The sequence below is a fragment of the Azospirillum sp. B21 genome (assembly GCF_008364825.1).
GTDB lineage: Bacteria > Pseudomonadota > Alphaproteobacteria > Azospirillales > Azospirillaceae > Azospirillum.
Window position 1 is genome coordinate 170,160 of sequence record NZ_VTTO01000006.1, and the last position, 112,055, is coordinate 282,214.

At 65.4% G+C, this 112,055-nt stretch carries 110 protein-coding genes, 2 tRNA genes and 2 pseudogenes (2 of these 114 cut by a window edge); 52 read left to right on the forward strand and 62 right to left on the reverse strand.

Features of this window, described 5'->3' with window-relative positions; all coding sequences use genetic code 11:
• Window positions 1-115 carry the end of a PQQ-dependent sugar dehydrogenase gene (locus tag FZ983_RS16300; RefSeq protein ID WP_149224573.1) on the forward strand. 1,025 nt of this gene lie to the left of the window's left edge, so 115 of the gene's 1,140 nt are visible here — the last part of the coding sequence; its start codon lies beyond the left edge, outside the window; it ends in the stop codon at window positions 113-115.
• A 35-nt stretch (window positions 116-150) separates the two neighbouring features.
• The gene (locus tag FZ983_RS16305; RefSeq protein ID WP_149224574.1) at window positions 151-633 is read left to right on the forward strand and encodes a GNAT family N-acetyltransferase; all 483 of its coding nucleotides are present in this window, start codon (window positions 151-153) and stop codon (window positions 631-633) included.
• Between the two features lie 153 nt (window positions 634-786).
• Here the strand turns inward: FZ983_RS16305 and FZ983_RS16310 are convergent, their stop codons facing one another.
• The 7 genes from FZ983_RS16310 to FZ983_RS16340 are packed head-to-tail and all read right to left on the reverse strand — an operon-like array spanning window position 787 to window position 7,742.
• Entirely contained in the window at window positions 787-1,848 is a 1,062-nt protein-coding gene (locus FZ983_RS16310; RefSeq protein WP_149224575.1) for an ABC transporter substrate-binding protein, read from the reverse strand.
• 40 nt (window positions 1,849-1,888) lie between these two features.
• Window positions 1,889-3,016: an FAD-binding oxidoreductase gene (locus tag FZ983_RS16315; RefSeq protein ID WP_188092357.1), complete on the reverse strand. Its 1,128-nt coding sequence runs from the start codon at window positions 3,014-3,016 to the stop codon at window positions 1,889-1,891.
• Window positions 3,013-4,605, reverse strand: coding sequence for an NAD(P)/FAD-dependent oxidoreductase (locus FZ983_RS16320; RefSeq protein ID WP_247883788.1), 1,593 nt, complete (start codon window positions 4,603-4,605; stop codon window positions 3,013-3,015). Before FZ983_RS16320 ends, FZ983_RS16315 begins: the two co-directional genes overlap by 4 nt.
• Window positions 4,602-4,892, reverse strand: a complete 291-nt coding sequence (locus FZ983_RS16325; RefSeq protein ID WP_014188111.1) for a (2Fe-2S)-binding protein — start codon at window positions 4,890-4,892, stop codon at window positions 4,602-4,604. Before FZ983_RS16325 ends, FZ983_RS16320 begins: the two co-directional genes overlap by 4 nt.
• A gap of 42 nt (window positions 4,893-4,934) precedes the next feature.
• Entirely contained in the window at window positions 4,935-5,729 is a 795-nt protein-coding gene (locus FZ983_RS16330; protein WP_149224577.1) for an ABC transporter permease, read from the reverse strand.
• 7 nt (window positions 5,730-5,736) lie between these two features.
• A complete protein-coding gene (locus FZ983_RS16335; RefSeq protein ID WP_149224578.1) occupies window positions 5,737-6,651 on the reverse strand; it encodes an ABC transporter permease in 915 nt (304 codons plus the stop codon).
• Complete coding sequence (locus FZ983_RS16340; protein ID WP_149224579.1) at window positions 6,651-7,742, reverse strand: ABC transporter ATP-binding protein; 1,092 nt, start codon at window positions 7,740-7,742, stop codon at window positions 6,651-6,653. The genes FZ983_RS16335 and FZ983_RS16340 overlap by 1 nt, the downstream gene beginning before the upstream one ends.
• A gap of 192 nt (window positions 7,743-7,934) precedes the next feature.
• Between FZ983_RS16340 and FZ983_RS16345 the strand changes: the two genes are divergently transcribed.
• From FZ983_RS16345 to FZ983_RS16390, 11 genes are all read left to right on the forward strand, one after another.
• Entirely contained in the window at window positions 7,935-8,792 is an 858-nt protein-coding gene (locus FZ983_RS16345; protein WP_188092358.1) for an IclR family transcriptional regulator, read from the forward strand.
• A gap of 17 nt (window positions 8,793-8,809) precedes the next feature.
• Window positions 8,810-8,965: a DUF2256 domain-containing protein gene (locus FZ983_RS16350; RefSeq protein ID WP_149224580.1), complete on the forward strand. Its 156-nt coding sequence runs from the start codon at window positions 8,810-8,812 to the stop codon at window positions 8,963-8,965.
• 107 nt (window positions 8,966-9,072) lie between these two features.
• A complete protein-coding gene (locus FZ983_RS16355; protein WP_149224581.1) occupies window positions 9,073-9,390 on the forward strand; it encodes a hypothetical protein in 318 nt (105 codons plus the stop codon).
• 84 nt (window positions 9,391-9,474) lie between these two features.
• Complete coding sequence (locus tag FZ983_RS34115; RefSeq protein WP_188092359.1) at window positions 9,475-10,155, forward strand: hypothetical protein; 681 nt, start codon at window positions 9,475-9,477, stop codon at window positions 10,153-10,155.
• A 13-nt stretch (window positions 10,156-10,168) separates the two neighbouring features.
• Window positions 10,169-11,860: a cbb3-type cytochrome c oxidase subunit I gene (locus FZ983_RS16360; protein ID WP_188092360.1), complete on the forward strand. Its 1,692-nt coding sequence runs from the start codon at window positions 10,169-10,171 to the stop codon at window positions 11,858-11,860.
• A 16-nt stretch (window positions 11,861-11,876) separates the two neighbouring features.
• Window positions 11,877-12,080 (forward strand): hypothetical protein, encoded by a 204-nt coding sequence (locus tag FZ983_RS16365; protein WP_149224583.1) that lies wholly within the window; start codon window positions 11,877-11,879, stop codon window positions 12,078-12,080.
• 318 nt (window positions 12,081-12,398) lie between these two features.
• On the forward strand, window positions 12,399-13,409 hold the full coding sequence (locus FZ983_RS16370) for a BMP family protein (protein ID WP_247883789.1): 1,011 nt from the start codon (window positions 12,399-12,401) through the stop codon (window positions 13,407-13,409).
• Between the two features lie 17 nt (window positions 13,410-13,426).
• Window positions 13,427-15,007: an ABC transporter ATP-binding protein gene (locus tag FZ983_RS16375; RefSeq protein WP_149224584.1), complete on the forward strand. Its 1,581-nt coding sequence runs from the start codon at window positions 13,427-13,429 to the stop codon at window positions 15,005-15,007.
• The gene (locus tag FZ983_RS16380; protein WP_348771057.1) at window positions 14,991-16,046 is read left to right on the forward strand and encodes an ABC transporter permease; all 1,056 of its coding nucleotides are present in this window, start codon (window positions 14,991-14,993) and stop codon (window positions 16,044-16,046) included. The genes FZ983_RS16375 and FZ983_RS16380 overlap by 17 nt, the downstream gene beginning before the upstream one ends.
• A gap of 6 nt (window positions 16,047-16,052) precedes the next feature.
• Window positions 16,053-16,976: an ABC transporter permease gene (locus FZ983_RS16385; protein ID WP_149224585.1), complete on the forward strand. Its 924-nt coding sequence runs from the start codon at window positions 16,053-16,055 to the stop codon at window positions 16,974-16,976.
• Window positions 16,976-18,256 (forward strand): amidohydrolase family protein, encoded by a 1,281-nt coding sequence (locus FZ983_RS16390; protein ID WP_149224586.1) that lies wholly within the window; start codon window positions 16,976-16,978, stop codon window positions 18,254-18,256. The genes FZ983_RS16385 and FZ983_RS16390 overlap by 1 nt, the downstream gene beginning before the upstream one ends.
• 67 nt (window positions 18,257-18,323) lie before the next feature.
• On the opposite strand, the gene hisC is transcribed toward FZ983_RS16390, so the two are convergent.
• Window positions 18,324-19,415: a histidinol-phosphate transaminase gene (gene hisC / locus FZ983_RS16395; RefSeq protein ID WP_149224587.1), complete on the reverse strand. Its 1,092-nt coding sequence runs from the start codon at window positions 19,413-19,415 to the stop codon at window positions 18,324-18,326.
• Window positions 19,416-19,563: 148 nt separating this feature from the next.
• Entirely contained in the window at window positions 19,564-20,460 is an 897-nt protein-coding gene (locus FZ983_RS16400; protein ID WP_149224588.1) for a chorismate mutase, read from the reverse strand.
• 242 nt (window positions 20,461-20,702) lie between these two features.
• On the opposite strand from FZ983_RS16400, the gene FZ983_RS16405 reads away from it, so the two are divergent.
• The 4 genes from FZ983_RS16405 to FZ983_RS16420 all read left to right on the forward strand — a co-directional run bounded on the left by FZ983_RS16405 (window position 20,703) and on the right by FZ983_RS16420 (window position 23,549).
• Complete coding sequence (locus tag FZ983_RS16405; protein WP_188092379.1) at window positions 20,703-21,887, forward strand: homoserine O-acetyltransferase; 1,185 nt, start codon at window positions 20,703-20,705, stop codon at window positions 21,885-21,887.
• A 20-nt stretch (window positions 21,888-21,907) separates the two neighbouring features.
• Window positions 21,908-22,519, forward strand: a complete 612-nt coding sequence (gene metW / locus FZ983_RS16410; RefSeq protein ID WP_149224590.1) for a methionine biosynthesis protein MetW — start codon at window positions 21,908-21,910, stop codon at window positions 22,517-22,519.
• A 77-nt stretch (window positions 22,520-22,596) separates the two neighbouring features.
• Window positions 22,597-22,848, forward strand: coding sequence for a DUF3072 domain-containing protein (locus FZ983_RS16415; RefSeq protein ID WP_149224591.1), 252 nt, complete (start codon window positions 22,597-22,599; stop codon window positions 22,846-22,848).
• 131 nt (window positions 22,849-22,979) lie between these two features.
• Window positions 22,980-23,549, forward strand: a complete 570-nt coding sequence (locus FZ983_RS16420) for a PRC-barrel domain-containing protein (protein WP_149224592.1) — start codon at window positions 22,980-22,982, stop codon at window positions 23,547-23,549.
• Between the two features lie 38 nt (window positions 23,550-23,587).
• On the opposite strand, the gene FZ983_RS16425 is transcribed toward FZ983_RS16420, so the two are convergent.
• Window positions 23,588-25,000: an MFS transporter gene (locus FZ983_RS16425; RefSeq protein WP_247883790.1), complete on the reverse strand. Its 1,413-nt coding sequence runs from the start codon at window positions 24,998-25,000 to the stop codon at window positions 23,588-23,590.
• A gap of 159 nt (window positions 25,001-25,159) precedes the next feature.
• Between FZ983_RS16425 and FZ983_RS16430 the strand changes: the two genes are divergently transcribed.
• Entirely contained in the window at window positions 25,160-25,345 is a 186-nt protein-coding gene (locus FZ983_RS16430; protein WP_149224594.1) for a hypothetical protein, read from the forward strand.
• A 3-nt stretch (window positions 25,346-25,348) separates the two neighbouring features.
• Window positions 25,349-25,546 carry a hypothetical protein gene (locus FZ983_RS16435; protein ID WP_149224595.1) on the forward strand — a complete coding sequence of 66 codons (198 nt, stop codon included), beginning with the start codon at window positions 25,349-25,351 and terminating at the stop codon, window positions 25,544-25,546.
• A 208-nt stretch (window positions 25,547-25,754) separates the two neighbouring features.
• Here FZ983_RS16435 and cueR read toward each other — a convergent pair whose 3' ends face one another.
• On the reverse strand, window positions 25,755-26,153 hold the full coding sequence (gene cueR / locus FZ983_RS16440; protein WP_014188090.1) for a Cu(I)-responsive transcriptional regulator: 399 nt from the start codon (window positions 26,151-26,153) through the stop codon (window positions 25,755-25,757).
• Window positions 26,150-28,618 carry a heavy metal translocating P-type ATPase gene (locus FZ983_RS16445; protein WP_149224596.1) on the reverse strand — a complete coding sequence of 823 codons (2,469 nt, stop codon included), beginning with the start codon at window positions 28,616-28,618 and terminating at the stop codon, window positions 26,150-26,152. Before FZ983_RS16445 ends, cueR begins: the two co-directional genes overlap by 4 nt.
• Before the next feature lie 169 nt (window positions 28,619-28,787).
• On the opposite strand from FZ983_RS16445, the gene FZ983_RS16450 reads away from it, so the two are divergent.
• Together FZ983_RS16450 and FZ983_RS16455 are read left to right on the forward strand one after the other, a co-directional pair.
• Complete coding sequence (locus tag FZ983_RS16450) at window positions 28,788-29,348, forward strand: hypothetical protein (RefSeq protein ID WP_149224597.1); 561 nt, start codon at window positions 28,788-28,790, stop codon at window positions 29,346-29,348.
• A gap of 76 nt (window positions 29,349-29,424) precedes the next feature.
• Window positions 29,425-30,069, forward strand: a complete 645-nt coding sequence (locus FZ983_RS16455) for a trimeric intracellular cation channel family protein (protein ID WP_149224598.1) — start codon at window positions 29,425-29,427, stop codon at window positions 30,067-30,069.
• Between the two features lie 153 nt (window positions 30,070-30,222).
• On the opposite strand, the gene FZ983_RS16460 is transcribed toward FZ983_RS16455, so the two are convergent.
• Entirely contained in the window at window positions 30,223-31,485 is a 1,263-nt protein-coding gene (locus tag FZ983_RS16460) for an ABC transporter substrate-binding protein (protein WP_149224599.1), read from the reverse strand.
• A gap of 279 nt (window positions 31,486-31,764) precedes the next feature.
• On the opposite strand from FZ983_RS16460, the gene FZ983_RS16465 reads away from it, so the two are divergent.
• On the forward strand, window positions 31,765-32,565 hold the full coding sequence (locus tag FZ983_RS16465; protein WP_149224600.1) for a metallophosphoesterase family protein: 801 nt from the start codon (window positions 31,765-31,767) through the stop codon (window positions 32,563-32,565).
• 211 nt (window positions 32,566-32,776) lie between these two features.
• Here FZ983_RS16465 and FZ983_RS16470 read toward each other — a convergent pair.
• From FZ983_RS16470 to FZ983_RS16480, 3 genes are all read right to left on the reverse strand, one after another.
• Window positions 32,777-32,853: transfer RNA gene (locus FZ983_RS16470), tRNA-Pro, on the reverse strand.
• Between the two features lie 201 nt (window positions 32,854-33,054).
• Window positions 33,055-33,131 (reverse strand) — tRNA-Pro (locus FZ983_RS16475).
• Between the two features lie 131 nt (window positions 33,132-33,262).
• Window positions 33,263-34,279 carry a polyprenyl synthetase family protein gene (locus FZ983_RS16480; protein WP_149224601.1) on the reverse strand — a complete coding sequence of 339 codons (1,017 nt, stop codon included), beginning with the start codon at window positions 34,277-34,279 and terminating at the stop codon, window positions 33,263-33,265.
• Window positions 34,280-34,396: 117 nt separating this feature from the next.
• On the opposite strand from FZ983_RS16480, the gene FZ983_RS16485 reads away from it, so the two are divergent.
• The 3 genes from FZ983_RS16485 to FZ983_RS16495 are packed head-to-tail and all read left to right on the forward strand — an operon-like array spanning window position 34,397 to window position 36,307.
• On the forward strand, window positions 34,397-34,603 hold the full coding sequence (locus FZ983_RS16485) for a DUF2007 domain-containing protein (protein WP_149224602.1): 207 nt from the start codon (window positions 34,397-34,399) through the stop codon (window positions 34,601-34,603).
• The gene (locus FZ983_RS16490) at window positions 34,600-35,370 is read left to right on the forward strand and encodes a methyltransferase (protein WP_149224603.1); all 771 of its coding nucleotides are present in this window, start codon (window positions 34,600-34,602) and stop codon (window positions 35,368-35,370) included. The genes FZ983_RS16485 and FZ983_RS16490 overlap by 4 nt, the downstream gene beginning before the upstream one ends.
• Window positions 35,371-35,419: 49 nt before the next feature.
• Window positions 35,420-36,307 carry a S49 family peptidase gene (locus FZ983_RS16495; protein WP_149224832.1) on the forward strand — a complete coding sequence of 296 codons (888 nt, stop codon included), beginning with the start codon at window positions 35,420-35,422 and terminating at the stop codon, window positions 36,305-36,307.
• 10 nt (window positions 36,308-36,317) lie between these two features.
• Here the strand turns inward: FZ983_RS16495 and FZ983_RS16500 are convergent, their stop codons facing one another.
• The 7 genes from FZ983_RS16500 to FZ983_RS16530 all read right to left on the reverse strand — a co-directional run bounded on the left by FZ983_RS16500 (window position 36,318) and on the right by FZ983_RS16530 (window position 43,258).
• A complete protein-coding gene (locus FZ983_RS16500; RefSeq protein ID WP_149224604.1) occupies window positions 36,318-36,725 on the reverse strand; it encodes a hypothetical protein in 408 nt (135 codons plus the stop codon).
• Window positions 36,726-36,898: 173 nt separating this feature from the next.
• The gene (locus FZ983_RS16505) at window positions 36,899-37,387 is read right to left on the reverse strand and encodes a YajQ family cyclic di-GMP-binding protein (protein ID WP_149224605.1); all 489 of its coding nucleotides are present in this window, start codon (window positions 37,385-37,387) and stop codon (window positions 36,899-36,901) included.
• A gap of 107 nt (window positions 37,388-37,494) precedes the next feature.
• Entirely contained in the window at window positions 37,495-38,508 is a 1,014-nt protein-coding gene (locus tag FZ983_RS16510; RefSeq protein WP_149224606.1) for a peptide ABC transporter ATP-binding protein, read from the reverse strand.
• Complete coding sequence (locus FZ983_RS16515) at window positions 38,508-39,497, reverse strand: ABC transporter ATP-binding protein (protein WP_149224607.1); 990 nt, start codon at window positions 39,495-39,497, stop codon at window positions 38,508-38,510. Before FZ983_RS16515 ends, FZ983_RS16510 begins: the two co-directional genes overlap by 1 nt.
• Window positions 39,498-39,501: 4 nt before the next feature.
• The gene (locus FZ983_RS16520; RefSeq protein ID WP_149224608.1) at window positions 39,502-40,425 is read right to left on the reverse strand and encodes an ABC transporter permease subunit; all 924 of its coding nucleotides are present in this window, start codon (window positions 40,423-40,425) and stop codon (window positions 39,502-39,504) included.
• 9 nt (window positions 40,426-40,434) lie between these two features.
• On the reverse strand, window positions 40,435-41,445 hold the full coding sequence (locus FZ983_RS16525) for an ABC transporter permease subunit (protein ID WP_149224609.1): 1,011 nt from the start codon (window positions 41,443-41,445) through the stop codon (window positions 40,435-40,437).
• Window positions 41,446-41,659: 214 nt separating this feature from the next.
• Complete coding sequence (locus FZ983_RS16530; protein ID WP_149224610.1) at window positions 41,660-43,258, reverse strand: ABC transporter substrate-binding protein; 1,599 nt, start codon at window positions 43,256-43,258, stop codon at window positions 41,660-41,662.
• A 402-nt stretch (window positions 43,259-43,660) separates the two neighbouring features.
• Here FZ983_RS16530 and FZ983_RS16535 point away from each other — a divergent pair, with 402 nt between their 5' ends.
• Both FZ983_RS16535 and FZ983_RS16540 read left to right on the forward strand, forming a co-directional pair.
• A complete protein-coding gene (locus FZ983_RS16535) occupies window positions 43,661-44,611 on the forward strand; it encodes a DMT family transporter (RefSeq protein WP_149224611.1) in 951 nt (316 codons plus the stop codon).
• Window positions 44,612-44,682: 71 nt separating this feature from the next.
• Window positions 44,683-45,546 carry a ChbG/HpnK family deacetylase gene (locus FZ983_RS16540; protein ID WP_247883791.1) on the forward strand — a complete coding sequence of 288 codons (864 nt, stop codon included), beginning with the start codon at window positions 44,683-44,685 and terminating at the stop codon, window positions 45,544-45,546.
• A 6-nt stretch (window positions 45,547-45,552) separates the two neighbouring features.
• Here the strand turns inward: FZ983_RS16540 and FZ983_RS16545 are convergent, their stop codons facing one another.
• Together FZ983_RS16545 and FZ983_RS16550 are read right to left on the reverse strand one after the other, a co-directional pair.
• Window positions 45,553-47,187: an AMP-binding protein gene (locus tag FZ983_RS16545; RefSeq protein ID WP_149224612.1), complete on the reverse strand. Its 1,635-nt coding sequence runs from the start codon at window positions 47,185-47,187 to the stop codon at window positions 45,553-45,555.
• Window positions 47,188-47,599: 412 nt separating this feature from the next.
• Entirely contained in the window at window positions 47,600-48,103 is a 504-nt protein-coding gene (locus FZ983_RS16550; RefSeq protein ID WP_149224834.1) for a hypothetical protein, read from the reverse strand.
• 429 nt (window positions 48,104-48,532) lie between these two features.
• Between FZ983_RS16550 and FZ983_RS16555 the strand changes: the two genes are divergently transcribed.
• Window positions 48,533-50,041 carry a site-specific integrase gene (locus tag FZ983_RS16555; RefSeq protein WP_149224613.1) on the forward strand — a complete coding sequence of 503 codons (1,509 nt, stop codon included), beginning with the start codon at window positions 48,533-48,535 and terminating at the stop codon, window positions 50,039-50,041.
• 474 nt (window positions 50,042-50,515) lie between these two features.
• Here FZ983_RS16555 and FZ983_RS16560 read toward each other — a convergent pair whose 3' ends face one another.
• From FZ983_RS16560 to FZ983_RS16605, 10 genes and pseudogenes are all read right to left on the reverse strand, one after another.
• Window positions 50,516-51,040 carry a hypothetical protein gene (locus FZ983_RS16560; RefSeq protein ID WP_149224614.1) on the reverse strand — a complete coding sequence of 175 codons (525 nt, stop codon included), beginning with the start codon at window positions 51,038-51,040 and terminating at the stop codon, window positions 50,516-50,518.
• A 113-nt stretch (window positions 51,041-51,153) separates the two neighbouring features.
• Window positions 51,154-52,257: a hypothetical protein gene (locus FZ983_RS16565; RefSeq protein ID WP_149224615.1), complete on the reverse strand. Its 1,104-nt coding sequence runs from the start codon at window positions 52,255-52,257 to the stop codon at window positions 51,154-51,156.
• 258 nt (window positions 52,258-52,515) lie between these two features.
• Window positions 52,516-52,938, reverse strand: a pseudogene (locus FZ983_RS16570) (tape measure protein); the annotation flags it as partial.
• A gap of 21 nt (window positions 52,939-52,959) precedes the next feature.
• On the reverse strand, window positions 52,960-53,283 hold the full coding sequence (locus FZ983_RS16575; protein ID WP_149224617.1) for a hypothetical protein: 324 nt from the start codon (window positions 53,281-53,283) through the stop codon (window positions 52,960-52,962).
• Between the two features lie 397 nt (window positions 53,284-53,680).
• On the reverse strand, window positions 53,681-53,842 hold the full coding sequence (locus FZ983_RS34120; RefSeq protein WP_188092361.1) for a hypothetical protein: 162 nt from the start codon (window positions 53,840-53,842) through the stop codon (window positions 53,681-53,683).
• Window positions 53,843-54,316: 474 nt separating this feature from the next.
• Window positions 54,317-54,601, reverse strand: coding sequence for a hypothetical protein (locus tag FZ983_RS16585; RefSeq protein WP_149224618.1), 285 nt, complete (start codon window positions 54,599-54,601; stop codon window positions 54,317-54,319).
• A gap of 1,169 nt (window positions 54,602-55,770) precedes the next feature.
• Entirely contained in the window at window positions 55,771-56,970 is a 1,200-nt protein-coding gene (locus FZ983_RS16590) for a hypothetical protein (protein WP_149224619.1), read from the reverse strand.
• Window positions 56,971-58,524: 1,554 nt separating this feature from the next.
• Window positions 58,525-59,589 carry a hypothetical protein gene (locus tag FZ983_RS16595; RefSeq protein WP_149224620.1) on the reverse strand — a complete coding sequence of 355 codons (1,065 nt, stop codon included), beginning with the start codon at window positions 59,587-59,589 and terminating at the stop codon, window positions 58,525-58,527.
• Window positions 59,590-59,613: 24 nt separating this feature from the next.
• Window positions 59,614-61,329, reverse strand: coding sequence for a hypothetical protein (locus FZ983_RS16600; protein WP_149224621.1), 1,716 nt, complete (start codon window positions 61,327-61,329; stop codon window positions 59,614-59,616).
• Window positions 61,330-61,353: 24 nt separating this feature from the next.
• On the reverse strand, window positions 61,354-61,791 hold the full coding sequence (locus FZ983_RS16605) for a hypothetical protein (protein WP_149224622.1): 438 nt from the start codon (window positions 61,789-61,791) through the stop codon (window positions 61,354-61,356).
• A gap of 496 nt (window positions 61,792-62,287) precedes the next feature.
• Here FZ983_RS16605 and FZ983_RS16610 point away from each other — a divergent pair, with 496 nt between their 5' ends.
• Window positions 62,288-62,515, forward strand: coding sequence for a hypothetical protein (locus tag FZ983_RS16610; RefSeq protein ID WP_149224623.1), 228 nt, complete (start codon window positions 62,288-62,290; stop codon window positions 62,513-62,515).
• A 530-nt stretch (window positions 62,516-63,045) separates the two neighbouring features.
• A complete protein-coding gene (locus FZ983_RS35065) occupies window positions 63,046-63,177 on the forward strand; it encodes a hypothetical protein (protein ID WP_282187001.1) in 132 nt (43 codons plus the stop codon).
• A gap of 1,245 nt (window positions 63,178-64,422) precedes the next feature.
• Here the strand turns inward: FZ983_RS35065 and FZ983_RS34125 are convergent.
• Window positions 64,423-64,575, reverse strand: a complete 153-nt coding sequence (locus FZ983_RS34125) for a hypothetical protein (protein WP_188092383.1) — start codon at window positions 64,573-64,575, stop codon at window positions 64,423-64,425.
• 273 nt (window positions 64,576-64,848) lie between these two features.
• On the opposite strand from FZ983_RS34125, the gene FZ983_RS16620 reads away from it, so the two are divergent.
• The 3 genes from FZ983_RS16620 (at window position 64,849) to FZ983_RS16630 (ending at window position 68,002) form a co-directional block, all read left to right on the forward strand.
• Window positions 64,849-65,703 carry an N-acetylmuramoyl-L-alanine amidase gene (locus FZ983_RS16620; RefSeq protein ID WP_149224624.1) on the forward strand — a complete coding sequence of 285 codons (855 nt, stop codon included), beginning with the start codon at window positions 64,849-64,851 and terminating at the stop codon, window positions 65,701-65,703.
• Between the two features lie 208 nt (window positions 65,704-65,911).
• A complete protein-coding gene (locus tag FZ983_RS16625; protein WP_149224836.1) occupies window positions 65,912-66,511 on the forward strand; it encodes a BON domain-containing protein in 600 nt (199 codons plus the stop codon).
• A 12-nt stretch (window positions 66,512-66,523) separates the two neighbouring features.
• Window positions 66,524-68,002, forward strand: a complete 1,479-nt coding sequence (locus tag FZ983_RS16630) for a hypothetical protein (RefSeq protein ID WP_149224625.1) — start codon at window positions 66,524-66,526, stop codon at window positions 68,000-68,002.
• Window positions 68,003-68,183: 181 nt separating this feature from the next.
• Here the strand turns inward: FZ983_RS16630 and FZ983_RS16635 are convergent, their stop codons facing one another.
• The 7 genes from FZ983_RS16635 to FZ983_RS16665 form a co-directional block, all read right to left on the reverse strand.
• Window positions 68,184-69,182, reverse strand: coding sequence for an NAD(P)H-quinone oxidoreductase (locus FZ983_RS16635; RefSeq protein WP_149224626.1), 999 nt, complete (start codon window positions 69,180-69,182; stop codon window positions 68,184-68,186).
• A gap of 416 nt (window positions 69,183-69,598) precedes the next feature.
• A complete protein-coding gene (locus FZ983_RS16640; RefSeq protein ID WP_149224627.1) occupies window positions 69,599-70,534 on the reverse strand; it encodes an IclR family transcriptional regulator in 936 nt (311 codons plus the stop codon).
• A 127-nt stretch (window positions 70,535-70,661) separates the two neighbouring features.
• The gene (gene sucD / locus FZ983_RS16645) at window positions 70,662-71,552 is read right to left on the reverse strand and encodes a succinate--CoA ligase subunit alpha (protein ID WP_149224628.1); all 891 of its coding nucleotides are present in this window, start codon (window positions 71,550-71,552) and stop codon (window positions 70,662-70,664) included.
• A gap of 1 nt (window position 71,553) precedes the next feature.
• A complete protein-coding gene (gene sucC / locus FZ983_RS16650; protein WP_149224629.1) occupies window positions 71,554-72,753 on the reverse strand; it encodes an ADP-forming succinate--CoA ligase subunit beta in 1,200 nt (399 codons plus the stop codon).
• A gap of 315 nt (window positions 72,754-73,068) precedes the next feature.
• Window positions 73,069-74,343, reverse strand: coding sequence for a formyl-CoA transferase (frc, locus tag FZ983_RS16655; protein ID WP_149224630.1), 1,275 nt, complete (start codon window positions 74,341-74,343; stop codon window positions 73,069-73,071).
• A gap of 45 nt (window positions 74,344-74,388) precedes the next feature.
• A complete protein-coding gene (gene oxc / locus FZ983_RS16660; protein ID WP_211102929.1) occupies window positions 74,389-76,152 on the reverse strand; it encodes an oxalyl-CoA decarboxylase in 1,764 nt (587 codons plus the stop codon).
• 42 nt (window positions 76,153-76,194) lie between these two features.
• Window positions 76,195-76,884, reverse strand: coding sequence for a GntR family transcriptional regulator (locus tag FZ983_RS16665; protein WP_149224631.1), 690 nt, complete (start codon window positions 76,882-76,884; stop codon window positions 76,195-76,197).
• Between the two features lie 294 nt (window positions 76,885-77,178).
• Between FZ983_RS16665 and FZ983_RS16670 the strand changes: the two genes are divergently transcribed.
• Window positions 77,179-78,012 (forward strand): IclR family transcriptional regulator, encoded by an 834-nt coding sequence (locus FZ983_RS16670; protein ID WP_149224632.1) that lies wholly within the window; start codon window positions 77,179-77,181, stop codon window positions 78,010-78,012.
• 130 nt (window positions 78,013-78,142) lie between these two features.
• Here the strand turns inward: FZ983_RS16670 and FZ983_RS16675 are convergent, their stop codons facing one another.
• The 3 genes from FZ983_RS16675 to uraH form a co-directional block, all read right to left on the reverse strand.
• Window positions 78,143-79,063 (reverse strand): LysR family transcriptional regulator, encoded by a 921-nt coding sequence (locus tag FZ983_RS16675; protein ID WP_149224633.1) that lies wholly within the window; start codon window positions 79,061-79,063, stop codon window positions 78,143-78,145.
• A 177-nt stretch (window positions 79,064-79,240) separates the two neighbouring features.
• Complete coding sequence (gene gcl / locus FZ983_RS16680; RefSeq protein ID WP_149224634.1) at window positions 79,241-81,010, reverse strand: glyoxylate carboligase; 1,770 nt, start codon at window positions 81,008-81,010, stop codon at window positions 79,241-79,243.
• Between the two features lie 118 nt (window positions 81,011-81,128).
• A complete protein-coding gene (gene uraH / locus FZ983_RS16685) occupies window positions 81,129-81,479 on the reverse strand; it encodes a hydroxyisourate hydrolase (protein WP_149224635.1) in 351 nt (116 codons plus the stop codon).
• 204 nt (window positions 81,480-81,683) lie between these two features.
• Here uraH and puuE point away from each other — a divergent pair, with 204 nt between their 5' ends.
• Both puuE and uraD read left to right on the forward strand, forming a co-directional pair.
• The gene (puuE, locus tag FZ983_RS16690) at window positions 81,684-82,601 is read left to right on the forward strand and encodes an allantoinase PuuE (protein WP_149224636.1); all 918 of its coding nucleotides are present in this window, start codon (window positions 81,684-81,686) and stop codon (window positions 82,599-82,601) included.
• Between the two features lie 8 nt (window positions 82,602-82,609).
• Entirely contained in the window at window positions 82,610-83,152 is a 543-nt protein-coding gene (gene uraD, locus FZ983_RS16695; RefSeq protein ID WP_149224637.1) for a 2-oxo-4-hydroxy-4-carboxy-5-ureidoimidazoline decarboxylase, read from the forward strand.
• A 149-nt stretch (window positions 83,153-83,301) separates the two neighbouring features.
• Here uraD and FZ983_RS16705 read toward each other — a convergent pair whose 3' ends face one another.
• The 7 genes from FZ983_RS16705 to oxlT (FZ983_RS16735) all read right to left on the reverse strand — a co-directional run bounded on the left by FZ983_RS16705 (window position 83,302) and on the right by oxlT (FZ983_RS16735) (window position 90,642).
• Window positions 83,302-84,696, reverse strand: coding sequence for an NAD(P)(+) transhydrogenase (Re/Si-specific) subunit beta (locus FZ983_RS16705; RefSeq protein ID WP_149224638.1), 1,395 nt, complete (start codon window positions 84,694-84,696; stop codon window positions 83,302-83,304).
• A gap of 4 nt (window positions 84,697-84,700) precedes the next feature.
• On the reverse strand, window positions 84,701-85,120 hold the full coding sequence (locus tag FZ983_RS16710; RefSeq protein ID WP_149224639.1) for an NAD(P) transhydrogenase subunit alpha: 420 nt from the start codon (window positions 85,118-85,120) through the stop codon (window positions 84,701-84,703).
• Window positions 85,121-85,133: 13 nt separating this feature from the next.
• Window positions 85,134-86,303, reverse strand: coding sequence for a Re/Si-specific NAD(P)(+) transhydrogenase subunit alpha (locus FZ983_RS16715; RefSeq protein ID WP_149224640.1), 1,170 nt, complete (start codon window positions 86,301-86,303; stop codon window positions 85,134-85,136).
• 219 nt (window positions 86,304-86,522) lie between these two features.
• Entirely contained in the window at window positions 86,523-86,996 is a 474-nt protein-coding gene (locus FZ983_RS16720) for a CBS domain-containing protein (protein WP_149224641.1), read from the reverse strand.
• Window positions 86,997-87,066: 70 nt separating this feature from the next.
• The gene (locus tag FZ983_RS16725; protein WP_149224642.1) at window positions 87,067-88,098 is read right to left on the reverse strand and encodes a 2-dehydropantoate 2-reductase; all 1,032 of its coding nucleotides are present in this window, start codon (window positions 88,096-88,098) and stop codon (window positions 87,067-87,069) included.
• A 227-nt stretch (window positions 88,099-88,325) separates the two neighbouring features.
• Window positions 88,326-89,093, reverse strand: a complete 768-nt coding sequence (locus FZ983_RS16730) for a sulfite exporter TauE/SafE family protein (RefSeq protein WP_247883793.1) — start codon at window positions 89,091-89,093, stop codon at window positions 88,326-88,328.
• A 244-nt stretch (window positions 89,094-89,337) separates the two neighbouring features.
• The gene (oxlT, locus tag FZ983_RS16735) at window positions 89,338-90,642 is read right to left on the reverse strand and encodes an oxalate/formate MFS antiporter (RefSeq protein ID WP_149224643.1); all 1,305 of its coding nucleotides are present in this window, start codon (window positions 90,640-90,642) and stop codon (window positions 89,338-89,340) included.
• Between the two features lie 453 nt (window positions 90,643-91,095).
• Between oxlT (FZ983_RS16735) and FZ983_RS16740 the strand changes: the two genes are divergently transcribed.
• The gene (locus FZ983_RS16740; protein ID WP_149224644.1) at window positions 91,096-91,539 is read left to right on the forward strand and encodes a GNAT family N-acetyltransferase; all 444 of its coding nucleotides are present in this window, start codon (window positions 91,096-91,098) and stop codon (window positions 91,537-91,539) included.
• Between the two features lie 85 nt (window positions 91,540-91,624).
• On the opposite strand, the gene FZ983_RS16745 is transcribed toward FZ983_RS16740, so the two are convergent.
• Window positions 91,625-91,840, reverse strand: a complete 216-nt coding sequence (locus FZ983_RS16745; protein WP_247883794.1) for a hypothetical protein — start codon at window positions 91,838-91,840, stop codon at window positions 91,625-91,627.
• Window positions 91,841-92,216: 376 nt separating this feature from the next.
• Here FZ983_RS16745 and FZ983_RS16750 point away from each other — a divergent pair, with 376 nt between their 5' ends.
• Window positions 92,217-92,672 carry a CBS domain-containing protein gene (locus tag FZ983_RS16750; protein WP_149224646.1) on the forward strand — a complete coding sequence of 152 codons (456 nt, stop codon included), beginning with the start codon at window positions 92,217-92,219 and terminating at the stop codon, window positions 92,670-92,672.
• Between the two features lie 70 nt (window positions 92,673-92,742).
• On the forward strand, window positions 92,743-93,672 hold the full coding sequence (locus tag FZ983_RS16755) for a histone deacetylase family protein (protein WP_149224647.1): 930 nt from the start codon (window positions 92,743-92,745) through the stop codon (window positions 93,670-93,672).
• A 36-nt stretch (window positions 93,673-93,708) separates the two neighbouring features.
• Here FZ983_RS16755 and FZ983_RS16760 read toward each other — a convergent pair whose 3' ends face one another.
• From FZ983_RS16760 to FZ983_RS16770, 3 genes are all read right to left on the reverse strand, one after another.
• Complete coding sequence (locus FZ983_RS16760) at window positions 93,709-95,409, reverse strand: pyruvate, phosphate dikinase (RefSeq protein WP_247883795.1); 1,701 nt, start codon at window positions 95,407-95,409, stop codon at window positions 93,709-93,711.
• Window positions 95,410-95,417: 8 nt separating this feature from the next.
• Window positions 95,418-95,993: an NAD(P)-binding domain-containing protein gene (locus FZ983_RS16765; RefSeq protein ID WP_149224649.1), complete on the reverse strand. Its 576-nt coding sequence runs from the start codon at window positions 95,991-95,993 to the stop codon at window positions 95,418-95,420.
• A gap of 153 nt (window positions 95,994-96,146) precedes the next feature.
• A complete protein-coding gene (locus FZ983_RS16770) occupies window positions 96,147-96,929 on the reverse strand; it encodes an NUDIX domain-containing protein (RefSeq protein ID WP_149224650.1) in 783 nt (260 codons plus the stop codon).
• A 200-nt stretch (window positions 96,930-97,129) separates the two neighbouring features.
• Between FZ983_RS16770 and pyk the strand changes: the two genes are divergently transcribed.
• Entirely contained in the window at window positions 97,130-98,596 is a 1,467-nt protein-coding gene (gene pyk / locus FZ983_RS16775) for a pyruvate kinase (protein ID WP_149224651.1), read from the forward strand.
• A 203-nt stretch (window positions 98,597-98,799) separates the two neighbouring features.
• Here pyk and FZ983_RS16780 read toward each other — a convergent pair whose 3' ends face one another.
• Entirely contained in the window at window positions 98,800-99,489 is a 690-nt protein-coding gene (locus tag FZ983_RS16780) for a GntR family transcriptional regulator (RefSeq protein WP_014188034.1), read from the reverse strand.
• Between the two features lie 162 nt (window positions 99,490-99,651).
• Window positions 99,652-100,293, reverse strand: coding sequence for a thiamine phosphate synthase (locus FZ983_RS16785; RefSeq protein WP_149224652.1), 642 nt, complete (start codon window positions 100,291-100,293; stop codon window positions 99,652-99,654).
• A 350-nt stretch (window positions 100,294-100,643) separates the two neighbouring features.
• Between FZ983_RS16785 and oxlT (FZ983_RS16790) the strand changes: the two genes are divergently transcribed.
• The 3 genes from oxlT (FZ983_RS16790) to FZ983_RS16800 all read left to right on the forward strand — a co-directional run bounded on the left by oxlT (FZ983_RS16790) (window position 100,644) and on the right by FZ983_RS16800 (window position 104,178).
• On the forward strand, window positions 100,644-101,951 hold the full coding sequence (oxlT, locus tag FZ983_RS16790) for an oxalate/formate MFS antiporter (RefSeq protein WP_149224653.1): 1,308 nt from the start codon (window positions 100,644-100,646) through the stop codon (window positions 101,949-101,951).
• Between the two features lie 121 nt (window positions 101,952-102,072).
• Complete coding sequence (locus FZ983_RS16795; RefSeq protein WP_149224654.1) at window positions 102,073-102,372, forward strand: cupin domain-containing protein; 300 nt, start codon at window positions 102,073-102,075, stop codon at window positions 102,370-102,372.
• A 579-nt stretch (window positions 102,373-102,951) separates the two neighbouring features.
• Window positions 102,952-104,178 (forward strand): site-specific integrase, encoded by a 1,227-nt coding sequence (locus FZ983_RS16800; RefSeq protein WP_149224655.1) that lies wholly within the window; start codon window positions 102,952-102,954, stop codon window positions 104,176-104,178.
• Window positions 104,179-104,251: 73 nt separating this feature from the next.
• On the opposite strand, the gene FZ983_RS16805 is transcribed toward FZ983_RS16800, so the two are convergent.
• From FZ983_RS16805 to FZ983_RS16815, 3 genes are all read right to left on the reverse strand, one after another.
• A complete protein-coding gene (locus FZ983_RS16805; protein ID WP_188092362.1) occupies window positions 104,252-104,716 on the reverse strand; it encodes a helix-turn-helix domain-containing protein in 465 nt (154 codons plus the stop codon).
• 1,030 nt (window positions 104,717-105,746) lie between these two features.
• Window positions 105,747-106,109: a hypothetical protein gene (locus FZ983_RS16810; protein ID WP_149224657.1), complete on the reverse strand. Its 363-nt coding sequence runs from the start codon at window positions 106,107-106,109 to the stop codon at window positions 105,747-105,749.
• Window positions 106,110-106,120: 11 nt separating this feature from the next.
• Window positions 106,121-106,342, reverse strand: coding sequence for a helix-turn-helix transcriptional regulator (locus FZ983_RS16815; RefSeq protein ID WP_149224839.1), 222 nt, complete (start codon window positions 106,340-106,342; stop codon window positions 106,121-106,123).
• A gap of 121 nt (window positions 106,343-106,463) precedes the next feature.
• Between FZ983_RS16815 and FZ983_RS16820 the strand changes: the two genes are divergently transcribed.
• From FZ983_RS16820 to FZ983_RS16860, 9 genes and pseudogenes are all read left to right on the forward strand, one after another.
• Entirely contained in the window at window positions 106,464-106,667 is a 204-nt protein-coding gene (locus FZ983_RS16820) for a hypothetical protein (protein ID WP_149224658.1), read from the forward strand.
• Between the two features lie 54 nt (window positions 106,668-106,721).
• The gene (locus FZ983_RS16825; protein WP_149224659.1) at window positions 106,722-107,498 is read left to right on the forward strand and encodes a hypothetical protein; all 777 of its coding nucleotides are present in this window, start codon (window positions 106,722-106,724) and stop codon (window positions 107,496-107,498) included.
• A gap of 83 nt (window positions 107,499-107,581) precedes the next feature.
• Complete coding sequence (locus FZ983_RS16830; protein WP_149224660.1) at window positions 107,582-108,214, forward strand: hypothetical protein; 633 nt, start codon at window positions 107,582-107,584, stop codon at window positions 108,212-108,214.
• A gap of 249 nt (window positions 108,215-108,463) precedes the next feature.
• Window positions 108,464-109,015, forward strand: a complete 552-nt coding sequence (locus FZ983_RS16835) for a hypothetical protein (protein WP_188092363.1) — start codon at window positions 108,464-108,466, stop codon at window positions 109,013-109,015.
• Between the two features lie 51 nt (window positions 109,016-109,066).
• Window positions 109,067-109,354, forward strand: a complete 288-nt coding sequence (locus FZ983_RS16840) for a hypothetical protein (RefSeq protein WP_149224662.1) — start codon at window positions 109,067-109,069, stop codon at window positions 109,352-109,354.
• 146 nt (window positions 109,355-109,500) lie between these two features.
• A complete protein-coding gene (locus tag FZ983_RS34130) occupies window positions 109,501-110,427 on the forward strand; it encodes a helix-turn-helix domain-containing protein (RefSeq protein WP_188092364.1) in 927 nt (308 codons plus the stop codon).
• On the forward strand, window positions 110,390-111,010 hold the full coding sequence (locus FZ983_RS16850) for a hypothetical protein (RefSeq protein ID WP_247883796.1): 621 nt from the start codon (window positions 110,390-110,392) through the stop codon (window positions 111,008-111,010). The genes FZ983_RS34130 and FZ983_RS16850 overlap by 38 nt, the downstream gene beginning before the upstream one ends.
• Before the next feature lie 7 nt (window positions 111,011-111,017).
• On the forward strand, window positions 111,018-111,458 hold the full coding sequence (locus FZ983_RS16855; protein WP_149224663.1) for a hypothetical protein: 441 nt from the start codon (window positions 111,018-111,020) through the stop codon (window positions 111,456-111,458).
• A 76-nt stretch (window positions 111,459-111,534) separates the two neighbouring features.
• A pseudogene (locus FZ983_RS16860) lies at window positions 111,535-112,055 on the forward strand (phage portal protein) (it continues 738 nt past the right edge of the window).

Sequence of the window (112,055 nt, forward strand, 5' to 3'; positions counted from 1 at the left end):
GCGCATTCCGCTCGACGCGCGCATCCGCGATGTGGCACAGGGTCCGGACGGCGCCCTCTACGTCATCACCGATGCTTCCGACGGCGCGGTCCTGCGGCTGGCGCCGGCGAAGTAGCCTCCGACGGATGGGGGCGCAAAGGACAGGGGCCGATGAGGATCCGCGATTACCGACCGTCAGACGCCCCGGTGTTGGCGCAGATCTACGCCCGTTCCGTCCGTGGCATCGGACCGCGCTTCTACAATCCGGAGCAGGTGGAGGCCTGGGCAGCGCTGGCGCCGACGGTGGAGCGGGTGCGGGAGGCGTATGGCGACGGGCGCATCGCCCTGGTCGCGGTGGATGACGACGACCGGCCGGTCGCCTTCAGCGACGTGGAGACGGACGGCCACATCAACTTCCTCTACTGCGCCCCGGAGGCGGCAGGGCGCGGCACAATGTCGGCACTGGTCGACCTGCTGGAGGAGCGCGCCGCGGCGCTGGGCCATCCCCGCCTGCATGTGGAGGCGAGCGAGGCCGCCCGCCCCTTCCTTCTGCGCCGCGGCTTCACCCTGCTGGCCCGGCGCGAGCTGCGGATCGGCGACGTGCCGATCCACAACTATGCGATGGAGAAGTGGTTGGGGAGGCGATTGGGGTAGATAGAGGCTGCTCTTGTCCCCTCCCCGACCCTCCCCCGCTCCGCGGGAGAGGGAGTAAGTGCCGAAGCGGCGGCAGTCCCCTCTCCCGCAAAGCGGGGGAGGGTTAGGGAGGGGGCACCGATGCTGGAACTCCCCCAGCCAAAAATCGCGCCCTTACCGTTCGATTTCCTTGTTCCAGCGCTGGTTCCAGTCCGGGCGCTTCTCGTTGATGACGTCCCAGTCCACCGTCACGGCGGTCTTCATGTAGCCCTGGAACTTGTTCATCTCGTCGGCGACGTCGGCCGGGGCCTTCACCGTGGTGTTGGACGGGATCTGCGCGCCGTACTGCAGGGCGGCAAGCTGCGCCTCCGGGCTCAGCAGATAGGCGGCGAGCTTCTGGGCGGCCTCGTTGTCCGGGTTCTTGGCGACGACGCATTCGCCGACCATCAGGACGACCGAGCCTTCCTTGGGCTGGACATACTCCACCGGGATGCCCTTGGCCTTCAGCGTGCCGACGCCGGTCGGAGTCAGCGGGAAGATGGCCGCTTCATTGGTCTGCACCATCTCGGCGATCTTGGCGGAGCTGGGGATGTATTCCAGCACGTTCGGGCCGATGGTCTTGCGCCAGGTGGTGAAGCCCGGGTCGACGTTGGTCTCGCTGCCGCCCTTGATGCGGTTGTACATCAGGAAGGCATGCAGGCCGAAGGAACTGCTGGCGGCCGACTGGACGACGATCTTGCCCTTGTACTTGGCGTCGGCCAGATCCATCCAGCTGGTCGGCGGCGCCCAGCCCTTCTCCTCGAACATCGCCTTGTTATAGGCGAGGCCGGTCATCCCCATGTTGACGCCGACCGCCATGTCGCCCTTCATGCGCGAGGACGGATAGACCTGATCCAGCACCGGCGACGGTTCCATCTTCTGGCACAGGCCCATGCCGATGGCGCGGTACATCAGCCCGTCGTCGAGGAAGACGACGTGCATCTGCGGATTGTCCTTCTGCGCCTGCAGCTTGGCGAGGATGTCCGACGAGGTGCCGGGAACGACCACCACCTTGATGCCGGTCGCCTTCTCGAAGGCGGGGAAGACATGCTCGGTGTAGGTCTTCTCCATCGTGCCGCCGTTCATGCCGATGTAGACCGTCTTGGTCTGCGCGGCGGCGGGGGTGGAGAGAGCGGCGGCCGCCGTGATGGCAACCGTGGCGAGACCGGTGAGCGACAGGGTACGCAAGCTGGGCATGCACGTCCTCCAATGGGCCAAGGGGTGAAGTCTTAAGCGGTCAGTCGGAAGCTGAGGGCGGAAAGCGGTCGATGCGGAAGGGCTCCAGCGGCATCGCGGTCTCGCCGGTGGTGACCAGCTCGGCCAGCGTCTGGCCGACGCCGGGACCGATCTGGAATCCCGCGCCGGAAAAGCCGAAGGCGTGGAACAGGCCGGGTGTGGTGCGGCTGGGGCCGACGATCGGGTTGCGGTCGGGCGTGTATCCCTCCACCCCGGTCCAGCAGCGGATGACGTGGGCGTGGCGCAGCTGCGGGAACAGCTCCGCCGCGTCGCGCATCAACGTCAGCACGGCGTCGCGCTGCGGCCGGGCGCGGTCGGAGTCCAGCGCGAAGCCGCGCCCGCCGCCCACAACCATGTTGCCGCGCGGTACCTGCCGGCCATAGACGCCGCCGCCCTCCACCCCGATGTTGACGTCGAGAAAACGGGGCAGCGGCTCCGTCACCGCCATGTTGGGGTGGAGCGATTCCAGCGGCACCGGCTCGCCGAAGGCTTCCGCCACCCGCCATGACCAGGCGCCGGCGGTGTTCAGCAGGAAGCGGGCGCGGACTTCCAGGCTATCGCCGCTCAACAGGACGAAGCGATCGCCGTCCTTCTCCACCCGGTCGACCGGCGTCTGTTCGCGCACCATCGCACCCAGCCCGGCGGCGGCGCGGGCGAAGGCGGGGGAAACGAGGCGCGGGTTGGCATGGCCGTCCTCCGGACAGAGCGACCCGCCGATGGCCCGGTCGCCCAGCGCCGGCCAGCGGCGGCGGAACTCCTCGCCCGTGATGATCTCCAGCCCCAGGCCGAAGCCCTGGCTGCGCTCGCGGTAGGCGATCAGGGAGTCGAGGTCGGCCTCGCTGCGCGCCAGCTTCAAATGGCCGGAGCGGATGTATTCGGCATCGGTGCCCAGCAGCTCCGGCAGGCGGCCCCAGATGGCATGGGCGCGCTGTGATAGCGGCAGTTGCTCCAACGGGCGGCCCTGCCGGCGCACGCCGCCGAAATTGACGCCGCTCGCCTTGGCACCGCACCAGTCGCGTTCCAGCAGCGTCACTGACAGGCCGGCCTGCCGCAGGAACAGCGCCGCCGATCCGCCGACGATCCCGCCGCCGACGATGGCGACGTCGCAGTCGATCCGTTCCCGCATCATGTGACCTCCCGCCCGGTGTCAGTGCCCTCTCCCCCCCGGGGAGAGGGTTGGGTGAGGGGGATGCGTGGCGGAGCGCTTGTGGGAGGTTGGAAGGCTACTACCGGCTGACCGGATCCTCGCAATGCGTCCCCCTCACCCTGACCCTCTCCCCGCTTTCGGCGGACCTCTGGTCCGCCTGTCGCGTCAGCGCAAACTTCGTTTGCACGTGAGCGGGGGGGAGAGGGAATAATCGTCGCGATGGGCAGCGGCTTGATCGGCGGCTGCGCACGCAGGCGCCCCACCCCGTCCGGGCCGGTGCCGAGCGTACGGGACAGCAGCTCCGCCGCGGTGGCGCTGCACATGCGGCCCTGGCAGCGTCCCATTCCGGCGCGGGTCAGCGCCTTGGCGCGGTTCATCTCGCGGGCCTGTCCGCTTCGGGCGACCTCGCGCACAGCACCGGCCGTCACGCCTTCACAGCGGCAGATCATTGTGTCGTCGGCGATCGCGTCTGCCCAGTCCGCCGGGAACGGGAAGGCGGTGTTCAGCACCCGGCGGAAGGCGGCGATGCGGGCGAGCCGGCTGTCCAAGTCCCGCACCCGCGCCGCATCCACCGGCAGCCCGCGATCCTCCAACAGGGCCAGCGCCGCGCGCTCCCCCGCCAGTTCCGCGGCATCCGCGCCGGCAATGCCGCTGCCGTCGCCGGCCAGATAGACACCGGGAACCGAACTGCGCCCTGCCTCATCCCGCTCGGGCAACCACGCCCGGTCGGCCTCGTCGAAGCGGAAGCGGCAGCCGGCAAGGTCGGCCAGTTGGGTTTCCGATCGCAGGCCAAGCCCGAAGGCGACGGCATCGCAACCGGTACGCCGCTCCCGCCCCTGCGCATCACGCCAGACCAGCGCGTCGACCCGCTCCGTCCCCTCGGCTCGCACCGGGCGGACGCCGTTGTGGATCGGCACGCCATGGGCGCGCAGCCAGCCGACGAAAAGCAATCCCTTCGCCAGCGTCGCGGGATCCCGCAGCATGCCGGGGGTGGCGCGGGCCTGGGCGGCGAAGGAGGTGGTGTCGAACACCCCCGCCACCTCGACCCCGGCCTTCAGATACTGGTAGGCGACCAGATAGAGCAGCGGCCCGGTGCCGAGGAAAGCCACCCGCCGGCCGACGGCGCAGCCCTGGAACTTCAGCGCCACCTGCGACCCGCCCAGCGTGAAGACGCCGGGCAGCGTCCAGCCGGGGAAGGGCAGCACGCGGTCGGTGGCGCCCGTCGCCAGGATCAGATGGCTGAAGGGCAGAGTCTCGCTCGTCCCGTCGCACAACAGGTCGAGCGCTCCATCCTCGCAGTTCCACACCAGCGTGCGCGGGCGGTAATCCACCCGATCGCGGATCGCCGCCATGGCGCGGTGGACAGCGTCGGCCTTGCCCGCCTCGAATCCGTACAGCGCCTTCTTCGGGCGGGTGAAGTCGCCTTCCGGCGGCTGGCGGTAGATCTGGCCGCCCCAGCGCGCCGCCTCGTCCACCACCACCGGGCGCAGGCCGGCGGCGACCAGCCGCTCCGCCGCGCGGATGCCGGCCGGACCGGCGCCGACGATGACGGGAGGGAGGAGTTCGCTCACGACGTCCACTCCCCATTGCTCAGCAGGCGCATGCCGTCGGCGATGAAGGTGCCGCAGGCGCGCAGGCGCTCGCCCTCCTCCGTCCGCACCCAGCAATCCTGGCAGGCGCCCATCATGCAGAAGCCGGCGCGCGGGGCATCGGCGAATTCCGTCCGGCGCAGCCGCTCCCCGTTGGTGAGCATGGCGGTCATGACGGTGTCGCCCTCCAGCGCTTCGACCGGGCGCCCGTCGAGGGTGAAGCGGACCACGCGCCGGCCCTGTTCGGCCACACGCTGCAGCAAAGCCATGATGACTGGTCTCCGAGGAGAGAGGTCGGCCGGAGCGGATGCTCAGTGCTGGCCGACCAGGATGCGGTCCAACCCATAGACGCGGTCGAGCAGAAGCACGGCGACCGCGGTGATGCCGATGATGAGAGCCGACACCGCCGCCATCATCGGGTCGATGGATTCGGTGGCGTACATGTACATCCGCACCGGCAGCGTCACCGTGGACGGCGAGGTGATGAAGATGGACATGGTCAGCTCGTCGAAGCTGTTGATGAAGGCAATCAGCCAGCCGCCGGTGACGCCGGGCAGGATCATCGGCAGGGTGACGCGGCGGAACACCGTCGCCTCGCTGGCACCCAGGGAGAAGGCGGCCTGCTCCACGCTGCGGTCGAAGCCGGAGATGGCGGCGATCAGCAGGCGCATCACATAGGGCGTGACGATGACGATGTGGGCGGCGACCAGCCAGCCGAAGCTGCCCGTGGCGCCGATGACGGCGAACAGCCGCAGCATGGCCACACCCAGCACCAGATGCGGGATGATCAGCGGCGACAGGAACAGCGCGTTGAGGAAGCCGCGGCCGGGAAACTCCCAGCGCGTGATGGCCAGCGAGGCCGGCACCGCCAGCGCCACCGCCAGCGTCGCCGCCAGGAAGGCCAGCCACAGGCTGTTCCAGAAGGACTGCACGAAGTCGGGGTGGTGGAACACCGCCTCGAACCAGCGCAGCGACAGGCCGCGGGTCGGCAGCGACAGCGTGTTCTCCGGCGTGAAGGCGACGAGGCAGACGATCACCAGCGGCGCCAGCATGAAGATGACGACCAGCGCATGGAAGATCAGGGCGACGGGTCCGTTGCGGGTCATGGCGTCCTCACCCCAGCCGGCGGCGGTAATGGCCTTCCACCACGCGGTGGTAGGTCAGCATGATGATCAGGTTGGCGGCCAGCAGGATCACGGCGACGGCGGCCCCCATGGGCCAGTTCAGGTCGCTGAGATACTGGTCATAGACCACAGTCGCGACCATCTTCAGACGCCGCCCGCCGAGCAGGCCGGGAATGGCGAAGGCGCTGGCGCTGAGGCCGAAGACGATCAGGCTTCCCGACAGGATGCCGGGCAGGATCTGCGGCGCCACCACCCGGACGATGGCCGTCCCGCGCGAGGCGCCGAAGGACAGCGCCGCCTGCTCCACCGCCGGATCCAGCTTCTGCAGCGAGGTCCAGACCGGGATGACCATGAAGGGCAGCATGACGTGGACCAGCGCCACCACCACCGTGCCTTCGGTGTAGAGCAGCTTCATGCGGCCGATGCCGAGCGCGATCAGCGCCCCGTTCACCGGCCCTTCCGGCCCAAGCAGCATGCTCCAGCCGAAGGCGCGCACGACGACCGAGACCAGCAGCGGCGCCAGGATCACCAACAGGAAGACCGAGCGCCAGGGATTGCCCATGCGGCTGAGGATGTAGGCCTCCGGCACGCCGATCACCACGCAGATCGCGGTCGCCAGCGCCGAGATCCGGAAGGTGCGGAAGAAGATTTCCAGGTAATACTCGTCGGTCAGGACCGACAGGTAATGCTCCAGCGTGAAGCCGCCGGTGCGCCCGGTCGCATAGTCGAACTGGTTGAAGGACAGCAGCGCCGTCAGGAACAGCGGCGTCAGCACCAGCGCCACGAACAGCAGCGCCGCCGGCGCCGACAGGAACAGCGGGGCGGAGCGGACGCGGCGTTCCGGCGCCTCTTCGCCGGGGGCAGCGGGAGCGGCCGGCGCGCTATCGGGAAGGGTGGCGCTCATCAGGTCACCTCGAGCGCGACGTCGGGCGCCTCCGCCATGGCGCCGCGATGAACGCGCACCACGGAGGGCGTCCACTCAAGGCCCACCGGCGCACCCTGGTCGGCCGGGGCGGAGCCGTCGTTCGGCGTCACCACCATCACCGTGCCGAGCGGCCCGTCGATGTGATAGAGCCACTGGCTGCCCAGGAAGAAGCGGTCGGCGACCCGACCGGTCAGCAACCCGTTGGACGGCTGGGTCAGCCGCAGCTTTTCCGGCCGGATGCAGAGAGTTACCGTCTCGCCCACCGAAAGGCCCGGCATTTCCACCGGCACGGCGATGCCGGCCAGCGACACCGTGGCGCCGGCACCGGTCGCCGTCGCGACCTTGCCCGGCAGCAGGTTGGTCTTGCCGACGAAGCGGGAGATGAACTCCGTTTCCGGATGTTCGTAGATGCGATAGGGCTGGTCGATCTGGGTGATGCGCCCGGCCTCCATCACAACGACGCGGTCGCTGATCGAGAAGGCCTCCGCCTGGTCGTGGGTGACCATGACGGTGGTGGTGCCGACCTTGCGCTGGATCTCGCGCAGTTCGAACTGCATCGCCTCGCGCAGTTTGGCGTCCAGGTTGGACAGCGGCTCGTCCAGCAGCAGCACCGGCGGGCGGATCACCAGGGCGCGCGCCAGCGCCACACGCTGCCGCTGTCCGCCGGATAGCTCGCGCGGATAGCGCTTGGCGTAGGGGGAGAGGTGGACCAGAGACAGCGCCTCTTCCACCCGCGGCTTGCGCTCGCCCTTGGGCACGCGCTGCATCTCCAGCCCGAAGCTGACATTGTCGAACACGGTCATGTGCGGGAACAGCGCGTAGCTCTGGAACACGATGCCCAGCCCGCGGCTGTTCGCCTTGGCCCGCGTGATGTCGCGCCCGTCCAGCCGGATGGTGCCGGCCGACGGTTCGACGAAACCAGCGATCATCTGCAGGGTCGTCGTCTTGCCGCAGCCGGACGGGCCGAGCAGAGAGACGAACTCGCCCTTTTCCACCGACAGCGATACGTCGCCGACCGCGGTAAGCGGGCCGTAACGCTTGGTGATGTTTTTCAATTCGAGGAACGACACGGGGGGAATTCTCCCTCTTGCTGACCGGGCCTCTGTCTTTCGGGGCCTCACCTGTATGACCCGATGGTTCAGCCTGACGACCGGTTGCGTCAATCCGCTTTTTCCGTCAGCAGAAAAGATTTTGCAAAAGCTTCCGATATACGGAATAGATGGTGCAACAAACATTCACCGTTTTTCACACGGAGCCGGAGCATGAGCGCCGATACCCGCGGCAAGCCCAACGACAGTGCGGGCAGCGACGAGACGGGCGCGAAATCCAGCCTGCAACGCGGGCTGGCGATCCTGCGGCTGCTGGCCTCGTCGAACGAGACGGGGGCGCGGCTGACCGACATCGCCCGCGCGCTCGACCTGACGCCGCCGACCGTCCACCGCCTGCTGAAGATCCTGGCGGAGGAAGGAATGGTGGAGCCGGACCGGGCGACCAAGCGCTACCGCCTGGGCATCGACCTGTTCGGTCTGGCGGCGCAGGCGGGCAACCCCAACAACCTGCGCGACATCTGCCGGCCGATCCTGCTGCGCCTGTCGGCGACCCTGCGCGACACCATCTTCCTGCTGGTGCGCAGCGGCTTCGACGCGGTGTGCCTGGACCGCAGCGAGGGGCCCTTCCCCATCCGCTCCTTCACCGGCGACATCGGCGGGCGGGTGACCTTGGGCGTCGGCCAGGGCAGCCTTGCCATCCTCGCCTACCTCCATGCGGAGGAGCGGGAGGAGGTGATCCGCTTCAACCTGCCGCGCATGCAGGGGGTAGGCATCATCGACGAGGTCTATCTGCGCACGGAAATCGCACGTGTGCGGGATTTGGGCTATGCCAGCCGTTCGACCGGCCTGCTGCCGGGCATGTCCGGCGTTGCCGTTCCGGTGCTGGACCGCGACGGGCACGCGGTGGCGGCGCTCAGCGTCGGCACGATCAGCGAGCGGCTGAACGAGGAACGCCTGCCGGTGGTGGTCGACATCCTGAAGCGCGAATCCGCCGCGATCAGCCGCCAGCTGAACCCCTTCGACCCGGTGCTGCGCCGCCCGGCCGCGGTGCTGGGCAGCGGTTCGGCATAGCGGAAGGGGGTGGCGCGATGAAGGGCGTCAAGAAGGCCGACCTTCCCACCAAGACCTGCCCGGTTTGCAACCGTCCTTTCACCTGGCGGAAAAAATGGGAGCGGGTGTGGGAGCAGGTGAAATACTGCTCCGACCGCTGCCGAGGGGAGGCACGCAAGGGCGGGCGGTCCTGATGGCTCGATGCCGATCGTTTGATGTCGATCAATGGCGGGGTTGCCGCGATCACCTAGGATCGGCATCGCTTGGGGAATGCCCCTGGCCGGTCGATTTTGCGGCGGACATGAAGCGTTCGGGCCACATCCTTGCCGTTCTCCTCTTCGCCTTCGCGCTCCTGTTCGGCGCGGTGGGCGGAGCGATGGCGCATGTGGACATGCAGGCCGGCCCGTCCGACCATCACCATGGCGAAACGCGCGACGGAACCCACAAGGCCGCGCTGACCGTGGCCGCCCCCTGCTGCCCGGCGGCCGAAGCCCCGGCGACGGACAGGCTCCCCGCGCCGGTCCGATGGGCCGACGCCTCCTGGCCGCAGCGCCCGGACTATGCGCCGGACAAGCGCGCAATCGCACCGGAAACGCCCCCTCCCAAGTCCAGCCTCTGATCGGCCGCGCGCCGCGCTGTCCATTCCGGTCAGCCGGTCGCGGTGCCCGCCAGCGCATTCAAACGCGATCAGAGGACTTCCTCCATGCCCGATCCGAGGCATTTCACGACCCGTCGCGGCTTCATCGCCGGACTGGGCTTCGGCGCCGTGTCGCTTTACGGCGCCTGGGCAGCCTATGGCGCCGCCCCCCTCCCCTTCGGCCACACACCGTCCGCCACGCCTGAACCCGAAGCCCACGGCCACGGTGGAAGCAACGGCGACAGCCATGGCGGCCATGCCGCGGCAGCCGCCCCAACGGCGGACGACTTCCGCCTGGAGCATGAAACCTTCCTGCGGACCTATGCGCAGACGGACGGCAGCGTCGATCCGCACGCCGCTTCCCACGGCGGCGCGCGTTCGCACGGCCACGCACATGGCGCCTCCCAGGGCGCCCCCCATGGCGGCCACGCCGATGAGGGTCATGACGACGACGGCTCCGCCACCGAACCGGTGACGGTTTTCCTGATGGCGCAAAAATTCGCCTACAGCCCCGATCTTCTGCGCCTCAAGGCAGGGCAAGCCTACCGGTTCCGTATGATGGCGGACGACATCACCCATGGCGCCTCCATCCAACTCGGCGCGGCCAGCCGCATCATCCGGCTGCGGCCGAACATTATCAGCGAGCAGACGATCACCTTCACCAAGCCGGGCGAGTATCTCGTCTACTGCACCGTCTATTGCGGCCAAGCGCATGACGCCATGCAGGGCCGGATCATCATCGTCTGACGGGGGATCGATCATGGACACCATTCCACACGACGCCCCGATCATGGCCGGATCCGGTCTGACGGCGCGAATCCGCACCCTGCCCCGGCCCGACAAGGCGTTGCTGAACCTGCTGTTCGGTGCCGCCCTGCTCGCCCTCGTCCTCGGACTTGCCGACGGTCTGCTCACCGCGCTTGCCCGGGCCGGCGCATTGACCTTCTTTCCCGACGACGCCTACCGGCTGCTGACCGTGCACGGCGTGTCGGTGTTCTTCTATTGGCTCTACCTGATCCAGGCGGCGCTTCTGCTGGCGCTGGCCGCGGCGGAGAACAGCCGGGGCCTTGCCCTCCGTCCGGCAGCCTGGGCGGGGGCCGCCCTGATGCTGGCCGGCTTCGCGGTCAGCGAGTGGATTTCCTACACCGGCACGCCGCTGCTCTATGACGGCAGCCCGGAACTGGCGGTGGACGACCCACGCTCGGTCGGGTTCTTCGCGCTCGGCTATCTGCTGCTGTCCGCCGGCCTCACGGCGTCCGCCGTCAGCGGCATCGCCACCCTGCTGCAGCCGCGCCGCCGGGGCGAGGCGGAGGAGTTCGGCGCCGTCGGCTTCGCCCTGTTCGCCTGGGCCGGCTTCCTGATCGTCAGCGCCATCGCTGCCACCAACGCTTTCCTGCCCGGCCTGCTCTGGTCGCTCGGCGCCGGGCCTTTCCCGGCCGACCACGGCACCGAATGGCACATCCTGTTTCACAACCTGCACTATCTGCCGCTGATGGCGACGGTGCTGGTTTGGTACGTGCTGACCCGGCATCTGACCGGCGTCACCTCCATCCACGGTGCCCGCCTGTCGAAGATCGTCTTCGCCGCCTATCTGGTCTTCGTCCCGCCGACCAGCCTCTACCACATGTTCCTTGAGCCCAACCTGTCGGAAGGCGTGCGGGTGGTGGGATCGCTGCTGTCGCTGTTCGTCTCGGTCCCGACGCTGGCGGCCTTCGCCATCATCGTCTCGTCGTTGGAAGCCAGCGCGCGGGCACACGGCGCCACCGGCGTCTTTGGCTGGATTCGCGGCCTGCCCTGGGGCAATCCGGCGATGGCGAACATGGGCTGGGCGGTGGTCAACATGATGGTCGGCCTCACCTTCGCCTTCGTGCTGATCCAGGGCGAACTGGCGCCGATGCTGAGCGACACCTTCTTCGTGCCCGGCTATTTCCATCTCTTCGCCGTCGGCGTGCTGACCCAAACCTTCCTGGCGGCGCTGATGGTGCTGCTGCCGGCGCTGAACGGCGGCCACCTGTGGCGGCCGGCACTGCTGGCCCGCATGCCGGCCCTTGTGACCGCCGGCCTGCTTCTGTTCGCGGCAGCCGGCATTGCGGCCGGCACCATGGGCGTGCCGCGCCGGGTGTTCGACGTCGGCTATGGCGGCATGGCCCCGGCGGCATGGCCGGTCCTGATGGCGCTGGTCGGCATCGGCGCCAGCCTGTTCGCCGCCGCCCTGTCGGTCAGCGTTTATGGTGTCGTCCGCACCCTGCTGTCCGGCCGCAAGCTGTCGGCGATGGAGTTGCCGGCGGTCGACTGGAAGGCTGGTCAAAACCGCATCGGCGCCGCACCCGCCTGGACCGGCCCCGCGTCGATCGCCGCGCTGGTGGCGGCCATGTATGTGTTCACCATCGCCGCCTTCCAGCTGATCCAGTCGCTACCTGTCGCCGTCATCGGCGGCGGCCACGGCCATTGACCGCAGGAGACCCGCCATGAAGAACGACGAAGTCCGGCTGATGCTCGCCATCGTCGCGGTCTGGGCGGCGCTGGCCGCCGTCTATGCCCTCGTTCCCAGCCTTGGCATGCCCGGCTATGTCCGAGTCTGGGGCGGAGGGGCCGTGGTGTTCCTGCTGCTCGCTGCAGTGCTGACCTTGAGCGGACGGCGTGGGGACGGCGGCGAGGCACCGCGATCCTGACCGGATGGCCAGGAAGTATTGCCTGTTTTTCAATCACATGCCGGCATTCTGACCGGCCGGAAGGTCGCCCCCGGCAGACGGGTGGCGGCCCCGGCCGCTGGCATCTCTGTTGCATTTGCATGTATGGCACGCACGCACCCATGGATTCGGGGTAACATTCCCGGGTAGTCATGGGCTTCAGCGGGCCGGCCGCCCTGCTGCCGAGGCCCTGCTGCCGAGGAGGGGCGGTTGACGAAACGCGGCCAACCATACGCGGCCAACGAGACTCTGCGACGAAGGGGATTCACGATGTCGGTTCGGGGGATGGGGAATCTGGGCATGGGTGTATTCGGAATGACGCGCCGCGCGGTGCTGTGCGGCGTCGCCGCGGTCGCCTTCGCGGCGGCGGCCGGCGGCTCCCTGCCGGCATTCGCGCAAGGCAAGCTGAAGGTCGCCGGCATCTACACCGTTCCGATCGAACAGCAATGGGTCAGCCGCATCCATGTCGCGCTGAAGGCCGCCGCCGACCGCGGCGACATCGAGTATGTCTGGGCCGAGTCGGTCGCCAACACCGATTATGAGCGCGTGATGCGCCAGTATGCCGAGGCCGGCCAGCAGCTGGTCTTCGGCGAGGTGTTCGGGGTGGAGCGCGCCGCCCGCGCCGTCGCCAAGGACTATCCGAAGACCGCCTTCGTCATGGGCTCCAGCTTCAAGCCGCAGGAGCCGAACTTCTCGGTCTTCGACAACTACATCCAGGAGCCGGCCTATCTCTCCGGCATGGTCGCCGGCGGCATGACCAAGTCGAACGTAATCGGCATGGTCGGCGGCTACCCGATCCCCGAGGTCAACCGCCTGATGAACGCCTTCATGGAGGGCGCCAAGGAGGTCAACCCGCAGGTCAAGTTCTCCGTCAGCTTCATCGGCTCCTGGTTCGACCCGCCGAAGGCCAAGGAAGCCGCCTTCGCCATGATCGATCGTGGCGCCGACGTGATGTACGCCGAGCGCTTCGGTGTGTCGGATGCGGCCAAGGAGCGCAAAGTTCTGGCCATCGGCAACGTCATCGACACCCAGCCGCAGTATCCGGACACCGTCGTCGCCAGCGCCCTGTGGCACATGGAGCCGTCGGTGGAGCGCGCCATCGCCGCGGTGAAGGCCGGCAGCTACAAGGCCGAGGATTACGGCCCCTACAGCATGATGGCCCACAAGGGCTCCAGCCTCGCGCCGCTGGGCACCTTCGAGGCGAAGGTCCCCGACGCCATCAAGGCGAAGGTGAAGGAGCGCGAGCAGCAGATCCGCGACGGCAAGTTCACCGTGAAGGTCAACGACGCCGAGCCGAAGTCGACGATGTGACGCCCGGCGTATCTGCAATGTCATCACCCTTGAAAGGCGGGCCGGAGGTCGTCCTCCGGCTCGCCGGCATTTCCAAACGGTTCGGTCCGCTGCTGGCCAACGACGACATCTCGCTGACGCTGCGCGCCGGCGAGGTGCTGGCCCTGTTGGGCGAGAATGGCGCCGGCAAGACCACCCTGATGAACATCCTCTTTGGCCATTACGTGGCCGACGAGGGGACCATCGAGGCGTTCGGCCGCCCCCTGCCGCCGGGCTCGCCCCGCGCGGCGCTGGAGGCCGGCATCGGCATGGTCCACCAGCATTTCACCCTGGCGGACAACCTGTCGGTTCTGGACAACATCGCGGTGGGGACCGAATCGCTGTGGCGCTGGCGCTCCGACCGGAGCGCCGCCCGCCGCCGGTTGCTTGACCTCTCCCAACGCTTCGGGCTGGAGGTTCGGCCGGACGCGCTGGTCGGCGACCTGTCGGTCGGCGAGCGCCAGCGGGCGGAGATCCTGAAGGCACTCTACCGCGACGCCCGCATCCTGATCCTGGACGAGCCGACCGCGGTGCTGACGCCGCAGGAATCGGCAGGGCTGTTCGAGACCCTGCGCAAGCTGACCGCCGACGGGCTGGCCGTCGTCTTCATCAGCCACAAGATGAACGAGGTTTTCGCCGCCAGCGACACCGTCGCCGTGCTGCGCGCCGGCAAGCTGGTCGCCACCCACGCCACCGCCTCCACCGACCGCGCCAAGCTGGCCGAGTTGATGGTCGGCCGCAGCGTCAAGCCGCCGGCCCCCACCCCGCTCAGCCCCGGCGAGCCGGTGCTGGAACTGGCCGGCGTCACCGTCGCCTCGGACCATGGCCGCCCGCTGCTGGACGGTGTCGATCTGACCGTGCGGCGCCATCAGGTGGTCGGCATCGCCGGCGTGTCCGGCAACGGCCAGACCGCGCTGGCCGAACTGGTCAGCGGCCTGATCCGTCCCGACTCCGGCCGGCTGTCGCTGAAAGGCAGCGTGGTGGAGCATGGCGACCCGGCCGACATGGTTCGGCGCGGCGTCGCCCGCATCCCGGAGGACCGGCACAGCGCCGGTCTGGTCGGCGCCATGGCGGTGTGGGAGAACCTGATCGCCGAGCGCTATCACGACCACGCCTTCTCCCGCTTCGGCGTGCTGCGACGGGGGGCGGCGCGGAGCTACGCCCGCAAGGTGATCGAGGAGTTCGACGTCCGCTGCCCCGGCCCCGATGCCCGGACACAGCTGCTGTCGGGCGGCAACATGCAGAAGCTGATCCTGGGCCGCACGCTGGCCCATGGGCCGGACCTGATCCTGGCGAGCCAGCCGACGCGCGGGCTCGACATCGGTGCGGTCTCCTACGTCCACAGCCGGCTGCTCGACGCCCGCTCCGCCGGAGCCGGTGTCCTGCTGATCTCCGAGGATCTGGACGAGATCCTGGCGCTGGCCGATTGCGTCACCGTCGCCTATCACGGGCGCCTCACCCCGCTGCTGCCGCATGACCGGGTGTCGGTCAGCCAGCTTGGCCTGCTAATGGCCGGGCACTGGGACATCCTGCGCGATATTCTGCCGGAGACCCAATTGGAGCATGGCGATGCGGCTTGAACCGCGCACCGATACCCCGCTCGCCCTGCGGCTGCTGGCGCCGGTGGGCGCCGTGGTCGCGGCGCTGGCGCTCTGCGCCCTGCTGGTCGCCTGGACCGGCGCCCCGGTGCTGCGCGCCTATGGCCTGCTGTTCGAGGGGGCCGTCGGCTCCCGCTTCGCATTGACCGAGACGCTGACCCGCGCCACTCCGCTGATCCTGACCGGCCTCGCCGCCGCCGTCGCCTTCCGCGCCAAGCTGTGGAACATCGGGGCGGAGGGGCAGCTCTACATGGGCGCTCTCGCCGCCGTGGTGGTCGGCGGCGGCATGCTCGACCTGCCGGCCTGGGCGCTGATCCCGGTGGTGATGATCGCCGGCATGGCGGCGGGCGGCGTTACGCTGCTCGGCCCCGCCATGCTGAAGGTCCGCTTCGGCGTGGACGAGGTGGTGACGACACTGCTGCTGAACTTCGTCGTTCTGCTGCTGGTGTCGATGCTGCTGGAAGGCCCCTTGAAAGACCCGATGGGCATGGGCTGGCCGCAGTCGGCGCCGGTCGCCGAGGCGGCGGAACTGCCAAAGCTGGTGGAGCGAACCCGCCTGCATGCCGGGCTGACCATCGCGCTCGGCCTGTCGGTTTTGCTGTGGCTGGTCGATACCCGGACCATCTGGGGCTACGAGAACCGCGCCGTCGGCGCCAACCCGCGCGCCGCCGCCTTCGCCGGCATGCCGGTGACGCGGATCATGCTGCGCACCGCCCTGCTGTCGGGCGGTCTCGCCGGGTTGGCCGGAGCGGCGGAGGTCTGCGGCCTGAAGGGCTACCTGACGCTCGACCTGTCGCCGGGCTTCGGCTACAGCGGCATCGTCGTCGCCATGCTGGCGCAGTTGCATCCGATCGGCGTGGTGGGGGCGGCGCTGTTCATCGCAGGCATCTTCGTCGGCGCCGACGCCATGAGCCGCGCCATGCCGGTTCCCAACTACATCGCCGACGTCCTGGTCGCCGCCAGCCTCTTGTGCATGCTGGTCGCCGGGCTGCTGGCGCGCTACCGGCTGCGGCGGGGGTAAGGGGTCATGGATTTCCTGTCGATCATCCTCGACATCCTGCTGTCGGCCGCCTTCTGGACCGCGGTTTTGCGCATCGCCACCCCCTATGTGCTGGGCACGCTGGGCGAGCTGCTGTGCGAGCGGGCCGGCGTGCTGAATCTCGGCATTGAGGGCATCATGACGCTGGGCGCCATGGCCGGCTGGATGGCGGTCTACCAGGGGGCCGATCTGTGGACCGGCGTGCTGGTGGCAGCCGCCTGCGGCGCGCTGCTCGGCCTGCTTCATGCGGCGCTGACCGTGCCGCTCGGCCTGTCCCAGCATGTGACCGGCATCGGCGTCACCCTGCTGGGCACCAGTCTTTCCTATTTCGTCTACCGCCTCGTCCTGCCGCAGGCCAGCACCCCGCCGACCATCGAGCCGTTCCAGCCGCTGGCCCTGCCCGGTGCCCTGGCCCAGACGCCGCTGACCTACCTCGCCTTCCTGCTGGTGGCGGTGGTCGCCTATGTGCTGTACCGCACGCCGGTCGGGCTGGCAGTGCGGATGGTCGGCGAGAATCCGGCCGCGGCGGAGGCGCAGGGGCTGAACGTCACCGCCATCCGCGTCGGCGCGGTGATGGCGGGCAGCGCGCTGATGGCGCTGGCCGGCGCCTTCCTGACGCTGTCGGCCTTCAACGCCTTCTTCTTCAACATGGTGAATGGGCGCGGCTGGATCTGCATCGCGCTGGTGGTCTTCGCCTCCTGGCGGCCGGGCAAGGCGATGCTGGGAGCCCTGCTGTTCGCCGTCTTCGATGCGCTGCAACTGCGGCTGCAGCAGGCGAGCGGCGGCGTCCTGCCCTACCAGCTGTTCCTGATGATGCCCTATCTGTTGAGCATCCTGGCGTTGGTTCTGGTGGCCCGCCGGGCCTCCTACCCGCGCGCCCTGATGATTCCGTACCGCAAAGGAGAACGCTGATGTTCGATCTGATCCTGCGCCGCGCCACCCTGCCGGATGGCCGAAGCGGCATCGACATCGGCATCCGGGGTGGCCGCATCGCCGCGGTCGAGGCCAATCTGGCCGGAGAATCGGCCGCGGAGCTCGACGTCACCGGCCGGCTGGTCAGCCCGCCCTTCGTCGATCCCCATTTCCACATGGACAGCACGCTGAGCTACGGCATGCCGCGCGTGAACCAGAGCGGCACCCTGCTCGAGGGCATCGCCCTGTGGGGCGAGCTGAAGCCGCAGCTGGTGCAGGACGCCATCGTCGAGCGGGCGCTCGCCTACTGCGACTGGGCGGTCGGGCGCGGCCTGCTGGCGGTGCGCAGCCATGTCGATGTCTGCGACCCGCGCCTGCTGGCGGTGGAAGCCCTGCTGGACGTGAAGAAGCGCGTCGCGCCGTACCTCGACCTGCAGCTCGTCGCCTTCCCGCAGGATGGCGTCCTCCGTTCGCCGGGCTGCGAGGAGCTGCTGCGGCGCGCGCTGGGCATGGGCGTCGAGGTGGTCGGCGGCATTCCGCATTTCGAGCGCACCATGGCCGACGGCGCCGCCTCGGTCCGCCTGCTCTGCGAGATCGCGGCGGAGCGCGGCCTGCTGGTCGACATGCATTGCGACGAGACCGACGATCCAATGTCCCGCCATGTCGAGACCCTGGCCTACGAGACGCAGCGGCTCGGTCTGCATGGCCGGGTGACGGGATCGCACCTGACCTCCATGCACTCCATGGACAACTACTACGTCTCCAAGCTGATCCCGCTGATGGCGGAGGCCCGGCTGGGGGTGATCGCCAATCCGCTGATCAACATCACCATCCAGGGCCGCCACGACACCTATCCGAAGCGCCGCGGCATGACCCGCGTTCCGGAGCTGATGGCCGCCGGCCTGACGGTCGCCTTCGGCCACGACTGCGTGATGGATCCCTGGTATCCGCTGGGCTCCGGCGACATGCTGGAGGTGGCGCATATGGGCCTGCATGTCGGCCAGATGACCGGCCAGGACGGCATCAAGGCCGCCTTCGACGCGGTGACGGTCAACCCGGCCCGCCTGCTGCATCTGGACGGCTACGGGCTGGAGCCCGGCTGCAACGCCGATCTGGTGGTTCTGCAAGCCGGCGGCCCGGTCGAGGCGATCCGCACCCGCGCCGCCCGCCTGTTCGTCCTGCGCCGCGGCCGGATCGTCAGCCGCTGCGAGCCGGTGCAGGCCAGGCTGGATCTGCCGGGCCGGCCGGAGACGGTCGATTTCCTGCTGAACCGGGGGTGAGAGCGAGACAGGGCATAAATCCCCTCTCACCCCGGGGAGAGGGGGATTTTCCCAGACCTTAAGCCCCTTACCCCTTCAAAAAGTCCCGCAGCGCGTCGGCCACCGCGCGCATTTCCTGCTCGGTGCCGATGGTGACGCGCAGGCAGCTCGGCAGGCCGTAGGACGGCATCTGGCGGACCAGGATGCCGCGGGTCTTCAGGAACTGGCGGGCGGCCTCGGCGTCGTCCTTGCCGGCGGGCTGGCCCTTGAAATCGACCAGCACGAAGTTGGTGACGCTGGGATGCACCGTCAGGCCCAGCTCCCGCACGGTGGCGGAGAACCACTCGCGCCATTGTTCGTTGTGGCGGCGGGAGCGGTCGAGGAACTCGGCATCTTCCACCGCGGCGATGCCGGCGACATGGGCGGCGTTCGACACGTTGAAGGGACCGCGCACGCGGTTGAGCACGTCGACGATGGCCGCGGGACCGTAGCACCAGCCGATGCGCAGCGAACCCAGGGCGAAGATCTTCGAGAAGGTGCGGGTCATCACCACGTTCGGGAACTTCTCCACCAGCTCCTCGCCGGCGGTGTAGTCGTCCTTGTTCATGTATTCGGCATAGGCCGCGTCGATGACCAGGATGACGTCGGGCGGCAGGCCGGCATGCAGCCGCGCCACCTCCGACGCCGGCAGATAGGTGCCGGTCGGGTTGTTCGGGTTGGCGAGGAAGACCAGACGGGTGCGCGGGGTAACGCGGGCCAGCAGGTTGTCGACACTGGCGGTCAGCCCGTCCTCCGGCGCGGTCACCGGGGTGGCACCGACCGACTTGGCGCCGATCGGGTACATCAGGAAGCCGTATTGCGAATACAGCACCTCGTCGCCCGGCCCGGCATAGGAGCGGATCAGCAGGCTGATGATCTCGTCCGACCCGGCGCCGCAGACGATGCGGTCGGCATCCAGGTTGAAGCGCTTGGCGATGGCGCCACGCAGCGCCGCCGAGGCACCGTCCGGATAGCGGTGCAGGGTCCCAGCCGCCGCCGAATAGGCTTCCATCGCCTTCGGGCTCGGCCCCAGCGCGCCTTCGTTGGAGGCGAGGCGGATATGACCCTGATGCTCGCCGCCGACATAGGCGGCGATGTCGAGAATCCCCGGACGCGGCTGCGGGCCGTTCGGCTGGGTCATGGTCTGCTTACCTTCCGACAGATTGGATGGGCGTTGTTGGAACGTTTGGAACGGTTTGGAACAGTCCCGGCGCCGGTGTTCAGTTTCAGGACACGGCGATGCAGGATATGACAGGAGCCAGCCTGCCGGCTCGCCCCATTCGCGCGCATCAGCCCAGAGCGAGCGGCACGGCATAGCCGCCGACGACGTTGACCCGCACCGGGATGTCGCCCGACCGTTCCAGCAGCATGGCGAGCCGGGGGTCGGCCTGACCGACGAAGTCCGACACCTCGACCAGATGGACCGATGGTCCGCCGCCGCTCATCCCGATGGCGTGGCCGGCCGGATGCCAGGTGCAGAAACTGACCGGCGGCAGGCCGCAGGCCTCCAGCATGTCCTTCAGCCGGCCGCGGCTGAGGTCGCCGCCGATCTCGATGCTCAGCAGCGTGCGGTCGTCGCCGGTCGGCTCGTGGGGCACGGCGGCGATGGCGAGCGCGTCGCGGTTCTCGCCGCGGGCATTGCCGCGCCCGCCGAAGGGCAGCCGCGCTACCACCTGGGGCCGGCCGGCATCGGCCGACACCAGGAAACGCCACCAGGGATCCGAATCGTCGTCGGCCGGATAGGGCACCACGGCGACGGTGGCCGTCCCCTCCGACACGGCGCGGAGCGCGGCGGCCGGGGTGTTGACGGCGGTCATCGGCACGAATCCGCCGAAATGGTCGCGGGCGACGTCCCAGAAGCCGCGGCGATCCTCCGGCGCGTAGACGGCGACGGCGAAGGGCCCCTGCATGCGGGTGAAGGCGGTGATCATCTCCCGCCAGATGCGGACGACGACCTGGGCCGGGAAGGTTCCGGCATGGCGGGCGATCAGGCGCCGCAGGATCGTCGCCTCCCGCGCCGGGCGCAGAATGATCGGCTGCGTGCCGTTTTCCGCCGCGCCATTGCCCTTCGCGGCCCCGATGCGTTCCACCACGGCGGCACGGCGCATCAGCAGGTCATGGATCGCGTCGTCGATCTGGTCGATCTCGCGGCGCAAATCGTCGAGCGGGGTCCGGGCGGGGGCCATGGGTCACAAAACCATCGAAAGCAAAGCCGGTTAGTAGTAGTCCGCATGCGCTGCGAAATCAAAGAAAACATTGACACTCTTGAGCCCGGCTTCGTAGCTATACCCTCCCGTTCCGCCACAGCTCACCGAGGGTTTCCGCCAAGGCGCCGCAAGGCTTGCAAGAGGCCGGATTTCCGAAGGCAAGACCCGCTCTTAAGGCACGAAACGACATGTCCGCGCCCCCCACCGCGCAGCAGCCGCCCATGGTCACCCCCGCGGTCGCCGACAGCCCGCTCATGCCGGGCAAGCGCGTGCGTCTGGCGGTGGACCGTCCGATGCGGCTGGACAGCGGGGTGGAGATCGGCGGCTTCCAGATCGCCTACCAGACCTACGGCACGCTGAACGCCGACAAATCCAACGCGATCTTCATCTGCCACGCCCTGACCGGCGACCATTTCGTGGTGGAGAAGCATCCCGTCACCGGCAAGCCCGGCTGGTGGGAGATGCTGGTCGGCCCCGGCAAGCCGGTGGACACCGACCGCTATTTCGTCATCTGCTCCAACGTTCTGGGCGGCTGCCTGGGCAGCACCGGGCCGAAGGACATCGATCCCGCCACCGGCCAGCCCTATGGCCTGTCCTTCCCCGTGGTCACCATTGGCGACATGGTGCGGGCGCAGAAGCTGCTGGTCGAGCATCTGGGCATCGAGAAGCTGTTCTGCGTCATCGGCGGCTCGATGGGCGGCATGCAGGTGCTGCAATGGGCGGTGGCCTATCCCGACTCGGTGTTCGCCGCGGTTCCCATCGCCACCGCCGCCCGCCATTCGGCGCAGAACATCGCCTTCCACGAGGTCGGGCGCCAGGCGATCATGGCCGATCCGAACTGGCGCGGTGGCAACTACCTGCTGGAGGGCACCAAGCCGGAGGCCGGTCTGGCCGTCGCCCGCATGGCGGCGCACATCACCTACCTGTCGGAAGCGGCGCTGCATCGCAAGTTCGGCCGCAACCTGCAGGACCGCAAGGCGGTCACCTACGGCTTCGACGCCGATTTCCAGGTGGAAAGCTACCTGCGCTACCAGGGTGCGGCCTTCGTCGAGCGGTTCGACGCCAACTCCTACCTCTACATCACGCGGGCGATGGACTACTTCGACCTCGCCGCCGATGCCGGGGGTACGCTGGCCAACGCCTTCCGGCCGGGCGGCAGGACGACGCCGGTGCGTTTCTGCCTTGCCAGCTTCTCCAGCGACTGGCTGTTCCCGACCGCGGAATCGCGGGCCATCGTGCATGCGCTGAACGCCGTCGCCGCGAATGTCAGCTTCGTGGAGATCGAGACCGACAAGGGCCACGACGCCTTCCTGCTGGACGAGCCGGAGTTCCATCAGGTCATCCACGGCTTCCTGGAGGGCTGCGCCGAGCATCGCGGCCTGTCCGCCCGCCGCCGCGCGCGCTGATTGGGGCAGAACGACCGACCATGGTGGATATTCGCGACGACCTGAAGCTGATCGCCGAGATGGTGGAGCCGAACAGCCGCGTGCTGGACGTCGGCTGTGGCGACGGTGCCCTGCTGGACTATCTGTCCCACGCCAAGAACGTCGACGGGCGCGGCATCGAACTCAGCATGGACGGCGTGCGGCAATGCGTGGCGCATGGCCTGTCGGTGATCCAGGGCGATGCCGAGACCGACCTGAAGGACTATCCCGCCGACGCCTTCGACTATGTCATCCTGGGCCAGACACTGCAGGCGATGCGGCAGCCGCGCGACGTATTGCAGATGATGTGCCGCATCGGCCGCCGCGCCATCGTGTCGGTGCCCAATTTCGGCTATTGGCGGGTGCGGCTGCAGCTGTTGCTGACCGGTCGCATGCCGGTGACGGAAAAGCTGGGCTACCAGTGGTGGGAAACGCCCAACATCCATTTCTGCACGCTGCGCGACTTCGTCGTGCTGACCGAGGAGATGGGTATCACCATCGAGCAGACCCGCATCCTCGACCATGCCGGCCGGGTCACCAGCCACGCCCATTCCGGCTTCGCCAACCTGTTGGGCGAGCAGGGCGTCTTCCTGCTGAAACGCAACGGCGGGTGAGTTTTCCGTCATGCGGGCAGGAACCTTCCGCCTGCGATGCTGTTCATGATGCGTTCCTTTTTGAAGAGGTACGGACCATGACCGCCAAGCACACCGCCGACCGGCACGACCAGTCCCACGAGAATCCGAAGACCGGTGCCGACACGTCCAACCGGGACAAGAACCCCGACGACTGGACCACCGGCGACGAGCCGATGACCGGCGCCCAGGCCTCCTACCTGAAGACGCTGAGCGAGGAGGCCGGAGAGTCCTTCGACGACGGCCTGACCAAGGCGGAGGCCTCCAAACGGATCGATGCGCTGCAGGACAAGACCGGACGGGGGAAGTAACGGCGTTCGACGACAGGTGCCCTCTCCCTCCTCGGGAGAGGGAGTCCTTATACGACCACCCCGTCGGCAACCTGCGGGCCTATTGGGCTGTTACCCAGGGCGATACCGAATCCGAACGGAAGGGTCGCCCCATGCTTCGCCCTGTCTTGCTTCTACCCGCCGCATTGCTGCTGATGACCGGCACCACCCTGGCCCAGACCGCGCCGACACCCGGCGCCGCGGCCGAAACCATGGCACAGGGCACCGCCCCGCCGCTGATGACCGCGCCCCGGCCGGACGACCAGCCGACCACGGGGCCGGTCGCTTCCCCACCGGGCGTCAGCGGCGAGGCCCCCTCGCAGGAAATGCAGAACCAGGCCCCGCCTGCCGGTTCGCCGCCGGTGGCCGCCCTTCCCTCCGCTTCCCTCAACCCCGATCAGGCACGGTCGATGGTGGGGACGGAGCTGCGCACGCGCGACGGCCAGCCGGGCGGCCGGATCCTCGACTTCACCCTCAGCCAGCCGGGCGACCGGATCGACCGCATCGTCGTCGCGCCGAACGATGTGCTGGGGTTGGGCGACAAGCTGGTCGCGCTGCCGGCCGGCGCCCTGACCAACGGTCCTGACGGGCCGGTCCTGGACATGGAGCAGGCCGACATCGGCAAGGCACCGACCTTCGCCTATGGCAGCGAGCCGACAGTGACCCGCCCCGACAACCAGTAAAGCCGGACGGCCAATAACGCCCAACGGCCGGTAAAGGCTCAGGCGGCCGGGCGGCGGCGGAACAGGCCGGTCAGGCAGGCCACCGCGCACAGCGCGGCGCCCAGCCACAGCACCGTGACGCTGCCGTCCGCCTTGCCCACCGCGCTGAAGACCAGCCCGACCGTCGCGGCACCCAGCGTCTGGCCCAACAGCCGGCCGGTCGCCTGGATGCCGCTGGCACCGCCGCTGCGCTCCTTCGGCGCGCTGGTGACCAGCACCTTGTTGTTCGGGGTCTGGAACAGGCCGAAGCCGAAGCCGGCCAGCGCCATCCGCCACACCACGTCCAGCGTCGACGGATCGGGCGGCAGCAGCGCCATCAGCGCCAGCCCGGTGGCGAACAGCGCCAGCCCGGCCGCCGCAAGGCGCGTCGGCTCGTACCGGTCGGCCAGCCGGCCGGAAATTGGTGCCACCAGCGCCACCATCAGCGGCCAGGGTGTCATCAGCAGCCCGGATTCGGCCAGCGACCGGTGCAGCACATCCTCGAAAAAGAAGGGCATCGCCACGAAGACGATGTTCTGCGAGGCGAAGGCGCAGACCGAGGTCACCACGGTCAGGGCGAAGACCGGCCGGCGCAGCAGGTCCACCGGCAGCAGCGGCGCGGATTGCGACAGCTCCCGCCGCACCAGCGTCACGCCCAGGATCAGCGCGCCCGCCAGCTCCGCCGCGACCTGCCAGCCGGGCTGACTGCCGTCCACCCCCTTGAAGCCGATGATCAGCAGGCCGAGCATGCCGGCGTTCAGCAGGGCGCTCACCCAGTCGAAGCGGTGACCGGCGGGTGTGGAGACCGGCATCGCCCGCGCCGCCACCGCCAGCGCCGCCAGCCCCAGCGGCACGTTGACGGCGAACAGCCAAGGCCACGAGGCGACCGACAGGATCAGCGCCGCCAAACTCGGCCCCGCCGCGGAGGACACGGCAACGATCATCGCGTTGTAGCCGACCCCGCGCCCGAGATGGGTGGATGGGTAGATGTGGCGCACCAGCGCCAGATTGACGCTCATGATGCCGGCGCCGCCGATGCCCTGCAGAACGCGCGCGGCGGTCAGCAGCGGCAGGCTGGGCGACAGCGCGCAGGCCAGCGAAGCCACGGTGAAGACGGCAAGCCCGCCCCAGTAGACCTTGCGGTAGCCGATGATGTCGCCCAGCGACGCCAGCGGGAACAGCGAGACGGTGACCGCCAGCTGATAGGCGTTGACCACCCAGATCGCACCGGCGGCGTCCACCCCGAACTCGCGCTGGATCGTCGGCAGGGCGATGTTTGCGACCACCCCGTCCAGAACCGCCATGATCAGCGCGACGGTCATCGCCGCCATCGCCCAATAGCGTTGCGGCACCGGCAGCCCGTCGGCGACAGCCGGCGGCTTCGGGATTGCGGACGGGGCGGCGGAGACGGTCGGCATGGGGGGACTGGACATGCCGGTCAGCATAGAGGCCGACCGCTGTTGCGCGGTCGCAGCAATTTCGCATGAAAGCATTGCGGAAGCCGAGCGCGGGGGTGGGACTATGTCAGACCGGAACCCCTCTCCCGCGCTCCTGTTGGAATGGGACGCGAGCCAACCCAAAGGAGCGCCACCATGACCAAGCACATCCCGCCCGTTCCGCCCGAGGGCCGCAGCGACAAGGGTCCCGGCGAGCCGGCGACCAGCGCCTCGCCGGACGACGGTGCCAGCAACCGCGGCGCCCCCAACACCAAGGAACAGGGCCAGCCCGGCAACACCCGGCAGAACACCACCCACCAGGGCTACCAGCAGGATCGGTGAGGCATGACCAAGCACAATGAAGCCACCGACCGCCACCATGGCGGTCCCGGCAGCAGCCAGCAGAACGCCGACAAGCCGGCGGCGACGCAGGAAAAGCACCCGCATCCGGGTGAACCGACCAACGGCCGCCAGTCCGGCAGTTCCAGCGGCGGCGGTGAACGCGACCTCCACCACACGCATGATCCGAAGACGAAGCGGTAGAGTGCGTGAACCCTTTCCGGCTCCCCTCTCTCAACAGGCATTCCCCCTCTCCCCCCGGGAGAGGGTCGGGGTGAGGGGGATGCATAGGGTGAATTTGGGGAAGAATGGAGCGTGACATGAATATCCATGAGCCACGCAACGCATCCCCCTCACCCTAACCCTCTCCCCAGGGGGGAGAGGGGATACAGAGCGGGAGAGGGAGTCCTTCTCACGACGACAAGTCCTTCAGGATCGGGCATTCCGGCCGTTCGTCGCCGTGACAGGCGTCGGCAAGCTCATGCAGCGTGTCGCGCATCGCCTGCAACTCGGCGATCTTCGCCTCCAGTTCGTCGATGTGCTGCAGCGCGATCCGCTTGACCTCCGAACTGCAGCGAGTGCGGTCCTGCCACAGACCGACCAGCTTCTGGATGCGCTCGATCCCGAAACCCAGCGTCCGCGCCCGCTTGACGAAGCGCAGCACATTGACGTCCGTGCCGCTGTAGACGCGGTAACCCGACGCCGTCCGCCCGGCCTCCGGGATCAGTCCGATGGACTCGTAATAGCGGATCAGCTTGGCGTTCACGCCCGAGGCCTTGGCGGCGTCGCCGATGGTCATGCCGTCCTTCATCGCACATCCTCCCGCTTCGGCGGCGCCCAGCCGCGCAGGGTCAGGGCGTTCACCACCACGCTGACCGAACTGAGCGCCATCGCCGCCCCCGCCAGCACCGGGCTGAGATTGCCCGAGGCCGCCAGCGGGATTCCGATCACGTTGTAAGCGAAGGCCCAGAACAGCCCCTGCCGGATCTTCGAATAGGTCCGCCGCGAGACGTCGATGGCTCCCGCCACCAGCCGCGGGTCGCCGCGCATCAGGGTGACCCCGGCGCTGTGCATCGCCACGTCGGTCCCAGTCGCCATGGCGATGCCGACATCGGCCGCGGCGAGCGCCGGCGCGTCGTTGATGCCGTCGCCGACCATGCCGACGATTTTGCCCTCCCCCTTCAGCGTCGCGACCACGGCCGCCTTGTCGCCGGGCAGCACCTCGGCGAACACCCGCTCGATGCCCAAGGCCGCGGCGACGGAGCGGGCAGCGCCCCAGCCGTCACCGGTCACCATCACCGACTCCACCCCCTGCGCCTTCAGGGACGTGACCGCGGTGACCGCACTCTCCTTCACCGTGTCGCCGAAGGCGACGAGGCCGAGCAGGCGGGGTGCCTCGCCGACCTCGATCAGCCCGACCTCCATCAACCAGGACAGGGTGCGGCCGCTGGCCGAAAGCGCCTCCGCCTGTGCGGCAAGAGCGCCCGGCTGCAGGCCGGCCTCCTCCACCGCGCGGGCGTTGCCGAGTTGCAGCCGCCGTCCTTCCACCATGCCGGCGACGCCGCGGCCGGGCAGCGCGCGGAAGTCGCTCACCGGCTCCGCCGCCATGCCGGCCGCCTTGGCCCGCTCCCGCAGCGCGTGGGCGAGCGGATGCTCGCTGCCGGCCTGGAGCGCGGCGGCGAGGCGCAGCAGGGTCGCGCCGTCCACACCGTCGGCCGGGATCAGGTCGGTGACCTGCGGCTTGCCTTCCGTCAGGGTGCCGGTCTTGTCGAAGGCGATGGCGGTCAGGGCATGGGCGCGCTCCAGCGCCTCGGCGTCCTTGATGAGAATGCCGTGGTGGGCAGCGACCCCGGTGCCGACCATGATCGCGGTCGGCGTCGCCAGACCCAGCGCGCAGGGGCAGGCGATGACCAGGACCGACACCGCGGTGACGATGGCCGCCTCCAAATCGCCGCCGACGATCCACCAGCCGGCAAGCGTCAGCGCCGCCACCACCAGCACCGCCGGGACGAACACCGCGCTGACCCGGTCGACCAGCCGCTGGATCGGCGCCTTCGACGCCTGGGCGCCCTCGACCATGCGAACGATCTGGGCCAGCATGGTTTCGGTGCCGACCGCCGTGGTCTCCACCACCAGCAGCCCGTCGCCGTTGATCGAGCCGCCGGTGACGCGGGCGCCGGGTTCCTTGTCGACTGGCAGGCTCTCGCCGGTCAGCATCGACTCGTCGACGCCGCCGCTGCCCTCCACCACTCTGCCGTCGACCGGCACCCGCTCGCCGGGGCGGACCACCACATGGTCGCCGACGCGCACACGCTCCACCGGCACCTCGGTCTCCACGCCGTCGCGGCGAAGCCGGGCGGTGGCCGGGCGCAAATCCATCAGCGCGCGGATCGCCGCCGCGGTCTGGCCCTTGGCCCGCGCCTCCAGCCATTTGCCGAACAACACGAAGGTGATCAGCACCGACGATGCTTCGAAATAGAGATGCGGCTGGTGCCCTTCATGGGCCGTCAGCATCAGGTAGAGGCTGAGTCCCCAGGCCGCCGAGGTGCCGAGCGCCACCAGCAAATCCATGTTGCCGGCCCCTGCCCGCACGGCGTTCCAGCCGGCGCGGTAGAAGCGCGCGCCCAGCCAGAACTGCACGATGCTGGCCAGGATCAGCTGCAACCAGCCCGGCAGCATCCAGTCCGCCCCGAACAAGTCGCCGATCATGCCGGCCAGCAGCGGCAGCGACAGGGCCGAGGCGATCAGCACATGGCGCAGGTCGCGCCGGCCACGGTCGGCCCGAGCCTCCTCCTCCGCCTGCTCGCCGCCTTGAGCGACGGGCGCGGCGCCATAGCCGACCTTCTCCACCGCAGCAACCAGATCGGCGGCCTCCAGGCTGCCGGCGAAGGCGACGACATGGGCGCGCTCCGTCGCCAGATTGACCGTCGCGGACTCCACGCCCGGCAGCCGGCCGAGAGCCTTCTCCACCCGGCCGGCGCAGGAGGCGCAGGTCATGCCGGTGACCGACAGGTCGAACTCCCGCCGTTCCGCCTGGAACCCTGCGGCCTCCACCGCTTCGGCCGCGGCCTTGGCGTCGGGCCGGCCGGCGAAGGTCAGCCGCGCGCGCTCCGTCGCCAGATTGACCGAAACGGCGGTGACGCCCGGCACCCGGCCCAGCGCCTTCTCCACCCGGCGGACGCAGGACGCGCAGGTCATGCCCGAGACGCCGAGGTCGAGGTCGGTCGGGGGTGCGGCGGTGGTCGTCGCGCTGCTGCTGGTCTGGGTCGTGGTCATGCCGGTTCTCCTTCGATTCCGCTCGGCATGGAGTGATATGGGGCTTCCAACGATTGGAAGGTCAAGGGGCCGATCGACGCAGAGTCGCCGTTTCATGAACAAATGGCCGGACAGGGCGTTCGTGTCCTGACCGCAAGCCACCTGCCACCAGCGAGAAGGGACCAGCCCCTTGACCCGCCTGACCATCGCCGAGGCACAGAGCCGCGTTTCCCGCATGCTGACCCATGACGTCGTCGAGGATTTGCGCGCCGTGGAGTACGAGACGCCGCCGCTGGCCGACGCCCCGTCCGCCACGCCGCTGACCGAGCTGCGGCGGGCGGAGGTCACCTTCAGCCACGCCCCCGGCTCGCCCGACTGCCTGTACCGCATCGGCGCCTTCGGCGATTCGTTGCTGATGCGGCTTCAACTGAATGTCTGGCGCTTCGTCGCGATCTATCAGGTGCCGGTGAAGGACCCCATCGACAGCAACACCATCGCCCCGCATTTCGAACGCTGGGCCATCGGCGCCGGCCATGCCGGCTGGACCATCGGCTGGCGCGACGGCGTCGATCCCTGGAAACAGGATGTCCGGGTGGTGGAGACCTACTGCTACGCCATGATGCCGGAGAATTTCCTCGACGAGCCGCTGACGCAGCTCTACTGGCGGACCGACCTGCTGCAGATGACCCGCGCATTCATGCTGGAGGCGCGGCGGATGGGCATCCGGCTGTCGGCGCCCGACACCGTGTAGCATAGGTTTCGCTTGGCTTTGCGGGGGGTGCTGTGCTCAATCCATGGGCATAGCATTCCTCCGCCCGAGTCCCGCCATGCCGACGCTTCCCATTCCGATGCCGACCGATCTGTCCATCCTGCTGACGGTGATGGATTTCGTCGGCGTGTTCGTCTTCGGACTCAGCGGCGGCACGCTGGCGGTGCGCAAGCAACTGGACCTGTTCGGGGTGATGGTGCTGTCGCTGGCCGCGGCGCTCGCCGGCGGCGTGGTGCGCGATCTGCTGATCGGCTCGCTGCCGCCCGCCAGTGTGCTGGACGACCGCTATCTGCTGGTCGCCCTGGCCGCCGGCTTGGCCGCCTTCCTGTTCCACAAGCCGATCAACCGGCTGGGCAAGCCGGTGATGGTGCTCGACGCCGCCGGGCTGGGGCTGTTCACCGTCGCCGGCTGCAGCAAGGCGTTGTCCTACGGCCTCAGCCCGCTGCCGGCGGCCCTGCTGGGCGTGATGACCGCCTGCGGCGGCGGAGCCATGCGCGACCTGCTGGTGGCCGAGGTTCCGCGGGTGCTGCGCGAGGAGATCTACGCCATGGCGGCGCTGCTGGGAGCCGTGGTGGTGATCGCCGGCCGGCAGCTGGACTTGCCGCCGGTGCCGGTCGCGGTGGTCGGCGCACTCGCCGCGTTCCTGCTGCGTGTCGTGAGCGTACAGCGCAACTGGAGCGCGCCGCGTGCACCGGGGAGCTGAGGGAAGCGTATTTGCCTTTGTCCCCCTCTCCCCCCGGGGAGAGGGTCGGGGTGAGGGGGACCCGCTTCGAGGATCTCTTCGGCTGCGCCGAACCTCCTCATCCTAACCTTCTCCCCAGGGGGGAGAAGGGATAATCACCATATGCCCACGAATTTACGCCCGCTTGCCCCAGCCCGGCATCGGGAACACCGGGTCGGCTTCGGCAGAGGCCTTCGGCAGCACCACCGTCGGGCGCAGCTTGTGGTTCTGGATGCAGGCGGAAACCAGGCTGGTGTTCTGGCCCTTCTCGTCGAAGGTGATCGCCGGGCCGACCATCAGCTTGTCCGACAGGTTGGTCTGGCGCAGCGCCGTCAGCAGGGCCGAGGACTCCGCGGTGCCGGCGCGCTTGAAGGCGTCGGCGGCGACCAGGATCGCCTCGAAGGTGAAGGCGACGTTGAATGCATAGCCCTCGAAGCGGTCATTGGGGAACTGCTTCTTGAAGGCCGCCTCGACGCGCTTGGTCATCGCCGCCTTGGGATCGTACCAGGGCAGGTTGGTGATGGCGTAGTCGGCGTATTTGCCCAGAACCTTGTAGAACTGCTCGTCGTACAGGCCGGGCGAACCGGGGGAGACGATGCCCTTCGGCTCCCACCGCTGCTTCACCATCTCGCGCACCATCATGATGGCGTCGTTGGCGCGCGTGGTGACGATGGCGAGTTCCGCCCCGGTGGCCTTGGCCTTCGCCACCTCCACCGCCAGATCCTGCGCCTTGGGGTCGTAGGCGATCGATTCCAGGATTTGGAAGGGCATGTCCAGCTTGGGGAACAGCGCGTCGATGGCCGCCTTGTTCGCCATGCCGAAGGTGTCGTTGGCGTGCAGGAACACCGCCGTCTTCGGCGTGGTGCCGGTGGCGGCGAACAAATCCTTCATCAGCGACATCCCGTTCGACACCAGCATGGTGGAGGTCGGGAAGTTGCGGAAGACGGTCTTGTAGCCCTGCTCCGTCAGCTTGTCGGCGGCGGCGATGTTCATCACCAAAGGCACGCCGCGCTGCTCGCAGACCTGGGCGGCGGCAGCGGTCTGGCCGCTGTCGAAGGCACCGACGATCACATGGGCGCCGTCGTTGATCAGCTTTTCCGTGCGCGAGCGGGCGACGTCGGCATTCGATTCGGTGTCGGCCGACATCACCTCCACCTTGTAGCCGAGGTCGGACAGCACCGCCGGGGCAATGTCCGCGCCGCGCTGGCAGGCTTGGCCCGCCTGGGCCAGCAGGCCGGAACGCGGCAGCAGGACGCCGACCTTCAGCGTGGTGTCCTGGGCGAAGACCGGGGCGCGGCCGAAGCCGGCCAGCACGCCGCCGGCGATCGCCGCCTGACCGAGCGTGCGGCGGGAAAGGGCGAGTCCTCCGGTGGAACGGTTCTTATGATCGTTGGTCATGATGCGACGGGGGCCTTTTTGGCTGGACACGATGCAACTTTGGTAGACCGAAGATTCCACCGGCACGCCCCTCCGTGTCAAAGTGGAATCGCCGAAGGCCTTCCATGCGCAACGGAACGACCAAGTACCTGCCGCCCATCCGTCCTTCGCCATAGGGGCGGCGAAGGGAGAAGGGCGTATTGCGATGCAACAGGATTATCCTTTTGAGCAGGTACTTGAAGGAGGCAAGGCCCATCCAAAGGTTACGGAACGGGATGTGACGACTTCGAGAACGACCACATGTTGAGCTTGGCACGCAAACTGTGGACGGAGGCCATATCGGGCGGCTCCTCGACCGGTCCCTTCGGCGGCCGGGCAGGACCCGCGTCGGTGCCGCGCGGCATGCGCGTCTATGCGGTCGGCGACATCCATGGCCGGCTCGACCTGCTCGACCAGATGCTGGGGCAGATCGCCCGCGACGCCGATCAGGCGCCGAACCTTTTGAAATACCTTGTCTTCCTTGGCGACTATGTCGACCGCGGGCCGGATTCGCGACTGGTGATCGAACGGCTCGCCTGCGGTCTGCCGCCGGTCTTCGGCGCCGTGTTCCTGCGCGGCAACCACGAGGACACGATGCTGGGCTTCCTGTCCGACCTGCGCGTCGCACCCGGATGGCTGACCTATGGCGGGGACGCGACGCTGGAAAGCTATGGCATCCCGGCACCCGACCCCGAAGCGCCGCCGGAACATCTGCTGCAGGCGCAGATGATGCTGAACGGCCTGCTGCCGCCCCACCACCGCGCCTTCCTGACCGGGTTGCGCAACCACCTGACCATCGGCGATTACCATTTCGTCCATGCCGGTGTCCGCCCCGGCATTCCGCTCGACCAGCAGGAGGACAAGGACCGCCTGTGGATCCGCGAGACCTTCCTGACCTCGCGCGCCGACCATGGCAAGATCGTCGTCCACGGCCACACCATCGCGCCCGAGCCGGAGTTGCTGCACAACCGCATCGGCATCGACACCGGCGCCTATGCCACGAACCGGCTGACCGCCCTGGTTCTGGAGGGGACGGATCGACGGTTCTTGTGCACGGTGTGAGAGTTTAGGCGCGGTCGCCCCCTCCCCGACCCTCCCCCGCCCGGCCGAAGGCCGGTCCGATCGCGGGAGAGGGTGCCTTATGCAAAGCGGCGGCAGTCCCCTCTCCCGCAAAAGGCGGGGGAGGGTTAGGGAGGGGGCGGAGCATTCCGCCAAACAACAATCACCAAAAACGACAAGGGCTCCCGGATTTCTCCGGAAGCCCTTGTCTTGTTGGTCGGAGAGAGAGGATTCGAACCTCCGGCCCCTGCCTCCCGAAAGCAGTGCTCTACCAGGCTGAGCTACTCTCCGGTCCTGTCACCGTCGGACGTGTCGTCCGCTGGTGGAGGGGGTGTATAAACGGTTCCGCGCCGCCGCGCAATGCAAAGTCACAGGCTGGATACTGCATCTTTGCCATTCCCGAAACACATGAAGTCCGGGCCGCCGGGGACCGCAAAGCAAGGCCGCGAAAAGAAAAAGGGCTTCCGGATTTCTCCGGAAGCCCTTTTCTGTTGGTCGGAGAGAGAGGATTCGAACCTCCGGCCCCTGCCTCCCGAAAGCAGTGCTCTACCAGGCTGAGCTACTCTCCGGTCCTGTCACCGTCAGACGTGTCGTCCGCCGGTGGAGGGGGTGTATAAACGGTCCGGCCCCGGCGCGCAACGCAAAAAATGCGTCATCGTCAAAAAGATCCGGCCCGCCGGCCCACCCCCTTTCAACCGGCTCAGAAATCGCGATCGATCACGAAATCAATGACTTCCAGCAGGGCCTGCTTGATCGGCCCCTCGGCGAACAGCCCCAGGCTGTCACGGGCGATGGAGCCGTAATGGCGCGCCCGCTCCACCGTGTCCTTCAGCGCGTTGTGGCGGGCCATCAGCGCCTGGGCATGTTCCAGGTCGCCGTCCTTCTGGTCGAGGTCTTCCATCACCCGGCGCCAGAAGGTGCGTTCCTCGTCGTTGCCGCGGCGGAAGGCCAGCACGACCGGCAGGGTGATCTTGCCCTCGCGGAAATCGTCGCCAACGGTCTTGCCGAGCTTCGCCTGAAGGGCCGAGTAATCCAGCACGTCGTCGACCAGCTGGAAGGCGATGCCCAGATTCATGCCGTAGTCGTAGAGCGCCATCTCCTCCGCCTGCGGGCGGTTGGCGACGACGGCGCCGACGCGGCAAGCGGCGGCGAACAGCTCGGCCGTCTTGCCCTTGATGACTTCGAGATAAGCCTGCTCGCTGGTCTCGGTGTCGTTGGTGGTGCGCAGTTGCAGCACCTCGCCCTCGGCGATGATGGCCGAGGCGCCCGACAGGATGCGCAGCACGTCGAGCGACTGCACCTCCACCATCATCTCGAAGGCGCGGGAGAACAGGAAGTCGCCGACCAGCACGCTGGCCTTGTTGCCGAACACCGCATTGGCCGACGCCATGCCGCGGCGCAGGTCGCTTTCGTCGACGACGTCGTCGTGCAGCAGGGTCGCGCTGTGGATGAACTCGACCACCGCGGCCAGCAACCGGTGATGCTCGCCCTGATAACCGCACATGTTGGCCGCCGCCAGCGTCAGCACCGGGCGCAGGCGCTTGCCGCCGGCCGCGATCAGGTAGCCGGCCAACTGGGGGATCATCTCGACCTGCGACTGCATGCGGTCGAGGATGATCTGGTTGACGGCGCTGAGGTCCTCGGCCACCAAAGCGGTCAGGTCGTCGAGCGGGGTAGACTTGCGCCGTTTCGGCTCGAAGTTGGTAACGACCGCCAAGGTCGACTCCACGGGTGATTGACGCCAGAATTTGCGCTAGGGAGCATAACGGCCTAGCCTCTTCGGTCAAGTCCGCAGGGGACCGTTCTTTCGAGACGCCCATTCTTCCGAGACCCGATGATCGAGCTGTTGCGCATCACCGACCCCGTCCGATTGTCCTGGCTGGTCGCCCTGCTGGCCGACGCCGGGATCGAGGCCATCGTGCTGGACACCCACACCAGCATCCTGGAGGGATCCATCGGCGCCATCCCGCGACGGCTGATGGTGGACAGCGACGATGCCGACCAAGCCATCCGCGTCCTGCGCGAGGCCGGCGAAGCGTGAGTGACGATATCGTTCCGCGTCCGGAAACACCCCTGTCAGCGCAGCCGGATTTCCTGCTGAACGGGCGGGTACGGCTGCTCCAGCCCGATGGCGGCTACCGTGCCGCCATCGATCCGGTCTTCCTCGCCGCCATCACCGCCGCGACCGATGGCGAGCGGGTGCTCGACGTCGGCACCGGCACCGGGGCTGCGGCACTGTGCCTCGCCGTCCGGGTGCCGGCCGCCGCCGTGATCGGGCTGGAACAGCGGGCCGACGCCTGCGCCTTCGCCCGCCGCAATGCGGTCCTGAGCGGAGTCGCCGAGCGGGTGGAGGTGGTGCAGGGCGACCTGCTGGCCCCGCCGCAGGTCCTTGGCAGCGCCGGATTCGACCGGGTGATGATGAATCCTCCCTATCTGAAGGCCGGCGCGGCCTGCCGCCCGCCCGACGACTGGAAGGCCGCGGCGAATGTGGAAGGTGCGGCAGGGCTGCCGGACTGGGTCCGTTTCGCCGATGCGATGCTGAAGCCGCGCGGCACGTTGACGATGGTCCACCGTGCCGACCGTATCGACGACATCCTGCAGGCGTTGCGCGGACGGTTCGGTAGCCTTGTCCTGGTGCCGCTGTGGCCGAAGCCGGGGGTGGAGGCCAAGCGGCTCCTGCTGGTCGCCCGCAAGGGCGGCAGGGCGCCGGCCCGGCTGACCGCCGGCCTCACCGTCCACAACCCGGAAGGCGGCTACAGCCCGGCGGCGGAGCGGGTGCTGCGCGATGCCGAGGCGCTTGTATTTTAGCGCGGACGGAGCCTTTCAAATGGGAGACTTCAATCCCATCTCTGCGGGCATGAGCCTGCAATCCCTCCTCGCCAAACTCCCCTTCGGCCCCTGGCGCAAGGCCGGGCCGCTGGTGTCCGTCGTCCGCCTGTCCGGCGTCATCGGCCAGGGCGGCCCGTTCCGTTCCGGCCTGTCGCTGGCCGGCGTCGCCCCGCTGTTGGAACGCGCCTTCGCGCCCAAGGACCAGAAGGCGGTGGCGCTGATCATCAACTCGCCGGGCGGGTCGCCGGTTCAGTCCGCGCTGATCGCCAAGCGGATCCGCGATCTGGCGGAGGAAAAGAAGGTTCCGGTCTTCGCCTTCTGCGAGGACGCGGCGGCGTCGGGCGGCTATTGGCTGGCCTGTGCGGCGGACGAGATCTGGGCCGACGAAAGCTCCATCGTCGGGTCCATCGGCGTGGTGTCGTCGGGCTTCGGCCTGCATGAACTGATCGAGCGCCACGGCATCGAACGGCGCCTCTACACCGCCGGCGACAAGAAGGTCCTGCTCGACCCCTTCTCCCCGGAGCGGGAGGACGGCGTCGCCCATCTGAAGGCGCTGCAGGCCGACATCCACGAGGCGTTCAAGGCGATGGTGCGCGCCCGGCGCGGATCCCGGCTGACCGGGTCGGAGGAGGAGCTGTTCTCCGGCGCCTTCTGGGCGGGACGCAAAGCACTGGCGCTGGGGCTGATCGACGGGTTGGGCGACCTGCGCTCGGTCATGCGCGGCCGCTTTGGCGAGAAGGTGCGGCTGCGCGTGGTGCAGCAGGAGCGCGGCATGCTGCGGCGGCTCGGTCTGCGGACGGGGGGAGACGCACCGCTGCCGGAAGCCGGAGCACCGGAAGCCTTCGCCGACGCCTTGGTCGCCGCCGCCCGCACGTCGATGGACGACTGGGCGGCCTGGGCGAGGCTGGGTCTTTAAGCGATTTCGGCTAGGCCGCGGAGTTCTGGGTCAGCAGGGTGGTCAGCCAGCGGAAGTTGGTGCCGTCGCCGGCCTGGATGGCGCTTTCCACCACCTGCATGGCGGTGGCCGGGTCCTGAGGGTCCGGCACCGCCGCTGCGGCGTCCATCCCGGAGTCGGCCTGGCCGACATCCTGGGCGAACAGGGTGACCGCACCGACGCCGAGCCGCACCGCGGGCTGTGCGTTCGGCACCACCCCGGCGCCGTCGGCGGCGGAGACTCCGCCCTCCCCCACCCCGTTCAGGGTTTCCAGCATCGCCGCGAACTGGCCGGCCAGCGCACCCGCCTGCCTGGACGCACCCGTCCCTTTGCGCTCCAGGACGTCTTCCGCCCGGATGCGCATGGCTTGCGTGGCCTCGCTGTTGGCCATCATCGACATGGGATGATCCCCTGCGGTTAGTGGCGAACCGCAGGGGTACACGCAAAAATCACGCCATCGACACAACCGGCGGATCGCAAGGGTCAGGGCCGCCCCTGCGACGATTTGACCGGCAAAAATTTCCCAGCCGCCCGGCAGAAGTTACCCAGTGGGCGGCAAGGCTTGCCCAGCGATCAGTCGCGAAAGTTCTGGTACTGCAGCGGCTGTTCGATGCCCAGCCGCTTGACCACGGCGATGGCATCCTGCAGGTCGTCGCGCTTCTTGCCCGTCACCCGCAGCTCGTCGCCCTGGATCGAGACCTGGACCTTCATCTTGCTGTCCTTGATCCCCTTGACGATGGTCTTCGCCAGATCCTGCGCGATTCCCTGCTTGATCGTCACGGTGTGGCGCAGCGCGTCGCCCGCCGCCCGTTCCGGCTTGGCGGAGAAATCCAGCGCCGCGGCATCAAGCTTCCGGCGGGTCACATAGACTCGCAACAGCTCCTGCATCTGTTCCAGCTTGGTGGCGTCGTCGGCCAGCAGAACGATGTCGTTCTCGGTCCGCTCGACCGTGCATTTCGAGCCCTTGAAGTCGAACCGGGTCTCGATCTCGCGGCGGACGCCGGCGAGGGCGTTGTCGATCTCGTGGACGTCCGTCTTGGACACGATGTCGAAGGACGGCATGGCGGCTCTCTCCCTGATAGGACTATCGATGAACGAATCGGGCGCACCGTAAAGAAGACGGCCGCCGCACTCAACAGCCGCCTTCCCCGACAGGCACCCTGCCCTTCTCAGTTCATCTCTTCGGCGTAATGGCAGGCGACCAGCCGCTCGTCGACGGGGCGCAGCGGCGGAACCTCCGCGGCGCAGCGGTCGGTGGCGAAGGGGCAGCGCTTGTGGAACGCGCAGCCCGGCGGCGGGTTCAACGGGGACGGCAGTTCGCCCTTCGGCACCACCCGCTCGACCCGCAGGTCCGGGTTCACCCGCGGCGTCGCCGCCAGCAGGATGCGGGTGTAGGGATGGCGCGGCCGGGTGAAGACCACGTCCTTGGCGCCATGCTCCACCGGCTTGCCCAGATACATCACCATCAGCGAATCGGCGATGTGCCGCACCACGCTGAGATCGTGGGAGATGAACAGGTAGGCGAGGTTCAGCTCTTCCTGCAGATCCATCATCAGGTTCAGCACCTGCGCCTGGATCGACACGTCGAGCGCCGACACCGGTTCGTCCGCCACGACGACGCGCGGGTTCAGCATCAGGGCGCGGGCGATGGCGATGCGCTGGCGCTGGCCGCCGGAGAACATGTGCGGATAGCGGTCGACCTGATCGGGCCGCAGGCCAACCTTCCCCATCATGGCCACCGCGCGGTCGCGCCGCTCGTGCTTGTCCATGGCGGTGTTGATCACCAGCGGCTCGGTCAGGATGGAACCCACCGTCTTGCGCGGGTTCAGCGAGCCGTAGGGATTCTGGAAGACCATCTGCACCGTGCGGCGCAGCTCCTTCATCTCCGCCGCACTGCGCCCGACCACGTCGCGGCCGTCATAATGCAGCTCGCCCGAGGTCGGCGGCTCGATCATGGTGACGGAGCGGGCGAGCGTCGACTTGCCGCAGCCCGATTCGCCGACCACGGCCAGTGTCTTGCCGGCCTGCAGGCGGAAGGACACGCCGTCCAGCGCCTTCACCGTCGCCATCGGCTTGAAGGCGCCGCGCTTGACGGCATAGTGCTTGCGCAGCTCGCGGGCTTCCAGCACGACCGACCGGTCGGCCTCCGCCTCGACGATATGGGGTTCGGTCTCGGTGCTCATCACAGCGCCTCCCCGGCGGCGAGATGGCCGTCCGGCAGCGGGTAGAAACAGCGCGCGCGCCCGTCGTCCACGTCGAACAGGGCCGGGCGCTCGGCACGGCAGCGGGCATCGGCAAAGCGGCAGCGCGGGCTGAACAGGCAGCCGGCCGGACGGTCGGCGATGCCCGGCACCATGCCGGGAATGGTCGGCAGCCGGCGCTTGCCCAGCGCCCGTTCCGGCAGGGCGTCGAGCAGGGCGCCGGTGTAGGGGTGGCGCGGCCGCTCGAACAGCGAATGGACGGGGCGTGTCTCCGCCACCTGCCCGGCATACATCACGACGACGCGCTGGGCCGTCTCCGCCACCACGCCCATGTCGTGGGTGATCAGGATCAGCGCCATGCCGCGCTCGCGCTGCAGCTGGACCAGCAGGTCGAGGATCTGCTTCTGGATGGTCACGTCCAGCGCCGTCGTCGGCTCGTCCGCCACCAGCAGGCGCGGGTTGCAGGCGATGGCGATGGCGATCATCACGCGCTGGTTCATGCCGCCCGACAGCTGGTGCGGGAAGGCGGACAGGCGGGTTTCCGGCGCCGGGATGCCGACCTGCTCCAGCAGGGCGATGGCGCGGTTGCGCAGCGCCTTGCCGGACAGCCCCTCATGCACGCGCAGCGTCTCCATGATCTGGAAGCCGACGGTGAAGCAGGGATTGAGGCTGGTCATCGGCTCCTGGAAGACCATGGCGACGTCCTTGCCGGTGATCTTCCGGCGCTGGGCGGCGGGCATGGTCAGCAGGTCCTTGCCGGCGAACATCATCCGGTCGGCGATCACGTGGCCGTTGGAGCCGAGAAGCCCCATCACGGCCAGCGAGGTCACGGACTTGCCGGAGCCGGATTCGCCGACGATGCCGACGACCTCGCCCTCGTCCACGGTCAGGTCGATGCCATCCACCGCGCGGAAGGTGCCGGCGCGGGTGGTGAACTCGACCGACAGGTTCTTGATGTCGAGAAGAGGCATGAGGTCAACGCTTCAGCTTAGGGTCGAGCGCGTCGCGAAGACCGTCGCCCAACAGATTGAAGGCCAGCACAGTCACCAGGATGGCGATGCCGGGCCAGGTCACGACCCAGGGGGCGCGCTGGAGGAACTGCAGCGAGGAGGCCAGCATGGTGCCCCACTCCGGCGTCGGCGGCTGCGCGCCAAGGCCGAGGAAGCCCAGCGCCGCGGCGTCCAGGATGGCGGTGGAGAAGCCCAGCGTCGCCTGCACGATCAGCGGCGCCAGACAGTTCGGCAGCACCACGATCAGCATCAGGCGCAGCGGCCCGGCCCCGGCGACGCGCGAGGCGACGACATAGTCCTTGTTCACCTCCGCCAGCACGGCGGCGCGGGTGAGGCGGGCATAGTGCGGGATCACCACCACCGAGACCGCCAGCATGGCGTTCACCAGCCCCGGCCCGAGGATGGCGGCCACCACCACGGCCAGCAGCAGCGAGGGCAGCGCCAGCAGGATGTCCATGGCGCGCATGATCAGCACGTCGGCGATCCCGCCGAAGAAGCCGGCGAGCAGCCCCAGCCCCAGCCCGACGGCCAGCGACAGGGTGACGACGATCAGGCCGATCATCATCGACAGCCGGGCGCCGTACATCAGGCGCGACAGCATGTCGCGGCCGATGTCGTCGGTGCCCAGGATGTAGGTCCAGCTTCCGCCCTCCTGCCAGACCGGCGGCGTCAGGATGGCGTCGCGGTACTGGATGTCGGGGTCGTGCGGGGCGATCACGCCGGCCAGCACAGCGATGGTGGCGATCATCAGGATCACCACCAGACCGGCCAGCGCGCCCTTGTTCTGCCTGAAGTGATACCAGAACTCGGTCAGCGGGTGCGGCGGGCGCGAGACCGCGACGGTTTCCGGGGTGGCGGGATCTGCGTTGGTCGAGAATTCAGCGGACATGGATTGGCCTCACCGCGCGTGACGGATGCGGGGGTTGAGGACGCCGTAGAGCACGTCCACCAGCAGGTTGACCAGGATCACCGAGGTGGCGATCAGCAGGACACCGCCCTGCAGGGCCGGATAGTCGCGGCGGTTGATCGATTCGATCAGCCATTTGCCGACACCCGGCCAGGAGAAGATGGTCTCGGTCAGGATGGCGCCGCCCAGCAGTGTGCCGACCTGCAGTCCGATGACGGTCACCACCGGGATCAGCGCGTTGCGCAGCGCATGCATGCCGATGACCCGGCCGCTGTCCAGACCCTTGGCGCGGGCAGTGCGGATGTAGTCCTCGCCCAGCACCTCCAGCATCGCCGAGCGCGTCATGCGCGCCACCACGGCCAGCGGCACGGTTCCCAGCACGATGGTCGGCAGCACCAGATGGCCCAACGCGGAGCGGAACGCCTCGTATTCGCCGGCCATCAGCGTGTCGATCAGCATGAAGCCGGTGACGGGCTCGACATAATGGATCAGGTCCAGGCGTCCCGACACCGGGGTCCAGCCCAGCCCGACCGAGAAGAACAGGATCAGCAGCAGTCCCCACCAGAAGATCGGCATCGAATAGCCGGTCAGGCTGATGCCCATCACGCCGTGGTCGAACAGCGAGCCGCGTTTCACAGCCGCCAGGATCCCGGCGGGCAGCCCGACCAGCGTCGCGAACAGCATCGCGCACATCGCCAGTTCCAGGGTGGCCGGGAACAGGGCGATGAACTCGCTGAGCACCGAATTGTGGGTGACCAGCGACAGGCCGAAATCACCGGACAGCACGTTGCCGACATAATCGAGGAACTGCTGCCAGAGCGGCCGGTCCAGACCCAGTTCATGGCGAAGGGCGGCCAGCCGTTCGGGCGCGATGCCCCGTTCGCCGACGCGCACCTCGATGGGGTCGCCGGGAACCAGCCGGATCAGGATGAAGGTCAGAAAGGTGATGCCGAGAAAGGTCGGAATCACCAAGCTCACCCGCGTCAGGATGAAGCGAAGCATCGACGGGTACTCGTTTTTTAAAACTATGGTGAAAACTGGAACGGAGCGCTGCCTCGACAACGCCCCGTTCCGTCAGGGGCACTTGCCCCACCCTGGCCCGACCCCGCTTACGCGGAGCCGGGAATGCAACTCGTCTCAAAAAGTCGGGAGGCGCGGCAACCACGCCCCCCTCACTCCTTTTCGCACGCCCGTTTCGCCGGGCGTGCGGTCCGCATCACTTCAGGTCGACGCCTTCGAAGCGATGGATGCCGAACGGATCCATCTTGTAGCCGACGACGTTCTTGGCGAGGCCCATGTAAACCACCGAGTGGGCGATGGTGTACCAGGGGGCCTCTTCCTTGAAGATGACCTGGGACTGTTCGTACAGCTTGGTGCGCGCGGCGATGTCGGTGGTGCGCTTGGCCTGGACGACGAGGTCGTCGAACTCCTTGTTGCACCACTTCGACAGGTTGTTGCCGCCCTGACGCGCCGCCTCGCAACCCAGCAGGGTGTAGAGGAAGTTGTCGGGATCGCCGTTGTCGCCGGTCCAGCCGAGCATGCCCATCTGGTGCTCGCCCTGCTGCATGCGCTTGCGGTACTCACCCCATTCGTACTGCACGATCTTCGCCTTGATGCCAACCTTGGCGAGGTCGGCCTGCATCATCTCGGCGATGCGCTTGGCGTTGGGGTTGTACGGGCGCTGCACCGGCATCGCCCACAGGTCGGTCTCGAAGCCGTTCGGATAGCCGGCGTCGGCCAGCAGCTTCTTCGCCCGCTCGACGTCGTACGGATAGTCCTCGATCGAGTCGTTGTACGACCACATGGTCGGCGGAATCGGGTTCTTGGCCGGGACACCGGCGGCCTGATAGACCGCGGCGACCATCGCCTTCTTGTCCATCGCCATGCTGACTGCGCGGCGGACGCGGACGTCGTCGAACGGCTTCTTCGTCACGTTGAAGGAGACGTAACCGACGTTCAGGCCTTCCTGCTCCTGAACGACGATCGAGCCGTCCTTCTTCATCGCGTCGATGTCCGCCGGGTTCGGGTACGGCATCACCTGGCATTCGTTGGCCTTCAGCTTGGCCAGACGGACCGCCGCATCGGGCGTGATCGCGAAGACGAGGTTGTCCAGCGGCTGCTTGCCGCCCCAGAACTGCTCGAACGCCTTGTAACGGATCACGGCGTCCTTCTGGTAGGCGACGAACTGGAACGGGCCGGTGCCGACCGGAACCTGGTCCAGCTTCTCCGGCGTGCCCTTCTTCTGAAGCATCGCCGCATATTCGGCAGACATGATCGGCGCGAACGGCATGGCGAGGTTGGCCAGGAACGGCGCCTCGACCGCGTTCAGCGTGAACTTGACCGTCAGGTCGTCAACCTTCTCGATCGACTTCAACAGCTTGGGCATCGCCATGTCGTTGAAGTAGTCGTAGGCGCCGCCGGAGACCTTGTGGAAGGGGTGATCCGGCTTCCACTGGCGCTCGAACGAGAAGATCACGTCGTCGGCGTTGGCATCGCGCGTCGGCTTGAAATCACCGACGCTGTGCCACTTGGCACCGGCGCGCAGCTTGAAGGTATAGACCAGCCCATCGTCGGAGATGGTCCAGGATTCGGCAAGGCCGGGAATGACCTTGGTGCCGCCATGTTCGAACTGGACCAGGTTGTTGTAGACCGGGAGGGCCACGTCGAAGCTGGTGCCGGTCGTATTCAACATGGGGTTGAAGTTTTCGGGGCTACCCTCGGAGCAGTAAACAAGGGTCTTCGCCGCCTGGGCCGGCGCCGACAGCGCCAGCGCCGCGGCCATACCAAGCCCGGCACCCAGCAGGATGCGCTTCATTCGTCTTGCCTCCCGATTCCGGTTAAAGCGTACGGAAAATTTGCCAGAACGCCGTTGGAAATAGCGTCGCCATTTGGCGCGTGCCCAAGGCGCCTGTCAACGTCAACATGCATACGTGGCTATACCGTGGCGCAGAGCATATTTTGAGGCGCCGATACGTCCGTATGGACACATTTCAGACCCCCAAAAAGAAATAGTTGCAAAGCCAACCATCCGGCTGACCGAATCGGCAGGCTCCTTACCCAGCGAATCAGGTTATCCGGGTGGGCAGCCCTGGTTCTACCCGCAGCCGACGGGATCCGGACGGCTGCCATGCACACCCGCCGTGAAGGCCGGTGGCGGGCGCCATGCTAGGCTGGGTTGCACCATCCATGGAACCCCTTTTCGGACACCGACCGGTCGATGCCGCTTCCGAGCCTGCCGTCTTCCCTGCGCTCCGGCCCGCTGGCCGCCTACAGCCTTTACATCGTCGGATCGGCGCTGCTGGCCTCCAACCCGGTGGTCGGCCGGGCGGCCGCCCATGTGGTGCCGCCGATCGGACTGGCCTTCTGGCGCTGGCTCGTCGCCTTCCTGATCGTGCTGCCCTTCGCCCTGTCCGGCCTGCTGGCCCACCGGCGGCAGTTGAAGGAGCAGTGGCGCCGCTATCTGCTGTTGGGTGTGCTGGGCCAGGGAATTTCCGGCGCCATCGTCTATTATGGGTTGGAGCGGACCAGCGCCACCAACGCCAGCCTGATCTACGCCACCAGCCCGGCGATGATCCTGGCGCTGGCCGCCCTCTGGCTGGGCGATGCGATCCGGCCGCGGCAGATCCTGGGCATCCTGCTTGCGATGGCCGGGGTTCTGGTGATCCTGACCCGCGGCGATCCGGAGGCGCTGCGCCACCTGTCCTTCAATGTCGGCGACCTTCTGGTGCTGACCGGGGCGGTGTCCTGGTCGGTCTACACCATCCTGCTGCGGCAATCGGGCACACCGCTGCCGGTGGTCACCGCCTTCGCCGCCAACGCGCTGGCCGGCGTCCTGGTGCTGGCGCCCTTCTATGCGTGGGAGACGGTGGCGGTGCGGCCCGTGCCCTTCTCGGCCTCCACCATCCTGTCGATCGTGGCGGTGGCGCTGTTCGCCTCGGTCCTGGCGCTGTTGGCCTATCAGAAGACCATCGCGATGATGGGCGCCGCCCGTGCCTCCACCGCGCTGTATGTCTCGCCCCTGTGGGCGGCGCTGGCCTCGTGGTTTCTGCTGGCGGAACCGCTGCAGGGCTTTCACCTGATGGGCGTGCTGCTGGTCCTGCCCGGGGTGATGCTGGCCACCCTGCCCGCCCGCAAACCGCGGGCGCAGGCCGCGTCCGAAGCCGCTTGATCGGCGACTTGATCGTCACGGCCGGCCCGCCCATCTTGGCCGGACCCAACCGTTCCCGTCCCGATCCGGCCATGCCCCAGAACACCCCGATCCCGCTCCTGCTCTGTGCCGACGATTACGGGCTTGCTCCCGGCGTGAACACCGCCATCCGCGACCTGATCGCCCATGGCAGGCTCACCGCCACCTCGGTCATGAGCCTCTGCCCGCACTGGCGGACCGGCGCCGCGGCCCTGCGCGAGTTGAAGGACAAGGCTGACGTCGGGCTGCACTTCACCCTGACCGACCAGCTGCCGCTGGGGCCGATGCCGACGCTGGCGCCGGATGGACGGCTGCCGCCGCTGGGGCGGCTGATGGGCTGGGCCTATCGCGGGAAACTGAGCGCGCCGGCCGCGCGGGCAGAGATCCGTGACGAACTGTCACGCCAGATCGCCGCCTTCACCGACGCCTGGGGTGCCGCTCCCGACTACATCGACGGCCACCAGCATGTCCACCAACTGCCCGGTGTGCGCGACGCGGTGGTGGAGGCGCTGGCAGCATTGCCCGGCGCCTATGTCCGCCTGTGCGGAGAGCCGGTCGCAGCGGTCCTGCGTCGCCGTGTCGCGGTGCCGAAGACCCTGCTGATCGGCGGGCTCGGCGGCGGGCTGGCCCGCATGGTGCGTGCGCGCGGCATTCCGGCCAACGACCGCTTCTCCGGAGTCTACGACTTCGCCGGCAATCGTCCCTTCGCCGAGCTGATGCCGCGTTTCCTGGAGGGTATGGACGGCCGGACCCTGGTGATGGTCCACCCCGGCCTGCCCGACGAGGAGTTGCGCCGGGTCGACAGTCTGGTCGAGCCGCGGCGTGCCGAATACGACTACCTCCGCGGACCGGAATTCGCCGCCCTGCTGGAGCAGCGCAACATCCGGTTGACCCGTTTCGCCGGCCTGGCCGGATAAAATCCGTTACTCGGCGTCGTCCGGCTGCCAGGCGCGGCGGCGCAGCTTGAAGCGCTGGACCTTGCCCGTCTCCGTCCGCGGCAGCGCGTCGAGGAACTCCACCGCGCGCGGGTATTTGTAGGGCGCGATGTGATCCTTGACGAAGCTCTGCAGTTCCTCGGCCAGACGCTCGTCGGGATAGACGCCGTCGCGCAGCACGACGAAGGCCTTGGGAATCGTGCCGCGCACGGGATCGGGGGCGGCGATCACCGCGCATTCCTGCACCGCTTCGTGGCTGAGCAGGATGTTCTCGACCTCCAGGCCGGAGATCTTGTAGCCGGCGGAGACGATCAGGTCGTCGGTGCGGGCGTGATACCAGAAGAAGCCGTCCTCATCGACGTGGAAGGCGTCGCCGGTCAGGTTCCAGCCCTGCTGGACATAGCTTTCCTGCCGGGGATCGTCGAGATAGAGGCAACCCGTCGCACCGCGCACCGCCAGCCGGCCGACCTGTCCCGGCGGCAGGCGGCGGAATTGGTCGTCGACCACCATCGCCTCATAACCCGGCACCGGCTTGCCGGTGGAGCCGGGCCGGACATCGCCGGGCACGGCGTGGAGCACCGCGTTCAGCATCTCGGTGGTGCCCAGGCTGTCGAGGATCTCCAGCCCCGTCGCATCGCGCCAGCCCTCAAAGGCTTGCTGGGGCAGCGGCTCCCCGGCCGAAACGCAGAGCCGCAGGGAGGCCAGCCCCTTCGCCAGCGCCGGGTCGGCGGCCATGCGGCCGATCATGCCGCGGTAGACGGTGGGCACCGTGAACATCACCGTCGCCTTGTGGCGGGTCGCCGCCTCCAGCAGCCGGTCCGCGGTCCCGCGCTCCAGCAGGATGACGGAGGCGCCGATGCGCAACGGGAACAGCAGGAGCCCGCCCAGCCCATAGGCGAAGGCCAGGGTCGGCGAGCCGCAGAACACGTCGTCCGGTCCCGTCCCCAACACCGAGCGCGGCGACAGGTCGGTGATCGCCAGCAGATGGCGGTGCAGATGGGCCGCCGCCTTGGGCGTGCCGGTGGTGCCGGAGGTGAAGGCGATCAGCGCGACGTCGTCCTGCGCCGTGTCAGCAGCGACGAAGCCCGCCGGCTTTGTGGCGATGCGGTGTTCCAGCTCGCCGTCGTGGAAGCCGACGATGCGCAGCGACGGCAGCGCCGCCTCTTCCAGATCGTCGAGGAAATGGGTGTCGCAGAGCGCCATGTCGATGGCCGCGCGCTTCAGCACGTCGGCCAGTTCGGGCGCGCGCAGCAGCGGCATGGTCGGCACCAGCACGCCGCCGGCCTTGATCACCGCCAGCCAGCAGGCGGCGAGCATCGGCGTGTTGGGTCCGCGCAGCAGCACACGGTTGCCGGTGACAAGCCCGTAATCCTCCGTCAGGACGCGGGCGATGCGGTCGACGGTGTCGCGCATCCGGCCGTAGCTCCACACCTCCCCGTCGCCGCCGATCAGGCAGGGGCGGTCGTCCCAGCCGCGCTCGCGCCAACCATCGATCAGGGCGGAGGCTGCGTTGAGGCGTTCGGGATACCGGAGTTCCGGGCGTTCGAGAATGAGGTCCGGGCGCTGGGACGGGGCCGGCAACCGGTCGCGGGTGAAGCTGTCGAGATGGCCCGAGGGCGCCATGCACTCCGAACGCCCTGGTCGCTCCGGGCGCTCCGGTGCCGCGCGTTCCGGTGCCGTGCGTTGGGATGCCTCCACCCGTTGGACGACGGGAAGAGTGGGGCCGGCGTAATCGGTGGGCGGGTTGCCCCGCCACACGCGCGGTTCAGACACGGCCATGCCATCAGCCGGTGCGAATGCGCATCCCTTCATGGGCAATGCTCCATCTCCCCCCGCAGAGGACGCATGAACACGCCTCCGTCTTATCTTTTATGATCCGACTATAGTGCCAGGGAGGGGTTGTGAGCCATGCAACGAACGAATGGTGGGTACACCATCAATCGCCATTCATGCCGGGACAAGTGATCGAAAACGCCTGTTTTCCGTTGGTAAGACGCACGTTTCGCAACGAAAGTATGGGTTCCGGCAGAAAAACTCATCCGTTCTGCAGATAAAGATCGATCTCGCCCTGTTCCATGACATGAGCGGTGCCGTGGATGATTCCGTTCGCCACCTGAATGATGCGGTGGATCATCGCGACGGAGGTCTGGCAGTCCATCCGGAGCTTGCCGGGGTCGCCACTGTCGATGTCGGTTCCGATCCGCTCCAGCGTGTGGGCGATCACCTGATGGGCCTGGGCGATGGTGTCCTCGAAAGGACGGCGGAACTTGGACGGCACATGGCCGTAGGCCTCGATCGCCAGTTCCTTGTCGGAAAAGCCGCTGTCGCGGAAATGCTCGGCGTAGCTCTTGGGCTGCCAAATTCGGCATTCCTCCAGCATGTCCGGCATGTCCGGGATCATCTCGATCAGCATCACGATTTCGTTGAAGTGATTGAGATAATCGGTCGCGAGCAGGGTTTTTTCCGAGATGTTGGTCCCGCGCACGCGATCCCGCCACCGGGCGAAGTCGGCCAGTTCATCCGGCGGAATGCCGTCCATCAGGGACCGATCCAACTCTTGGTCTTCCATGCACAAACCCGGACCCGATGCGGCAGCTATGCGTTGCTTTGGCGCAGTGTTTCGGCGCGACATGCCGGCCGGAGGACCGGCACGGATCGTGCCGCTCTTTCATACCGAAGGCACGCTTCAACGGTGAAGCGATGTCCTTAACGTTGGATTAAACGCGTTGCAAGCATCGGGTTGCGAAAGTCCCCTATTGACGCGCGGAAACGGTGGGTTCACCGGCCGGGCACAAAAATTCGCCGCCGGCACCAGTCCGCATGCTGCGGCGGCGCCCGGCGGCGAAAAGGACTGGCGGTTCAGGGAGAATTTCCACCACCCTCCCCTAGCGCATTGATATAGCGAAGAAATAGCTTGTTTCCTCACTCCATGGGGGATAGATTGGGGGAAAGAATGGGGGAAATTGATATGGTTAAAGCGAACAAAGAAGTCCTGCCAGAGCACATTGTTCGACGCTCCGACAACAAGCGGCTCATGGTCGATATCAAGGTTCCGGCGCATCTTCGCCCGGTGATCGGCGTAACGAATCTGAGACGCTCGTTAGGGTCGAGTGATTTGACTCGCGAAGTCCGCAACAATGCTGCTGTGATCATTGCGGAGTTCCTCCAACAGCTTGCCGGTGCGGAGCGCCAGCTTGCGGAGAAGGACGAAGCCACACGCGCGGAAAATGAGCGTGCGGATGCCCGTAGCTACCTCGACGGGTTTGGCGCCACCGACGAAGCGAAGCTAATTGATCTGCTGGACTTCGCCGCGTCGGGTTGGCCGAACGCGGAAGCCAGCGAAGCCGTGCTAGAAGAAGCCGCGAGACGGGTGAGCAGCGCGCGGGATAGCGTCGTGGAGATGGTACGCGTCGAGCAGTACATCAGCGTCACCAGCGCGCGACTAGACACCGCACGCAGGCTGATAGAGCGGCTGAGAGCGCCCGTTACGCCGATCATGAGCGACGCCTTCGACGCGACGCTTACCGTTACCGAGTTGTTCAACCGCTTCCTCAAGACTGAAACGAAGTCAAAGGACACCGCACGGCAGTACCGCGCGGCGCAGGACCTTTATCTATCGAACCAACAAGACATTCCGATAAACAAGATCACGAGACAGAATGCACGGGATTACCGTGACTACCTTCACTCACGCACCGACTTGTCGCACGGAACCTGTGACCAACGTCTCAAGAAGCTACGCGCGGCCTTCAACTTCGCCGTCAATGAAGGGTACGTTCCCAGTAACCCTTTTAACAATCTCGCGGTTGATGAGAACACGAAGAAAGGTCACGGCAACGAACTTGACCGTTCTTACATCGCTCCCGCCATGGTGAATGTTACCCTAACTGAGATACTGCCGAAGTTCTTCAAGTCCGATTCAATGCGCTGGCCGTTCCTGTTCTATTTCTTCACAGGCGCGCGTGCAGAGGAAATCTGCGGGTTGCGGGTTGATGAAGTGGTGGAGCAATGGGGCGTGCGCTGCATCCACATCCGCCCGCGTACTGAGGACAATCGCACGGTCAAGACCGACGAAGCGCGCTTTACGCCGATCCATGATTTTCTGTGGAATGATCTCGGGCTTGAGGAATACGTTGCCGAACGCAAGCGCGCGGAAAAGACGATGCTGTTCGATTTCCCCCAGTGGCGCGGGTCAGACTATGCCGCGCAATATCAGGAACGAATGGCGAAGCTGCGCAAGGCGATTGAAGACAAACGCGGGATCGACCTTGGCGACCAACACACCCTGCGACACAATCTGAACAACCTGATGAAGGCCGCAGGCGTCGAGGAAGAGTACCGGAACCTCATGCTTGGACAAGCGGCCAAAGGGCGCACCAACGCAGGCTATGGCACCCGCGACGCGACGCTGGATATCCTGCGGAAGAAGCTGCACACAATCGACATCTCCCCGTACGACTTCTCCAAACTCCGCTAAAACAAAAAGGGCGCTCCTACTATTGGAGCGCCCTTTTTCTCGATTCACCAGAACAAGATTTCCTGAATCATGCTCTCAAACATATGACCAGCTTCCGCGATATCTCCCATCGTACCGTTTACCGCTGATTCTACATACGCAGCCAGGAAATGACTAAGCGCCGCTTCCATGTTATACGCGAACACTTCAAGTTTCTCTTCAACCCTCAACGTTCTCCGCTGATGGCGGTTTAGCCGGTGAGTCTCGATCAGTTCAAGTGTTCCGCTAACAACGGATTCGCACGCTTCACGTACAATGCCTGTGTAGAACTTCGCGGCTGCCTCAGCCCCTTCCCGCGTAGGGTCAGCCTAGAAGATTTCCAAAGAGTCCTCATAGATCGCTTGAAAATCGAGGTCAAAGTTACGGGCTAGATCCTCACAGTCAGAACGGAAGTTGCGCACGTTAATAGGGATTTGGGGTGCTTGCCTCATGTCTTTAATCCTTCAATGTAGGAATGGTATCGCGCATCTCAGCGTAGTCCGGGTATTGCCCGATGGTTCGCTGAACGATGCCCGTTCTAGTAAGTTCAGTAAGATGCATCTCACCGCCAATACACACGCTACTGAATCCCATACGCTTAACTGTAGTGTGTTGAGCTAGAGCAATCTTCACGATTTGCTCATCGCTCAGTTCTGGCGGTAGGGGCGGAAGCGTTGCGCCGTGCATTACGGGTGCAAGGTGCATCCCGCGCGGGAAAGAAGAGAAGTTAACCGACGTTTGATCTTCCTTCATCTCCCATCGGTAGGCTACAAAATCCCCGATTTCTTTGGAGAATCCTATAGCTGCCGAATCGATATTCAAGATGTCATCACCGCTGCGCTTGGCACCGGCAATGAGGTCGTGAATACGATCCAACGCAGGCTTTGCGCTATCGATGTCGCTGAAGCCTTCCGCAATGGCTTTCACCGCGTTGCCAGCGCGAACAATCCCGCGCGTGACGATGGCGAAGGAATCGCACACCTACAACTTCCCTCCCCCGCGAAAGTAGGCGGGAGAGGATTCCTCAGCGTGATAGACCAGCGTGTCTGTCATCACCTGGATACGGTCGGGGAAGAAGAATATGTTTGTTACGCTCATTCAAGAGCCTCCTTAATCAAGATGACAAAAAGGCGTGCGCCTTCCGCATCTTCGGGGAAATCATCGGCGCTAACGGCAAATGACTTGAACGCCTTCGCCATCACGTCGGTTGACGACACCGCTTCAGCACGGGCACGTTCGAAAGCCGTCTCAATCTGCGGGGAGATTTGGGCGCCGCTTTCTTTTAGCTTGGCGTACTGACGGGAGAGTTCTTGAAGCCGCATCACCGCCTTCTCTTCCGGAGTGGCGGTTTCCGTCACAAGGTTCCGGGCGAAGTCCGCAGCCTTAGCGTACTCGCGCGAGGCTTCCGACGCTTGGAGCTTCAACCGGATCTCTTCGCGGGTGGATGCAAGATCCTTGTCCTTCGCGTCCAGGCCCAGCGCCCGGAGTTGCCGCTCCACTTCGATCTCACGGGAGACCTTGGCGTATGCGTCGGCACCGTCCAGCGTCGCCGCTGCGAGGCGCTTGGTTTCCTCCGTCTCGATCCCCAGGTCCTTCGACCGCTTCAACGCCTGTAGCTTGAGCGTCTCCGCTTCGATGGCGCGGAACCCTGCCTGTAGCTCTTTCAGGCTCACACCAGCGCGTTGGGCAAGGTCTTCCAAGCTCGTAGGAAGGATCTTCGCCTGCTTGGCATAGCTGATTAGAAAGTCCGTGGTCCGTTCCAGCGCCTTGGTGTCCAGTAAGGTCATGTCGCCCATGGACAGGGCTTCCGTCGCGACCTTGGCGTTTGCCAGTTCCATCCGCAGGGCGGAATAGGCTACCTCGGTGCGCCACACCGCCTTTTCTTCCACCGTCATGGCGTTGGCTGCCTTGTTGGCGCGCTCAATCGCTGCGTCGCGGGTTTGGGTGATGGCGTCCAATGTCGCCTTGTAGTCCTCGCTGGAAATAAACGGCTTGGACTGATTCAGCTTCTTAAGCGAGTCCTGATATTCCTCGTTCGCCTTGAACACCGGATCGTTGGCTTTCCGCAGTTCGGCGGCACCGCGCTTCGCGGTATCGACTCGCTGCTGCCAAGCCCGTTCGTCGGCGGATATCGTCTGTTCGCCAGTCTCGACGGCGGAACGGAGGATATCCGTCTGAATGCCGTCCAGTTCCTTCACCAGTTCGGCGCGTTGGTTCTGGAGACCCTTTCGCATCCAACCGATAGGATTGCGGGCAATCTGCGAATCAAGAGTGTTGATTTGGCTCTACAGGTCAGGCGCGCGTTCCTGCGGTTTTGGACCGGCAAGGAAGTTGTTCGCCGCTTGAAGGGCTTTCTCCGGAAGCTACAAAAAGAACTTGTACAAGTCGGAGAGATGCAGCTTGTTGTCCAGGTTGATTAGAAGCTGATCCCACTGATTCGAGATCCCTGCGTTGATCTATTCCACCGTGCGCGGGATCGTGGCGAAGTCGGCATTCACCTGCGTCGTCATGTTCCGGAGCGCCTTCAACACGATGTCAGTGGTGATTGTGCCTTCCGACGCGACGCGCTTCAGTTCGCCAGTGGTAACGCCCATCACCTTCGCGATCTCGCGGGTGAGTGCTGGCATATTCTCAGCAAGGCTGCGGTATTCGTCACCCTGAAGGCGCCCGCTCGCAAGAGCCTGCGATAGCTGAGTCAGCGACGCAGCGGCTTCCTGCGCCGTCTGTCCCGACACCTTGCCCAATTTCAGGAAGGTTTCGGTGAGACCGGCAACGTCGGCATTGGCAAGGCCGATGTCCTTCCCTACGCCAGCGAAGCGCGCCATTGCGGTGCCCACGTCGCCAACGGAAGTGCCTAGCCGGTTCGCGATGGCGACGGTTTCGGCATAAAGTACTTTAGCCTAGCTCATGCTTCCCGTCGCGGCGTTCAGCTTGCCGACAAGGAGGTTCATGGAATCCACCGGCTTCGCCATCGCGGCGCCCGCTGCAATGGCTGCTACGCCGATTGCGGCGAAGCCTAGGGTAACTCCACCCACGACACCGATAGCCGCACCAGCGGCCACGCCTGCGGCTCTGAGACCTGTCGAGATGGTGCCGATATCACGCGCGGCGCTACCGGCGGCGGGTGAGAGCGTGCCAAGCGCCGTTATCACTCCGCCGAACCCTCGATTGAGCGTCGGAAGGAGTCCGTTGGCCGCAGCCATCTCGGAACCGAGTTGGTTCATGGACCGGGCGAACTAACCGCTTGCCCTGGCGCCTTCCATCGACCGCGCGCCGAAGGCTTGGATCGTGCTGGAATAGCTCCCCAACGCCGCGCGCGCCCGTTCCACCATGGCAGTGTTGCCATCCATCTAGCGCCCGATGCGGGCAATGACGGATTCGGTACGGGTGAGCGCGGTTTGATAGGCTCGTTCGTTGGCAATAGCCTGCTTTGCCATCTCCAACGCGGAGCGGTTCCCGCTTCCATTCCCGGATCCGCCGGACTGACCGGGGCGGGAGTTTGAACCGCCGGGCGCGTTCGCCTTGGCTTTGATGTCGCTCAGAGTCTTTGTCGTGCGTTGTGCGAAATCCTTGACCTACTTTTCAGCATCCGTAAAGTCGATTCCTGCCTTAAGAATGAAATCACTCATCAAGTCCGTCCTTCTTCAATGGTTTAGCCCAGCAATAATATGGCGCGACGCAGGAAAGGACGGCGACATACCAATTCAATTCAACACCTGCGCTGGTGATAGCTTGGCGCTTGTTCATAGGTCCAATGCGCTTGTAATTAATATGCGGCTTCATAATTCCAATCCTTCCTCAGTGAGTTGTTCTCACGGAGGAAGTCCGCAGAAATAAGTATTTTGCCGCCGCGACCGCGCCTCTCGGCGTATCCCGCAAAAATACCGGCGCGAAATGCGCGGCGAACAGTTTCGGGATTAATGTGGAGAAGAGCGGCAAATTCTTCGGCAGACAGGTAGTCTGCATAAATTTTCTAGATAGATACTGGTTTCATTCAATACCTCCATTTGTATCAATCACACTATTCTACTACAAAACTGTAGTAGTTTCAAGGTATGGGCAAAACAAAAGCCCGCACGCGGGGAAGCGGCGGGCTTGTGGAGACTAAAGTACTTTAGGGGTGGTGGCTCACCACGACACGAAGTAACCGGCGCTGAAGCCTCCCAACCTGTTCGCCTTGCGAGTGGCCGCGCGCTTCGAGGTATGGACGCTTACCAGCGTGTCGCCGTCATAAACGAAGTACATGGCGCCTCTCCTTCACTGAACCGTGGGGACGGCGGTTTCCTCCTCTGCGCCGTCAACGGTGACGGGAGAGCGCAGGGCTTGGAGTTCAGCCTTCACCGCGTCGAGTTCGGTCCGGAGCGCTTCAGCATAGGTGAAGACATCGCTCACAAGTGCGACGGTGCCTGACAAGAATTCCCGTATCTGGTTACCACCACGCATAATATCACGTTCCAGATTGTCGATATGCTGATACATTTCGCTGCTCGTAATCATTGCTTCGCCTGCGGCTTGTGTTGCGATATCGATAGAGTTACCCATTTTGGTCACAGGCGCAACAAGAAAAATAGTGTTGGCGTCGTACTCTTCTGCCGTACAGATGGACGCTTTTACCTTACAGGCGGACGGTTCTAGCGCTTGAGCAACGCGAGGCTAAGTTGGAAGCCTCGCGTTGCTCTTGCTCTACTCATAAAAGGGCACCTTACGGAAGTCGGTTAGTGTTATTTCGTCGCGAGATCGCAGTAGACGTTCTGCATAAACTCGGACCCGCCGATTTCAGCTTTTTCTAGAGCACCATTATCCTCGAAGGAGCATGTACCGCCTGCCTGGGCGTATCCGCCGCCGCGTGTTCTAGCTTGGAAGCAGATGTAAGCAGATGACCCGTTAGGAGATATGTACGAATTAATCACCTTCGCCTCTAGCGGGGCGACTAGATTCTTACTTAGCGCGCGACTGCATTGTTCTATGCGCTTGCTGTTCGGCGTTTTGTTCGCGGCCTTGCTTGCCGCTTGAGCCGGATAGGCTGCATATGATGCGAACAAGGATGCCGCTGCGGTAGCTATCAGAACGTACTTTCTCATGATGTGCCTACGTAAATTAATTAAACCTAATCTTTTATAGCGTCTCTAGATTGTGTTGAAAAGCGATGCGCGACGAAATGCGCTCCTAATGTTGAACATAACCGCAAAACAGGCATGTTCACGTTTTAGTCTTGCTGATTTTGGTATCTCTTCGCATAACTCAGCCCGCCGCTGACGCGTAGGTACGAATCTTATGGTCGCCAATCCCGCGCCGCGCGCCCGCTTGCTATGTACTTCCGCGATGCACCGCAGCGTGAGCAACTCCAAGGCAACTCAGGAAGGCTACGCCCCCAACCGAACCGCAGGATCAGCGGTCCAGGCTCCAACTCTGCGTAGTGTCCGCACCGCTTGCACCGGACTGGGATCACAAGCCCATGCCGCGCCCAGTCTCCCAGGAAGTCGAGCCGCTTGGTTCCCACTGCCCTACCCGCTTGCAGGAACGAAGGCGGCAGCACGTTGAATGCCACCGCCCCCGTTGCAGAGCCGACGTGGGGAGTTGCTTCCTTGGTCAGCGGGTGCATACTGGCATGTTCTGTTTTTGTTCTCAAGAGGCCTGACGGCGGCTTCGGACGTGGGCCTCGGCTTGTTCCTGTTAGACAAAAGGAGGATGCTTCGCAGCATCCTCCTTCTTCACAGTGGTGTAAGGTTGAACTCCTTACACAGCGTGGCGCGCATCGCGTCTGATACGTCCCGCTGATATGTAGACAGCCGTTCTCTAAACTGATCTGGCGCATCTAGAGGCAGATACTTCTGAATTGTATCCAGCAGTAACTTTCGTCCAGCATCAGGACGAACGACTAGGGCATTCGCTTCCACTTTCCATTTTCCATACTTGCGTAGATAACTCTGGACGTACGGCTTTGTATGGTCTCGATGACTTGAATGAGAAAGATCACCACCACTTGATGTTTCGAGGTTATGAAGCTTTGGAAGGCCATGAGCTTCGATGAAATCAGCGTTCAATCCGAACCGGTGAATCTTGAGCTTACGTGGATGCCAGTTTACTTTCTGTGCGTCTTTTAGCTCTGCAAGATTGCTCATCATCGATTCAGAGATGTTCAGACCGGCGGGATCGTGGTCCCCACAGTACAGTAGGACACACTTCTTCCCCCGATCCTCCCAATCGCGGAACCGCCGCATCATAGTGGCTCGGCAGTGTAGGTCGCTCCACCCACGCGCGTTAGCAATAGGGATATGGAAGCGTCCAGCTATTTCCTTCCAAAGCTGCACAAGGTCGATCTTCTCCACAAGAAGCTGAATATATACATCTTTGTCGCTCCAGAACGAAATCGGACGATATGTGGCACAGTGATGCTTCATCACCTCGACAACGTATTGAGCGTGCTTTTCTGGTGTCGGGTCGATTTCCTCATCATTATACCATTGCCTCGCGCCATCTTCAGCGCAGATATCGAGGGGAAGAAGACCGCTTTTACGCATCTCGACAAGTAGATCGCTGAAAGAGCCGAATTCCCCTTTCGTCAGATGGAAATGCTCTTCAGCAATATAACACCAGCCACGGACGGAAGGGGAGAAGCCGATGGTTTCTCTCAGCTTTAGAATGGCAGAGGCAAGGCTCTGCGCATCTCTTCTATAAATCTCATCCTGCGGGACAGAACGGCGCTTTCCTGCGAACGCGGGGAGTACACCGGACTTTGCTGAGTATGCGAGCGTTCCACCACGACTAACCCACAGTTCAGCCACCTCGGTATCCGCAATACTCACCATCTTTCGGCGCATATTGAAGTTGATCCCTAGCAGGGGATCATGGACCTTGACCGGCGCTTCGGGGTGATCGGATCGCGGAATCTTTGGGGTGCGCAGTCTCATGTACCGTCCCATGAGAGACTGCCCATCCCAAGAGCAATTGCCAGTAATCTCGACGTACCGCTGCTTATGCTGTTCCATTTTCAGTGCCTCGCTTGTGTTGGGTGTCAAAAAGCGAGGCGCTGGCGGATACGTGGTGGCAGCCGGTCAGTAAAGTACTTTGGTCCAACCGCTCACGGAGGTTCGAAAGAGTGTCCTCTATAAGGAAGGGAGTTGGTGTCTCTATAAGGTGCCGAGTTAGCCAGAAGGGCGGTTTATGTGTCCTCTCTATAGGGGAGGGAGTTAGGATGGGACGGGCGCCGCAATGGGTGCAGAGTAAAGTACTTTGGTCTGAATGCGCTGGAGATGCGCCAAGACAACAAAAGGGAGACACCCGCCCGGATGACTCCCTTTTGTTGTGAAACACACCTAGATTTTTGCCTTAGCACACATGTTGTGCAAGAAAGAAATATCGGCGCCAGAAGCGCCAACATCAGTATTATACCATATAAACGTTACCGCACACCACCCCCGCCACCTGTACCATTCTCAGGAAAGCCCCCATACTACCCTCCCAGGGTCCCATTGCTTTGTTGGAGCGTTGCGGCAGGCAGGGCTTTTGCTTTCCACGGCTTTGCGAAGCGGCGTTTCCAGAGGGTCAAAGCGTTAGCAGTATTTGGCCCGCAATGCCCCAAAATCGAGGCGTGGCGCGGCTCTGGCGTGTCCGTAATGCCGGGCGGCACCCATTCCAAAGCGTTGATTGGTTGTTAAATTCTGATTTCTAGCAACGTATCTCAGGCGTACTGACGGGCAAAGGTTGGGTGTAGAGCGTGGTTGTGGATGGCGCGCGTACGATCATCTTTCGGTCGTAATTTCGAGGAATCCAGTCGGATCGTGGGGTTGCTGTCTCGTTAGAGCTTGCGCCGCAAAAAGCCAGCGTTTGCAATGAGTTGCCGCGATAATGCGGCGCTGTTTTCCATAATGGATCTTATAAATTTTTCGTCAAATGGGCACGGATTCAGTCGATTTAGGGATCGGTGCGCCTCACATGGCGTTCGTTCCGGCGCTGCCTGCGGTGGGTGTGAACCAGCCCCCGAGATCGATGAAGCGCCGAACATGAGTGCGCGTCGGCTTGCCCTGCGCTGGACGGTGGGGAGGCGTGATCCGCCTGCGTCGGGGAGCGTTAGGGCGTATTCGAGGCGACGGGTGGAGCGTGAGTAGGGCTACGAGTAGGGCAAAGTAGGGCTACGAGTAGGGCACAAAATAGGTGCCCTACTCGCTCAACCCATTGGTAATCCTAGGTTTTTTGCCTGCGAGTAGGGCAAGTAGGGCATTGGCGCCCGCTCCCTCCCCAGCGTGTGGCGATACACATAAAGTACTTTAGAAAAATTTATAGTCCTCTAATTAAGGAAAGTGCCCTACATGCCCTACTCTTATGTCAAAAACCTAGGATTTCCAACGGGTTGAACGAGTAGGGCACCCCGATTTATGCCCTACTCATACCCTACTCGTTGGGAGGGTGCCCTACTCATGCCCTACTCAAACAAAGGGGGGAGAGGCATTTGCCCCTCCCCTCCATCACTTTCCGTCGGCGCTGTCGCGTTCTTCAAGCCACCACCACTGAGAACCATTGGAAGCCTTAGTGGAGCGCCTTACACGTAGGTCCTTTCCGTCGATCCGGAACACACGATCACGAATCAATCCGGCATAGGTGCCCATAACTGTAGTCTCCGCGCCGGGTTTTGCCCGAGTCGCCTTTTCAAGATACTCGGCAGGCTTTGTGTCCAAATCATCCATGATGTCCAGCAACCCAATCTCAGACGCTGACTTACCATAACGCGCCCGCACGCGGGCACTGCCAACAGCCTCCCACCAAGCGGCGACGAATCCACGAGTAGCCTCAAGAGACTCATCGCTGGCCGCAACCTCCGCTTCGTTGTCAAGGAAGGCACGAATACCCGCGTTCTCCAGGACACCGCCCATAACGTCAACCCACGCCTCGTAGGAACCCTTGCGCTTCGATCCCTTCGCCATCCCGTTGGCAACCCAAGACTGAATGACTGTGAGACAGGCACGCACAAGTTCCGGACGGTTTTCCTCCACCCACTCCTTCAGACGTGGGTGTTTGAACCCCGTCCGCATTTCAGGATGTTCAGTCGACACGTCGATCCTGATACGTACCAGTCGCCGCATCATCTCGTTTGAAGCATTGAGATTGTTGGCCGTCACAACGAAGGTTTGGACAACAGGCACCCTGACGGTTTCGCTCGCTCCCAGGCGGCGATCAGACCAGTAGGTTGACGTTACAGCCGCCGCAATGGCTTGCGAGTCCAGTCCCTTGGACACATTGTCAAAGCACACGTAGGGGGAACCGCTGAGAAGCGCCGCCGTGATCTTCTTCCGCCACTCATCTTCCGTTGTCGGGGCGGTTTCCTTGGGCATATCCGCACCCGTCTGAATCAGCGACACGACATCCGCCAACAGCGACGCACCCGCGCCGGGAGTTGACTTATCAAGCCAATGGATCGGCGTAGGGCCGTTGATCATGTTCCGCATGAAGCCGAGCAACAGCAGCGCCCAGGCGTTGGCCTTGTCCGCTTCGCTGGCGAACTCGTAATCAACGAACACGTTGTCATCGATCAACGCGACCGCCGCAGCCACATCGGCCTATGTCGGCTTCACCGGAACCGGCAACGCCTTGAACCCCTGCGGCGGGTGATACAGCATCATCGAGCGCGAGTCGTAACCCGGCTTGTCGTGCAACACACCACCAGCAAGGAACGCAGGCGCACCGACAACGCCTTTCAGAATCGGCAACTCTGTCTCTTCCCGTTCAAGGGCGAGGTACATATTCACCAGATCCGCAGGCGCAGGCACCTCCTTACAATCGTCCTGCCCCTTCTTCTTCAGGAACTTGACGCCGTTGCGCATCAAGAGGTTCCGCATCCGGTCAAGGTCCATCCGCACAAGCGCGGCTGACCCTGTGTCATCGGTGATGACTCGGGACGGCTTGCCACCGTAGGAGAACACCATAGGCGTCTGGTTGATTCGCTTCACCTCTTCGATGATTGCGTCCATTACGAACGTGGAATCCTCATCGATCCACACCGACCGCCCCTCTGCCTTGGCCTTGGTCGCCTTGGTCGCCTTGCCATCGCCCGCACCTTCCCCAAGGAACAACTCCCCGTGCGTCGAACGCGGCTCGCCTTCCTCAACTTCCAAGTGGAACTCAGGCGCACACAGATCCTCCGTCGTCAGCCATCCGCGCGAGATCATCCCACTCAGGAAGTCGAGACGGTCGCGCCCGGCGCAGGCGTTGTGATGACACCCGACGACAAACCCGTTGGTACTCGATTCGCCTGCGTTGATGACAAAGGTTCCGCCATAGGCTGACGGGTCCGAATGCTCATCCTGAAACGGGCACTCGATATGCCGGATATCGCCGCGATCCTTCTCAGGACGCATCACGTCGGGACTGCGTGCCTCCAGCGCGTCGGCAATCATGAACGTGTCAGCGTACCCACTGGCAGCCCACCGCCGCAGGTTCTGCATCATCGCGCTTGAGTCGGTGGCGTCCTTCGCACCCATGGCTTCCGCCGCATCAAGGAACGGGTTATCGCTCCCCGCGCTGGATACCAGTGCGAAGATGTCTATAGCCTTACCCGGATGCACCACCGCTTCGTATGGCGCCCCATCCGCGTGGCGCGGCATGTAGAAGAGACGGCTAACGTCGGTGCAGGATTCATCCACCACCAATCCCAGCCAATCCGCGAAGGCGATATAGGCGCGCTTCCAGGCGGCAAGCGCCTCCGTCTGCGTTGGGTAGCTATCCACGTCCCACGGCTTCGCCAGCACGAACACCAGCCGATTCTTGTCCATCGGCTTGTGAGTGACGCGGACAACCTTCCCGTTGCCGGTCATCGCGGGTGCGGCTTCCTCGCACCCGTCCAGCACGGCGGGGAGATACCCGCGCTTGTTTATCAGGTATTCGCGGGCGCCCGATCCGGGGTTGGCGCGCTGGTAGGTAACGAGATCGTCATGCCGGATCTCGCTGACGCTGGCACCGCTGGAATGGGTGCTGTAGCGGATGCAGAACAGCCCGCGATCCTTCACCAGCCTATCCAGTTCGGCACTCGGGGTGCCGTTATCCACGTCGATTCCGACGATGTACAGGCGATCCATCGCCTTAGCATTGCGGTTCCCTTCGACGCAGGAACCTTGAAGGAAGCACTTTCCATCCTTCTCACCCACGCCGTGGGTAGTAAGACCATCGATCAGTTTGGGAAGGTCGAAGCTGTAATTTTTCCATGCGCCCTTTGGCGCTTCGCTCCTACTGCCGAATGCAAGTGTTGCGGACCAATTGTCCGGAATTCCCGTTAGCATGTTACTTTGTTCCTTTGTCTGTTGTTACTTGTTGATTTCGGGACTGAAGACTGTAGGGTCCCAAAAAAGGCGCATGAGCGTCTGTCGCGGGTTATAAAAATTCATGCACGACGGTAGGAGCATCGTCTTGCATCCAACTGACTGGACTTCGCGCCAGATGGCGAACTCATTGAACTCGGGATAGGTGAAGCTCACCAAAACGCAGGGCTTGCCGTTCCGCCCGAACCAATGAGCATGATCCACGCCAACACCCGGCGCTGAAGAAACCGGCGGGCGCATGACTTGTCCAATCTGATTGGGAGGCACCTTCTGCACGCGGGTAAGCCCGTGCGAGCGCGCCCAAATCCGCGCGCCTTCAAGCTGCAACTTCTGCCAAACCGCGTGAAGTTCGCGGGATCTCTCCACATCCTGCGACGACGTGGCGCAGATTTGCGCAACCACGGCTTCAACACGCAGGCTCAAGTCAGCAAGCTAAGTATTTTGTTTCATTCTGTCTTTCTTTCCCAATGTCGCTAGAAGTAGTGCCTTATCATTTCCAACGTCGAAAAAGCGGCGTGGCAGTAACGCCACGCCGTAGTTTTAAGACATAGGAATAGTAAAGCATGCAAACATCAAGTCGCAGACTCAAAAAGAGCCACACAACATTGCGAATCATAGCACGGAATGTCAAGCCTTGTCAAGGCTTGTCAAGAATAGTCTAGGCTTGTATTGACTTTTACAGCCTTGTCATATATAATATTGGAATGTTGAGCAAATGGGAGCAAATCAATGCAAGAACATATCACCCTAACCGAGCTTGCCCGTCTATTTGGCGTGTCCAGATAGATCATGTGGCTTCGTGCCAAGCGCCCTGGCGCACCGGCAAGCTTCAAGATCGGCACCCGCCGTTATTTCCGCCGCGACGAAGCAATTGCCTCGCCCGTCCTGCGGCTTCCGTAACCGCAGAAGGAATGCGCAAATGACCGAATATCACGAATTTCACGATCCTCAATTCACCCGCGATGAGTCGGGAAACCCCATCGTCACCCGTTATCCGTTCGCTGGTGAATACGTCGTCACCAACCGCACCGGCCAATGGGAACAGCAGATTGCCGAGAAATCTGGCCTGCGGCTTGTTCGTCTGAATGCTGACGGTCGCGTGGTAGAACCGATGGCGGACTATCTGAAAGCGGACACCTCCGTTTAGGACGCCTCTTGGCGGACCATCGCGGCGACCATCCGCAACGAGTTCCACCCTGCCCCCGTGGAACACCCAGCGCCTGTGGAACAACCTACCACGTCAGCCAAAGCTAACGCACAAACTGAGGTCAACCCTTCGTTTGGCGTCGCACGCTTCAACAACAGCGGCGGGCCTCGGGAGATTGTGACAGAGAAGAATCCAGACGGATCAATTAGTACCAGCCTTGTTGGGCGGCGCTCACGCCTTGTGGAGCCTCCGACTAAATACGAACCCAAGACCTTCAATCCGTACTCCGTCGACATGGACGACTTCATGGCTTTGCGAAAGCAGGGATATGTTCCGAAGGTCGAGGTAGTTGGGGATCATCAAACGACGAATAAGGAGCCTTTTGATTTGCCCGCTTGGCTGGCTTGGCGCGCTGCAACTTCTCCTAAGACTGAAACTCCCAAAGCCGAAATAGAATTGCTTCGGGAAGCTAGAAGCAGAGGGTACGTTCCGCCGCAATATCGTTCCGTTGAAACACCGAAGGAATAACAATGATCGAATTTACCGAGTATGATGGTGGGCAGTATGCCGTTGCCTATTTCCAGAACGGAGCAACCCCCGCCGTCTTTATTATCGAGGATCCTAAGAAACGTGGATTTGGTTGGCTGAAGTGCCCTGCGTAGGCTGGCAAGCTTGTGATGGTCTACTCGCCCGGAGTTCGCCAGTGGATTTTTAAGGGGCACTCGTGATGCAGCCCCTCCCCTCCTTCCCAGGCGGCATTTGGGTACCGCCCGATCCGCCTGCGCCGGTCATTCCGCCGGAAGCGGTCGAACCTGTCGGCACTGTCGCGGAACCCGTTTCGCCCGTGCCCGAACGATACGCCGCGCTGAATGCGCTCAAGCGCCGAACCTCCGGGTTGAGCCGATGACCTACACCGACGCTCTAACCGTTCTGCTGGCAGATGCACTCTGGCGTCTCAGGGACGCGCAGGATGAGCTACAGGCGCACAAGGCAGCGCAGCCACCCAGGTAGCGCAACCGTCGCCGTAAGGGCGCCACGCGCAAACGCAGGCGCTTCTAACAGCCCACACATACCGAACCCCTCACCGCTCCCGACGCGGTGAGGGGTTTTGCGTTTCTGCCCTCTCTACAAGGAAGGGAATTAGGAGGGGCGCTTGTGTGCGCTCTCTATAGGGGAGCGAATTGGGGAAGCGCTGGCCCATCGTGCGGGCAAAGTACTTTGCCCCTGCCTGCATCCTCATAAGGTGCTGAGTTAAGCCACGCTGGTATACCGACGCCGCCACCACGGGATTACCTCCAAGGCGCCGCCGGGGGGAAATGGGGGAAATATTGGGGGAAAGAGTGGGGGAGCGCTGTTGGTTCCAACGAACTACTATGCTGGAATATCAACACCTTAGCTCCCCCACTGTCCAGTTATGGCGGTTCAGGGAGGAATCACACCATTGCCCGTTCAAACACGACGATCGGCGGTTGGTTCCCTCACCTCCCGGTCGGATTTGCGCCCGCGCACCGGTTGCAATCGCCGTAGTGGGCGACCCGGGAAGGTCACCCACTGCCACACCGGCCGGCATGCGGGTCCGCACCGGGCGGTTCGGGGGATTGAGGTCATGCGAGCCTGGGCAGTCCGAGTTGGTCTGCCCATCCGATCGTGAGGACGGCATTGAGGAGCTTGCCGCTGTTGCGCCCCCAGCGCCGGGTTGCGCTTCACTTCGTTCGCTGTGACCAGCTTACGGAGGGACTTCCACCCTCAAGAACGCGCCCATGCTCGGCGCAAAAACAAAAACCCCTCCCCCGCGGTCTTGCGGAGAAGGGGAGCGACCGGTCGATTTCAAAAATCGGCCACGTCGAATTCAGTGGCAACCTCCATAGCGACGCCCGGTGGCCAGGGTAACGGCCGGGAACCGGGGGTCAGACGTCGCGGAAGTGTTCCAACTCACGTCGCAGGCTGGTTGCTTCCTGCCGAAGGCCGACGATCCGGCCGGCATCAGGCCTCGGCTGCTGTTCCTCGCGTTCGAGCTCACCCTCGACTTCGCGCTGCTCTTGCCGGATGATGTTGAACAAGGCTTTCCTCAACATCGACACCTCCCGAGCTGATCGCTAAAATTTTAGCGCTTTTTCAGACTGTCATCAAGCAACCAATCACGTCTATCGAATCCTCGTTCCGTCAAGTCTGCCCGGATGACCGGATGCTCACAAATATTCAGGAATGGTAACCTGCCCGGCCTTGACAATACTTATTCGTGCCCGCATTGGTTAACGAATCGGGGTAGAGCAACGGATAGGGCAATGGCACGTCGCAGCCCTTCCTCCACTTGCAGCACGGTATTTTTCGCCATGGATCGTCGACAGCTGCTTGGGCTCGGGCTGAGCAAGCTTTGGTTAACCGCATTCGGTACGGCGGGGCTCGCGCTGGCGCAGCCTCTCTCGTCCGCGTCCGCCCTCGCCGGCCAGCAGCGGCCGGAGCGCAAGCCGTCCAGCGGCACTTCGCCACAGTCCACCCTGCGGTCCCGGCTGGTGATGCTCGATCCCGGCCATGGCGGCGCCGATCCCGGCGCCATCGGCACCCGCGGCACCCACGAAAAGGCGGTGACACTGGACATCGCCCGCGAGGTCGCCCGCCTGCTGGCCGAGCGGCACGGCATCACGGCGAAGCTGACGCGGCGCGACGACCGCTTCCTGGCACTGGACGAACGGGTGGCATTGACGCGCAAGGCCGGGGCCGACCTGTTCGTGTCGATCCACGCCGACAGCGCTCCCAATGCCGATCCCCGCGGCATGTCGGCCTACATCCTGTCCGAAAAGGCGTCCGACGCCTTCGCCTCCCGCCTTGCCCAGCAGGAGAACGAGGCGGACCGATTCGGCAAGCGGGGGACCGGCGGGGGCAACCGCATCGTCAAGGACATCCTGATGGACCTGACGGCGCGCCACACCCGCCATGCTTCGCTGGCCGCCCGCCAGCTTCTGGTGGAAGGGGCGGGGAAGGAGCTTCGCCTGCTCGACAACCCGATGCGCGCGGCGAATTTCGCGGTGCTGAAGGCGCCGGACGTGCCGTCGGTGCTGGTGGAGACCGGCTTCCTGTCCAACCCCAAGGACGAGGAAATCCTGAGCGATCCCACGGCGCGCCGGGTGGTTTCCCGCGTCCTGGCGCGAGAAATCGCGAGCGTGCTCTCCAGCCCAGCTTTCGCCTGATTCTGCCCTGAGACTGCCTGAAGCATTGCGGCAATCATCCCTTCGCAGCCGCAGCGACTGCAACATCCGTGCATCACCTGGGGACAAAGTGACGATGACTGGTGAAGGCTCCGAATTTCCCCATTGCAAACGCCGTTCCGCCGTGACTTTTTCCGGCCGCGCGCCGCATCCGACCGGCGCTCGGCACGCTGGCGAAGGGAGGCACGCTGTGACGGGTTTGAGCCGCCTTGGGACATTGTTCGCGCTCGCCTGCACGGCCGGAGTTTCGCTGGCCGGCTGCGGGCCTCTGCTGCTCGGCACCGCCGGCGGCGCCGCGGTGGTGGCGTCGCAGGAGCGTGGTTTCGGCGGTTTCGTCAGCGACACCGAAATCCGCGCCCGCATCAATTCGCTGTGGCTGCAGCATTCGGTCGACATGACCAACCGGATCGGGTTGACGATCGACCAGGGCCACGTGCTGCTGACCGGCCGCGCCGCCGACCCGCAGATGCGGCTCGACGCGGTGCGCCTCGCCTGGCAGGCGCAGGGCGTCAAGGAAGTCATCAACGAGATCCAGATCGACAACGGATCCAGCATCGTCGACACCGCGCGCGACACCTGGATTTCAACCCAGATTCGCAGCCGGATCACCTTCGATGCGGATATTCATAGCCAGAACTACAGCATCGATACCGTCGATGGTGTTGTCTATCTGATGGGTGTCGCCAGTTCTCAGGAAGAGCTGGACCGCGCGATCCAGCACGCCCGTTCGGTTCCCAACGTTCAACGCGTCGTCAGCTACGTCCGTCTGCTCTCAAACCTCCAGGGTTGAAACCCGACCGCCATGGCCTCCGCCCTTTCCCGCGTCCTCGCCGCACTCCGCACCGCCACCGTCGCCGCCGCCCTGATCCTGCCGGCGGCGGCCGTGGCCGGTCCCGTTCCGGCGCAGGACGCGGCGATGGCTGAGGCCGTGACGGCGGATACCGTGACGGGCGGCGCCGTGACAGGCGGCGCCGTGATGGCGGACGCGGCGATGGAGGAAGGCGGCGGGGCGGACAATCCGACCGCCGGCACGCCCGGCCCGGCCAACCGCCTGTTCGTCCAGGCTCTGCAGCTGATCCGGCAGGCCGACAACACCTTCGACGCCGCCGAGGAGTCCCGCCTGCTGAAAGAGGCGGACAAGCTGTTCAACGAGATCGTGACGAAATACCCCGACAGCCCGCTGGCAGTGCAGCTCGTCACCAACCAGTTCGTCGGTGATTTCGACTTCTACGAATTCCGTTCGCGCATCCGGGCGCTGGTCTGCAACGACGCGCTGGGCAGCCTGTGCTTCCTCCACCGCATCGGCGAGATGCTGCCGCCGGTGGAAACGCCGATCAATGCCGCCCGCTGGGACTGGCTGTCGCTGGCCGTCGCCTACCAGCAGCTGGGCGACCCCGGCCGCGCCAAGGAGATCATGGCGCCCTTCGTCAGCGCAGTGCGCCGCGGCGGCGTCGCCGACAGCTCCGGCCAGGATCTGTTCGTCGCCCGCGCGCTGTCGCTGATGGGGCAGACGCCGCTGGCGCTCGACATCACCCGACAGATCAACGACTGCTCCACCCGCATCTACAACCTCGCCGACATCGCCAAGGCGGCGTCCTGGCGCGGCGACGCGGCGCTGACCAACGCGCTGGCGGACGAGGCCAAGACCTACGCCTCCAGCCACAACTGCGCCTGGGAACTGGGACTGGTCGCCCAGTCGCTGCTGCGCGCCGGCAAGGAGGCGCAGGCCCGCACACTGTTCCTGAACACGGTCGAGACGCAGTTCTCCAAGTTCAAGGAAACCCGCGGCGACTGCTGCCCGCCGGAATTGGCGGTGGCCGCCGCCGACATCGGCGAGCCGAAGCTGGCGCTGGGCCTGCTCAGCACCGTGCAGGACGAGAATCCCTGGACGATCCCCGCCGTGCTGGGGCGGCTGGCCAAGCGCGGCGAAACGGGCATGGCCGTCGCCTATGCCGAGCAGGTGGCCGACATCGACACCCGCGGCGAGGCTTTTGCCGAACTGGTCGAGGCCGCGATGAAGCGCGGCGAGCCGGCCGCGGCCAACGACCTGATGAACCGCCTGAACAAGCTGGTCGACGATGCCGCCGGCCGCCGGCCGGGGTTGCTGGCGCAGCGCGCCAAGGCGGAAAAGGCCTTCTACAACGACGATCGTTGGCGCCGCAGCTTCCAGCTGGCGATCAACGCGGCGGAAAAGGCCAGCAACTTCGTCCGCCGCGACATCGGCGCCCCGCTGCTGGCCGCGCTGGTCCGGATCGAAACCGGCCTGCCGATGCTGGATTGAGGGAAGTCGGATTCTCCCTCTCCCCCCGGGGAGAGGGTCGGGGTGAGGGGGATGCATTGCGTGGAGTTGGTGGTGAACGGGGAGTACGCGATGCTTGAAGAGCCTCGCCACGCACCCCCCTCACCCTAACCCTCTCCCCGGGGGGGAGAGGGGACTGTTCCGATCTCGTGAGGGGACCGTTTCACCCCACCGCCAGCACGATCTTGCCGACATGCTGGTTGCTTTCCATCAGCCGGTGGGCATCCGCGGCCCGTTCCAGAGGAAATACCTCGTGGACGACCGGCTTGATCCGCCCCTCGGCGATCAGCGGCCAGACGCGGGCCTTCAACTGCTCGGCCACCGCCTGCTTGTAGGCGACCGGGCGCGCCCGCAGAGTGGAGCCGGTCAGCACCAGCCGCTTGGTCATGACGGGGAAGAAGTTCACGGACGCTGTCGCCCCGCGGACGAAGCCGATGCAGACATAGCGTCCCTCGACCGCCAGCGCATCGATGCTGCGGGCGACGTAATCGCCGCCGACGATGTCGAGCACGACATTCACGCCCGCCCCGCCGGTCGCGTCCTTGACCACCGCGACGAAATCCTCGGTGCCGTAGTCGATGGCGCGTTCGGCGCCCAAGCTGACGCAGGCATCGCATTTCTCCGGTCCACGGGCGGTCGCGAAGACCCGCGCGCCGAAGGCCGCGCCCAGCTGGATCGCCGTGGTGCCGATGCCGGACGTGCCGCCATGCACCAGCAGCGCCTCGCCGGGCTGCAGCGCGCCGCGCTCGAACACGTTGGACCAGACGGTGAAGAAGGTCTCAGGCAGGGCCGCCGCCTCGGCCATCGTCAGGCCGGCCGGGATCGGCAGGCATTGGGCGGCGGGCACGACGCAGAACTCGGCGTAGCCGCCGCCGGCCAGCAGGGCGCAGACGGGATCGCCGACGGCCCAGCCCTCCACCCCTTCACCCAGTGCATCGACGGTGCCGGCGACCTCCAGGCCGGGGATGTCGCTGATGCCCGGCGGCGGGTTGTATTTGCCGAGCCGCTGGAGCACGTCCGGCCGATTGACCCCGGCGGCCTGGATGGCGATGCGGATCTCGCCGGGAGCCGGGTCGGGGATCGGGCGCCGCGCCGGGACCAGCACCTCCGGTTTGCCGGGCTGGCTGACCTCGATCGCCGTCATGTTTCTGGAGTCTGTCATCCGTATCGCTCCCCTGCCCTGTCATGGTGATGGGTTTGAGGCGCACTGTGTCGCCGCGGAGGAATGCCCGTCCACGCGGCGTTGGATCCGATTTCGTCCTGCGGAAAGGTCAAAAAAAATGGCCGTGCTGCACACAGCACGGCCAGTCTCCGAGAGAAGCGCGAACATGCAAAACAACACATCCGCCCGATGAGAAAGGAACGCCTTTCCCGAGACAGACAATCGCACCAACCAGCCGGTTATTCCCGAGTTTTTTATCTCTTTTCCATTCCGTGGAAACGGCTCTTTTCTCAAGAAAGAAGGCCGCGCTCCATCAGGAACGCGGCCTCTAGTGCGCCAGGGAGGATATGCCGACGTGCACCACCTGCCGTCGGCTCTTGGCGTCTCGGATGTTGCTTGACCGTGTGCGGGATGGGTCAGTTCGGGACCGGAACGCGACCGCCCAGTTCCTGCGTCACCGCCGCGGCGGCGCGCTTGACCATTTCGCCCAGGGCGCGCAGCCGCGCGTCCTCGATGCGCCGGCTGGAGCCGGACAGCGACAGGGCGCCCATCACACGGGAATTCTCGTCGAAGATCGGGGCGGCGACGCAGCGCAGGCCCGACACCCGCTCCTCCTGGTCCAGGGCATAGCCGCGGGTCCGCACCAGCGTCAGGTCGCGGTACAGCGCCGGCAGCGACGACAGGGTGCTGCGGGTGAACTGGCGCATGCCGCGCTGGGTCACGATGGTCTGCACCTTGGTCTCGGTCATGCCGGCCAGCAGGGCCTTGCCGACTGCGGAGCAGTGCAGAAGCGTGCGGTCGGTCTGCGGCACCGCGACCTGGGCGGCCCGGGGACCGCCGACGCGGGCCAGATACAGCGCCTCGCCGTTCTCCTCGACCGCCAGATTGACGATCTCGCTGCTCTCCTCCATCAGGCGGCGCATGCGGGGACGGGCGACGTCGACCAGATTGCGGGTCTTCAGGAAGTTGGCACCGGTCATGTAGGCCTGGACGCCGACCACCCAGCCGCGCGCGCTCTGGTCGAAGCGGACGTAGCGCTCGTACTGCAGAGTCGTCAGCAGGCGATGGGTGGTGGAGGGCGACAGGTTCGCGGCCTCCGCCAGCTCGGTCAGGGTCATCGGACCGTCATTGGCGCCGAGAATGGTCAGGATGTTCAGCGCGCGGCAGAGCGACTGCACCACCTGACCGCGCTCGGCCTTGGCGTCGGCCTTGCCGTTGTCGTTCTTCTCGCGCGGCGCCTCGATGATCGCCGTCTTGATGATCGCCGCGGCGCCCTCGCTGGGGTCGTCGTGGATGATCCGGCGTGCGATGGCGGCGGCGGTCATGCTGTTGGTGTGGGCTTGCGCTTTCATGTCCCATCTCCCTCGGGGTCCGGCGCGTTGGTTGCGCCTGTCTGTTGCGGCTGATGGCGTGAGTGACAGAAGGCTAGGCTTGCTGAGCCGCGGGACCGTCGCGGACGGCGGTCCCGCGGGGTACCGGTCAACCTTTGAAAATCGACTGCATGGTGGAGCCCAGGCTGGCGGGGCTGTCGGCGACGGCGATGCCGACCGACTTCATGAAGTCGATCTTGAAGTCGGCGGTGTCGTTGCCGCCGGAGATCACCGCGCCGGCATGGCCCATGCGGCGGCCCGGAGGAGCCGTGCGGCCGGCGATGAAGCCGACGACCGGCTTCTTGGTGCCCGACGCCTTGATGAACTCGGCGCCGCGGACTTCGGCGTCGCCGCCGATCTCGCCGATCATGATGATGCCCTCGGTCTCCGGGTCCTTCACGAACAGCTCCAGGCTGTCGACGAAGTTGGTGCCGTTGACCGGGTCGCCGCCGATGCCGATGCAGGTGGTCTGGCCGAGGCCCGCCGCCGTGGTCTGGGCGACGGCCTCATAGGTCAGCGTGCCGGAACGCGACACGATGCCGATCTTGCCACGCTTGTGGATGTGGCCCGGCATGATGCCGATCTTGCACTCGTCCGGCGTGATGATGCCGGGGCAGTTCGGCCCGATCAGGCGGGTCCCAACTCCATTTTTCCGGGAGCCATCGAGCGCGCGCTTGACGCGGACCATGTCCAGCACCGGGATGCCTTCGGTGATGCAGACCACCAGCGGGATCTCGGCGTCGATCGCTTCCAGGATCGCGTCCGCGGCGAAGGGCGGCGGCACGTAGATCACGGAGGCGTTCGCACCGGTCTTTTCCACCGCTTCCGACACGGTGTCGAAGATCGGCAGGTCGAGGTGCTTGGCGCCGCCCTTACCCGGCGTGACGCCGCCGACCATCTTGGTGCCGTAGGCGATGGCCTGTTCTGAGTGGAAGGTGCCCTGGGCTCCGGTGAAGCCCTGGCAGATCACCTTCGTGTTCTTGTCGACGAGAACAGCCATGTTACGCGGCCTCCTTCTTGACGGCGGCGACGATCTTCTTGGCTGCGTCGTCCAGATTGTCGGCGGACAGGATCGGCAGGCCGGAGTCGGCCAGGATCTTCTTGCCCAGGTCGACGTTGGTGCCTTCCAGGCGCACCACGAGCGGAACGTGCAGGTGCACTTCGCGGGCCGCGGCGACCACGCCCTCGGCGATCACGTCGCAGCGCATGATGCCGCCGAAGATGTTGACCAGAATGCCTTCGACCGCGCTGTCAGACAGGATCAGCTTGAAGGCCGCGGTGACGCGCTCCTTTGTGGCGCCGCCGCCGACGTCGAGGAAGTTGGCCGGCTCGGCACCATAGAGCTTGATGATGTCCATGGTGGCCATCGCCAGGCCGGCGCCGTTGACCATGCAGCCGATGTTGCCGTCGAGCTTGACGTAGTTGAGGTCGTGCTTGGCCGCCTCGATCTCCGCCGGGTCCTCTTCCGCCTCGTCGCGCAGGGAGGCGACGTCCTTATGACGGAACAGCGCGTTGTCGTCGAAGCTCATCTTGGCATCGAGCGCCAGGATGTCGCCGGACCCGGTGACGATCAGCGGGTTGATCTCGACGATGGCGCAGTCCAGGTCGGTGAAGGCCTTGTAGGCGGCCTGGATGAACTTGGCGGCGGCTCCGACCTGCTTGCCTTCAAGGCCGAGCGCGAAGGCGACCTTGCGGGTGTGGTAGCCCTGGATGCCGGTGGCCGGGTCGACGGCGACCTTGACGATCTTCTCCGGCGTGTTGTGGGCGACCTCTTCGATCTCCATGCCGCCTTCGGTCGAGGCGATGATGGTGACACGGCCGGTGGCGCGGTCGATCAGCATGCCGAGATACAGCTCGCGCTTGATGTCGGCGCCTTCCTCGATGTAGAGGCGCTTGACCTCTTTGCCCGCCGGCCCGGTCTGCTTGGTCAGGAGGACGTGATTGAGCATCTCGGCGGCGTTGGCGGCGACCTCTTCGACCGACTTGACGACCCGGACACCGCCCTTGCCGTTCGGATTGTCCTGGAACCGGCCGGCACCGCGGCCGCCGGCATGGATCTGCGACTTCACCACCCAGACCGGACCGCCCAGTTCGCGGGCAACCGATTCAGCCTCTTCCGGGGTGAAGGCCACGCCGCCACGCGGAACGGCGACGCCGTACCCCCGCAGCAGATCCTTGGCCTGATATTCGTGAATGTTCATGGTTTGCGTCTCGACCCTGTTCGGGAATTGTCTTTTGGAGGCCGCGGGGAGCCGGGAAATCATCGGCTGACGGGCGGCGGATTTTTTAAAAACTTCGGGCTTCGGCTCTCACGCGACCGGGAAGGGGACGGTCGGGGGAGAGGGAGGCGCGATGGTATGAATGTGGGTAGGCGTTTCAAAATTTGGGGCGTTAGCCCCCCACCTAACCTCCCCCGCTGGGCGGGGGAGGGACTGCCGCCACTCTCCCGCCTTAGTACCTGCTCCCTCCCCCGCCCAGCGGGGGAGGGTTGGGGTGGGGGCATCAGAGCGACGACGTTACTCCGCCGCCAGCCGCTGCACGGCGCCGATGGCGCCGCTGTCGCGGATGTCCATGATCTCGCGCTCGCTGAAACCCAGCACGTCGCGCAGGATTTCGTCGGTGTGCTCGCCCAGCAGGGGGGAGCGGGTGACCTCCGTCGGGCTGTCGGACAGCTTGATCGGGTTGCCGACCGTCAGGTAGCTGCCGCGGGTCGGGTGCTCCACCTCGACCAGCGTGCCGGTCTCGTAGAGCGACTTGTCCTCGGCGATCTCCTTCATCGACAGGATCGGGCCGCAGGGGATGTCGTACTTGTTGAGGATGTCCATGACTTCGAACTTGGTCAGGGTCTTGGTCCAGTCCTCTACGGTCGCGAAGATGCTCATCAGGCGCGGCAGGCGGGCCACCGGGGTGGCGTAATCGGGATCGGTGATCCACTCCTCCTTGCCGATGACCTTACAGATCGACTTCCACACCGGGGCCTGGGCGATGAAGTAGATGTAGGCGTTGGGGTCACGCTCCCAGCCCTTGCACTTCAGGATCCAGCCCGGCTGGCCGCCGCCCGACGCATTGCCGGCGCGCGGCACCGTGTCGCCGAACTCGCCGTTCGGGTATTGCGGGTATTCCTTCATCGGCCCGTGGGCCAGACGCTGCTGGTCGCGCAGCTTGACGCGGCACAGGTTCAGCACGGCGTCCTGCATGGCGGCCAGAACCTTCTGGCCCCGGCCGGTTTCCTTGCGCTGGTAGAGCGCGGTGACGATGCCGAGCGCCAGATGCAGGCCGGTGCCGCTGTCGCCGATCTGGGCGCCGGTGACCATCGGCGGGCCGTCGTCGAAGCCGGTGGTCGAGGCCGCACCACCCGCACACTGGGCGACGTTCTCGTACACCTTGCAGTTCTCGAACGGCCCGGGCCCGAAGCCCTTCACCGACGCGACGATCATCGCGGGGTTCAGTTCCTGGATGCGTTCCCAGGTGAACCCCATGCGATCGAGCACGCCGGGGGCGAAGTTTTCGACCATCACGTCGCAGGTCTTGATCAGCGACTCCAGCACCTCCTTGCCCTTGGGCGTCTTGGTGTCGAGCGTGATGGACCGCTTGTTGTGGTTCAGCATGGTGAAATACAGGCTGTCGGCGTCCGGCAGGTCGCGCAGCTGGCTGCGGGTGATGTCACCCTCGCCCGGCCGCTCCACCTTGATGACGTCGGCGCCGAACCAGGCGAGCAACTGGGTGCAGGTCGGCCCCGACTGCACATGCGTGAAGTCGAGAATCCGCACGCCCTGAAGTGCCTTGCCCATGTATTTCTCCCCCTGCTTTTTAAATCGTGTGGTCGGCGTTTCTTTTTAGGACGGCATCTTACGGACCGAGCTGGTCGGATTGAGGCTGCCGATGTTGCCGCTTTCGGTGCCGGCGGCCGGGTCGATGACGGCGTTGATCAGGGTCGGACGGCCGCTGTCCATCGCCTCGGTCACGGCGCGGTACAGCTCGTCGGGGTTGGTGACATGGACACCGACGCCGCCGAAGGCTTCCATCATCTTGTCGTAACGGGAGTCAGGCACGAAGACCATCGGCGACGGGTCGGCCCCGCCGGTCGGGTTGACGTCGGTCCCGCGGTAGATGCCGTTGTTGTTGAAGATGACGATGCAGACCGGCAAGTTGTACCGGCAGATCGTCTCCACCTCCATGCCGGAGAAGCCGAAGGCGCTGTCGCCCTCAACCGCCAGCACCGGCTTGCCGCTTTCCACCGCGGCGGCGACGGCATAGCCCATGCCGACGCCCATCACGCCCCAGGTGCCGACGTCCAGGCGCTTGCGCGGCTCGTACATGTCGATGATGCCGCGGGCGAGGTCGAGGGTGTTGGCGCCCTCGTTGACCAGCATGGCATCCGGCCGCTCCTTGATGACGCGGCGCAGAGCGCCCAGCGCACCGTGGAAGTTCATTGGCGACGCGTTGCTCATCAGCTTCGGCGCCATCTTGGCGACGTTCTGCTCACGCTTGGCCGCGACGGTGGCCATCCAGTCGGTCGGCGGGGTCAGGCCGCCGTCGATGCCCTTCAGCAGCACTTCCATGACCGACGCGATGTCGCCGACCAGCGGAGCATGGATTTCGACGTTGCTGTCCATCTCCCTCGGCTCGATGTCGACCTGGATGAACTTCTTGGAGCCGGGCTTGCCCCAGGTCTTGCCCTTGCCGTGCGACAGCAGCCAGTTCAGGCGGGCGCCGACCAGCATGACCACGTCGGCTTCCTGCAGCACCAGCGAACGGGCAGCGCCGGCCGACTGCGGGTGGGTGTCGGGCAGCAGGCCCTTGGCCATGCTCATCTGCAGGAAGGGAATGCCGCTCTTCTCGACGAAGGATCGGATCGTCTCGTCGGCCTGGGCATAGGCGGCGCCCTTGCCGAAGATGACCAGCGGACGCTTGGCGCCCTTCAGCAGGTCGAGCGCGCGGTTGACGGCCTCGGACGACGGATACTGCGCCGGGGTCGGATCGACCACCTTGACCAGCGACTTGGCGCCTTCCGCGGCGTCCATCACCTGCGAGAACAGCTTGGCCGGCAGGTCGAGATAGACGCCGCCCGGACGGCCCGACACGGCGGCGCGGATGGCACGCGCCACGCCGATGCCGATGTCCTGGGCGTGCAGGATGCGGAAGGCGGCCTTGCACAGCGGCTTGGCGATGGCCAGTTGGTCCATCTCCTCGTAGTCGCCCTGCTGCAGGTCGACGATCTCGCGCTCCGACGAGCCGCTGATGAGGATCATCGGGAAGCAGTTGGTGGTGGCGTTCGCCAGCGCGGTCAGGCCGTTCAGGAAGCCCGGCGCCGACACCGTCATGCAGACGCCCGGCTTCTTGGTCATGAAACCGGCGATGGCGGCGGCGTTGCCGGCATTCTGTTCGTGGCGGAACGAGACGACGCGCATGCCCTCGGCCTGCGCCATGCGCAGCAGGTCGGAGATCGGAATACCGGGGACGACATACAGGTTGTTGATGTCGTTGAGCTTGAGCGCGTCGATGACGAGCTGGAAGCCGTCGGTCAGCGCCGGCGCGTCTTCGACAACAGATGCTTCCGTGGCCTGGTTCTTAGTGATCGTTGCAGCCGCAGTAGACATAAGGGTAACTCCTCCCCGAGCTCCAAAAAGGTTCAAGATCGGTTAGTCGAGGAAGGCGCAATGCCGTTCCACGTACTGTGCGAGACCGAGCGTGTGTTCCCGCACCCGACGTTCCGCGAGATCGGCATCGCGGGCGGCCAGCGCCTCGATGATGTCCCGATGCTCGTGGATGGACTGGTCGGCACGGTCGCCGAGGCCCATGGTCGCGCGGCGGATCGCACGCATATGGATGAAGAAGCGATCGGTCAGATCCGAGATCAGCGTGGAGCCCGAAGCCTGGACGATGCTCTGGTGGAAGACGATGTTGGCGTCGGAATACTCGGCGACGTGCTCCGCCAACTCGGCTTTCGTGTATTTGTCGAACGCGGCGTGCAGGAGTTCCAGCTTCTCCGTGGTGGCGTTCTCGACGAACAGGCGTGCCGCCATGCCTTCCAGGGCGGCACACACCGTGATCATCTCCACCAGTTCGGCCTTCGTCTTGCGCACCACGAAGATCCCGCGCCGCGGTTGGGAGCGGATGAACCCCTCCTGTTCCAGCAGCGCCATCGCTTCGCGCACCGGGGTGCGGCTGACACCCAACGCTTCGCACAGCCGGCGTTCGTCCAACCTGATCTCGCTGCTCTGGCCGTAGATGTTCATCTGCGTGATGGCCTGTCGCAGCGACTGGTAGGCCTTGGCCTTGAAGCTCATCCCCTGTTCCAGGGGTTCGACACTGAATCTATCGCGGTTCATCACGGTTCCGACCCTTTGCGCGCCGACGCCGGCGGCGCCGCTTGTTGTCGTGAGCGTTCCTGTGCGAGCGTTCGGATGACGCCCTGTGGTGCGTCGTTTAGAGCGGCGCGTCGTTTTGAATTATCGATACGGTATACCAGATGCCAGACACCCGCAAGGCTAATTGCGGGCACATCGAACTATTTCCGTCGCCGACGGAGTTGACGTTCCATCTGTTCGATTTTTCTGGCCAATGAGCGATAATCGCCCTATTTTTGCGCCTCAGGATCGTTCTTCGGGGGAAGGGACCCGCGCATGGTCGAAACCCAACGTCTGGCCGGGGCCGCAGACAAGACGCCATCCGCTGCAGCGGAGGAGGCGTCCGACCCGAACTTCATGACCTCGCTGGCGCGCGGCCTGTCGGTGATTCGTGCTTTTACCGAACGCGAGCCGAACCTGACCATCGCCGACATCGCGAAGATCACCGGCCTGCCGCGGGCGGCGGCGCGGCGCTGCCTGCTGACGCTGATGCAACTGGGCTACGCGGGCTCCGATGGCCGGACCTTCCATCTGAAACCGAAGATCCTGGCGCTGGGCTATTCCTTCCTGTCCTCGGCCCCACTGGCGACGATCCTGGACCCGCTGATCGAGCAGGTCAGCGGCGCCGTGCAGGAATCCTGCTCCGCCGCCGTGCTGGACGAGGATGACGTGGTCTACATCGCGCGTGCGGCGACCAAGCGGATCATGTCGGTCGGGCTGAATGTCGGCAGCCGCCTGCCAGCCTACTGCACCTCGATGGGGCGCGTCCTACTGGCGGCCCTGCCGGAACCGGAACTGGACGCCTATCTGGCGCGGGTGCCGCTGAAGCCCTACACGGAGCGCACCATCACCGCCACGGACGCGCTGAAGCGCGAGTTGGAGCGGGTGCGGGACCGTGGCTTCTCGCTGGTGGACCAGGAGCTGGAACTTGGACTGCGCTCCATCGCCGTGCCGATCCGCACGGCTTCGGGAGGGGTGGTCGCGGCGATGAACATCAGCGCCCAGGCTGCCCGCGTCACCTGCCCGGAGATGGAGGTGCAGTTCCTCCCCCACCTGCACCGCGCATCGGAAGAGGCGCGGGTGCTGCTGGTGCGGGCACGGGGGATTTGAGGAGCGGCGGTCTTACCCCCTCTCCAACCCTCCCCCGCTTTGCGGGAGAGGGAGTCGGCCGCGGAACGTCGGCAGTTCCCTCTCCCTCGAAGAGGGGGAGGGCTAGGGAGGGGGCAACAGCGGCCGCACCCTACAGGATCGTATCCGGCGAGATCGCCGTCAGGGCCGCCTTGATCTTCGGCACCATATGATCGGCGAAGGCCCTCACCTTCGCCGGCACAAGCGCGCGGTGGGGATAGAGAACCGCCAGCGTCACCGGTTCCGGCGGAAACTCCGGCAGCACCGGCACCAGGGCGCCGCTGGCCAGATGCTCGGCCACCTCCCACAGCGGCTTCATGGCGATGCCGCGGCCGTCCAGCGCCCAGCCGGTCAGCACGTCGCCGTCGTCGGCGTCGAAGCGGCCCGACACCGGCAGCTTCACCGGTTCGCCGCCCTCCAGCACGCTCCATTGATACTGCTGGGTGCCGGGGAAGCGCAGAAGCAGGCAGTTGTGCCCCGACAGATCCGCCGGCATCAATGGCCGGCCGCGCTCCGACAGGTAGGAGGGGGACGCCACCAGCACGCGGCGCATGTCGGCGATCTTGCGCACGACGAAGCTTGAATCCTTCAGCGTTGCCATCCGCACCGCCACGTCGACCGCTTCGCGCAGCAGGTCGAGCAGATGGTCGGACAGGCGCAGCCGCACCTCCACCAACGGGTGGGCGGCGCAGAAATCCGGCACCAGAGGCGACAGGATGCGGCGGCCGAAGCCCAGCGGCGCCGTCACCCGCACGCTGCCCGACGGCACGCCCGACCCGGCGGCGATGCTGCTGTGCGCACGCTCCACCGCCTCCAGAACCTCCAGGCAGCTCTGGTAGAAATCCATGCCGGTCTCGGTCGCCTGCAACTGCCGCGTCGTGCGGTTCAGCAGCCGGACGCCGAGATGGGTTTCCAACTGCTGGATGCGGTGGCTGACCATGGCCGGGGACATGCGCAGGTTCCGTCCGGCGGCCGACAGGCTGCCCAATTCGACGACGCGGACGAAGATGCGCATGTTCTCAAGCAACGCCATGCTCGTACGGACTCCCTGTCGGAAGAATGGGCCGGACCGGTGGGTTACGGATCGGCAGCGACGCTAGCACGGGCGTTGCGGAGAGGGAATTTCCGCGACGCAGCATACCCGGCAAAACGAAAGCCGCCGGAGCGCGTGAGCGCCCCGGCGGCTTTGCGGTCGGACGGGATGGGGCCGTCAGACCAGAACGGTCTCGCTTTCCTCCACCGGCAGGTCGAGGATTTCCTCGAACTCGTTGACGCTGTCGATGTCGGTGCCCATGGCGATGTTGGTCACCCGCTCCAGCACCAGTTCGACGACGACCGGCACCTGATACTCGTCCATCCAGGCCTGGGCCTGGGCGAAGGCGTCCTGGATGCGGTCGGGTTCGGTGACGCGGATCGCCTTGCAGCCCAACCCCTCGGCCACCGCGACGTGGTCGACGCCATAGACGCCGATCTCCGGCGCGTTGATGTTCTCGAAGGACAGCTGCACCTGGAAGTCCATCTGGAAGGCGCGCTGCGCCTGACGGATCAGGCCGAGATAGGCGTTGTTCACCAGCACATGGATGTACGGCAGCTTGTGCTGGGCGCCGACCGCAAGCTCCTCGATCATGAACTGGAAGTCGTAGTCGCCGGACAGCGCGACGATGCGCCGCTGCGGATCGGCGACGCGGACGCCCAGCGCCGCCGGCAGGGTCCAGCCCAGCGGGCCGGCCTGGCCGCAGTTGATCCAGTGGCGCGGCTTGTAGACGTGCAGGAACTGTGCGCCGGCGATCTGCGACAGGCCGATGGTGGTGACGTAAGTGGTATCCTGGCCGAAGGCGCTGTTCATCTCCTGATAGACGCGCTGCGGCTTCATCGGCACCTGATCGAAGTCGCTGCGGCGGTGCATCGACCGCTTGCGGCCCTGGCAGTCCTTGACCCAGCCGCCGAGATCCTTGAAGCGCCCTTCCGCCTTCCACTCCTTCGCCACTTCGATGAACAGGTCCAGCGCGGCGCCGGCGTCGGAGACGATGCCGAGATCCGGCATGAAGACGCGGCCGATCTGGGTCGGCTCGATGTCGACATGCACGAACTTGCGGCCCTTGGTGTAGACCTCGACCGAGCCGGTGTGGCGGTTGGCCCAGCGGTTGCCGATGCCCAGCACGAAGTCGGACTTCAGCATCGTCGCGTTGCCGTAGCGGTGGGCGGTCTGCAGCCCCACCATGCCGGCCATCAGCGGATGGTCGTCGGGAATGGTGCCCCAGCCCATCAGCGTCGGGATCACCGGCACGCCGAGCAGCTCGGCGAATTCCACCAGCTTGTCGGACGCATCGGCGTTGATGATGCCGCCGCCGGCCACGACCAGCGGACGTTCCGCCGCCGCGAACATCGCCAGCGCCTTCTCGACCTGGGCACGGGTGGCCGAGGGCTTGTAGACCGCCAGCGGTTCATACGTCTCGTCGTCGAACTCGATCTCCGCCATCTGGACGTCGATCGGCAGGTCGATCAGCACCGGGCCGGGACGGCCGCTGCGCATCAGGTGGAAGGCCTGCTGGAAGACGTAGGGCACCTGCGCCGGCTCCAGCACGGTCAGCGCCCACTTGGTCACCGGCTTGGCGATGTCCGGCACGTTGATGGCCTGGAAATCCTCCTTGTGCAGGCGGGCGCGCGGCGCCTGTCCGGTGATGCACAGGATCGGGATCGAGTCCGCGATCGCCGAATAGAGGCCGGTGATCATGTCGGTGCCGGCCGGGCCGGAGGTGCCGACGCACACGCCGATGTTGCCGGCCTTGGCCCTGGTGTAGCCCTCCGCCATGTGCGAGGCGCCCTCGACATGGCGGGCCAGGACATGGCGCATGGTGCCACGCCGCTGCATCGCCGCGTAGAAGGGGTTGATCGCGGCGCCGGGGACGCCGAAGCAGACGTCGATGCCCTCCCGCTCCAGCACCCGCACCGCCGCTTCCGCCGCCGTCATTCTCGCCATCGCTCGACTCCTCACCAAACGCGATTGTTCGTGAGGACAGCTAAGCGCGCCGATGGTGCGTACGGCAAATCAACGGGTTGCCTTTTCCACAGGCTGGAAAGCGGCACCGAAAGGGGAATCAGCTGCCGCGGTAGGTCGAATAGGCCCAGGGCGAGACCAGCAGCGGCACATGATAGTGCTGGGAGGCGTCCATGATGCCGAAGCGCAGCGGCACCTCGTCGATGAAGTCGGGGCCGTCACCCGCAATGGCGCCGATGCGGCGGAAATACTCGCCGGCCATGAACAGCAGTTCGTAGCGGCCGGGCTGGAAGGCGTCGCCCTGCAACGCCGGGGCGTCGAGCCGGCCGTCGGCGTTGGTGGTGAACTCGCCAAGGACAGTGCCGCTGTCGAGCGCGGTCAGGCGGATGCGCATCCCCGGCGCCGGGCGCCCGGCGGCGATGTCGAGGACGTGGGTGGTCAGGCGGCCCATGGGTGTGTGGTCTCCTTGGGGTTGGGCATCGTCAGCCGACACTAATTCACACCCCACAGCTTAATCCCAACCACTCTCCCCTGCCCACCCGCGGAAATCCGGAAACTGTCTTCACCCCCGCGCCCAATCGGCCGATTGAACCCCCTGCCGCCAATGGCTTAGCGTAGTCCCCGCTTCGACCGCAGCGTTAACAGCGAGACGACGATGACCGACACTGCTTACCCCCGCGACATGATCGGCTATGGCGCTACCCCGCCGCAGGCCAATTGGCCGGGCGGCGCCCGTGTGGCGGTGCAGTTCGTCATCAATTACGAGGAGGGCGGCGAGAATTGCGTCCTCCATGGCGACGCGGCGTCGGAGGCCTTCCTGTCGGAGATCGTCGGCGCCCAGCCGATTCCCGGCGCCCGCCACATGAACATGGAGTCGATTTACGAATACGGCTCCCGCGCCGGCTTCTGGCGGCTGCACCGCATGTTCACCGAACGCAATCTGCCGGTCACCGTCTACGGCGTCGCCATGGCGCTGGAGCGCAATCCGGAGGTCGTCGCCGCAATGAGGGCCGCGGGCTGGGAGATCGCCACCCATGGCTGGCGCTGGATCGACTACCAGCATCTGCCGGCCGAGGTGGAGCGCGAGCACATGCTGCGCGCCATCGAGGTCCACACCCGTGTCACCGGTGAACGGCCGCTCGGCTGGTATCTCGGCCGCTGCAGCCCCAACACCTGGCGGCTGGTCGCCGAGGAGGGCGGCTTCGTCTACAACGCCGATTCCTACGCCGACGACCTGCCCTATTGGGACGACAGCCATGGCAGGCCACAGTTGATCGTGCCGTACACGCTCGACGCCAACGACATGCGCTTCGCCACCAACCAGGGCTTCAACAGCGGCGACCAGTTCTTCGCCTATCTGAAGGACAGCTTCGACACGCTCTATGCGGAGGGGGCGACGGCGCCGAAGATGATGTCCATCGGCCTGCATTGCCGGCTGGTCGGCCGTCCCGGCCGCGCGGCGTCGCTGGCCCGCTTCCTCGATTATGTGCGCGGCCATGACAAGGTCTGGGTGGCGACCCGACTCGACATCGCCCGCCACTGGATCGCCGAACACCCCTACGCCCCGAAGTGAGGCCTCCGATGCCCTACAGTCTCGACGATCTGAACCACATGGACCGCGCCGCCTTCATCGCGGCGCTGGGCGCGGTGTTCGAGGAAAGCCCCTGGGTGGCCGAGGCCGCCTGGGAGCGGCGCCCCTTCGCCGATGCGGCCAGCCTGCGCGCCGCGATGACCGGCATCGTGCGCGATGCGGGAACGGAGCGGCAGCGCGCGCTGATCCTGTCGCACCCCGACCTCGCCGACCGCGCCAGCCGCCCGGCCAATCTGACCGCCTTCTCGCAGACCGAACAGGCGAAGGCGGGCTTGAACGAGCTGACGGAGGCCGAGGCTCAGGAGCAGCGCGACCTGAACCGCGCCTACCGGGAACGGTTCGGCTTCCCCTTCATCATGGCGGTGCGCTTCAGCAGCAAGCAGGAGATCCTGGCGGCAATGCGCGAGCGCGTGACGAACGACCCGGAGGTGGAGTTCGGCCGGGCGCTTGAGGAGATCTACAAGATCGCGGGATTCCGGTTGGACGATCTGGTGGAAGTCCCCCTCTCCCCCCCGGGGAGAGGGATGGGGTGAGGGGGACGCACATGTGGGATTTTTGGTGAAGGCCCGCCGCGCATCCCCCTCACCCTAACCCTCTCCCCGGGGGGAGAGGGGATATCCTCTCAAAACGAAAAAAGCGCGCCGCCCCAATCGGAGCGGCGCGCTTTTCCATCCTACAACCGCTACGCTTCCATCGCCTTCACCACCTCCTCTGTCACCTTCTTCGCATCTCCGAACAGCATCATGGTGTTGGGCCGGAAGAACAGCTCGTTCTCCACGCCGGCGTACCCCGCCGCCATGCCGCGCTTGATGAAGAACACCGTCTTGGCCTTCTCCACGTCCAGGATCGGCATGCCGTAGATGGCGCTCGTCGGGTCGGTCTTGGCCGCCGGGTTGGTCACGTCGTTGGCGCCGATGACGAAGGCGACATCCGCCGTGCCGAAGTCGCGGTTGATGTCCTCCAGCTCGAACACCTCGTCGTAGGGCACGTTCGCTTCGGCCAGCAGCACGTTCATGTGGCCGGGCATGCGGCCCGCCACCGGGTGGATGGCGTACTTCACGTCCACGCCTTCATGCTTCAGCGCGTCGGACATCTCGCGCAGGGCATGCTGGGCTTGCGCCACCGCCATGCCGTAGCCGGGCACCACGATCACCGACTGGGCGTTCTTCATGATGTAGGCGGCGTCCTCGGCCGAGCCGGCCTTGACGCTGCCCTGCGGCCCCTTGGCCTCACCGCCGGCAGCGGCACTCTCGCCGCCGAAGCCGCCGAGGATGACGTTGAAGATCGAGCGGTTCATGCCCTTGCACATGATGTAGGACAGGATCGCGCCCGAGGAACCCACCAGCGCACCGGTGATTATCAGCAGGTTGTTCTGCAGGGTGAAGCCGATGCCGCAGGCCGCCCAGCCGGAATAGCTGTTCAGCATCGAGATCACCACCGGCATGTCGGCGCCGCCGATCGGCAGGATCAGCAGGAAGCCGAGAGCCAGCGCCACCAGCACGATCAGCCACATCGCCGCCGAGGAGTTCGACTGCACCAGCCAGATGATCAGGATGACGGTCAGCACGCCCAGCGCCGCGTTCAGCGGATGCTGCATCGGGAAGACCAGCGGCTTGCCGGTGACCAGCCCCTGCAGCTTGGCGAAGGCGACCAGCGAGCCGGTGAAGGTGATGGCGCCGATGGCGGTGCCGAGCGCCATCTCGACCAGCGAGCCCTTGGCGATGGCGCCGGCCACGCCGATGCCGTAGGCCTCCGGCGAGTAGAAGGCGGCGAGCGCCACGAAGACGGCGGCCAAACCGACCAGCGAGTGGAAGGCGGCGACCAGCTGCGGCAGCGCCGTCATCTCGATCTTCTTAGCCACCACATAGCCGATGGCGCCGCCGATGGCGATGCCGAGCACGATCATCCAGTAGGACTGGACGATGGGGGAGGCCAGCGTGGTCAGGATGGCGATGGTCATGCCGACCATGCCGTAGATGTTGCCCTGGCGCGAGGTCTCCGGGCTGGAGAGCCCGCGCAGCGCCATGACGAAGCAGATGGAAGCGACAAGATAGAGAAGGGCCGACAAGGTTTCCATGGTCTTACTTGCCCTTCTTCTTGAACATGGAGAGCATGCGCTGGGTCACGAGGAAGCCGCCGAAGATGTTGACGCTTGCCAGGATGACGGCGAGGAAGCCCAGGACCTTGGAGAAGCCAAAGCCTGCGGGTCCGGCAGCGATCAGCGCGCCGACGATGATGACCGAGGACACGGCGTTGGTGACGGCCATCAGCGGCGAGTGCAGGGCCGGGGTGACGCGCCAGACGACGTAGTAGCCGACGAAGCAGGCCAGCACGAGCACCGTCAGGCCGGTGACGAAGAAGTCGCCGTGGCCGGCAACGTCGGTGACGGGAACCGGCGACAGCTGCGCCACCTGCACGGCCAGGGTGTCGACCTGATTGGTCAGCGACGCCAGGGTTTCACGGAATGCGGCGATGTTGCTTGCGGGATCCGGGTGTTCCATGGGATCCGCCTCCTCACGCGGGTTGCGCTTCGCGGGTGTCCGCGAAGGCGGGATGCACGATGGCGCCGTCGCGGGTCAGCGCGATGGCCTTGACGATCTCGTCGTCCCAATTGACGGCCACACCCGTTTCCTTGCCGTGCAGCGACGCCAGCAGCGCCAGCAGGTTCTTGGCGTAGAGCAGCGACGCGCTCTCGGCGATGCGGCTGGCGTAGTTGGCATGGCCGACGATCTTCACGCCATTGGCCGTGGTCACCACCTCGCCCAGCTTGGCGCCCTCGACGTTGCCGCCCTGCTCCACCGCCAGATCGATGATGACCGAGCCCGGCTTCATCGAGGCCACATGTTCCGCCGTCACCAGGATCGGCGCCTTGCGGCCGGGGATCAGCGCGGTGGTGATGACGAGGTCCTGCTTCTTGATGTGCTCGGCGACCAAGGCTGCCTGCTGGCGCTTGTAATCGTCGGACATTTCCTTGGCGTAGCCGCCGGCGGTCTCCGCCTGCTTGAACTCCTCGTTCTCGACCGCGACGAAGCTGCCGCCCAGCGACTGCACCTGCTCCTTCACCGCCGGGCGCACGTCGGTCGCCGAGACGATGGCGCCGAGGCGCTTGGCGGTGGCGATGGCCTGCAGGCCGGCGACGCCGACGCCCATGATGAAGGCACGGGCCGGCGGAACGGTGCCGGCAGCGGTCATCATCATCGGGAAGGCGCGGCCGTACTCGCTGGCGGCATCCACCACGGCCTTGTAGCCGGCGAGGTTGGCCTGGGAGGACAGCACGTCCATGACCTGGGCGCGGGTGATGCGCGGCATGAACTCCATGGCGAAGGCGTTCACGCCGGCATCGGCGTAGGCCTTCACATGGTCGCGGCTGTTGTAGGGGTTGAGGATGGCGAACAGCAGCGTGCCCCGGCGCATCAGCGCCAGCTCGTCCTCACCGCCCTCGGCAGCGATCAGCGGTCGCTGCACCTTCAGCACGATGTCGGCATCGGCCAGCGCGGACGCCGCATCGGCGGCGATGGCGGCCCCCGCCGCCTCAAAGGCCGCGTCGGGAAGGCTGGAACCGAGGCCGGCCCCGCTCTCCACCACCACGTCCAGCCCGAGAGCTTTGAGTTTCTTGACGGTTTCGGGAGACGCGGCGACGCGGCGCTCGCCCGGGCGGCGCTCCCTGGGTATGGCGATCTTCATGTCGTTTGCTTTCGAAGGCCAGCGCCGGCAGCAGGCATGGGACAACGGACAGGGGGCGTCGGGCATGGTCCGCCCACATCGGTCCACCCACGTCGGTCCGCCCGCATCCGGTTCATGGCCGGGCGTGCGCCGAAGCGGCAAAAATCAGGAAATGGGAAATTTCAGGCGGCCAAAGTCGCGCGGCCGGCGACGAATCCGCGCCGGCCACGCACGCACCGCTTACTGGTTGGCGACGACCGGAAAGTCCCAGCCGTCCGACGCGGCGGCTGCGACCGGCGCGATGTCGTCGGCCTGCATGTCTTCCAACTGCCGGCGGATCAGGTCGCGGACGCTGACGACCCCGACCAGGGTCGATCCCTCCAGCACCGGGACATGGCGGATGCCATGCTCGTCCATCAGGCTCAGCACATGGCGAACCGGGTCGGACGGGCTGCAGCAATAGGGATCGCGCGTCATGAGCGCCGAAACCGCCTGCTCCAGGATGCCGGGTCCGCGGTCGACCAGCGCGCGGACAACGTCGCGTTCGGAAATGACGCCGACCACCGTGTTTCCCTCGGTCCGGCAGACGTCCTTTACCACGAGCGCCCCGGTATTCTCCGCCTTCATCAGGCGCAGCGCGGTGGCGACCGTTTCATTGATGCGCACCATGCCGATGCGCGTGCCCTTCTTGCGGAGAATATCCTCGACCTTCATGGCGGTCCTCCCCATTCGATGCGGCCGGCACGGTCCGTAGGATCCGCACCGGCCGCGCCACCTGCGTTGCTTACTGGGCGGCCGCCACTTCCCGGGCGGGTTCGGAGGCCGCCGCGGGCTGCGGCCGGGTGTAGCAGCCGGCGGTCTCGCCCCGCTGCTTCACCAGGGCCAGCACCACGTCGATGGTCGGCGTCGGCACGCCCACCATGCGGCCCATCTCCTGGACCACCGACAGCAGCGGATCGATTTCCATCGGCCGGCCGCGCTCCAGATCCTGCAGCATGGAGGTCTTGTGGGCACCGACCGCGGCGGCGCCGTTGATGCGGCGCTCCACATCGACACGGAAATGGACACCCAGCTTGTCGCCGATCTCCTTGGCCTCCAGCATCATCGCCTTGGCGACGGCGCGGGTTTCGGCATCGCCGCAGATGACCTCCAGCGTGCCGTGGGTGAGCGCGCTGATCGGATTGAAGCACAGGTTGCCCCACAGCTTCAGCCAAATCTCGTCGCGGATGCGGTCGAGCACGGGCGCGCGCAGGCCACCGGCCTCCATCGCCTTCGACAGGGCGACGACGCGGTCCGACTTCGACCCATCCGGTTCGCCCAGCGAGAACTTGTCGCCATAGACATGCTGGATGACGCCGGGCTCCACCACCTCGGTCGCGGGATAGACGACGCAGCCGATGGCGCGCTCCGGCCCCAGCCCGTTCCACTGTACCGAACCGGGGTCGACCGTCTCCAGCGTACGGCCGTCGAAGGCACCGCCGGTGCCGTAGAAATACCAATAGGGGATGCCGTTGACGGCGGTGACGACGGCGGTGTCCTCACCAAGCAGCGGCTGCATCGCGGGGACGACGCCGGGGACGGAATGGGCCTTCAGCGCGATGATGACGTAGTCCTGCGGGCCGAGTTCGGCCGGGTTGTCGGTGCAGCGGGGGTGGACGACGGTCTTTTCCTCCCCCATCAGCAGGGTGACGCCGTTCTCGCGCATCGCCGCCAGATGCGCACCGCGCGCCACCAGACTGACTTCGGCACCCGCCTGGTGCAGGCGAACGCCGAGATAGCCGCCGATGGCCCCGGATCCGTAGATGCAGATCTTCATGCCGGATTCCCCTCTCCCCCGATTTCGCTTTTTGAATGCTGTGGGGCTGGACGACGCCAGCCTGCCCACACCGGCCGCATCCATCGGCTGACCGGTTGCTATTGCAGCGGCATCCAACAGTCTGTCGCGCAAACTGTGCTTGGAGTTTGGTATACCACATACCGTATGTCAATGCGGAATGTGGGGGGACTGACGAGAATACGGCACCTGCTTTTTCCCCGACCGGATCAGGCTCCCTTCGCAAAAAAGTACAGGGTCAGAGCCGCTCCGATGAGGACGACCAGTGTCTTCAGGATCTTCGGATCGACCCGTTTCGCGCCCATGGCACCGGCATAGCCCCCAGCCATTGCCGCCACCGCCATTACCGTCGTCTCGGGCCAGGATACCGTTCCGGCGAGGATGAAGGCGCCCACCGCAGCCGCATTCATCAGCATCGCCAGCAACAGCCGCAGCCCGTTCATGGCGTGGATGTCGCGCAGGCCGAACAGGGTCAGTGCCGCCAGCATCAGAAAGCCGATGCCACCACCGAAATAGCCGCCATAGATCGAGATGACGAACTGCACGACCAGCACGCTCCGCCCGCCCAGCCGCAGCCGCGACACGATCCACGGTGCATAGGCCCCCACGGCGAAGACGGCGGTCGCGAACAGCAGCAGCCAGGGTACGAAGCGCGCGAACACCGCGTTCGGCGTCAGCAAAAGCAGCAAGGCGCCGATCAGTCCGCCGACCAGACTGAGGACGGCGAAGATCGGAACATTCACCTGACCGCCTGCCGCGATCTCGCGCCGATAGGCCCAGCTGCTAGCCGCCTGCCCCGGAAACAGCGCCACGGTGCTGGAGGCATTGGCTGCCACCGGCGGCACGCCCGCGAACAGCAGGGCCGGAAATGTGATGAAGGCTCCACCCCCGGCAATCGCGTTCAGCGCGCCTGACGCGAAGGCGGCCAGCATCAGGACGACGAGACTCAGCATGATCGACCACCCCTTTCGATCCATGTTGACGGTATCCTCCGTATTCTGTATACAGAATATCAGCCTTTGAAGTGGGCTACTGCCGGGATGCGGGATCCTCGATGCGGTTCATGCGAAACCGCTCCCAGAACGCAACAAACCGACACCGGAGCCAATGCGGTGGCTCCGATGCCGGCTTGCTTCGCAGCCGGTTTGCCCTCCGGCGGTCAGACAATCTCTAAGCCCTGTCGTGGCCGGCCCCCCGGTCGGCCACGACAGGCTCCACCTTTCAGTCGGCGCCCTCGGTCACCAGCTTGCCCATCGGCTGGCGGGTGTCCTCGGCGATCTGGCGGGCGCGCATCGGCTTCAGGACGAACAGGGCCATGAAAGCGGCGATGGCGTTGACCGCGGCGGCGAAGAAGAACACCGTCTGCCAGCTGCCGGTGGAGGCCACGATCACGTTGGCGAAGGGAACCACCAGCGATGCCGTGCCCTTGGCGGTGTAGAGCAGGCCGGCATTGGTCGTCGCGAACTTCGACCCGAAGCTGTCGGCGCAGCAGGACGGGAACAGGCTGTAGATCTCACCCCAGGCGAAGAACACCAGACCGGTCAGGACAACGAAGGCGACCGGGTGCTGACCCCACTGGTTGAGCGCCAGGATGCCGATGGCCTCAATGGCGAAGGCGACGAACATGGTGTTCTCGCGGCCGATATGGTCGGACACCCAGCCGAAGAAGGGACGGGTCACGCCGTTCAGCACGCGGTCGATGGTGAGCGCGAAGGTCAGCGCCGGCAGGGTCAGGCCCATGATGCTGACCGGCATGCCATCGAGGTGGAAGTCCTTGGCGATCGGACCGAGCTGGGCCGTGGCCATCAGACCGCCGGCGGCGACCATGACGAACATCAGGTACATCACCCAGAAGACCGGCGACTTCAGCGTCTCCTGCGGAGTGTAGTTGCGGCGGCTCTGCACGATGTTGGACTTGTTCTTCGGCAGCAGGTCGGGGTTCGGCTCCTTCAGGAACCAGGCCAGCGCGAAGACGATCAGGCCCTGGCCCAGACCGAACACCAGGAAGGTCTGCTCGAAGCCCGAGGTCTGGATCATGTTGGCGATCGGGACGACGGTCAGGGCGGAGCCGGCGCCGAAACCGGCGGCGGTCAGGCCGGCGGCGAGACCGCGGCGGTCGGGGAACCACTTCAACGCGTTGCCGACGCAGGTGCCATAGACGCCGCCGGCGCCGATGCCGCCAACGGCCGCACCGAGATAAAGCAGCGCCAGAGAGTCGGCGAACGAGTTGATGACCCAGGCCAGCGCGCACAGCACGCCGCCGATCAGAACGACGATGCGGGGTCCAAATTTATCAACGAACCAGCCTTCGACGGGAACCAGCCAGGTTTCAGTCACGACGAAGATGGTGAAGGCGACCTGGATGGCGGCACGACCCCAGTGATACTTTTCTTCGATGGGGTTGACGAACAGCGTCCAGCCATATTGCAGGTTGGCAATCATCGACATGCAGATAACGCCGATGACCAACTGCATCCAGCGGCCGCCGAGCGGTGCGCCCTGCGCCTCCGAATTCGTATGCTGCATCTATCTATCTCCTCCTAGGAAGCGGTTTTGTGCCGGTTCGGGCGTCGCTTCTGTTTTGATGCTTGAGCGTCTTGTTTGATGCTTCAGAGATTTGACGCGGTTCTTTGCTGTCGGTGGTCGTGCGGCGAGGATGCGGCCTCGGGGCACTCCACTGTTTTCAGGGGCGGTTTTTTGCCCCCCGCCAGACCGATGCGGTCCTGGGTCGGTCTGGAATTATCAATATGGTATACCAGATGCCGAACAGCAGACAAGTAGTCAGTGAGGCTGACCAACTGTTTTCCATGCCCCGCCTTTGCGGCAGCAGCCATGCAGCTTTGGAATGCTGATTTTCCGTTACGCGGAAAGCGGCGTGGGTCGCCTTTGGGCAGCCAATGTATTGGCATATGGTATGCCAGAGCCGGCGACGAACAGGCCCATCCCGGCAGAACCCATATTGATAAGGAGTCGACCGCCATGGACCAGCAGCAGAACATCGAGATCGTCGTGGCGCGGGACGATGCCGATATCGCCGCCAGTTACCCGATCATGAAGGAGCTGCGGACCCACATGACGGACGCCGAGGCCTACCGCGCGCAGATCCGCCGGCAGATGGACGACGGCTACAACCTCGCCCTGCTGCGGCTCGATGGCGAGATCGCCGGCTGCGGCGGCTTCCGTGTGCACGAGACGCTGTCGCGCGGCCGCTACATGTATGTCGAGGATCTGGTGACCAGCGCCGCCAAACGCTCCTACGGGCTGGGCGACAAGCTTTTCGATTGGCTGGCGAACGAGGCGCGGGAACGCGGCTGCGCCCAGATGGAGATCATCTCCGGCATCCAGCGCGGCGAGGCCCACCGCTTCTATCACCGCAAGCGCATGACCATCAAAAGCTTCCAGCTGGTGCTGCCGCTCGCCTGAGACGGCGGAGGCGCACAAACAAAAAGACGGCCTGGGAAGGCCGTCTTTTCGTGATACCGCTGTTGCGGATGAAGGAACGCGTTGCTCAGAAGGCGCGCGGGAAGCTGGCCCAGGACGGACCCGGCGGCAGTTCGTCTTCCTGTTCCTTCAGGTCGGCGGCGGTCGGGTTGGCAAGGCGAAGCGGTGCGGCCGAGAAATCGCGCTGCGACTTACCGGCATTGGCGACCTGCATCGCCAGGATGTGGTGGACGGTGCCGCCGAAGACGGACAGCACAAGCGCCAGAACCAGGATTTCCAACATGTTCATCGCTCCATGTGTCTCGGTGGGGTGCTTTTTTTGAACGGCTTCGGCTTGGCCGGACTGTTATGACGCGCCGCAAAAACTGGATCAAGTTTTTTGGTATACAAGGTACAAGATGCCGGTCATGCAAATGCTGCATGCGTTGATTAATTCGTATGCGTAATAAACATACCGCATAGGAAGCATTTTCGCTCTGGTACCTTCGTACAACGGAACAACATCGGCCACTTCGTTGGACTCCACCGTCATCTAATTGGCCGAGGAAATTGTTTGATTGGCGTACTGTATTTGGTATACCATATTTATAGCGTGGTGCCGGATCGGGTGCCCCGCCGCCCCATCAGCCGTTAAGCCGCCAGCCGACAGGAGCCACGCCATGAACGTCGAACATATCCTGCGCACCAAGGAATCCCGCGTCGTCGCCGTGCGGACCAACGCCACGGTCGCCGAAGCCATCAGCCTGATGAAGGCGGAGAACATCAGCGCCCTGGTCGTCAAGGACGTCTGCCGGACCGAAGGCAACACGTTGGCCGGCGTCCTGTCGGAACGCGACATCGTCCACGCCCTGCTGGACCGGGGTGCGCCGCTGCTGTCCATGCCGGTGTCGCAGCTGATGACCCGCCAGCCGGTCACCTGCGCCCCGTCCGACAGCATCCGGCAGGCCTTGCAGCTGATGGACCAGCACCATATCCGGCATCTTCCCGTGCTGGAGGACGGCCATCTGGTCGGCGTCGTCAGCGCCCGCGACTTCACCCGCCTGCAGTTGCAAGAGCTGGAAGGCACGGTCGCCGCGACGCCGGAGCCGCCGGCAGGCACCACCTACGCCCACTGATTTATCGCCCCGAACCCGGCGCCGCCGCCCCCGTGGCCGGCGGCGCCTTTCCCATGGGAGAGGCCGCCCCGTGACCACCTTGATCTTCACCCATCACGACTGCTTAGCCCACGATACCGGCCCAGGCCATCCGGAGGCCCCGGACCGGCTGGCCGTCGTGTGGCAGGTCCTCGACCGGCCGGAGTTCCGCGAACTGGAGCGCCGGTCCGCCCCCGAGGCCGATGTGGAACAGCTGTCCCGCGTCCATGACCGCCAGTATGTGGAGGCTGTGCTGGCCGCGGTTCCCGACGAGGGATACCGCCGGCTGGATGGCGACACACTGCTGTCGCCGGGGTCGCGCGGGGCGATCCTGCGTGCGGCGGGGTCGGTCTGCGCCGCGGTCGATGCGGTGCTGGCCGGCGAGGCGACGAACGCCTTCTGTGCCGTGCGCCCCTGCGGCCACCACGCCGAACCGGCCCGCGCCATGGGGTTCTGCGTCTTCAACAACATCGCGGTCGGGGCGGAACATGCCCGCAAGACCCATGGGCTGAAGCGCGTCGCCGTGGTCGATTTCGACGTCCATCACGGCAACGGCACCCAGGCGATGTTCGCCGACGACCCCGACCTGTTCTTCGCCTCCACCCACCAGTCGCCGCTTTATCCCGGCACCGGCAATTCGTGGGAACGCGGGGTGGACGGCAACATCCTGAACCTGCCGCTGGAGCCCTACAGCGGTTCCGTCGAGTTCCGCCAGGCGGTGGAGCGGGCGATCCTGCCGGCACTGGAGGCTTTCCATCCCGAATTGCTGCTGATCTCGGCCGGCTTCGACGCGCACAAGCGCGATCCGCTGGCCCAGCTCGGCCTTACGAATGAGGATTTCGAGTGGGTGACCCGCAAGCTGGTCGATCTCGCCGACCGGGTCTGCGGCGGGCGGGTCGTCTCGGCGCTGGAAGGCGGCTATGACGCGACCGGTCTGGCAGAGGGGTGTGCTGCGCATCTGAAGGCATTGATGCGGGCATAAGGAAAAAGTCCGGGAGGAAAGGGCGGCGGGTTGCCCTCAATCCGCCGCGAACCCCACCCCGCAGTTCCGCGCCCATTCCAGCAGGCGCGCGACAGCGCCATCCGGTTCCGGCCGCTGCAAATGGGCCGTTCCCAGCACCACCGCCCCGTTGCTGCCGTCGATGGTCAACAGATCGCCGGTGCGGACCGTCACCTCGCCCACCCGCATCACCCCAGCCTCCACATCGATCCGCAGGGTGCGGGCGCCGCAGACGCAGGGACGGCCCATGCCGCGGGCGACGGTGGCGGCGTGGCTGGTGAATCCTCCCCGAGCAGTGACGACACCGGCGGCGGCATGCATGCCGTGGATGTCCTCCGGCGAGGTTTCCGGCCGGCACAGCACCACCGGTGCGCCGCCGCGGGCCAGACGAATGGCGTCCTCGGTCGTGAAGGCGGCCCGGCCGGTCACCGCGCCGGGCGAAGCCGGCAGTCCCATGGCGAGCGCACCGGCAAGGGCGTCGGGTGCCAGGGTGGGGCGCAGCAGCTCTTCCAGTGCCTGGTGATCGACGCGGCGCACCGCCTCGTCCCGGCCGATGATCCCTTCCTCCGCCATGTCGACGGCGATGCGCACTGCGGCTTCCGACGAACGCTTGCCGCTGCGGGACTGCAGGATGAACAGGCGTCCGGATTCGATTGTGAATTCGATGTCCTGCATGTCGCCGAAGGCGCGCTCCAGCCGTTCCGACACTGCGCGCAGTTCGGCGTAGACCGCGGGCTGCCGGCGTTCCATGGAGCGGTCCGGTTGCGGTTGGGCGGCGCTGAGCGGATCGGGATCGCGGGTGCCCGACACCACGTCCTCCCCTTGCGCATTGGCCAGGAACTCGCCGCACAGGCCGGGGGCGCCGGTGGAGGGATCGCGGGTGAACAGCACGCCGGTGCCGGAGTCCTGCCCGCGGTTGCCGAACACCATCGCCTGAACCGTCACCGCCGTGCCCATATCCTCCGGGATGCCGTGCAGAACACGGAAGGCGACGGCCCGCGGATTCATCCAAGAGCGGAAAACCGCAGCCACGGCCATCCGCAGCTGTTCCGCCGGATCCTGCGGGAAAGGACGGCCGCAGCGCGTCTCCACCAGTTGCAGGAAGCGCGGCAGCAGGCTCTGCCAGTCCTCCGCCGTCAGATCGCCGTCGCGCTGAAGCCCCCGCTCCTCCTTGTGCTCCTCCAGCAGGTCCTCGAAGCGATGGCCGGGCACGCCCATGACGACGCAGCCGAAGGACTGGACCAGCCGCCGATAGCAGTCATGGGCGAAACGGGCATCCCCCGATGCCGCCGTCAGCCCCGTCACCGTATGGTCGTTGAGCCCCAGATTCAGGATGCTGTCCATCATGCCGGGCATCGACACCGCCGCGCCCGAGCGGACCGACAGCAGAAGCGGCCGGCGGGCATCGCCGAAGCGCCCGCCCGCCCGGTCCTCAAGCGACGCGATCGCCTCGTCGATTGATGTGCACAGAGTGGCCGGCAGCGGATCCCCGGCGGCCAGCCCCTGCCCGGCTTCCGCCGCGATGACGAAGCCCGGCGGCACCGGAATGCCGAGCCCGGCCATCTCAACCAAGCGCGCGCCCTTGTTGCCCAGACGATCCACGTCCGCCCTTCGGGAGAGCCCGACACCGAAGGGAACGATCACCTCCGGTGAAGACACACGGTGCGGCACGGGGATGGCCGGGGTGGGAAGGCGGGTGGAGGTGATATCGGACATCATGGCTCTGGTCATCCCGCGCTCAACGCACAATCGGCCCCGTCGAAGGCCATCAGGCGCAACAGCCGGTGCAGCCCATCCGGATCGTCGCCGGTCCAGTCGGCGGTCCGTCCCCCGCTCCGCGCCAGTCGGGCCCGCTGCCCAGCCCCCGGACCACCGGCCCGCTCAACTGTGGAGGTAAACACCCGCAGCAGCGATTCCGCCCACGCGCAGGCCGCATCGCTGCCGCCAAGGTCGATTCTGTACCCCTTCGCGCCGCCGCTGACCGGTGCATCGACCAGTTGCCCACCCAGTTCCGCGATGCGGGTGGCGTTGGTCGCAGCCTGCTCCGGCGGCAGGGAGGACAGGTCGATCAGCAATTCGCCGCCGGACAGACCTGCGGCAAGGCTGTCTTCGGCGAACAGCGCCCTTTCCACGGCGCGGGCATCGGGCAGCAGCATCATGACGACGTCGCAGCGTTCGGCAAGGACACGGAGCGACCCGCGGGCATGAGCGTTGGGATGGCGATGGAGCCGGTGCCCCACCTCCCGCAGCCTGTCCATGATCGCATCGGCCACCTCCCCACCCCCGATGAACCCGATATCCATTCCGCGATCCTCCCGCTTCCTCCCGGACGCCCACCTGCTGCCGTTGCTGGACGGCAGGGCGTCGGAAGAGAGCTTCGTTGCGCGCATCGCATCGCACAACAGGACCATCGCGCAATTTTCACATCGCGGAAACCCGCCTAGGCTTACCTATTCTTACCCGAGCCTAACATGTTCGGCCGATGTCTCCAGTGGCAAAAAGCCGCATGCCGCCGGAATCCGCCAGACCGGACCGGCCGCCGTCTCAACCAGCCGTGGCAGGATCGGCGGCGGCAATTCTTCACCAGTCGAAGTGCAGGCCATCGCCGCCGCCATGTCGGCGCAGCCCGCCAGCCGCAACAGCGTCATCCGCGTGGCATAGACCAGCCGCCGACGCCCGGCCTTCTCCTCCTCCAGCAGACGGCGCGGGGTGGCCCACAGCGCGCCGACCGCCTCGCCGCCGTCGCAGAGCGGTTCCTGTCCCGGCGGCGCCGGAGCCAGGAAGAACACCGTATCGAAACGGCGCGGCAGCGTTTCCGGTGTCACCCAGCGCGCCAGCGGCACCATGCGCTCCGGCGCAGGAACCATCCCCGCCCGCGCCAGCGCCGGCCCGAAGCCGTTCCCCGCGGCCATCGCCGCGCGCAGTCCTGCAAGTTCTGAGGCTTCCGGCGGGTCGCGGGACAGCAGAACGCCGCATTCCTCCACGCATTCCCGCACCGCGGCGATGCGATGGGGCAGATCGGCGGGCGCACGGGCACCCGGCCAGTGTTCTCGCCAGGACGAATCATGGTCAGCCGCCTCCAGCCGCCCACCCGGAAACACGGTGGCGCCAGGGGCGAAGCGCAGGCCGGCATGCCGTTCCATCGCCAGCAGTTCCAGGCCGTCCGGCCCATCGCGCAGCAGGATCAGGGTGGCGGCGGGATGGAGCGGAACAGGGGCATCGGGGGCGGTATCGGACATGCCCCAGTGTCGCCGACCGCCCCTTCGCCTGTCCATGCGCGACGGGAGGAACCACTCTCACGATGCGGAATACAAGACGGGCGGCGTTTGACCGTCCGGCCTATCCCTTCCAGCATCCCGCCATCACCGCCATTCAGCGCACCATCATTCGCCAGTCCCGCCCCTCCATGCCGAGGGCCGGGCGGAGGAAGGCTGTCGTCATGCCGTTTCACCGCAGCACCAAGATCGTCGCCACGCTGGGTCCCGCCAGTTCGTCGGAAAGCCAGATCACCGCCCTGGCCCAGGCCGGCGTGAACGTCTTCCGCCTGAACGCCAGCCACGGCACCCAGGCCGAACATGCCGAGCGCTACGCCCGCATCCGCGCCGCCGAGGAGCGGCTGGGCCGGCCGATCGGCGTGCTGCTCGACCTTCAGGGGCCGAAACTGCGGGTCGGGACCTTCGGCTTCGGGCCGGTGGATCTCGCCATCGGCGACCGTTTCCGCCTGGATCTCGACCGCCGGCCGGGCGACAGCCGCCGCGTCTGCCTGCCCCATGCCGAGGTGTTCGCCAGCCTGGAGCCGGGGTTGGACCTGCTGCTGAACGACGGGCGCATCCGGCTGCGCGTTCTCGACTGCGGCCCCGATTTCGCGGAGACGGAGGTGGTGGCCGGCGGGACCCTGTCCGACCGCAAGGGCGTCAATGTGCCGGGTGCCGCGCTGGCGCTCAGCGCGTTGTCGGAGAAGGACCGCAGCGACCTCGCCTTCGGTCTGGAGCTGGGGGTGGACTGGATCGGCCTCAGCTTCGTCCAGCGGCCGGAGGACATTCTGGAGGCGCGCGAGCTGATCGGCGGGCGCGCCCATGTGATGACCAAGATCGAGAAACCGGCGGCCCTGCCGACGCTCGACCGCATCATCGAGCTGTCCGACGCGGTGATGGTGGCGCGCGGCGACCTGGGCGTGGAACTGCCGCCGGAAGACGTGCCGGGCCTGCAGAAGCAGATGATCCGCCTCAGCCGCGCCATGGGCAAGCCGGTGATCGTCGCCACCCAGATGCTGGAATCCATGGTGTCGGAGCCGACCCCGACCCGCGCCGAGGCGTCGGACGTCGCCAACGCCGTCTATGACGGGGCCGACGCGGTGATGCTGTCCGCCGAATCGGCCTCCGGCCGCTATCCGGTGGAGGCGGTGGCGATGATGGAGCGCATCGTCCGCCGCGTAGAGGGCGACCCGCTCTACCGCCGCATCATGGACGCCGACCACCCCAACCCGGAGGCGACCGCACCCGACGCGCTGACCGCCGCCGCCCGCCAGGTGGCCGAGACCATCAGCGCCGCCGCCATCGTCACCTACACCACCACTGGGTCGACCACGCTCCGCGCCTCCCGCGAACGGCCCGGCGTGCCGATCCTCGGCCTCAGCGCGCAGCATGCAACGGCGCGGCGGCTGTCGCTGGCCTGGGGCGTCCATGCGGTGCTGACCGACGACGTGGCGAATTTTACGGAGATGGTCGGCCGCGCGCTGACCGCCGCGGCGGATGCCGGGATCGGCCGGCCGGGCCAGTCGCTGGTGGTGACCGCGGGCGTTCCGTTCGGGACGCCGGGCAAGACCAATGCCCTGCGGGTGGTGACCATCGACGGGGAGGATGCGCCAAGGATGGAAGAGGCGCAGAGGGAGGTGGTGGTGGCGTGATAATCGGTGGAGTTAGACCCCCACCTATCCTCCCCCGCTCTCAGCGGACCTACGGTCCGCCTGCCGCGTCAGCACAAAGCACAGCTTTGTGCGAGAGCTGGGCGGGGGAGGGACTGCCGCCGCACGTCGACAAAGCTCCAATCCCCTCCCCCGCCCAGCGGGGGAGGGTCAGGGTGGGGGCAATCAGCGAGGACCTACCCCCCTCACTCCAGAAAATCGCAGTGCTTCTGCACATGCGCGGCCAGACCCATGGTGTGCTCGCGCACCAGCCGTTCGGCCAGATCCGCGTTGCGCTCCTCCAGGGCCTTGATGATGGCGCGGTGATCGTGGATCGAGCGTTCGGCCCGGTCCTCCTGGCCGATGGTCAGCTTGCGGATCGCCCGCATGTGGATGAACAGGTTATCGGTGACATCCTGGATCAGCTTCGACCCGCTCAGCTGGATGATGCTCTTGTGGAAGGCGATGTTGGCGTCGGAATACTCGCTGACATGATCCTTCGGGCTGCGCTGCTCGAAGCTGCCGAACAGGTCCCACAGCTTGTGGATCTCCGCCGCCGGGGCGTGTTCGGCAGCCATGCGGGCGGCCATGCTCTCCAGCGCCGCCCAGACCTGGATCATCTCGATGATCTCGGTCTTGGTCTTGCGCACCACGAAGATGCCGCGGCGCGGCTGCAGGCGGATGAAGCCTTCCTGCTCCAGCAGGGTCAGCGCCTCGCGGATCGGGGTGCGGCTGACACCGAGCTTGTCACTGAGCTGCCGTTCGTCCAGCCGGATCTCGCGGTCGTGGTCGTAGATGTCCATCTCCGTGATCGCCTGCTTCAGCGCGTGATAGACCTGACTGCGGAAGGTCGTTCCGGTGTCGAGGGGCTGAACGTTGAGAGCGGGAACGGTCATGAAATGGATGTCCTTATGTCTCGGCGGCTATTGCGGCGCGCCCGGTCAGGCTCCGGCTGATCAGGCGCGGGCTCTGGTCCTTCGGTCTTTTCGTATCCTACATACCAGATGCTTGCAAGGCGCTGAAATGTCCAGAGGGGCACGGCGGAAGTCCACCTGATTTCAACCCGGGCGCGACGGCGCGGTTCTGCCCGCCGCTGCCGCAAGCAGCGGCCCCAGCGCTTGCGGATCGCGCATCGCCAACCCCATCACCGCCACCCCGGCCGCACCGGCGGCAAGGCAATCCGCCACTGCCTCCGCCCCGTCGATTCCCCCCAGCGCGACCACGGGCAGTCCCCGCTCCGCCCATCGCTGCAACCCGGAGGTGCCCAGGCACGGCCCATAGCCCGGTTTGCTGGCGGACGGGAAGATCGGCGACAGGGTGAGGTAATCGACCTGACCGCGCACCCGTTCGACCAGATCGGCGCCGTCCGAGTCGTGACCTGACAGCCCAATCAATGCCAGCGGTCCCAGCAGGGCCCGCGCCGCCGCCGGATCGGAGCCTGCCGGCAGATGAACCCCGTCCACCCCCGCTTCCGCCGCCAGCGCCGGGTCCCCGTGCAGGGTGATCCTCGCCCCCCAGGGCCGGGCGCGCCCAAGCAGCGCACGGGCCAAAACCAGACGGTCCACATCGGCCAAGTCCTTGTCGCGCAAGGACAGCCAGCGCACGCCCGACGCGAAGAGCCGATCAGCCAGTTCCGGCAGCGGCAGGGACGAGAGGTGCCGATCGGTGATCACCAGCAGCGGCGGCACGGGCAAGATCATAGGTCCAATCCCCTCCAATTCGGTCGAGCATGATCACAGGGCGTAGCCCTTCGGCCATATACTGGATCCAAACCTTTCCAATGCGCGGAAATTCAACGGAATTGGTTGGACAAAAAGCGGATCGCCGCAGCGCGACAAAATGCTTTGTATTGACACTGTTCGTTAAACTGATGATCGTTAAGGCGGGCATGGGGCATTTGGCATGCCAGCAACCATAAGTTGGTCCAGAACCGCCCCGTCCCATGGCCTTTTTCCGGACCAGACACCAAAAGCGAACGGCAAAGCCACGAAAAAGCGAAAGGTCCGGACGTCCGAACAGAACTTGTCGGGTGGAAACGGGGAGGAAGGACATGGTGCGTGAGACGCACGGCAACACCGCTCAGGTCGCACCCTGGGGCGGGCGCTGGATGCAGTTGGCCATCGGCATCGTCTGCATGTCGATGATCGCCAACCTGCAATATGGCTGGACCCTGTTCGTCGAGCCGATCGACGACAAGCATGGCTGGGGTCGCACCGCGATCCAGGTGGCCTTCACCATCTTCATCGTCACCGAAACTTGGCTGGTGCCGGTGGAGGGGTGGTTCGTCGACAAATTCGGCCCGCGCATCGTCGTGCTGGTCGGCGGCGTGCTGTGCGCCCTGTCCTGGGCGCTGAACGCCGTGGCGGATTCGCTGACGCTGCTCTACCTCGCCGCGGTGATCGGCGGCATCGGCGCCGGCGGCGTCTATGGCACCTGCGTCGGCAACGCGTTGAAGTGGTTCCCCGACCGCCGCGGTCTCGCCGCCGGCCTGACCGCCGCCGGCTTCGGCGCCGGTTCCGCCCTGACCGTCGTCCCGATCGCCACCATGATCGAGACCTCCGGCTTCGAGCAGACCTTCATGGTCTTCGGGCTGGGCCAGGGGCTGGTGATCCTGGTGCTGGCCTGGTTCCTGGCCGACCCGCCGAAGATGGGCTACGGCCGCTCCACTGCGACCGCCGCAGCCGAGCGCCGCCACTTCACCCCGCAGGAGATGCTGCGCACCCCCGTCTTCTGGATCATGTACGCCATGTTCACCATGGTCGCCGCCGGTGGGCTGATGGTGACGGCGCAGCTCGGCCCCATCGCCGCCGACATGGGTCTGGTCGACGCGCCGGTCAGCATCCTGGGCCTGACCCTGCCGGCGCTGACCTTCGCCCTGTCCATCGACCGGGTGATGAACGGCATCACGCGGCCCTTCTTCGGCTGGGTGTCCGACCATATCGGCCGCGAGAACACCATGTTCATCGCATTCGCCATCGAAGCGGCGGGCGTGATGGCGCTCAGCGCCTATGGCGCCGACCCGCTGGCCTTCGTCATCCTGACCGGTCTCGTCTTCTTCGCCTGGGGCGAGATCTTCAGCCTGTTCCCAGCCTGCTGCGGCGACACCTTCGGCTCGCGCTTCGCCGCCACCAATGCCGGCCTTCTCTACACCGCCAAGGGCACGGCGGCCCTGCTGGTCCCTATCGGCAACCTGATGGTCGAGGCGACCGGCAGCTGGCAGACCGTGTTCTACAGCGTCGCCATCGTCAACGCGCTGGCCGCCTTCCTCGCCCTGTTCGTCCTGAAGCCGCGGCGCGCCCGCTACATCGCCGCCGCCACCGGCACGGCACCGCGCCTGACCACCCGACTGGCCGACTGATCGGCGCCAAGAGAACGCCGAAGGGAACGCGCCTGCCCCCGGCGGGCGCGTCCCTTCCGGCATTTCAACGGTTTGCGTGCTACGCTCGACGGTTAGGCTCGAACGATGAATGAGGAATGTGATGAGCACGCGCCCACAGGCCGTTTCGGTGACGCATGTCGAAGGCGAACGCACCCGTGTTACCGAATGGCGTCTGGTGCCCGGGGCCGAGACCGGAGCTCATGTTCACGGCTATGACTACGTGATCGTGCCGATCACCTCTGGTGCTTTCACCATCGTGGATCCGGACGGATCGGAGCGGCAGTTCCCCTTGGAACCGGGACGGTCCTACTTCCGCAAGGCCGGCGTCAGCCACAACGTCATCAACAACGGCGCCACGGACATTGTGTTCATCGAGGTCGAACTGCTCCAGGAAGGCTGAAGCCGGCAGGTGGCTGTCGCGGACGTACAGTCTGCGACGCTGCTACGGCTATTCGGTAATGGTCAGGCATCCGACGGCACAGACAAGTTCTTCTCGGCCTCGGACCGCCTTCAATTTCCTGGCAGGCGGGGCGCCATTGGACCGATCAGTCCAAAAACGAAAAACCCCACAGCAGATTTCTCCGGTGGGGCTCTTGCGGTCCCGGCCTGGAGTTCGGGACCGCACAATGGACCGAACTCCACGGCAACTTCGAAATGGCCCGCGCATCACCCTTGACGGTGGAGGCCGCGGATCAATTTGCCGAAATGAATATGGGCATAGAGCTGACTCAGCTTGTGATTCAACGCTCTAGCGAAAACTGATGGCGGAGGGGATGGAAATAGAAACAGTATCCACCGTCTTCCGCACTTGTCCGCTATCCATCCGTTTTCGCTCAATACATGGACACGTCTTCGTTTGCCCTTGTCCGTGACTTTCCACCTATACCTTCAATGCTTTGTGGGGTAAAACGTGGGGCACGGGAATTCGGTTCCCGGAACCCCGAATGTGGGGTTGACCAGTTCGATCAAGGACAGCCCCATGCCCAAGCGACTCGGCCGGCACCCCGAAAAGGCACTGACCGCCGTCACGGTGAAGACTCGGAAGCCCGGCCGGCATGCGGACGGGAACGGCCTGTATCTGGACGTGGACGAGTCTGGCGCCCGGCGCTGGCTGCTGCGCATCACCATCCACGGAAGGCGACGGGACATTGGCCTGGGTTCCGCCTCCCTGGTAACGCTGGCAGAGGCACGCGACGCGGCGCTGGAGATGCGGCGGGTTGCACGCGCCGGCGGAGACCCGCTTGCCGAGCGCAAGGCCGCCCGTCGGGTGGTGCCCAGCTTCGCCGAGGCCGCCCGCACCTGCCACGAGGAGCGGAAGGACGGCTGGAAGAACGGGAAGCACGCGGACCAATGGCTCACCACCTTGGAGACTTACGCCTTCCCCCAGCTCGGCACGCTGACCGTCGACCGGATCGGAACGCCCGAGGTACGCGACGTGCTGTTGCCGATCTGGCTGGAGAAGCCGGAGACCGCCCGCCGGGTGCGCCAGCGGATCGGGATCGTCCTGGATTGGGCAGCCGCCAAGGGCTTCCGGGATGGAGAGAACCCGGTGCGTGGCGTCGCCAAGGGTCTGCCCAAGCAGAAGGAGGCCGGCGGACACTTCGCCGCCCTGCCCTATGACGACGTGCCGGCCTTCCTGGTCAAGCTGCGCACCTTCGACAAGGCCGGTCCGGCGGCTCGGCTGGCGATGGAGTTCCTGATCCTGACCGCGGTTCGGTCAGGGGAGATGCGCGGCGCCATGTGGCGGGAGTTCGACCTGGCAGCCGGGCTATGGACGATCCCAGGCGAGCGGATGAAGGCCGGCAAGCCGCATGTGGTGCCGCTGGCGCCGCGCGCCCTTCAGATCCTGAAGGAAGCCCGTGCGCTGGCCCGCAAGTCCGACGATCCTGATGCCTTGGTGTTCGAGGGTGCCAAGCCAGGCAAGCCCATGTCGGACATGACACTGACGATGCTGCTGCGCCGGATGGAGGTGGAGGCCACTGCCCACGGCTTCCGCTCCGCCTTCCGCGACTGGACGGCCGAGACGACGAACACCCCCAGCGACGTGGCGGAGATGGCGCTGGCGCACACGATCAAGAACAAGGTGGAGGCTGCCTATCGGCGTGGCGACCTGTTGGAGAAGCGGCGCGTGCTGATGAAGGCATGGGCCAGCTTCTGCATGAGGGAGACGGCCAGCACGGCAATGGCAGAGGCTGCTACGGGATGAGCTTCCCGCCGATTATCTGAACACAATTATCACCCCGCGAGACAAAAGGTCTTGCCTCGCGGGGATCTTCAGATCAGGCCGCAATCTTGCGTGAAGCCTTGTATTGATCCGGATTGGACCCATCAACTATCAGAGGATCTGTCCGAGCAACACTAACGCTAAGCTTCGAAATCTTTTCGACGCTTTCCTTCTGCTCAAGCTCAAGCTTCTCGACAGCCAACATGCGAATTATGGTCATCGCATTCTGGTCGATAGGGTTTTCACCTCGTTCCCAACGACTAATGGTAAGCGCTTCAACATGCAGAAGGCTTGCCATCTCTTGTTGCGTCATGCCCAACTCGGTACGGAGGAATCTATGTTCCTGCCCTGTCATGCCAGATGACTCGTACACGATCGAGCGGGCTATCTCACGGTGAAGTCCGGGCAGATTGGGAATGCGGTACACCGTTTTACCAGCCGCATCGCAGTGGAACTCTATGCCAGCGATCCACACATCATCGAGTCCACATTCTGTGTAGTGATACATCTCGGTGTTCATAGCACCCCTCTTCATTTCTCCGGCAAGCGGCTCTTGGTTCTTCATTATATCCGCTTGGATTTAGTCGAGAACATCACACACCCTCAGCTCATCTGTGTTGCCAAGTATAACCACAATTCTTAGGCTCTTATTTATCCAGTTAGGCGTTCGCGTCTCCACTATGTATTTAAAAAACAGCACGGTAGTACAAGACCGACCTTGCTCATATACCTTTCCATGACGAAGTATGTAATGAAGGTCTCCAATTACGAGATCTTTATCTTTCAATTTCTGCTTAACTTCATCGTCCCAACAGAATGTATAACCTCTTCGAGCAATACCGTTAATGCGCGTTGTCGCTAGATCTGGCTCTAGTGGTCTAGGGACCACACTATCAATTGCTCCCATTTGCTGTCCTGCATACCTGCTACAATGATATACGGGTGGTGAAAAATCTGGATCACCCTTGGCAGAACTTATCACCGTGATAAGTCCAGGTCCACACTTTGTGAGCACGGTCCTATGCATGCGTCCGAATGGCATAGGCCCATATGCGAGGCCTAAGGTTCGATATAAATACATGAAATATAAAGATTTTCTGCCGACGCGAGCCTTCGTGCCGGTACGCAGTAGCGTCTTCGATTGTCCCTGAAGGTATCCATAATCGAGTCCAACTTCTTCACGAAGTGCGGCGAGCAGCCTCCGATCCGTCACATCCGTCGTGCGGAAGTAGAACTGTTGGTCGACTCGGGACAGGTCAGAGCTGACTGAATCAGCGGCAGGTACGGCGTAGGCTCGCGACCTACACCTATCTCACGGGCTATTCAGATGGATGTTGGTGTAGTCCAAGGCCCCTCTCCGGAGCTGAGAGGGCCTCAGCAGTATGGAGGCCCTTCAGGAGTGCTGACAGGTGGCATCCGCAGTATGGACGCTACCAGGACACCCTCCCCACGGTGGGGTGTCGGTTGAGCCGACGCCCTTTCGGGGCGCCTAGGGACGACAAAGCCCGCCGCGGTGTGAACCGGGCGGGCTTTTGCATTACAGCTTCAAACTAAGACCGCTTGATGTCCGAGCAATATTTTTGCTCAAGAGATGCTGCACCAGATGTCTTTTCAATCTCTGCAAATGCATGGTTGGCCTCAACCACCAAATTCGGCTCAGTTGAAAGTAGAAATATTTTCCCGGGCCATGAGATGGCGTCCAATGTGATGTCAAATAATCCTTTCTCGCCTCGCGCATAAAATCCGATCATAGCCCAGGTCTGTTCGTCCGGCTTGGCGCGTAGACTAATCTGCCTTTGGCACGCTTCATGGTATTCTCTTTGCTTGCTCCAATCAGAAACACCGAAAAAGAAACTAGCAATCGCGTATAGAGCGAACAACGCGCCAATTAATGGCTTTATTAACATCATCATTTTTATCTCAATCAAATTGTCTTATGCCCGATAGCTTGCCTCAAACGCACTCCAGCGCCACCCCCATTCTCCGGGATGAACTCGACGCCGGCCGCTTCAAGGGCTGCCTGGATCGCAGCAAGGGTACGAGGTTGGAGTTCTTCCCCACGCTCCAACCGGGACACGGTGTCAACGGATACACCGGCCTCTTTGGCAAGGTCGCGAACCCCCCAGCCTACGGCCGCCCGCGCCATCTTGCTCTGAACAGCAGCGATCGTCATGACAGCGTACCGATTTCCTGTTGATGTCCCGATAGGATAATGATATCGGTACATTATACCGAAAACAGTACGAGTTCAACGATAGAGGCAGCCCATGCGAGCATTTCTCGCCACGCCCAAGCCTTGCCCGCCGCTGGACCTGCTGGCGCGCTGGCCCCGCCCCATGATCGAAGCCGCCATAGACGCCTTGCTTGCTGAGCTGGACGCCCGTGATGGCGACCCAGACCTTGAACCCGAGGAAGACCGCGGAGAGCTGGAGCATCTGCCCAACGCCTCCCCCATCGCCATAGCCGCCTGATCCACCCGCCAGTGCGCCACCGCGGCGCACCGCTGCCTGTAGGAGCCTCCCACCATGACGACCGTCACCAACGCGCCCAAGGGCGCGAACGCCCAAGCTACGCCCATCGTCTGGGCCACCCGCCAGCTTCCCGGCCCCGGCGACGGGTCGGTTACCATCTCCACCGCACAGGTTGGCCCCTACGCGCTGGAGGTTCACGACTCCCTGTCGCGCACCGGTCATCCCCGCATCGTCCTGTGGACCATTGAGCGGGACGGCGAACGCCTGGGGGAGGGCGTGCTGGACAGTACCGATGACGGCAAGGCCGCCGCCGAGTCGAAGGCCCGCCGGCTGCTGACCGACCCGCCGTCGGACCCGAACACCAACGGCGCTGGCAGCCGCGTCATTCCCGCATGCGTGAACGGCATGCCAAAGCGCGGTGTCCGGCCGGGCGCCCATCCTGACATCGAGCTGCTGTTCGCCTGGGATGCCTTCCAGGCCGCCGCCACGGCCTACCAGTGCGCGCCCGATGGCGAGTCCGGCCGGTACTGCGAGATGGTGGACGCCATTGGCGAGCGGATCGAGGCGTTCACCCCGAAGACGCTGGACGGGACCGCGATCCAGCTCCGCTATCTGCTGACCAAGTACATCGACGCGGATTGCGCTTGGAGCACGCTCGTGTTCGGCGACGATCCGGACAGGGACTGCCGCGACATCGTTTCCAACGATCCGCACGCCGGCATGCTCTGGCGCCTGATCCAGGCCATCGACAGCCCGGCGGAACGCATCGCCCGGCGCGGCCGGGAACAGCCGGTCAAGGGGCCGGACCACTCTTCCGCCATGCCGACCTAATCGCCGCCACCCGTCGACTGTCCGCCAAGATCGGGCACCCCCCATATCCGCCATCGTGGCGGAAACCCACCGGAGCATTCCCCATGTCGATCCCCAGCAACGCGCCGGCCGGCGCGAACGCCCCCGCCTCGCCCATCGTCTGGCGCAAGCTGTCAGAGATGTGGAGCGCCACCAGTGCCCAGCGCGCCATTGTCGACGCCTTCGAGCTGATCGCCTTCGACATCCCGCCGGCCGGATCGCATCCCCGCATCATCGCCTGGGAGCTGCACACCGGCCCGCAGTTCATGACCGGGGTTGCCGGTGGACCCGCGGACAGCCTCGAGGCCGCCAAGGCCGCCGCTGAAGCCGAAGTCCGCCGCCGGCTGAATGTCCCGACCGACATGCCGGCTTCCCTGGCGCCGGCACAGTCGACCATCATTCCCGCGCTGGGGCTGACCTTCATTCAGGCGGAGGAACTCATCAACGCCGGCCTGACGGCGTCGACCGACCATCTCACTGTGAAGGAGTCGGACACCTTCACCGGGGAAATCGCCGACATCGCACAGGCGATCCATGAAACTGACCCATCTACGCTCACAGACGCCATTGTGAAGATGCGCGTCGTAGCCGGCCCTGTGGGCTTTGAAGGTGGGGACGGCCCCAGCCTCTTTGAGTCCGTCCGTCAGGTGGCGGAGTTCCTGGCACGGCTCCACCGCGGAGCTGCCGCACGATCCTGAGGGGCAGGTTGTCCGCACTTTGGACGTCCTTCGCGCTGGCCCTTGCGCCGGACAGCACCCCCTCAACGCCCTTACCCCCCTAATGACGTTTAGGGGGTACGCCGCCGACATCCATCAACGAAAGTTCGTGGTTTGCGCCTTGGCATGTTGGGACAGTCACAACATCATGAGCGCGCTGCAATTGATGTTGCGACATCACCAACATGTGAGTGCTGGAGAATGAACCTGAGATCTCTTTACGCGCGTGGGATGGCTGCCGCTCTCAAAATGACCCCGCACGAACTGTACGATTGGGAGCGAGCCATCAGGGACGATGGACAATTTTCTGGAGCCCGCTCCGGCCCCGGTGGCGGCACTCCAGCTACTCCTGAGAATGTTTCCTTGTTTTTGATTGCACTTCTGGGAAGCTCAACCAAGCGCAATGCTGGAAGACTCGCGTCGGTATTCAAGATTGGCGCATCATATGTTCTTCCTGATGCAAACTCTCGTCACGATCATTACAAGGAAAGCTGCCCCCTGACCGGCCAGCGGACCCTCGGGGACACGCTGACTGTATTGCTCGCGCTTCCCAAGAAGGCCCGTGACGTTGACCGCATTGAAGTTGACTGCGATGTCGGTACATTCACGATTTGGGAAAAATTCACCCTGAACGAACAGAGCCACACTTTGTGTCATCTGTTCGCACTTCCTGATGCCGATGAGAAGGAGGTGCCGCCGATCCGTACTGTGCGCATTCTTAGCGGTGATGCACTGCGGGCTATCGCTGAAGCTATGACCTCTGACGAAGACACTAACGTCTAAATACAGCCGGGGGCTTTCATGCCCCCGCCCCTCTTCACAAGGTAAATCCCCATGAATGCACTGAATGAGCGGCCGGGGCGCACCCCCCGGCTGCAAACGCCCCCGGTTTGCCTGGATCAAGCCGAGCCGCCCGCCCCCAGCCCCACCGTCTCCCAGCGCGTCCACAAGGTGGGCTACACCGTCAACGAATGGTGCCATGCCGCCGGCCTGGGGCGTTCCAAGCTCTACGAGATGATCGCCGATGGCACGGTTCAGTCCGTCACTGTTGGTCGCCGCCGGATCATCACCACCACGCCGGCCGATTTCCTGGCTGCGCTGGCCGGCGGCGCCGGGGCGTAACGCCGCCCCACCCGCCCGGCAGTCATCCGCTATTTGTGGCGGATACGAGCGACACAGAACGAGACGGACGGAATGAACCCGGAAGGCACCTGCACCCGCTGGCAGACAGGCCATGGCCGCGTGTTTCAGCCGGCGGAGAGCGGCCAATGAGCTTGCGCGTCATGGGCATGGTCTGGCGCGCGAAGCTGCCCAGCGGCACCGTGAAGCTGGTTGCCGCCCGCTTGGCCGATTTCGCCGACGATGAGGGCTGCCGGGTGTTTCCCAGCAACGCCCGCGTCGCTCGCGATTGCGCGATTTCGGATCGTGCCGTTCGTGACGCCATGCGCGCCCTGGAAGCCATCGATGTCCTGATCCTGGTAGCCGCAGAGCGGCCGGGACAGCATCTGCCGCGGGAATACCGGTTCAACCTCGATGCGCTTGCGGCGCTGGCAGAAGCCGCTGACCCAGCCGAAACGGCAGGGGGAACGTCCTTCCGGGCGGAAGCACGTTCCGGGCGGAACGAGGTTCCGGGTGATATCTCTGACCAGGGGGAAGGAGGTTCCGGGTGCCCCTTACCAGGGGGAAGCACGTTCCGCCCGGAAGGAGCTTCCGCCCGGAACGTGGCTCCAAAGCAGGGGGAACCACGTTCCGCCGACCCGTTATTAGATCCACCAAGAGTCGGTGTGGTGGAAACGCGGGCGGGCGCAACGTCCGCGGCCAAGGCGATCATCCGCGCCTTCGACGCCGCCCGGACAGCGGCCTATGGCGAAGCACACCGCCGGCCTCACCCCCACGCTAAGGACTTGGTGTTTGCCCAGCGCTGGCTTGCAGCCGGTGCCGATGTCGACCTCTGCGACGGAGTGTTCGCCGGCACCTGCCGGACGATGGCCGAGCGATCCCAGGCGCCACCGGCCGCGCTGGCCTTCTTCGACGAACGGATCGCCGACGCACTCGCCACCCGCAACCGCCCGATGCCTGAAGGAACGCCGCATGAGCAACGTCGTGGAATTCAATCCGTACGGCCTTCGGCCCCAGCAAACCGCTTCCAGCGAATACTTGACCGCGACCTTGCAGGCTGCGCTGAAGACGCCTGAAACCGTCGTGTTCACCGAGCATGGGACCGAGAACCGGCCGCTTCCCTGGCAGCCGCCGGCCGTCATCACCGACGCGATGAAGCGCGAGGCGGTGCATGCGTTGGGCGTGCTGAAGGTCCGTTCCAGGCCGGCGACCCAAGGGGAGGCGGAAGCCTTCGTGGCGCATCTGGCGAACCTCTGCGCCGGCAAGGAGCTGCCGCCCGAAAGCAAGCTGATGGGTGCGGTTTCTTCGATCCTGCGGGCCGAGTATCCCGCGGCGATCATCAACGACCTCGGAGCGCTGGATCGGGTCATGAAGCGGCTCTCCACCGCTGACCGGCCGATGTGGTGGCCGAGTTGGCCGGAGTTGGCCGCCGCTCTGGATGCCGAACGGTCGCATCTGCGGGCGCAATGGGAGCGGCTGAGCGTGCTCGCCAAGGGCAACAACGGCGCCCGCGCCATGCTGGCCCGCCAGCGGCAAGACGACGCCGTGCCCCCGGCAACCGAAGCGGAGAAGGCGCGCGTGCGGGAATTGTGCGCCTCCATCGGCCTTCCCGACCCTGACCAGCGCATCAAGCGCATGCCCGGCACACAGCCCCGATAGGCCCACCGTGGAAGCCGTTGACCGCATCCGCCGCGTTGCCGCCGGCAAGGACACCCCCGATGATCGGGCGTGGCTGTCCGCTCGCCTGGGAGCCTACCTGTCCGATCCGGAACAGGGCATGGAGCGGGCGCTTCGCCTGGACCGCTCCCCCGGTGAACCGCCATGGTGGCGGGTGGAGCGGCGCCAGCATCGCGACGCCCTGATCCTTCGGCTGTGGCGCGAGCGCTGGCCCGAGCTGTCCGCCTGGGATGCCGCCGAACGGATCCTGATCGTTCAGCAGCGCTACGCCGCCGCCGCATGGCGCCAGCACCGGGACCAGGATACCCCGCCGACCGATCCCACCGCCGCCCTGTTGTGGGAAATCATGAAGACGGATCTCCGGTTCCCCACCAGCCGGCGCCGCATCTTCGAGATCCTGAATACCGCTGAACGGGATGCGCTCTACTGAAATTGAATACCCCTTTTCATTTCAGTAACCGACCAAGAATGTGGAGGAAACGCCGCTCCATTGACTTGGGCACACCATGCGCCAGTTCATCGCTTCCCTGTTCGGCAACTCCACCCCTGCCCCCGAAACCCGTGGGGAAGCCTTCTCGCTCGATAACCCGTACGTCGCGGAAGTGCTGGGAGCCGCTGGCCCGACCGTCGCGGGGGTGAATGTCGGGCTGGAAACGGCGCTGAAGTGCTCTGCCTCGCACGCCTGCATTCGGATCATCGGGGAGACGCTGGCGCAACTGCCGGTCCACCTTTACCGGAAGACGGGCACGGATGACCGGGAGCGGGCGACCGACCATCCCGCCTATCGGATCGTCGCGAAGATGGCGAACCCATGGACGCCGGCCGCTGAGTTCCGGTTGATCGTCGGCACCCACTTCGCCGCCGCCGGCAACGGGTACGGGTTCATCGTCCGGGACAATGAGGGCCGGCCGGCGGAGATGATCCCGCTGGACTCCCGGCGGGTCGCGGTAAAGCAAAACCCGCTGACCCTGGAACCGATCTACACCGTCACCACCGAGGACGGGCAAACCCGCGACTATGGCCGCCG

Excerpts from the sequence above, each read along its gene's own strand:
- FZ983_RS16635 (WP_149224626.1), bottom strand. The coding sequence starts at position 69,182 with ATGACAGACTCCAGAAACATGACGGCGATCGAGGTCAGCCAGCCCGGC.
- FZ983_RS16760 (WP_247883795.1), bottom strand. The coding sequence starts at position 95,409 with ATGATGTCCGATATCACCTCCACCCGCCTTCCCACCCCGGCCATCCCC.
- uraD (WP_149224637.1), top strand. The coding sequence starts at position 82,610 with ATGCCCTACAGTCTCGACGATCTGAACCACATGGACCGCGCCGCCTTC.
- FZ983_RS16600 (WP_149224621.1), bottom strand. The coding sequence starts at position 61,329 with ATGCTAACGGGAATTCCGGACAATTGGTCCGCAACACTTGCATTCGGC.
- puuE (WP_149224636.1), top strand. The coding sequence starts at position 81,684 with ATGACCGACACTGCTTACCCCCGCGACATGATCGGCTATGGCGCTACC.
- FZ983_RS35065 (WP_282187001.1), top strand. The coding sequence starts at position 63,046 with ATGATCGAATTTACCGAGTATGATGGTGGGCAGTATGCCGTTGCCTAT.
- FZ983_RS16390 (WP_149224586.1), top strand. The coding sequence starts at position 16,976 with ATGTTCGATCTGATCCTGCGCCGCGCCACCCTGCCGGATGGCCGAAGC.
- FZ983_RS16315 (WP_188092357.1), bottom strand. The coding sequence starts at position 3,016 with ATGATGCGGGAACGGATCGACTGCGACGTCGCCATCGTCGGCGGCGGG.
- FZ983_RS16500 (WP_149224604.1), bottom strand. The coding sequence starts at position 36,725 with ATGTCGATGATGGCCAACAGCGAGGCCACGCAAGCCATGCGCATCCGG.
- uraH (WP_149224635.1), bottom strand. The coding sequence starts at position 81,479 with ATGGGCCGCCTGACCACCCACGTCCTCGACATCGCCGCCGGGCGCCCG.
- FZ983_RS34120 (WP_188092361.1), bottom strand. The coding sequence starts at position 53,842 with ATGAAGCCGCATATTAATTACAAGCGCATTGGACCTATGAACAAGCGC.
- sucD (WP_149224628.1), bottom strand. The coding sequence starts at position 71,552 with ATGGCTGTTCTCGTCGACAAGAACACGAAGGTGATCTGCCAGGGCTTC.
- FZ983_RS16530 (WP_149224610.1), bottom strand. The coding sequence starts at position 43,258 with ATGAAGCGCATCCTGCTGGGTGCCGGGCTTGGTATGGCCGCGGCGCTG.
- FZ983_RS16325 (WP_014188111.1), bottom strand. The coding sequence starts at position 4,892 with ATGGCTTTGCTGCAGCGTGTGGCCGAACAGGGCCGGCGCGTGGTCCGC.
- oxlT (WP_149224653.1), top strand. The coding sequence starts at position 100,644 with ATGGTGCGTGAGACGCACGGCAACACCGCTCAGGTCGCACCCTGGGGC.
- FZ983_RS16380 (WP_348771057.1), top strand. The coding sequence starts at position 14,991 with ATGGCGATGCGGCTTGAACCGCGCACCGATACCCCGCTCGCCCTGCGG.
- FZ983_RS16820 (WP_149224658.1), top strand. The coding sequence starts at position 106,464 with ATGCGAGCATTTCTCGCCACGCCCAAGCCTTGCCCGCCGCTGGACCTG.
- FZ983_RS16540 (WP_247883791.1), top strand. The coding sequence starts at position 44,683 with ATGCCCCAGAACACCCCGATCCCGCTCCTGCTCTGTGCCGACGATTAC.
- FZ983_RS16545 (WP_149224612.1), bottom strand. The coding sequence starts at position 47,187 with ATGGCGCCCTCGGGCCATCTCGACAGCTTCACCCGCGACCGGTTGCCG.
- FZ983_RS16780 (WP_014188034.1), bottom strand. The coding sequence starts at position 99,489 with ATGACCGTTCCCGCTCTCAACGTTCAGCCCCTCGACACCGGAACGACC.
- FZ983_RS16640 (WP_149224627.1), bottom strand. The coding sequence starts at position 70,534 with ATGAAAGCGCAAGCCCACACCAACAGCATGACCGCCGCCGCCATCGCA.
- oxlT (WP_149224643.1), bottom strand. The coding sequence starts at position 90,642 with ATGCAGCATACGAATTCGGAGGCGCAGGGCGCACCGCTCGGCGGCCGC.
- FZ983_RS16555 (WP_149224613.1), top strand. The coding sequence starts at position 48,533 with ATGGTTAAAGCGAACAAAGAAGTCCTGCCAGAGCACATTGTTCGACGC.
- FZ983_RS16435 (WP_149224595.1), top strand. The coding sequence starts at position 25,349 with ATGACCAAGCACAATGAAGCCACCGACCGCCACCATGGCGGTCCCGGC.
- FZ983_RS16590 (WP_149224619.1), bottom strand. The coding sequence starts at position 56,970 with ATGAGACTGCGCACCCCAAAGATTCCGCGATCCGATCACCCCGAAGCG.
- FZ983_RS16745 (WP_247883794.1), bottom strand. The coding sequence starts at position 91,840 with ATGTTGGAAATCCTGGTTCTGGCGCTTGTGCTGTCCGTCTTCGGCGGC.
- FZ983_RS16830 (WP_149224660.1), top strand. The coding sequence starts at position 107,582 with ATGTCGATCCCCAGCAACGCGCCGGCCGGCGCGAACGCCCCCGCCTCG.
- FZ983_RS16455 (WP_149224598.1), top strand. The coding sequence starts at position 29,425 with ATGCCGACGCTTCCCATTCCGATGCCGACCGATCTGTCCATCCTGCTG.
- FZ983_RS16750 (WP_149224646.1), top strand. The coding sequence starts at position 92,217 with ATGAACGTCGAACATATCCTGCGCACCAAGGAATCCCGCGTCGTCGCC.
- FZ983_RS16310 (WP_149224575.1), bottom strand. The coding sequence starts at position 1,848 with ATGCCCAGCTTGCGTACCCTGTCGCTCACCGGTCTCGCCACGGTTGCC.
- metW (WP_149224590.1), top strand. The coding sequence starts at position 21,908 with ATGGTGGATATTCGCGACGACCTGAAGCTGATCGCCGAGATGGTGGAG.
- FZ983_RS16425 (WP_247883790.1), bottom strand. The coding sequence starts at position 25,000 with ATGTCCAGTCCCCCCATGCCGACCGTCTCCGCCGCCCCGTCCGCAATC.
- FZ983_RS16370 (WP_247883789.1), top strand. The coding sequence starts at position 12,399 with ATGGGTGTATTCGGAATGACGCGCCGCGCGGTGCTGTGCGGCGTCGCC.
- FZ983_RS16465 (WP_149224600.1), top strand. The coding sequence starts at position 31,765 with ATGTTGAGCTTGGCACGCAAACTGTGGACGGAGGCCATATCGGGCGGC.
- FZ983_RS16485 (WP_149224602.1), top strand. The coding sequence starts at position 34,397 with ATGATCGAGCTGTTGCGCATCACCGACCCCGTCCGATTGTCCTGGCTG.
- FZ983_RS16305 (WP_149224574.1), top strand. The coding sequence starts at position 151 with ATGAGGATCCGCGATTACCGACCGTCAGACGCCCCGGTGTTGGCGCAG.
- pyk (WP_149224651.1), top strand. The coding sequence starts at position 97,130 with ATGCCGTTTCACCGCAGCACCAAGATCGTCGCCACGCTGGGTCCCGCC.
- FZ983_RS16535 (WP_149224611.1), top strand. The coding sequence starts at position 43,661 with ATGCCGCTTCCGAGCCTGCCGTCTTCCCTGCGCTCCGGCCCGCTGGCC.
- FZ983_RS16800 (WP_149224655.1), top strand. The coding sequence starts at position 102,952 with ATGCCCAAGCGACTCGGCCGGCACCCCGAAAAGGCACTGACCGCCGTC.
- FZ983_RS16385 (WP_149224585.1), top strand. The coding sequence starts at position 16,053 with ATGGATTTCCTGTCGATCATCCTCGACATCCTGCTGTCGGCCGCCTTC.
- oxc (WP_211102929.1), bottom strand. The coding sequence starts at position 76,152 with ATGTCTACTGCGGCTGCAACGATCACTAAGAACCAGGCCACGGAAGCA.
- FZ983_RS16620 (WP_149224624.1), top strand. The coding sequence starts at position 64,849 with ATGGATCGTCGACAGCTGCTTGGGCTCGGGCTGAGCAAGCTTTGGTTA.
- FZ983_RS16335 (WP_149224578.1), bottom strand. The coding sequence starts at position 6,651 with ATGAGCGCCACCCTTCCCGATAGCGCGCCGGCCGCTCCCGCTGCCCCC.
- FZ983_RS16840 (WP_149224662.1), top strand. The coding sequence starts at position 109,067 with ATGAATGCACTGAATGAGCGGCCGGGGCGCACCCCCCGGCTGCAAACG.
- FZ983_RS16785 (WP_149224652.1), bottom strand. The coding sequence starts at position 100,293 with ATGATCTTGCCCGTGCCGCCGCTGCTGGTGATCACCGATCGGCACCTC.
- FZ983_RS16420 (WP_149224592.1), top strand. The coding sequence starts at position 22,980 with ATGCTTCGCCCTGTCTTGCTTCTACCCGCCGCATTGCTGCTGATGACC.
- FZ983_RS16445 (WP_149224596.1), bottom strand. The coding sequence starts at position 28,618 with ATGACCACGACCCAGACCAGCAGCAGCGCGACGACCACCGCCGCACCC.
- cueR (WP_014188090.1), bottom strand. The coding sequence starts at position 26,153 with ATGAAGGACGGCATGACCATCGGCGACGCCGCCAAGGCCTCGGGCGTG.
- FZ983_RS34130 (WP_188092364.1), top strand. The coding sequence starts at position 109,501 with ATGAGCTTGCGCGTCATGGGCATGGTCTGGCGCGCGAAGCTGCCCAGC.
- FZ983_RS16525 (WP_149224609.1), bottom strand. The coding sequence starts at position 41,445 with ATGCTTCGCTTCATCCTGACGCGGGTGAGCTTGGTGATTCCGACCTTT.
- FZ983_RS16355 (WP_149224581.1), top strand. The coding sequence starts at position 9,073 with ATGAAGCGTTCGGGCCACATCCTTGCCGTTCTCCTCTTCGCCTTCGCG.
- FZ983_RS16765 (WP_149224649.1), bottom strand. The coding sequence starts at position 95,993 with ATGGATATCGGGTTCATCGGGGGTGGGGAGGTGGCCGATGCGATCATG.
- FZ983_RS16430 (WP_149224594.1), top strand. The coding sequence starts at position 25,160 with ATGACCAAGCACATCCCGCCCGTTCCGCCCGAGGGCCGCAGCGACAAG.
- FZ983_RS16705 (WP_149224638.1), bottom strand. The coding sequence starts at position 84,696 with ATGGAAACCTTGTCGGCCCTTCTCTATCTTGTCGCTTCCATCTGCTTC.
- FZ983_RS16360 (WP_188092360.1), top strand. The coding sequence starts at position 10,169 with ATGGACACCATTCCACACGACGCCCCGATCATGGCCGGATCCGGTCTG.
- FZ983_RS16670 (WP_149224632.1), top strand. The coding sequence starts at position 77,179 with ATGGTCGAAACCCAACGTCTGGCCGGGGCCGCAGACAAGACGCCATCC.
- FZ983_RS16810 (WP_149224657.1), bottom strand. The coding sequence starts at position 106,109 with ATGATGATGTTAATAAAGCCATTAATTGGCGCGTTGTTCGCTCTATAC.
- FZ983_RS16630 (WP_149224625.1), top strand. The coding sequence starts at position 66,524 with ATGGCCTCCGCCCTTTCCCGCGTCCTCGCCGCACTCCGCACCGCCACC.
- FZ983_RS16825 (WP_149224659.1), top strand. The coding sequence starts at position 106,722 with ATGACGACCGTCACCAACGCGCCCAAGGGCGCGAACGCCCAAGCTACG.
- FZ983_RS16715 (WP_149224640.1), bottom strand. The coding sequence starts at position 86,303 with ATGAAGATCGCCATACCCAGGGAGCGCCGCCCGGGCGAGCGCCGCGTC.
- FZ983_RS16375 (WP_149224584.1), top strand. The coding sequence starts at position 13,427 with ATGTCATCACCCTTGAAAGGCGGGCCGGAGGTCGTCCTCCGGCTCGCC.
- FZ983_RS16795 (WP_149224654.1), top strand. The coding sequence starts at position 102,073 with ATGAGCACGCGCCCACAGGCCGTTTCGGTGACGCATGTCGAAGGCGAA.
- FZ983_RS16815 (WP_149224839.1), bottom strand. The coding sequence starts at position 106,342 with ATGGCGCGGGCGGCCGTAGGCTGGGGGGTTCGCGACCTTGCCAAAGAG.
- FZ983_RS16405 (WP_188092379.1), top strand. The coding sequence starts at position 20,703 with ATGGTCACCCCCGCGGTCGCCGACAGCCCGCTCATGCCGGGCAAGCGC.
- FZ983_RS34115 (WP_188092359.1), top strand. The coding sequence starts at position 9,475 with ATGCCCGATCCGAGGCATTTCACGACCCGTCGCGGCTTCATCGCCGGA.
- FZ983_RS16805 (WP_188092362.1), bottom strand. The coding sequence starts at position 104,716 with ATGAACACCGAGATGTATCACTACACAGAATGTGGACTCGATGATGTG.
- FZ983_RS16720 (WP_149224641.1), bottom strand. The coding sequence starts at position 86,996 with ATGAAGGTCGAGGATATTCTCCGCAAGAAGGGCACGCGCATCGGCATG.
- FZ983_RS16350 (WP_149224580.1), top strand. The coding sequence starts at position 8,810 with ATGAAGGGCGTCAAGAAGGCCGACCTTCCCACCAAGACCTGCCCGGTT.
- frc (WP_149224630.1), bottom strand. The coding sequence starts at position 74,343 with ATGGGCAAGGCACTTCAGGGCGTGCGGATTCTCGACTTCACGCATGTG.
- FZ983_RS16665 (WP_149224631.1), bottom strand. The coding sequence starts at position 76,884 with ATGAACCGCGATAGATTCAGTGTCGAACCCCTGGAACAGGGGATGAGC.
- FZ983_RS16505 (WP_149224605.1), bottom strand. The coding sequence starts at position 37,387 with ATGCCGTCCTTCGACATCGTGTCCAAGACGGACGTCCACGAGATCGAC.
- FZ983_RS16675 (WP_149224633.1), bottom strand. The coding sequence starts at position 79,063 with ATGGCGTTGCTTGAGAACATGCGCATCTTCGTCCGCGTCGTCGAATTG.
- FZ983_RS16345 (WP_188092358.1), top strand. The coding sequence starts at position 7,935 with ATGAGCGCCGATACCCGCGGCAAGCCCAACGACAGTGCGGGCAGCGAC.
- FZ983_RS16730 (WP_247883793.1), bottom strand. The coding sequence starts at position 89,093 with ATGGATCGAAAGGGGTGGTCGATCATGCTGAGTCTCGTCGTCCTGATG.
- FZ983_RS16610 (WP_149224623.1), top strand. The coding sequence starts at position 62,288 with ATGACCGAATATCACGAATTTCACGATCCTCAATTCACCCGCGATGAG.
- gcl (WP_149224634.1), bottom strand. The coding sequence starts at position 81,010 with ATGGCGAGAATGACGGCGGCGGAAGCGGCGGTGCGGGTGCTGGAGCGG.
- FZ983_RS16400 (WP_149224588.1), bottom strand. The coding sequence starts at position 20,460 with ATGGCCCCCGCCCGGACCCCGCTCGACGATTTGCGCCGCGAGATCGAC.
- FZ983_RS16495 (WP_149224832.1), top strand. The coding sequence starts at position 35,420 with ATGAGCCTGCAATCCCTCCTCGCCAAACTCCCCTTCGGCCCCTGGCGC.
- FZ983_RS16550 (WP_149224834.1), bottom strand. The coding sequence starts at position 48,103 with ATGGACGGCATTCCGCCGGATGAACTGGCCGACTTCGCCCGGTGGCGG.
- FZ983_RS16575 (WP_149224617.1), bottom strand. The coding sequence starts at position 53,283 with ATGAACCAACTCGGTTCCGAGATGGCTGCGGCCAACGGACTCCTTCCG.
- FZ983_RS16515 (WP_149224607.1), bottom strand. The coding sequence starts at position 39,497 with ATGCCTCTTCTCGACATCAAGAACCTGTCGGTCGAGTTCACCACCCGC.
- FZ983_RS16740 (WP_149224644.1), top strand. The coding sequence starts at position 91,096 with ATGGACCAGCAGCAGAACATCGAGATCGTCGTGGCGCGGGACGATGCC.
- FZ983_RS16835 (WP_188092363.1), top strand. The coding sequence starts at position 108,464 with ATGGCTGCCGCTCTCAAAATGACCCCGCACGAACTGTACGATTGGGAG.
- FZ983_RS16330 (WP_149224577.1), bottom strand. The coding sequence starts at position 5,729 with ATGACCCGCAACGGACCCGTCGCCCTGATCTTCCATGCGCTGGTCGTC.
- hisC (WP_149224587.1), bottom strand. The coding sequence starts at position 19,415 with ATGACCCAGCCGAACGGCCCGCAGCCGCGTCCGGGGATTCTCGACATC.
- FZ983_RS16725 (WP_149224642.1), bottom strand. The coding sequence starts at position 88,098 with ATGAAGATCTGCATCTACGGATCCGGGGCCATCGGCGGCTATCTCGGC.
- FZ983_RS16415 (WP_149224591.1), top strand. The coding sequence starts at position 22,597 with ATGACCGCCAAGCACACCGCCGACCGGCACGACCAGTCCCACGAGAAT.
- FZ983_RS16520 (WP_149224608.1), bottom strand. The coding sequence starts at position 40,425 with ATGTCCGCTGAATTCTCGACCAACGCAGATCCCGCCACCCCGGAAACC.
- FZ983_RS16460 (WP_149224599.1), bottom strand. The coding sequence starts at position 31,485 with ATGACCAACGATCATAAGAACCGTTCCACCGGAGGACTCGCCCTTTCC.
- FZ983_RS16710 (WP_149224639.1), bottom strand. The coding sequence starts at position 85,120 with ATGGAACACCCGGATCCCGCAAGCAACATCGCCGCATTCCGTGAAACC.
- FZ983_RS16770 (WP_149224650.1), bottom strand. The coding sequence starts at position 96,929 with ATGTCCGATACCGCCCCCGATGCCCCTGTTCCGCTCCATCCCGCCGCC.
- FZ983_RS16510 (WP_149224606.1), bottom strand. The coding sequence starts at position 38,508 with ATGAGCACCGAGACCGAACCCCATATCGTCGAGGCGGAGGCCGACCGG.
- FZ983_RS16585 (WP_149224618.1), bottom strand. The coding sequence starts at position 54,601 with ATGGGTAACTCTATCGATATCGCAACACAAGCCGCAGGCGAAGCAATG.
- sucC (WP_149224629.1), bottom strand. The coding sequence starts at position 72,753 with ATGAACATTCACGAATATCAGGCCAAGGATCTGCTGCGGGGGTACGGC.
- FZ983_RS16365 (WP_149224583.1), top strand. The coding sequence starts at position 11,877 with ATGAAGAACGACGAAGTCCGGCTGATGCTCGCCATCGTCGCGGTCTGG.